Here is a 115,343-nt window from a genome sequence, read left to right on the forward strand (position 1 = left end):
CTTTTAGTTTTTTTATGTTTTCCATCAATTCCGTAGATGCGAAGACAGATCTGGGAAATGAAAAATCACCATTTGAAAATGTTTTTAAAATTAGTAAAGACAATAATTCAGGGACAATAAGCGCTGAATCTATAAATGGGTTTTTTAATAAATATCCTAAATTGAAGAAATATCAAAAAGACGTTGAAGATCTCTATAAAAAAAGAGAATACAAGATGATCTGGCATGATGATAAAAGCGTGAGCGAATTTGGAGCTTTATTGTATAATAAAGTAAAACTTTTAAGCGAACAAGGCGTAAAAGCGACCATGCCGTATATGCCATTAATCGACGACATTTTTAATGAAAATGTTACCGAAGATCTTTCGCCTGCAGATACTGATTTGATGCTGTCAAATATGTATGTTTTTTATGCCAGCAATGTTTATTCTGGAGTTGATCCTCAAACTTTAAAAAAAATAGGATGGTATCTGCCTGCAAAAACTATTTCGTACAATAGGATTTTAGATTCTTTAATGGGAGATCCTGATCGATTAAATAAAGATGAAAATCTTTTGTTTGGTCAGTATTATAAACTTCAAAGCGTTTTGAAAAAATATCGAAACATTGAAAAAAATAATCTTTGGAAAAAAATAGATATTGATGCAGCGACTTACAAAGATCTAAAGCCTTTTGACAGCGGTACAGTTGTTAAACAAATAAGAGAACGTTTGTTTGTTGTTGGTGATTTAGCACGAGATTCAAAAAGTGGTTTGTATGATGAAGAAATGATGGCGGGCGTTTTAAAATATAAAAAGAGATACGGTTTAAAATTGAATTACGCTTTTACAAAAGATCATATCGATCAATTGAATGAGCCAATTGCTAATAGAATCAGAACGATTATGTTAAACATGGAAAGATGCAGATGGATTCCGACTGATTTATCAAAAGCAAGTGAATATGTAATGGTTAATATTCCGTCGTTTAGATTGATTTATGTGAAAAACGGAAAATATGATTTAGTTTCAGATGTTTTTGTTGGTACGCGAATGACCGAAACGGTAATTTTTAGCGGTAATATTGATAGAATCGTGTTTAGTCCCTATTGGTATGTGCCGGCCAGCATTATAAAAAATGAGCTGAAATTAAAAATGGCCGAAGATAAAAACTATCTCGCTGATCATAACATGGAATGGAATGGCGGTAATGTAAGACAAAAACCAGGACCTAAAAATTCGTTGGGATTGGTTAAGTTCATGTTTCCAAATCCAAATGATATTTACCTGCATGATACTCCTGCAAAAAGCTTGTTTGAATTTGAAAAACGTATTTTCAGCCACGGATGTATTAATGTAAAAGAAGCCAAAGAACTTGCTTTACATATGTTAAAAGATGATCCTGACTGGCCTGTTGATAAAATCAATAATGCAATGAGCGGTGAAAAAGAAACGCCTTGTATGCTGAAAAAGAAAATTCCAATTTACATAGGTTATTTTACCGCATGGGTTGCAGATGATGGTGAAATTGGTTTTTATCCAGATGTGTATGACAGAGATAAGAGTTTGGATAAATTATTATACTCTAACGATGCCGTTTTACAGTAAAAAAATGTATTCCCAAATACTATAAAAAAAACACCCTTCAGATATAAATCTGAAGGGTGTTTTTTTATAAATGGTCTACAAGATTATTCGTATTTTAAATATTTCAAAATATCTATTTTCGTCACTTGATAGGCTTTTGCCAAAACAATTGTTAATGTCAGCGTAAGCAATGCAACAAGTGCAATACTAAACGGAATTGGAGAGACATTGATCCTAAAAGCAAAATTTTCAAGCCATTTTTGCAATAAAAGATAAGCTGGAACAATTCCAATTACAAATCCCATTAAACAATAAATAAAATATTGTTTTGAAAGCTCTTTCAATAAAACATCAGTTTCTGCTCCAAGCGTTTTTCTAATTGCAATTTCTTTTAATCTTCTTTCCATTGAAAACGATGCCAAAGCAAACAATCCGAAGATGGCAATTATAATTACAACAAGATTTAGAATAAAAAATAAATCTTTTTGTTTTACTTGTTCTTCATAAGTTTTAGCAAATCCTTTGTTTACAAATACATAATCAAATGGATAGTCAGGATTTATATTTGCTTCCCAATAGGTTTTTAATTTATCTAATGTTTCACTTAAATTATTTGGAGAAACTTTTACATAGACATGTTGAAAGTTATTCCATTTTAAAGTTTTTGTGTTTATAAAAATCATTGGAGGCACTTTATTTTGTAATCCTGTAATATGAAAATCTTTTACAACACCAACGATCTTAAACTTTAGATTTCCTTTTCCATTCGACCAGCCCGAAGTGATTATAGTATTTACAGGATTCTTAAGTCCTAAGTTTTTTACCAAGGTTTCATTAACAAGCCAGTTGTCGATCGTGTCTGAAGCAAATTTTTGAGATAAATTTCGCCCTTGAACAATTTTAATCTTCATCATTTCTAAAAAGCCAAAATCCATTTCAACATTTCGAGGCTGTACAAAAATGCCGTTGTGAGTAAAACCAGAACTTGAATTAGTGCTGTTTCCAAAAGTACCTGCAAAAGTAGAAACTTCTTGAACTCCTGATATTTTTAGTATCTCTTGCTTTGTAGTTTCATATTTCTGCCCTTTTGTTTCATAATTTTGATAATTAAAAGGAATTTGAATTACTTGATCGCCTTTAAAACCAAGGTCTTTATTCATCATAAAATCAACTTGAGAATTTACAATTAAAGCACCAATAATAAAAAACGTTGCAATACCAAACTGAAAAATAAGCATCGAATTTCGAATCCAGATTCCATTTTTACTTCTTGAAAAATTACCTTTCAGCACTTTTAAAGTTTCAAAATTTGCGATGTAAACAGCAGGAAAAATACCAGCAAGAATGAGTACTAATCCAAAAATAAAAAGAAGCTGCAAGTAAAATTCACCGCCATTCATAGTCAAATTTTTTCTTAAAAAAGAGTTGTAATACGGAAGAGAAAGTTCAACAATTGCCAAAGCAAATAAAATTGAAAGTGTTACAATTATTGCTGTTTCAAAAATAAATTGTGCAATAATCTGTTTTTTTGATGCTCCCACAATTTTGCGAACACCAACTTCTTTAGCGCGTTTTATGGCAGAAGCAGTTGCTAGATTTATATAATTTACCAATGATAAAACCAAAATTAAAATTGATAAACCAGCCATGATATAAATAAGCTGTAAGTTTCCTTTTCCTTCAGGAGAAGTAGGTGCCGATGCTTTTGTACCATGTAAGCGCAAAGTTTTCAGCTGATCAAGAAAATTCGTTATCTCGCCATTTTCTTTAATAAATTGCTCAGGAGTTTGACCGACTTTTTTTGCCTCTTTTAAAATTACGTTTTCATAATTTATATTACGCATTTTCTTTAAAATGACATTAATATCAGCGTTCTTTTTGGTCTTAATCATTATACCATAGTTGAAATTTCCCCAGTTGTTAATGTCATAGTCACGAACAATACCACTAAAAACATAGTTAGGTTCAAAAGAAGACGGAGTTATAATGCGATAAACAGATTTTACGATATAAGATTGGTCATAATATGTAATAGGTTTTCCAATTGGATCTTCATCTTTAAAAAGAAGTTTAGCTTGTTGTTCAGAAATTGCGACGCTGTTTTTTTCTTTTAGAATATCTTTTTTAGCACCTTTTACAATTGGAAAAGGGAAAAAATCGAAAAAATTATTATCACTTACCGTTATTTTTTTATCGATTAATTTTTTGTTCTGATATTTTATAACAGCCTCATCATACCAGTCGTTTAAGAAACAAATTTGTTCAATTTCAGGAATTGTTGCCTTACAGGTTTGACCAAAAGGAATTGTACTTGTTCCCCAGATATCATCAGTTGCTCCAATTTTATTTAGAACTTTATATACATTTTCTTTTTCAGGATTCCATTGGTCGTATGCATGCTCATTATTCCAATATAAAATGGCAAAAATTACGCTCGCAATTCCGATGCTCAATCCTAAAACATTTAAAAATGAAAACAGTTTGTTTTGTTTTAAATGATAAATAAATATTTTAAACCAATTAAAAATCATGGTGTCTACTTTATAGTTATGTTAGTTATTTTTTTGGTAAAAGAAAGAATCAGCCTTTTAAAGAAGGGTGAAAATTTTGCATACAAATCCAACCAGGACTGTGATTGCGGTAATAACAAAGTTTATCATCTTGATTTATTTAGCGTCCATAAAAACATCTACATTTCTCTGATTTAACTTTTCAGAGAATATAACACCATCTTTCATATGAATCGTTCTTTGCGAGAAAGAGGCATCATAATCAGAGTGCGTAACCATCAAAATTGTAGCACCTTTAGCATGCAAATCAGTTAAAAGTTCCATAACCTCATTACCATTTTTACTGTCCAGATTTCCTGTAGGCTCATCGGCCAAAATAATTTTCGGATCGTTAACTAAAGCTCTAGCAACTGCAACCCTTTGCTGTTGTCCTCCAGAAAGCTGCTGCGGAAAATGTTTTAAACGATGTGAGATATTTAGTTTTTCTGCAATTGCTTCAATTTTTTGTTTTCTATCAGCCGCTTTAACATTGTTGTAAAGCAATGGCAGTTCGATATTATCATAAACAGAAAGTTCATCGATTAAGTTGAAGTTTTGAAAAATGAACCCAATATTTTCCTTGCGAACTTGTGCTCTTCCTTTTTCTTTTAAACCAATCATTTCCTGATCTAACAATTTATAACTTCCGCTGTCAGCACTGTCTAGAAGCCCAATAATATTTAACAAAGTCGATTTTCCACAGCCCGAAGGTCCCATAATAGTTAAAAAATCACCTTTTTTAATTTCTAGATTAATACCGCTCAAAGCAGCAGTTTCAACGTCTTCAGTTCTAAATACTTTGGTTAAATTTTGTATTGTTATCATATCTTTTTGGTGTTAAATGTTTTTAAAAATGTTTTTTGATTGATGATTGAAACTTTTATGATTGTAAAATGTGAAATGACAAGATTGGATTTACTTCGGCTGAATCGACAATTCCTCAATATCCTTGTAATCTGTATACGATGAGGTAATCACAGATTCCCCTTCGTTTAGTCCGCTTAAGACTTCATAATAAGAAGGATTTTCTCGGCCTAGTTTTATATTTCTTCTTTCGGCTTTATTTCCTTTTACGACAAAAATCCATTTGCCGGCAGTTTCCTGATTAAAAGCTCCTTTAGGAATTACCATTGTTTTATTTTTTTCAGACAAAATCAGTTTTACACCAAAGCTTAAACCATCTTGTAAAGCAATGTTTTCTTTAGATATAAAAGCCAATTCAGCACTAAAATGTCCGCTTTTTACTTCTGGAATTACTTTAGTTACCAGAACTTCAAGAGTTTTTCCTTTAAATTCAACCTGACCTTTTAAACCTTCTCTAATTTTTTCAAGATAAAATTCATCAATTTCAGCAGTCAGTTTATACCCTTTTTTCGAGTCAATTTTTCCAATGCTTGCTCCAGCCTGAAATGTTTTTCCTAAAACAGGCTCAAACGAAGTCAATCGACCAGTCTCTGGAGCTGTAATCAAGAAATTCTTTTTGTTGTTTCTTAAAATATCCAAGCTTTTTTCCATCGTTTGAATCGAACGGTTAATTTGAGAAATCTGCAATTGATTAGATTGCTTTTCTTTTTGAATACTCTGCTGAATTGTTTTTTTTCTTTCCTGCTGAAAACGTAAACTTTCTTTAAAACTATTCCAGTCATTCTTAGAAATTACATCCTTTTCAAACAACTTAGAATTCATGTCGTACAATCTTTTTGCATCATTATAATCATGCTCGATCAAGACTAAATCTTTAGTCAAATTCAATTCTTGATTTCTAATGTTTAATTTCCCAGTATTCAAATTATTAATCTGCTCAATAATTGCAGTTTCCTGAGTTAAGTAATTAAGTTCAGTATTTGGGTTGTATAAACGAGCCAGAGATTGCCCTTTTGTAACCATCGCACCATTTTCGACAAAGATCTCTTTTACAGACCCTCCTTCAGTAACATTTACAAGCATTACATTTAAAGGTTCAACCTTTGCTTGAAAAACAACAAAATCCTCAAAAAAAGCTTTTTCAACTTTTTGAATCGAAAGTTCTTCTGCTTTTACGTTTAAACTTCTTTTTGAATTGAAAGAAAAAAAGACAATTGCGCCCAAAGCTAAAAAAACTGCAATTGCTATTGTCAGATGTCTAAATTTTCTATTTTTACGAGGAATTACCGTGTCCATTTTTAAATAATTTACTGATAATCAATAGGTAAATACTGTGCCATAAAATTTATTATTTGTAAAGTATTGATTTTAAAGAAGCTCAAAAAAATCATTCCAAAAGTGAGTGTTCGATAATGAACAGTTGATCGTTCAAAATCGGACAAAAAAATACAGCATGAGAAAAAAGCAAGCCCAAATATTAATTGTTGACGATCAGGAGGAAATTCTTTTTTCGGCCAAAATGATTCTGAAAAAACATTTTGAAACGATTTTTACAACAAATAGTCCAAAGAAAATTTTTTCGATTTTAAACGAAAATGAAGTTAATGTTGTTTTACTCGACATGAATTATAGAATTGGTTTTGAAGATGGCCGTGAAGGAATTCATTGGCTGAAAGAAATCAAAACATTTTCGCCGCATACCGTTGTAATTTTAATGACTGCTTTCGGAAAAATTGATACGGCAGTTGAAGGAATTAAAATTGGGGCTTTTGATTATGTTTTAAAACCCTGGCATAACGAAAAACTGCTGGAGACTATTGATAAAGCTGTTTCGGAAAGCAGAAAAAACAGTAAAAAGCCAATTGTAGAAAAAACGGAAAAACAATATTTTATTGGCACTTCTCAAAAAATAAAACAAGCCTATTCTATTGCCGAAAAAGTTGCCAGAACAGATGTAAATGTCTTGATTTTGGGCGAAAACGGAACGGGAAAATATGTTTTTGCCGAGTATATTCATCAAAATTCAGAACGTAAAAAAGAAGCCTTTGTTCATGTTGATTTAGGTTCTTTGAGTGATAATTTATTCGAAAGCGAACTTTTTGGATACGCAAAAGGCGCTTTTACAGATGCGAAAACGGATACTGCCGGTAGATTTGAAATGGCACAAAACGGTACTATTTTTTTAGATGAAATAGGAAATATTCCGCTTCATCTGCAATCAAAGCTATTACATGTACTTCAGACAAAAACCGTTACTAGGTTAGGCGAAAGTAAAGCAAGACCTTTAAATGTTAGGATTATTTCGGCTACCAACAATGATATAAAAGCCGAAGTAAAAAATAAAACGTTTAGAGAAGATTTACTGTATCGTATTAATACTATGGAAATTATTCTGCCGTCTCTTCGTGAACGTAAAGAAGATATTGTTCCGATGGCGCATTTTGTTCTAGAACAGATTGCGGCAAAATACAATCAAGAAAACTGGCATTTTGACGAAAATACAGCTGCATATTTAGAAAAATATCCTTGGAAAGGAAATGTTCGTGAAATGGAAAATAAAATTGAACGCGCTTTAATTTTAGCCGATAACAATACCATTTCAGTACATGATCTTGATATTTTAGATTTTGAAGAAATTCAAGAAAATGATGAAAACCAGTTATCGGAAATGGAGAAAACGGCTATCGAAAAAACGCTTTTTAAACATCACGGAAATATCAGTAAAACAGCTGAAGAACTTGGATTGTCAAGAGCGGCATTGTATAGAAGAATTGAGAAATATGATTTAAAGAATTGAGAGTAAAGAGTGAAGAATTTTATGGCTGAATCTGTTTGAAATTTAAGGTACAGCCAAAATTATTTTATTTGATAACTATCTGGAGCGGCTCAAAAAAAAAAATTAAATGAAAAACTGGAAATTTTATAATGCTTTTTTTACACGAGTTTTGTTTGTGATGATTCTCTTTTTCTTTTGTTTTTTTCTTATCTATAAAATGTTTTATTTCAATGCGATTTTAGTTGGTTCTTTTGCTTTGATAATGCTGGTTGAATTGTATTTTTATGTAAAAAATAAATTGCAGTTTTATGACAGAACACTGCTGTCGATTTTGCAGGATGATTTTTCTACAAACTTTCCTGAAGAGAATAAAAAAGACAATTTTAAAAGTTTGTATGCTTTGTATGAAGCTCTAAAATTAAGGCATCAAGAGCAAACTTCAAAAGAACTTATTTATCAGTCCTTATTAAACAACATTGATACTGCGGCTGTAATTCTCGAAAAAGAAGATGAGGATTGGAAGATTTTTTTAATGAATGACTGTTTTTCTCGTTTGTTTAAAGTTCCAAAAGTCAGTCATTGGAAATATCTTAAAAATTATTTGTCATCGCTTTGTTACGAAATTGAGAAAACGGAATTCAGTGAATTAAAATCGGCAATTTCAATTAAAATTGAAGATCAGGATTTGCAGACTTTTATATTGCAGACTTCAAGAACTCAAACGTATAAAAAAGAATATTTTATCATTTTATTAGATAGTATTCAGCGTGTTATCGAGAAAAAGGAAAAAGAAGCGTGGATTAATTTAATGAAAATTATTTCGCACGAATTAATGAATTCTTTAACGCCGATTCGTGCACTTTCGCAAAATTTACTTCAAATTGTAGATCAAGAAAAACTAGAGGAAGATGATTTTGAAGATATAAAAAGCAGTATTTCGACCATTATAAACAGAAGTGATCACTTGCAGGATTTTGTCGAAAGTTACCGTAAACTTGCCATGCTGCCAACTCCAGTGAAAGAAATGACACAGATTAATGCTCTTTTTGAGGATTGTCTCAGGGTAATGAATCCTATTTTAAAAAGCGAAAATATCGAACTGGTAAATGAAACTCATAGTTCTCGTTCTATTTTGATTGATAAAAATCAGATGGAACAGGTAATTATAAATTTGATAACCAATAGTATTTATGCTTTGAAAGAAGAAAGTGAAAAGCAGTTGTTTTTGTCTAGTTATACAGAAAACAATCGCTTTTTTATTGTGATTTCGGATAACGGAAAAGGAATTGATCCAGAAATTCAAGATAAAATATTTCTTCCTTTTTTCACTACCAGAAAAGATGGCGCAGGAATTGGACTAACTCTTTCAAAAAATATCATTGAAGCTCACGGAGGTTATTTAAGCTACCAGACTGACGAGGATAAAACAAGTTTTGTGATTTGTTTGATTTGAGAAGAATGAACCATATAAGTGATATAAGTTCATTTATAAAGTATGTGATTTCCTGTCGTTAACCAACTTTGGCAAAGCTTATCATATAGTATTGAGCCCAGTTTAAATAAACTTACATCACTTATATGGTGGAAATTTCAGGAGTCCAAAAATGTTTTTCGAAATCTACAATTTGATTGTTCACTACTGTTATCCCTTCGTTTTCTAAAAGTTGCTGCATTAAATTTGTTCCGTCAAAATGATGTTTTCCTGTCAAAAGTCCTTTTTGATTAACGACTCTGTGCGCAGGAACATCATCCATATTATGGCAGGCGTTCATTGCCCAGCCAACCATTCGCGCGGAGCGAGCGGTTCCTAAAGCTTTTGCAATTGCACCATATGAAGTTACTTTTCCAAACGGAATTTGCCTGGCGATTACATAAACTCTTTCGAAAAAATTTTCCTCAGCCATAAATTAAGTTTTTTTGCCACTGATTAAAAGGATTAAATAGATTTATCTGTCTGATTTGTAAAATCTGCGAGAAAAATATTTAACCACAAAGTAAAAAAATCATTTTAATCTGTGGCTGTAAAATTATCCGAAATAATAGTTCAAAATATTAAAAAGTGTTGCAATGGCAACTAAACCTGTAATGCTTCCAATAATCGTGTTCATGTTTCGCATTAAGTAATCTGTTTTCTTTTCAATTCTTTCAAAGAAAGCGATGTAGCTGTACAAAACAGCAAATGAACCTAAAACAGAACCTAAAACAAAAGTAAAAATGGTATTGTTTTCGAACGCAAAAAGATGATAAGAAGCGAGCGTTACACTCACTAAAACATAATAAGGAATAGGGAAGAAGTTTAAACCAGAAAGAAGCATTCCGAGAAAGAAACGGCTTTTTTTACTGCTTTTTTTAATCTTCGATTTCTTTTTACCTTGAGGTTCTTTGGCAATAAATAGAAAATAAATCGTTAAGATTGAAAAAATAACAAAACCAACTTCACGCAGTAAGGTTACAACATCTGGGCGATTATCTATAACTCGGGCAAATAAAACAGCAACGTAAACCTGAAAAAAAATAACTAAAACAGCACCAATTACAAACCATAAGGCGTTCTTTTTTCCCTCTTTCAAGTTTATTTTAGCTGCCGTCATATTGATTAAACCCGGCGGAATAATCCCAATTGCAGCGGCAATAAAACCTGAAAGTAATGGAGTGAATAATGCCATTCAGTTGTTTTAGTAGGTTAAAAAAAGAGGTTTTAAAATTAAATTAGTCTTTAATTTTGAAACGAATATACGTAATTGCCTTGTTAATTTCTAAATATTGTTTTTCATAAAAAGTCTGAAAAGCAGTAACTTCTTCAGGACTTCCCTCATTTTTGTACACATTATGATTTGCATACAAAACTTCGTGTCCTTCACCATGAAGTAATCCAAGTGTATAACCGTGCATAAATTCGCTGTCGGTTTTAAGATTCACGACACCGTCTTTTTTAAGGATTTTTTTGTAAAGTTTCAAGAACTCAGAATTCGTCATTCTGTGTTTTGTTCTTTTATATTTGATTTGCGGATCTGGAAAAGTAATCCAGATTTCATCAACTTCGTTTTCTGCAAAAATATGATTGATTAATTCGATTTGAGTTCGAATAAATGCCACATTATGAAGACCGGTTTCAACAGCAGTTTTTGCACCACGCCAGAAACGAGCACCTTTAATGTCGATACCAATAAAATTTTTGTTAGGATATTTTTCAGCTAATCCAACAGAGTATTCACCTTTCCCGCATCCCAATTCTAAAACTAAAGGATTGTCATTTTTAAAGAAATCAGAATTCCATTTTCCTCTTAAAGGCATTAGGTTGCCTACAACTTCTTCTCTAGTTGGTTGAAAAACGTTTTGAAATGTTTCGTTTTCTCTGAATCTTTTTAGTTTATTTTTACTTCCCACTTTACAAAAATTTTCCGCAAAATTAAGGAATATAAACGAATGGACGAGATGTAATTATGGTTTAAATTTTTTTAGCCGCAGATTTCACAGATTTTCTGGATTTCTTTTTTTTTAATCTGTGAGAATCTGTGAAATCTGTGGCACACATTTTACCCGTAATGAGGTTCTGTAATTGAATGTGCTTTTGGATCAAGTGATTCGTCGTGTTGTGATAAATCCAATCCCATATGTTCTGATTCCTCAGAAACTCTTAACGGAATAATGAAATTTGTTACTTTAAACAAGAAATAAGCTCCGAAGAAAGTAAATATAGAAACCAAAACAAGCGCCATCATGTGGTGTGCAAATACATTCCAACCTCCGTGCAGCAAGCTTGCATCTTTACCGTGAGCAAAAATGGCAGTTAAAATCATTCCCATAATTCCGCCAACACCATGACAGGCGAAAACGTCAAGTGTATCATCAAATTTTTTCGAAAAACGACAGTTTACAGCTGAGTTTGAAACTAAAGCGGTTACAAAACCAAAAAACATACTTTCAGGAACCGATACAAATCCTGCAGCAGGCGTTATGGCAACAAGACCTACAACTGCGCCAATACAGGCTCCAAGTGCCGAAACTTTTCTTCCGTTCATTCGGTCAAAGAAAATCCAAGTTAACATCGCTGCGGCAGATGAAGTTGTTGTAGTTGCAAAAGCCATAGCAGCAGTTCCGTTTGCAGCAAGTGCAGAACCAGCGTTGAAACCAAACCATCCAAACCATAACATTCCAGTTCCTAGTAATACAAACGGAATATTAGTTGGTATATGCTGACTGTTTTTTCTTTTTCCTAAAACAATAACACCAGCAAGTGCAGCAAAACCTGAACTCATATGAACGACAGTTCCTCCAGCAAAATCTTTTACGCCAAAATAACTTCCTAAAATACCTGTTGGATACCAAACAGAGTGGCATAAAGGCGCGTAAATGAAAATAGTAAATAAGCTGATGAAAAGTAAATACGAGATAAAACGAACACGTTCTGCAAATGAACCAGTAATAATAGCTGGAGCAATAATGGCAAATTTCATTTGAAACAAGGCAAAAAGCATAAACGGAATTGTATTGGCTAATTGTTTATGAGGCAAAACGCCCACATAATCCATAAAAGCAAATGTTGTTGGATTACCAAAGAAACTGTAAAAATGATCTCCGGAACTAAAACCAACAGGATCTCCAAAAGCTAAACTAAAAGCCACAACAACCCATAAAAGTGTTACAACTCCTAAGCAGATAAAACTTTGAAGCATGGTCGAAATGACATTTTTCTTGCCTACCATTCCGCCATAAAAAAAAGATAATCCCGGTGTCATGATTAAAACCAAACAGCAAGAGGTCAGCATCCAGGCAACATCTGCAGGTACAATATGTTCTGTCGTGCCAAATTCAGATAAAACATAACTGTTTTCAGTAACAGTTGGCCAAAATGCACCTGTAATGCAAATAATACTTATAATAATAAAGGAAATGATCCAGCGTTTCTCTATTTTCATTTTTCAAATACTTTATTGAACCCTATTTTTTTTGGGGTCAAAGTTAAAAAAAAATAAATATTTAGATTTTGAGGGCTGTTAAAATAGTGGTTGTGTTTTAATTTTAGTTGATTTTGTAAAATTTAAGTTCTTTTTTTAAGACTACTTTATTTTGATGATCTAAATTATGCTCTAAATTGTCAATTGTATTATAATTAATTTGATTTATGAAGCCGTAAAGCGCTATAAAAGTTATGTTTATAAGAATAAAGTCGAAAAATGTTTATTTTTTTTGAAGCTTTGCAATCAAAGCATCTTCAATTGGCGCTTTTATTTTAATTACAGCATTAACTTCATCGTTTGGAATTGTCATTGACAAAACATAATGTTGAATTTTCCATTCTTTTCCCACTTTAACCAAAACACCAGAACCTCGGCAGATTTTCATTTGTGTGTTCAGCAATTCGTCAAACCAAGCTGTTTTTCCTGTTTTGTCAAAAAAGATATGGCGTTCTAAAGCTGTAAAATTCCAAGTCTTTCCTTTGTCAAAAAAGGGTTTTGCCCAAACTTTAAAATCTTTTTTAGTCCAGTTTTCAGTCGCATCAGTTCCAATAAAAATAGCATCGTCTGCCATTAAGTTAAAATAAGCGTCAAATTTTACATCGCCGGCAGCTTTGTGCCAAGCATCTATTGTTTGATTGATTTTATCTTTGTCTGAGGTTTGAGCATTTGCAAAAGCAGTAACAAATAAAAGTAATAAGAGTGTTTTTTTCATGTGAGATACTATTTTAGTTTAAAGGTATTAATTTTTTAAACTATAAATAAGCAATATGAAAAACTTTGAGCTTTTACGAGATTAATCTATTAAGAAGCCTAAAGTAAACTCAAAATTATCTTAGATTCCTTTAAGGTTTAGTTTTAAAAAAACGAGTATATTTGAGTGCTTTAAACACGTTAGATATGAATCCGAAAATCTTTATAAGTTCATTTGTTATTACTTCTTTACTTCTGGTTTCTTGTAAAAAAGAATTAGAACCTCAGGAGAGCACACCAACTTCTGAATTAGTAAAATTAGGTTTGGCAAAAGACACCGCAAAAACGAAGTCAGTGGTAGAACAGCAGCAACAGCAAATGCAAGCTGCAAACCCAAATACAGTTTTGAGTGAGACAAAGGGATTAAATCCTGCTCATGGAAAGCCAGGACATCGTTGTGATATTGCTGTTGGAGCTCCCCTAAATTCTGCTCCTGCACAACAGGCTCAAACAACGCAGACAGCTCAAACGGTACAAGTAAATCCGAATCAAAAAAAAGTAGTAACAACCACAGTTGCTGCGCCTGCAAAAGTAGCCAAAGGGATGAATCCGCCACACGGACAACCTGGACATAGATGCGACATTGCAGTTGGAGCACCTTTAAATTCGCCAGTTGCAAAAACTACTACTGCTGCGGCTTCAACTCCGCAAAGCGGAACAGCGACACAAAATTTTACGGTAACGCCGCCGCCGGCTGCAAATCCAGTTCCAGCTTTGTTAAGTACAGAAACTACTCAAAAGGTAGCCGAAGGAATGAATCCGGCGCACGGACAACCAGGACATCGCTGTGATATTGCAGTGGGAGCACCTTTACCAAAATCATAAAAAAAGCGGAATACAATTGTATTCCGCTTTTTGTTTTAAATCATATGATGTTATTCAATTTCAAAAATCGCCTGAATTTCTACAGCCGAATTTATAGGAAGTGAAACTGCGCCAATTGTAGCTCTGGCATGTTTTCCTTTTTCTCCAAAAACCAAAGCGGTTAAATTTGAAGCCGAATTCATAATTCCAGCGTGTTGCGTATATTCAGGAGTAGTATTAAAAAATCCTGTTAACTGCACACATTGTTTTACTTTGTTTAAATCGCCTCCGCAAGCTTCTTTTAAAACCGCAATTACATTCAGCATTGTTTGATATGTTGCTTCTTTTGCTTGCTCATCTGTAACACCTGCGCCAACTTTACCGGGATTTAAAATTTTTCCCTCTTTTAAGGCAACTTGATTTATGTATACTTTATGATTCGAAATCGTGTACGGAACATAATTCCCAACTGGTTTAGGAGCTTCAGGAAGCACAATATTGTTGTCTTTTAATGTTTTGTTGATATCAGTTTTAGTTTCTGCAGAAGTTGTTTTTACAGTTTTGATATTTTCTGTGTTTTTCAATCCAGATGCTGCTCTTGCTAAAGCTTTTCCTTGTTCTTTAGCTAAATTTAATTCGCTTGAAGAAGGTCGTGTTCCAGTTGATCCTGTTAATGCAGTGGCTCCAAATGGCGTATTTCCTTGTGGTACAGATTTGTCTAAACCAGCTGTTCCCATAATTCCAGTAGGAACAATTAACATTCCGTGAGAAGCAAGAATATTCCAGAAAGATAAAATTGCAGCTTCTTTTCCTGCACCAGATCCTGCAGACATAAATACTGTTGCGGGTTTACCTTCTAAAGCTCTTGAAGTCCAAAGCGGAATACTTTGGCTGAAAAAGTAATTCATATCGGCACTGATATTAGCAAAATGAACAGGACTTCCAAATGCGATTCCATCATAATTAACCAATTCGTCAATAACGGCAACTGGCAGTTTTTCTACATCAGAATTTAGTTTTTCTTTTGTATTTATTGAGGGAACTCTTTTTATAATTGCTTTTGTATTTGGATATTCCTGAATTCCTTCGGCAATCGCTTTAGCCATTTTATATGTACCTCCGTTTTGAGAATAAATTAAAACTAGAATATTTGTTTCCGGTGTTTTTACTTGTGCACTAGCACCAAAGCCTATAAAAACTGCGATTAATAATGCGAGTAATTGCTTTTTCATGAATGTGTTTTTAATAATTATGGTATAAAATCCCAACTATATACTTGTTTTCAAGTTTTATTTTTGGGACTGCAAATTTACTTCTTACATTATCGAAAAACGTTATTATTATCTTAATTGTCTTATCAAATGGTACTAATCCTAAGTCCCAGAGGGACGAAATAGTTATAGAAAATAAAAGGACGCCAAAAAAAGAACCCCAGCGGGGTGATATATTGAGTATTGTCAGTAAAAATAATATGTCGCTCCGCTGGAGCTGGATTTTTATAACGGATATTAAATTAGCTATAAATATATTGCTCCTCTGGAGCTTTAAATTTAGCAGTTGATTTTATTGATTTCTTTTATTCTGATAGCTTTTGAGATTGGTAGAGGAAATAATCATTTCAAATGCATTCTTTTGCATGCTGTGTGTTTAAGTGCTTCAATTCAAAAAAATAGCTGATAATTTTCTAACTTCGGGAAAACAAATTTTCTATTTTATGAAAAAAGCAATTGTATATGGCGCGAGCGGACTAGTTGGATCGTACATTCTAGAAAACTTATTGAATGATGATGCTTATGAACAAGTTGTAATTGTTGTTCGAAAAGATTTAAATATACAGCATCCAAAATTAAAAACGCTGATAGGTGATTTTCATTCATTAGCCAATGTAGTGCAAGGCATTGAAATAGATGAAGTTTTTATTTCGCTTGGCACAACGCAAAAGAAAACACCAGATAAAAAAGTGTATTATCAAATAGATCATGATTATCCAGTTTTAGCCGCAAAACTTGCTAAAGAAAACGGAGCAAAATCAGTCTTCTTGGTTTCTGCAATTGGCGCAAATGTAAATTCATCTGTTTTTTATGTGAAGACAAAAGGCGAGGCAGAGCAAGATATTATTAATTTAAATTTTGAGCATACTTATATTTTTCGTCCTTCGATGATTTTAGGAGATCGAAAAGAAAACCGACCACTGGAAAAAGTCTTTAAAGTGGTTTTTAAAGTCATCAATCCGTTATTTGTTGGAAAACTAAGCGCTTATAAAGGAATTGAAGCCAGAGATATTGCAAAAGCAATGGTTAAAAGTGCTGCGAAATTTAGCGAACCAGTTAAGATATTGCATTGGAAAGAAATGAATGCTTTATTGTAGCGTATTGATGCAATTTGTGTAACACATAAAAACATAGTTTTTGTAGTCAAAACGTGATATTTCACTTATTTAAACACAAAAAGCTATGCGAAAGAAACATGTTTCTTTTTGTCTCCTTTTCGAGTCATAAAATCTATGTTTCTATGTGTTTAATGTTTTTATTTTACGCAACAGGTTTACGATAAAAAAAAATGGCATTATCTTGATTTGAGATAATGCCATTTTTGTATGTGATGTTTATATTAATGTGCCTTCAATTTTTCGAAAGTAGTAGTCAATGATTTCTTTGCTTTAGTTAAAGCGCCGCTAAAAGCTTTTTCGAGTGTATCGGCATGTTCTGTTACGGTAATAGGCTGTAATTTTACAGGACGAACTTCGATTACACATTTTTTATCGTTTACACTAAATTTTTCTCCATTTTCATCTCCAAAATGTACTTCAATGCGGGTTATTTTTTCCTCAAAACGAGCTAAACCTTTTTCTAATTCTTCAGAAAAATAAGCTGCTAATCTTTCATGTCCTTCGATGTTCTTGTCGGTATTGATTTGAATTTTCATATCGGTTTATATTTAATGATTGTTTCTCAAAGCTATCTTTTTTAACGCAAAAAGCCAAAGAGATTAATAAAAAATTATGAAAAAAATATACGATTTATCGTCTTGTTTGTCATTCCGATCCCGAGGCTTCGGGAGAAGAATCTTCACAAGTAACTCCACAACAGTAAACAAGTTAAAATGTAAGAAAATCACATAATCTGCTCAGGTTTTTTAATATATTTACAGTCCTAAACATCGAGAATATGAACACAACAAAACTTTTTGCCCGTATGGCACGCTGGCGGTATTGGAAACAACCACAACGCGTTCTCGAAGGCGTAGGACAGCTAACCCATACGGGTTTTATATTTCCTAAATTTCGAGATTATGAGTACAAACACGCTTTCAAAAGAAACCGAATTGCGGTTAGCCTATTTTTTCAACCAAACAGTTGATCCTAAAAGTCTGGCAAAAGCAATCCGACAAATCAATTATTTAATTGCTTTAAGCATAATTCGCGATTGCGAGACATTCGAAACCGAGAAAATAAACCTCGAAAAAGGTTATTATTGGCTCAATGAATTAGCCGAGATTTTAAATCCTTATTTTGACGTTGAGAATTAAGAAAATGAAAAAGCCACTGATGAAGTGGCTTTTTTTGTGTTTTTAATTGCTTAATTTTCGGGATAATTGAGATTAAAATAGTTCTCAAAAGCTTTGCAAAGTAATTCTTTATCTACTTCCAATAATTCATTTCGAACATTCCAATCTTTAATGTATTCTTCATCTGTTTCAGAAATTTCCTCGCCATCAAGTTTTCGAGTTAAAATATCACTTAATAATACACTATTGCATTGATGATAGCCTGGATAGTATTTATAAATAAAGGCCCAATAGTCAAATTTATCATCATTTGCATTTTCATCTTTGTGATCTTTTTCTTCAAATTCTTTGATTACCTCGAATTCTAGCCAACCCATTGCTTCTCCAATTCCTTGATAAAAAGCATTTCTTTCCGCTCGAGTTTCAAAAGTATATTTCTTTAGATTAATTGTTTTTTCATAATCAGTTAAGGCTTCCTTATTGTTGTATTTTTTTACCTGATCTTTTCCGAAAATTATTTCCGCTGAATATTTCATTTCTTAAAAATGTTATGATAATGATAATCTAAGAATTCTTTAGAAGGAAGAAATCTATTGGGTAAATTTATAGGTTTATTCTCGTATTTTAAAAAGAAATCTTCTATGGCGTTTTCTTTTCTATATTCATCTAAAAAAGGAGATGTTTTTATTTTATATTCATCAGTAATAGTTATATATCCTTTATCAAAAGCCTTGTCGTGGATTGAGTTTATGCAGATTCCATTATGAGGATTTAATCTAATTTTATCATCCTTTGACCAAGGAACTATATGGCTGGCAACAAGAAAATCTGGGATTGAAAGCCCAGTAATACAGCATTCTGAATTATATGAAGAAAGAATTGTTGAACGGAAGAAACTCTGATTTATCCTTGTTTTGATGACTGATTCACGTTCTTTACCTAAAGGTAAATTGTTGATATCTATATTAGATGTCTTTTCAATTGGTTCATTTGCAAAATGAGAAATTATTAGTTCGCTATCATATCCAAGATTTTCCCAGTTATTATTATATTCGTCCCATACAATTTTATCAAGTTTGGTGGTGTTTCCTAATCCAACGATTCCTCTTTTTTTTAACTCTAAATCAAAACTTCCAAAATTTCCAATTTTCATCTTTACCGAATTAGCACTTCTTCTAATTATTCTTGAAATTCTAATAACATCTGGGTGATTGGAACTAACCTTATTAAAAGGAATTTTACAATATAGATTTAGTACCACAATTGTTTGTTCTTTTGTCCAATTTTCTGTTGCCATAATAGTTTATTAGAAATTTATATAAATAATAATTAATTAATATGATTTATTGGGTTAATAAAAAAACAAAATCAATTTTTATTTAAATGAAGGAGTTTCTACATTGTAAAGTTATCGTCATCTGTTGGAATTGGCTCTCCTTTCATAAACAATTCAAAAGAGCCAGTAGGAGCGAAGTCAATGTTAATTACATTATAATCATTTTTATTTCGCCACAAACGAACAGAATCTGTTCCTTTCTTTTGAAGCCATTCACGGGTAACAGGTTCTCTTTCTTTGAGTCCTAAAACATCTACAAGTAACCATTGACCTAAAGCAGATTGTCCAAATCTTTTTCCGTTTTCATCTTTTAAAGTATTGCTTCCAGATTGTAAGCCTTTCATGTTGTCTTGTGTAACCAAAGCAGGAATTATTTTTCCATTAGGAAGTTTTAATGAAAAACGTACTTCAGGTTTTTCATCTGAAGGGCCTTTATAGTCTTCTTTAATTCTTTCAAATTCAAATATGTTGGATGTGAAAAAATCAGGATGCTTTCTGTGAAATTCTCTTGGAATAGGAACGTAAATTTCATTTAAAGGTCTTGGAATATTACTACCTCTATTTTTAGATGCGGCATTCCATGCATTTAATCCTGATTTTTCTTCTACTTCTTTAGATTGATAAGAATATAATGGCAAGTAAACTTCAATAATATCGGGTTCTGCAACTTTTGTCGTTTCAATAAGATTGAAGTATGCTTGTAGTAAGAATGAAAATGGATCTTCAATTATTTTTACATCAAATTTATTGAGTATTAAGGTGTTGTATTTGTCGGAGTCAAATTTTTGCCATATTTGAGAATCGGCAAATGTATATCTATAATCTTTATTTCCATCAGACCAAGATAGAGCGGATGGTGTTGCGCTAAAGTTTGTAAGTTTTGCTACATCAATTAATGGGTACGCACATTCATTTATAGTAAAAATGCCTTTGTCACGAGTTATATAGTGATAAATATTTTTGTCTTCTGATAATCCTAATCGCTCATAATCACTTTTCATTCTTTGATTTTTGATCTCAGAAATTTTATAAGCTAATGAGTGTAAATCATCACGATAGAAATTTATATCATTTTGATAGCGTTTAAGTTGCATGACTTTTTGAAAAGAAGGTTTACTTCCCATCCAAGTTTTAAGGCCAATTCCGATTCGGTTATCACCAAATACAGAAAGTACATCATGCGGAGTGTTTCCAATATCTACATTTTGACTATCGAAAATTTTTGTAAAAACAGTTTCCTGAAATTTAGAGTCAAGATATGGTATTAAATCTCCTTGTTTTTGACGGAATAAATTAGATAACGCTCCATAAACTTGTAAAAACTTTATATATTCATCTCTTTGCTCAATGGAAAATTGCTCCCAAACACTCATGGTAGTAAGACATTTAAAATTTCTTGACTTATTCGTTCAATCAAAGGTGTTGTTACCGAATTTCCTGCTTGCATGTATAATTTACTGTTAGCAATATTTGGTAAGATATATTTGTCCATAGGGTATCCTTGAAAAGCAAAACATTCTTTTGGAGTTAGTTTTCGAATACCATAATCATCTAGAATTAATGGTACGTTATGACCTCCAGTACCCATATTTGCCGTTAGAGTTGGACAGACTTGGTTTTTGTTTTCTCTCACATATACTCGTCTCCATTGGTAAATTGTATCTTTTGAAGTTATTGTTTTCTCTAGTTCAGGATAATATTGGTGGTCTTTTTTATAATATAAATTATCTGCTTGCTTTCCCTTTTCTAAAATATCATGAATGGTTTTAGTTAGAGGAATTGATTCAGGAAATTTAAAATCGCCATGATTAGGTACTTCTCGTTTATCAAATGCTACAATAAAAATTCTCTCTCTGTTTTGAGGAACATTTGCATGTGTTGAAGAATTCAGCACTTTAGTATAAGCTTTATAACCCAGTTTTTCTTCTAATATTTCTAATATTACTTTAAAAGTATTTCCTTTATCATGAGAAACTAAATTTTTTACATTTTCAAGAAAAACAACTTTAGGTCTTTTAGTTTCAATAATTTTTTCTAAATCAAAAAACAGAGTGCCCCTTGTATCTTGAAATCCTTTTCTATTCCCGGCAATTGAAAAAGCCTGGCATGGAAATCCCGCACATAATACTTCAAAATCATCTGGGATATAATTTTTAGTGCTTTTTTTCGTGATATCTCCAAATGGAATTTCTCCAAAATTGGTTTTATATGTTTTTTGCGAGTCTACATTCCATTCACTTGTATAGATACATTTTCCGCCAATATTTTGCAATGCAATTCTAAATCCACCAATTCCTGCAAAGAGATCGATGAATTTGAAAGTATAGTTTTTGGGAGTTGGAAAAGGTACATCTTCAACTTCAAACAATAATTGTTGTAATGCAGAATCAGAAAGAATATTTAATTTTTCTTCTTCATTTTTGTATTCGACAATTTGTTTTAAATATTCTGTGGCCTCTTCTTCAAAATGATCTTTAACGCCATTATGATAGTTATGAAGATAATGTGTTACTACAGCTTTTCTATTATCATCTTCTTCTACAAAACGAGTTTTAAAATTTTTACCATCAAATTCATCTATATTGATCTTTTCTACTCCCATCATTTTGCGCTTAAATTAATGGTGCAATTTAGAAATAATAATCCAAAAATTAGGAATTATATTTTTGCGGAGATAACTTCTTTTTGGTTTGTAAATTTGGTTTTAATTAGAGTCACTTATCCTTCTTCCCCCACTTAATCTTCATTTTTCCATTATCATCAAGAGCTATTAAATGCAGGACAATTCCGCGTTCGCGTACAGCATCGCGCTCGGCTTTGCTGGCGAGTTTGGCGTCATTTTTAGAGTTTCTAAGCGGAATTGTTAAGGCGAGATTGGTTCCTCGGCCAAAAGAGTAAATTCCGTCAACATCAATGTTTAGTACACTGGAACTTATTGTTAAATTGTTTACGTCTACTTGTTCGCCGCGCATGTTAAGATGACCGGACAAATCGCTGAAAGTGATATTCTCGACATCACGAAAAGGAAAAGCAAACTTGCCAATTTTTACAATTGGCTGAAAATTTACTAAAGCGCCTTGATTAACATTAAAATCGAGTTTGCCGTGTATCGAATTGGTGATTAATTCTCCGTGACTATTAATAAAACCATTTACATTAGCAGTGCTTGTAAGGCGTCCTTTAATGTTGTTTGGACTGAAAGATTTGATTCCGAAATTGTTAAACGATTTTAGAAAACTTGCAATGTCAACTCGGTTAACCTGTGCGTTTGAGCTAAAAGCATAGTTGTTTCCGCTGGGTTTAACTTCGCTGTTAAAAGTTATACTGCCGCCAGAAGTTTGCAGCGAGCCATTTTTTATAAGCAGTCTAGAATCGATCATTTGTATGCGTGCCGTTGTATTTGTGGCGGTTAGTTTATTGTAATTTATTTTGTCCGCTTTAATATCAATAACAACCGCACATTTTTCGATCACTGTTCGTAATTGGTTTGAGATTGTTGGTTTTTTATTTTTAGCCACAGTTTTACTTTTTTGAGAAGCTGCTAAAACACCCAAAAATTGTTTCAAATCGAGATTTGGAAAGTAAATATTCCAATTTACAACCATTTTTTCGGGAGCGTTATAGTATAGATTCAGGAAATTGTCAATTTTACCATCGATAATAATAGTGTTTTTGTTGTGTTTGTAAGTGATTTTTTTAATGAGCAAAGCCTGTTCGGTAAAGTCAAGCTGGACGTTTACTTTTTCGGCATGAACTTTTTTCGGAATAAAATCAAACGAAGTATTTTCAACATTTACACTGCCAATAAATTTAGGTTTGTTGATGTATAAATCGACAATGTCAAACTGAAAGTCCAGATTAGCCTTTGCGTGACCTTCTGTAAAATTGATCCATTTATCATTACTTATTTCGTTCAGTTTTTCTACATCAAAATCAGAATTTACAGTTCCAGTTGCAATTGGTTTTTCAAGATTATTGATGGATAACTGCGGAATTGAAAGCGGAATATTTTGATATTCTCCAGAAAATCGAGTTAAAATAACTGCTGAGTTTGGATCATTAAAACCTTCTTTAGGTTTGAAATTATTGGTAAAAATTCCTTTAAAATTACATTTCTTAATTTGTCCGTCAGGAATCGTAAGCTCATTGTTTTTGCACATTGCCTGCACCACTATTTTGGGATCATCATGAACATTTAAATCTCCTTTTAGATCACAGTTTACAGCAATTGGCTCTTTTAGATCAAACCGATTAAGCTTAGAACTAATATTTGCCGATAATAAATTCGACGCATTACTCCATAAAATATGAGTGTCTATGTTTATTCCATAAAGCGAATTGGTTTTCCCGATATTAAAATACGCCACAATATCAAATGAATCTGTGCCTATTTTTAGACCTTTGGTTGCAATATCAATTTTTTGTTTTTTTACAGAATACGATACATTCAAAGTTCCTTTTAATTCCTTTTGTTTAGCAAAACTTCCGTGAACAGTATTAAAAGCAAGACTGTTTATTTGAGTGTCTAGAAATAAATCAGTATTCCAATCGTCTCCATCGTAATTTACTTTAGAGTTTAAATTGTGAACATCAAAATCAAATAATTTATTTCCCAGTTGGTTATTTATAGTAACCCGAACATTGTTGAGGTCGATTTGATCAATTGTAGTTTCTGTTTCTGATTTCTTTTGCGGATCTTTTTTCTTTTTTGGTTTAAAAATGTCTGAATTTGTATATCCGTCTTTAGTTTTATAAATATAAATATTAGCGTCGTTAATAAGGATTTTATGAATATTAAGTTCATTATGCAATAAACTCCAAATATTGAGTCGGGCTTCAATTTCTTTGGCTTTTAATAAAGTATGATGATGTGTATTCCATTTTTTGTCTTTGAGTTCAACATCATTTAAAGCTAAAGTGAAATTAGGAAAACCAGTTAAAAACTTATAATGAAAGTCGCCAATATGAAATTCTCCATTTATATTTTCGTTGATTTTGGCGTTTACTTTGGCAATAATTTCGGTTTTGTTTCTGTTGAAATAGATCGATAATCCTCCACAGGCAATTAAAAGTAATGCGATAAGTCCCAAAATAAAAAAACCAAAACGTTTAGCATATTTTTTAAAACCAACCGACTGAAAAAAGTTTTTTATTTGTTGTAAAGGTTCTCTCATCTGGATAAAATTTTCTGGATCATTAAAGATAAGCTAAAAAAGAATGTTATTCTTAAAAAGATTACAGGAAGCTCATTATAAGTTTAAACTTATAAAATATAGGATTAATTGCGCGTATAATTAAAGACAATACATTTATAATGAAAACTAATTTACGAATGATGTTTCATTTGTTTTAAATTTTTAAATTTGTACTCTAGTTTGAAACATAACAATTCAGACGATAATTTTAAAAGATAAGAAATTATGGCATTAGCAATAACAGATGCTACTTTTGATGAAGTAGTTTTAAAATCAGATAAACCAGTAATGGTAGATTTTTGGGCAGCATGGTGTGGTCCTTGTAGAATGGTTGGTCCAATCATTGACCAATTAAGCGATGAGTACGCAGGAAAAGTAGTTGTTGGTAAAGTAGATGTAGATGCAAACCAAGAATTCGCTGCAAAATATGGTGTGCGTAACATACCAACCGTTTTGGTATTTCATAACGGTGAAGTAGTAGGGAAACAAGTAGGAGTAGCTCCAAAACAAACCTACGCAGATAGTTTAGACGCTTTGTTGTAATCGTAAGATTATGATTTATATAAAGAAGGTTTGGCGAAAGTCAAACCTTTTTTATTTGAGTTTTCTTGCCGCGAATTTCACAAATTTTCACAAATTAAAATTTTTACTTGAGTTTTCACTGCTCCAGATAACTATCGGGAGGGGCAAACTTTTTAAATTAATTCGCAGGAATTAGTGGAATTCGTGGTAAACATTTTTTATTTTTAACGAATCTTATATTCTTTTAAAAATGAAAAATCTATACACCTTCCTTTGCTTTTTTATGTTGATTCCGAGTTGTTTTTCTCAGTCAAAAGAAAAAGAAAGTATAATTCTAGAAAGTGGTGTTTCAGAGCAATTGGCGCAATTTCGTAAAAAACAAATTTCAGGTGTTCAATATAATTTGTCTTTCGAGATTCCAAATCAGAAAGAAGAGAATATAAATGCTCACTTGCTCGTAAATTTGAACTTAACGGATTTAAGTCAGCCCTTACTTTTAGATTTTAAAGAAAAAACGTTGAACATAAAATCAGTTGCCGTAAACGGAAAAAGCATGGCAATTGTTCACGAAAAAGGACATATTGTAATTTCTCCGTTAGCTTTGATTTCAGGAAAAAACACAATCTTAATTTCTTTTATTGCAGGTAATTTATCGTTGAATAGAAACGATGATTTTTTATACACTTTATTGGTTCCAGATCGTGCAAGTACGTTGTTTCCGTGTTTTGATCAGCCAGATATAAAAGCGACTTATAAACTGAGTCTTACGGTGCCAAAAGATTGGTCAGTTTTGGCTGGAGCCGATGTAAAAGAGAAATTAGAAAAAGGCAATTTTACTTTGTACACTTTTGGAGAATCAGATAAAATGAGTACTTATTTGTTCTCTTTTGTTGCCGGAAAATTCAAAAGTACCACGCAAAAACCAGGTTTAGAAATGACAATGCTGTATCGTGAAAACAGTCAGGAAAAATTTCGCGTAAGCGCCGATACTATTTTCAACTTGCATCAGCAATCTTTAAACTTTTTAGAAAAATATACCAATTATAAATTCCCGTTTCAAAAGTTAGACTTCGCTTCAATTCCCGTTTTTCAGTATGGCGGAATGGAACATGTTGGCGCAATTCAATATCGAGAATCAACTTTGTTTCTTGATAACAGCGCAACCGACAGCGAGAAATTAAACCGTGCGAAACTCATCGCGCATGAAACCTCGCATATGTGGTTTGGCGATTTGGTAACCATGAAATGGTTTGACGACGTTTGGATGAAAGAGGTTTTTGCCAACTTTATGGCAGACAAAATTATGAACCCGATTTTTCCAAAAGTCAATCATAATTTACAGTTTTTCACCGCTCATTATGCAAGCGCTTACGCGGAAGATCGATCTTTAGGAACACATCCAATAAAACAGCATTTGGCAAATTTAAAAAATGCGGGTTCGCTTTATGGAGCTATTATTTATAATAAAGCACCAATTATGATGCGCCAGTTAGAAGCTTCGATGGGAAAAGAAGCTTTTCAGAAAGGAATCGAAAAATACATTCAAAAATACGCTAATGACAATGCCGATTGGAATAATCTAGTAGAAATTCTAGATGCCGAAACGCCGCTTGATATGAAAAAATGGAGCGAGATTTGGGTAAACAAATCTGGAAGAGCAATTTTTACAGATAAAATCGAATACGATTCTAAAAACCGAATCAAAAAATTTGAAATTACTCAGAAAGCAGAAGATAAATCAGATAATATCTGGTCTCAGATTTTTCAGATTGGTTTAGTTTACAAGGATAATGTAAAGGTTTTAACGGCAAATATTAAAGAGGGAAATCTAGTTTTAAAAGAAGCTGTCGGACTTGAAAAACCACTTTCTGTTGTTTACAATTATAATGGTTTTGGATACGGTGTTTTTCCGCTTGACGGGAATAATTTAAAGTATATCGCAACATTGAAAGATGAGGTTGCAAGAGCTTCAAGTTACAGTAATCTTTATGAAAATACATTGATTGGAAATGTTTCGTCAGACAAAGCTTATGAATGCTTCTTAAAAGGAATTCAAACAGAAGAAAATGAATTGGTTTTGAGAATTGCTTCGAATAATTTGAATACTATTTATTGGAGATTTTTTACCGAAAAACAACAAAATAAAGTTCAGAAACAGCTTGAAGATATTTTGAATGAACGTTTGCAAGCGAATTTATCGGCGAATATTAAAAAGACTTTATTTGGATTGTTTAGTTCGATTGCCTATTCAGATTCGGCAAAAGCCAAATTATATCAGATTTGGAATAAGGAAATTGTAATTCCCGGTTTAAAATTGAATGAAGATGATTTTACCAATATGGCGATGAACTTGGCGATTTTCAAACATGAAAAAGCCGATGAAATTCTGGAAAAAACAAGAACTACAATTACAAATCCTGATAAACAAAAGCGTTTTGTGTTTCTGCTTCCGTCATTATCAAAAGACGAATTGGTTCGAAATGCTTTTATGGAATCTTTAAAAGACGATTCAAACCGCGAAAAAGAATCTTGGGTTTCGGTTGGTTTAGCGAATATTCATCATCCGCTTCGTCAGGAAAGTGCGCAAAAATATATTAGATTTTCATTAGATTTAGTCGATGAAATTCAGCGTACAGGAGATATTTTCTTCCCGAAAGACTGGCTTGATAATACAGTTGGAAAATATTCGTCGAAATTTGCTTTTGATGAAGTACAGCGATTCTTAAAAGAAAACCCTAATTTTAGTCCGATCTTGAAGCGCAAATTATTTATGTCGACAGATTTGCTTTATAAAGCACAAAATATTAAAAAAGAAACCGAATGAAAATCGAATCGGAAATAGAGAAAGTCTCCAGTTTTCAGCATCTCGAAATGTTGGCGAATCAAGTTGTAGAAGGCTTTATATCTGGAATGCACAAGAGTCCGTTTCATGGATTTTCGGCTGAATTTGCTGAACATAAAGTTTATAATGCAGGCGAAAGCACCAAACATATCGATTGGAAACTATTTGCCAAAACGGATCGTTTGTACACAAAACGTTTTGAGGAAGAAACCAATTTACGCTGTCATCTTATCGTAGATAATTCGTCGTCGATGCATTATCCTGAATTAAAATCGAATCAGCCTTTCTATGAAAAGAAGATTGGTTTTGCGGTTTTGGCTTCGGCGGTTTTAATGAATATTTTAAAGAAACAGCGTGATGCCGTTGGTTTAAGTGTTTTCTCGGATAAATATGAATATTATGCTCCAGAAAAAGGAAGCGATCGCCATCATAGAATGCTGTTGAATAAACTGGAAGAATTATTGGTGCAGCCAAAAGTCAAAAAAACGACCGATACTATTACATATCTGCATCAGATTGCAGAGAAAATGCATCGTCGTTCGATGATTATTTTGTTTACGGATATGTTTCAGACCGAAGATGATGAAAAGCTTTTTAACGCTTTACAGCATTTAAAACACAATAAACACAAAGTAGTTTTGTTTCATGTAGTTGATAATGAAACCGAATTGAAATTTGATTTTGACAACGCGCCAAGAAAGTTTATTGACTTAGAATCAGGAGAAGAAGTTTCGATTTTTGCGGATAACGTTAAAATTGAATATGAAAAAAGGGTAGAAGCCTATTTTAAAAACTTGGCTTTAACCTGCGCGAAGAACCAAATTAAGTACGTTCCAGTGAATGTTGGTGATAATTTTGAAAAAATATTGACAACATATTTGGTTGAAAAACAAAACTTTGGATAAATATTTGAAAATTTATTTCATTTTTTTTACAAAAACACTTGCAGAAATGAAATTCTGTACTATCTTTGCAACCGCAATAACGCAGAGGTTTGGTAGTTCAGTTGGTTAGAATACATGCCTGTCACGCATGGGGTCGCGGGTTCGAGTCCCGTCCAGACCGCAATATTGGGAAAAGCCTTTCTTAACGGAAAGGCTTTTTTGCCCAAATACGGTATCTAAGATTAGTTGTGTTGTTTTGCTGCGACTTTGTAACTCGCAGCTGGTTTAGTAGTTAGACCAATGAAAAGCTTTCCACTTTTGTGGATGGCTTTTTTGATTTAAGACACTTTTGGTTTTTTGTTTTTGAATGCAATCCGGATAGCTATCGGGAGCTAAGATTTACATAAAGTCCGCAAAGATATTTTTTAAGAATGTAAAGTTCGCAAAGTTTTCAATTGAGAAAACTTTGCGAATTTTTTGTTTAATTCTAATTTTAAAGTAACAGTTTGTCATTCTGAGGAACGAAGAATCTCCGCAAGTAACTCTACAAAGATTTTTCCTTAATTATATTAAAATGCAGCTCGTAGTTTCAACCATGGGCTATGTTTGATTGCGAAATGAATTTCTAGACAAAGTTTTAGGGGGCAAAGTTCGCAAGGCTTACAATTGATTAAAGGTTTGCCAATTTTACGGTTATTTATAAGGGCTATAAGAATTTTTTCCTCGATAGCTATCGGGGTTTCGGTAAAAAAAGAAAGAAAGTTCTTCTTTTTTGATTTAGTTGCCGAATTTTAAAATATTGGATTTTAAGTAATTAAAAATTTCTTTTTTTTTATTCGTAAAAAAGCTTGCAAAATCAAAGATCTGTTGTATTTTTGCACTCGCAATAACGCAGGGTTTGGTAGTTCAGTTGGTTAGAATACATGCCTGTCACGCATGGGGTCGCGGGTTCGAGTCCCGTCCAGACCGCCTAAGTTGTTAAAAGCCTTTCTTAACGGAAAGGCTTTTTTGTTTTTAGGTTTAACCGCAAAGAGCGCTAAGATTTACGCAAAGTTCGCAAAGGTTTAATTTGGCTTTGCGAACTTTGCGTTTTTACCTTGCGCTCTTTGCGGTTAAATTTCTTTCTTATCTTTATAATAAGAAATCGCATTAATGGAACATTCCGGTCAGAAATTAGATAAATATTACATCAAGAAAGTAGATGCCGATAAAAAAAGTATTTACTGCCACCACGATTTGATGGGTGAATTGTTCGTGCCTCCGCATAGACACAACAAAGCACAACTGCTTTATGCCGAAGGCGATGTTGTTTTTGTAACAACCGAAACTAAAACTTATTTTTTGCCGGCAAGACATTTTATCTGGATTCCGAGTGGAGTGGAGCATAGTATCGAACCAAAATCAGAGAGTGTTACGATGCGAAATTTGTATTTTCCAGTCGAAAAAGACGAAGATGACTTTTATAAGATTGAAGGGATTTATCCTGTCAATAATTTACTATTGCAAATGATGCTTTTTACGAATCGGTGGAATGGCGATCTTAAAAAAGGAACTCCGAATTTTGCCATTGCCAAAGCAATAAAAGCGATTCTGCCTCAAATTTGCACTAACAATTTACCTTTAGAATTACCACAACCAAAAGACAAGCGACTAAGTAAAATTTTACGTTACATCGAAAACAATCTCGGAGAAACGATTTTATTTGCTGATGTTGCTCATGAATTTGGTTACAGCGAACGCTCTTTGTATCGCTTGTTTCAAAAAGATCTCAATATGTCTTTTATTCAATATTATACCATTCGAAGAATTTTAAAAGCAATCGAACTTTTATTAGAAAGAAAACTTTCGGTAAAAGAGGTAGCCCAAGAAGTTGGTTATAATAGTGTTCCGACTTTCAGTAATACATTCTTCAAGATTTTAGGACAAAGACCTTCCGATTACTTAAGCGGAGAAGATATCTTGTTTGGTAAATAAGTTTTGTTTCACGCTCCCGATAGCTATAGAGATAGACAGATTTTAGCAGATAATTTTAACACATAGAAACATAGATTTTTGTTGCGTTGAAAGGCGTTTCACTTAGCATGAATGCACATAGAGCTATGTGTGAATGATGTATCATTTATTTTAATCTTTATAGAGTTCGTTAATGCCTATGTTTTTATGTGTTTAAATAACTATTTCGATTAAAAAAGTAAAATCTGTATTTATCTGCGTGATACATCACAAATTGAACTTGTTTTGTAATAAATTGTTTTACAGTGATTTAATATAACGTTTTCGGAAAATACGATTTTAACATTTGTCCGAAATGAATATGTTATTGACTTTTTAGAATTATCAGTCAACGGAAAAATGAAGGAACTTTGCAGCATAAATTATTTAAATATTCATGTTCCTTAAAACAACAAATTCTACAGACGATTGTTTTTCCAGAATCCTGCTGTTATTCTTAATTGTATTAGCATTCAATGGCTTACAAGCGCAGGAAGTTCATTCGGTTTCATTAAAAGAAGCTTTGAAACTGGCTAAAGAAAACAACAAAAAAATCCTTAGATCTCAATTGGAGGTCACGCTCTCGGAGCAAAACATTAAAGAAAGAAAAGAACTTCGACTGCCCGATGTGCAGCTAAACGGTATGTATTCGAGAATTACGAATATTACCGAATTTAAAGGAAGCGGATTCTTAAATGGCAAAGAAGTAACAAAGGCAATTCCTGAAATTTATGAGGTCAATTCGACTTTTAAAATGCCAATTTATGCGGGGAATAAAATTAATAATGCCATTAAAATTGCCAATCAGGAAAATGAAATTGCCAAAATAAAAACAGAAAAGACCGAGAATGATGTCGAGCTTGAAGTGGTGGCAAATTATCTGGCGATTTATAAAATGATGGAACTTCAGAAAATTTTTGAAGAAAACATCAAAGAAGAAAAAAGCCGATTGAAAGAAGTACAGTCACTTCAAAAGCACGGAGCGGTTACAAAAAACGAAGTTATTAGAGCCGAATTACAGCTTTCGGATCGTGAACTGAATGCGCTTACAAATTCCAAAAACATAAAAATTGCGCTTCACGATCTGAAAACTTTAATTCAGATTCCAGAAAACGAGGAAATAGCAATCGATACAACATCAAATCTGGATGAAATGAACGGTTTGGATCCGTATGATTATTATATGACTAAAGCGTTACAAAACGAAGAAATGCGTATTGCAAGTCAGGAATTAAGCATCAGCAAAACCGAACTGAAACTGGTTAAGGGAAATTATCTGCCAAGTGTTCACTTTTTTGGGAACTATGGTTTTTATTATCCGAACTACAAGTTTTTTCCGCCAAATCCATATTTATACACTTTAGGTCAGGTCGGAATTGAAGCGACTTTTGATATTTCGTCTTTGTATAAAAATAAAACGAAAATGGAACAGGCGAATACCAAAATCAGATGGCAGGAAATGCAGTCGGAAATTGTAAAAGAAGAAATTCAGGACAAGCTGTATAAAGAACATACACAATATCAAGAAATCCTTGAAAAGTTTGTGGTGGTCGATAAAGCTTTGGATTTAGCCAATGAAAATTACCGAATTGTAAAGGTGAAATACTTAAACCAATTGGTTTTAATTACCGAAATGGTTGATGCTGATAATGCTTTGCTTCAGGCGAAATACAATAAAATTTCTACTCATTTGGATGCGGTTTTAAAACATTACGAGCTGCTTCATACGGCGGGGATTATGCCACAGAGTTAAGAGTTTTTAGACTTGATAGAAGAAAGAAGCAAGAGAATAAAGTAAAGAATATAGATTTTAAGTTCCGAAAGAACGGTTCATATTGTAGCGCCGTCCCGAGGCTTCGGGATCAATCCGGGGAGAATTAGAGAAAATAGACAAGAAAAGATATAGAGTTTATGGTTAAGATAAAAAATGAAACTAGAAGAAACAGAACGTTTCATATATTAATAACAATTATTGCGTGCACGCTTGTGGTGAGCGGAGTTATTTTAGGAATTTGGTTTTATGTGTTCAATAGAAACCACGAAGAAACGAATGATGCTCAGGTTGAGCAATATGTTACGCCAATTATGTCGAGAATTACGGGTTACGTGCAGGAAGTTCGTTTTAACGAAAATCAGTTTGTGCATAAAGGTGATACTTTGGTTGTGATTGACAATCGTGAATATAAATCGAAATTGAATGTGGCTCTTGCCGATGTTCAAAACGCACAGCAAAACAGCGTTGTAGCGCAAAAAAATGCGGTTACCACAGCAAGTGCAACGGCTATTAACGAATCGCAGTTAGAAGGTGCAAAGTCGAATCTTTGGAAAACAAAACTGGAATACGAAAGATATAAAGCTTTGGTGAAAGACGAAGCGGCAACTTCTCAACAATTAGAAAAAGTAAAGGCAGATTACGAGTCGGCGCAAGCACATTTTCAGGAAATGAAAAATAGAATTCACTCAGCGACTTTAAGTACAACGGTTGCTGAAGCGAATGTTCCAACAACGCAAACCAATATCGCATCGAAACAAGCAACTGCGGATAATGCTGCATTGTTTCTTTCGTACACAATAATAACTGCGCCTTACGACGGCTGGGTTGGAAAAAGAACTCTACAACCAGGGCAATTGGTAAAAGAAGGACAATCTTTGCTTTCGATTGTAAGTAAAGAAAAATGGATTACAGCCAATTTTAAAGAAACTCAATTGCAATATTTAACCGTTGGGCAGGATGTTGAAATTAAAGCTGATGCTGTGAGCGGAACAACTTTTACAGGAACAATTGCTTCTTTATCGCCTGCGAGCGGTGCCAGATTTTCGCTGCTTCCTCCAGACAATGCAACTGGAAATTTCGTAAAAATCGAGCAAAGAATCCCAGTTAGAATCCAGTTGAAAAACAGCGATAAACAAGCTGATTTTTTAAGAGCGGGAATGAATATCACTGTGATTGCAGCACATTAAAATGGAAGATAAAAGTATTTTTAAATCCTGGGTTCCAAAATGGGCAATCATTATTATTTTGTTTGTCTGCCTTTTGCATTCCATGATTTTATTGGGAGTTTATACTTCAAACGTAACCTACGCGGCAAGTTTTCTAGATATTGAGCCCGAAGATTTGCAGTTTGCAATGTGTGTTACGTACGGAACTTTACTCGCAACGATTTTGATAGAAAGCAGGTTTTCGAGTTTTTTTCCTGCAAAAAATTACCTGATGGCCGTTTATTCCTTAATTGGAATTACGATTGTTTCATCAGCATATATTACCAATTTTTATCTTTTTTTAATGCTCAGAATTGCCGAAGGAATCTTAATGGCACTTCCAGTAATTACAATCAGACAATTATTGATAGAGCAATTTAATTCTAAAAACGCCATTATAATTGGTTTCTCCTTTTATTACGGTTCGTTGTTATTGTCAACGCCTTTTATAATGAATATTGCGGTTTGGTTTCTGGATCATTACGATTGGAAATATATGTTGTACGTTTCTGGTGGATTGCAGGTTTTGAATGTCTTTTTAATCTTGGTTACTTTTCGTGGGCACCGAATCACAAAGAAAATTCCGTTGTATCAAATCGACTGGATGAGTTATTTTTTGGTTTTAACTGCCATTCTTTGCGGTGCTTACTTTTTTGTTTATGCCGAGAAAAAATATTGGTTTGATTCTTCTCAAATGGTTCTAACGTTAATGATTGCTTTAATTTCGGGTGGTTTATTCATCTTTAAAGAGCTTTTGGTAAAAAGACCCACTTTTGATTTTGAAGTTTTTAAATACGCCAATCTGCGAATAGGATTTTTATTGTTTTTCCTTTTCTATATCAGCAGAGCAACGCTGAGTCTTTGTCACTCGGCGATGTTTTCAATCTGGAATTGGGATCCGTCTCGTGTTGCGGGCGTGCAATACATTAACGGACTAGGAAATGTGATTGGACTTATTTTAGCTGCATTTTTCCTGATGAAATCCGTTTCGACCAAAATCATTTTTATGATTGGTTTTTCGTTAATTGCGGTGTTTCATTTTTGGTTTACGTTTCTTTTTGTACCCGATGTAGCTTTGTCAGATATAATTATTCCGTATGTGTTACAAGGAATTGGAGTTGGATTTTTATTTGTTCCTTTAATCTTGTTTACGACATCTTCGGTTCCTGCAAAAATGGCGGTTTCTTCTGGAATTGTAGGTGTTTCTGGTCGTTTTTGGGGAAGTACAATTGGTTTTTGTGTGATGCAGAACGCGGTTGTATTTTTAAACAAAAAACACTTTTTAAAACTAAGTCAGTTTGTAACTGGCGAAAATCCCGAGGCGCAGCAAACAATTGCTTCAACAGCACAGAGTTTTATGGCAAAAGGATATTCGGCAGATAATGCAAATACTTTAGCCTTGAAAAAAGTCTTCGGAACAGTTGCTAAACAAGCCACTTTATTGGCAGATATGGAGATTTATACCATTGTAGGTTATGGTTTGGTGGTTTTGATTATTCTGATAGCGTGTAATCAACATTTGAGGCAAACGATGACTTTGGTTAAAAGTAAAATTTGGATAGGATAGTTTTGTTTCAGGTTTAAAGTTTCAAGTTCAAAGTTTTTGCGCATTTTATGTCATCCTGAGGAACGAAGGATCACACGCGAAATTCCGCAAACCGAATCGCCAATCTTTGTCGGGTTTAATCTCGCAAAGTCGCAAAGTTTTTTATTTTTTAAAGCCACAGATTAATAAGATTTAAAGGATTTTTTTTCACGCAGATTTGACAGATTACGCGGATTATTTTTTTCTTATTTTCAAAATTTAATCTGCTCGATCTGCCAAATCTGCGAGAGTAAAAAAACTTTGGGCCTCTGCGATTTCGCGAGATTCAAAAAAAACCTTAGCGAATCTCTGTGGAAAATCTCCGCGCAACTCTGCGGAAATAATTATCTTGCAACCGTTAAAAAAACAAAAAAATAAAATGAAACAGCAATGTGTAATTTTTGATATGGATGGCGTGATTTCGCACACGAATCCGTATCATGTGAAGGCTTTTGAGGCGTTTTTCGATAAGTATAATGTTCCTTATACCAATGAAGAATTTGAAGAACATATGTATGGAAAACACAATAGTTATATCATGTCGCATTTTTTCAAGCGCCCAATTTCGGGAGAAGAATTGATAAAACTTGAAGACGAAAAAGAAGGAATGTTTCGTGAAATTTATAAAGACAAAGTCGATACGATTCCGCATTATTTGGATTTTTTAAGCCAATTAAAAGCTCGTGGATTTAAAACAGCCGTTGCAACATCGGCGCCGCGTGCGAATCTGGATTTGATTGCAAACGCTTTGAAAATTTCAGACAAAATGGATTCGATGATGTCGAGCGAAGATGTTACACATCATAAACCAAATCCCGAAGTATATTTAGAATCAGCAAAACGTGTTGGAGTTTCTCCATCTGATTGTGTGGTTTTCGAAGATTCTTTTTCGGGTATTACAGCAGGACTAAATGCAGGAATGAAAGTAGTTGGCGTTTTGAGTACGCATACAAAAGAACAACTTCCGCCATGTAGTTTTTATATTAATGATTATAGCGAGATTAATGTCGATAAGGTTTTAGAATTATTAAACAGCTAAAATTTTTAAACCATATAAGTAATATAAGTTCATTTTAATAGAAGAGACCTTTGTCAAAGTTTTAAACTTTGATAAAGGTTTTTTAGTATTGTAGCCACAAAGTTTTGTCATTTCGATTCCGAAGCCTCGGGATCGAAATGACAAGCTAGACCTAAAAATAAATATAAGCGATATGAATTGCCTTCAGTTTTTAGCTGGAGTTTTTTTTATGTTTGAAAGGGAGAGGCTTTAGCTGAAAAAAACTTTATAGAATAAACATAGCAATTGTCATTGCAATAAACAGATAAAGAAAAACCGATGCGCTTAATAAAAACCATAAGGATTTTGGAACAAATTTTAATCTTAAATCTTTAATAATTATAATGGAATTGACAAAAGAAAAAACTACAAGAAGTAGATTTAAAAATAAGATAAAAGTAGCGCCGTAAGCATATATCAAAGTGCCTCTAAAATTCTCCAGATAATGTTTCGTCGTACAGCTAAGAATGAATAGAATAGGAATTGTAATAGCAAATTTCTGTATTAGATTTAGATCTTTGAACTTTGTCAATATGGATTTTGATAAAATCATTTCAAAGGAAAATCAAACAATTCTTTAAGATCAATATCTAGAGCATTTGCGATTCGTATAAGGGTTCTTATACCTGTATTTATTTCAGCTCTTTCAATTCTGCCAATCTGATTTTTTGGAATATCACAATCATCAGCTAAAGCTTGCTGCGATAAACCTTTCTTTTCACGAAGTTGCCTAATGTGAATGCCAAGATTTGTAATAAAAGTTTCTTCTGAAATATCCATATTTCAAAAGTCATAACAATTATTTTTTAGTAAGACACAAATTTGTATCCAAAATTATTATATTTGATGAAAATATAAGATAATGATTACAGAAAGCCTTTCAAAAGAAATTGAAACCAGATTAAAAGATTTTTTTATTGATATTATCGATCCAAAAGATATGGCAAAATCAATACGACAAGTAAATTATGCACTTTCGTTATGTTCCATGCGAGGATGCGAAACCTTAGAATCTGAGCTGTCTAATATCGATGATAATTTTTATTGGTTAAATAGATTGGCGGAAATTTTAGATCCTTATTTGGATGTAGAGTAAACAAATGATTTAAAACAGAAAGTGATCACAAAGTTTTGTCATTTCGATCCTGAGGCTTCGGGAGAGAAATGACAAAACTATATGGACTTTTGGATTATTTATAAGTTCAAAATCATTTCTCTGCGGCAATAACAAGTGCGTTTCCATCGATGATTACATTTCCGTCAGGGAATTTCTCATTTATTAATGTAAAAACTTCTTGTTTTATTTTTTCTCTCATTTCATCATCGGCATTGCTAAGCGCGGCGACAAAAGGCGCGGCAATTTCGGTAAGCATATTCCAATAAACATCTGCAGTGCCGCAAACTAATTTGCCAGTCAGTTCTTTTTCGGAAGTATTTTTAAATCCAGCTTGTTTAAAAATATCGGTCATTAAACCGCTTTTCGAACAGCGAAACATTCCCGGAGCTTCAGGTGGCGGCGGAGTGAGCAGCATATTTCTGTTAATCGTTCCGCCAATTGTTGTTACCCAAAAATTTTTCTCAGGTCCGCTCCAGACTGCAATCGCGATTCTTCCTCCAGGTTTTAAAACCCGAAACATTTCTTTTGCTGCCAAAAGCATATCGGGAAAAAACATAAAACCCATTCGGCAGCTTATCGCGTCGAAGGTATTGTCGTAAAAAGGAAGTTCGCTTACATCGCAAGCTTTAAATTCGACATTTGTAATTCCTTTTTTAAAAGCATTTTCGCGGGCAATGGTGAGCATATCATCAGCGAGATCGGTAATAATGACTTTTCCGTCAGAAAGCATTGCGGCAATACTCAAACCCGGTTCGCCGGTTCCAGCCGCGACATCTAAAATTACGTCTGATCCTTTTGGGTTTATCGAACGTATAATTTCATCGGCAAAAGGCCTCATAAAATCCAGAATTTCATAATCCCATTTTTTCCAGCCTGGAGAAAATTTGTTCCAAGATGCTTTTTGTTGTTCCCGTATTTCTTGAAGTTGTGGTTCCATTTTGTTTGTTTTTAGGTTGTTGAAAAATGAATTTTATAACCGAAACAAAATTTGGGGAATTTGTTTTGCAATAGGCAAAGAGAAGATTTTTTGGTAGATTTTTTCGATTGGCAAAGATACGGAAGAAATGTTTTTGTTGGATTTGATTTGGTGTTAATTTATTGGTTGTTAGTGTTTTGTGTTTATTTTATTACCGCAATCTTGTCATCAACGGATTAAAATCCGTTTCTACAAAATGAATCATTCCTTCGGAATTTTATGCAGCGTTCCATAGGAACAAATTATATTGTAGGGATGGATTTTAATCCATCTTTGCGGTTAGAATGGTCAATTTTGTCATTTCGACGTAATGAGAAATCGCACTAGAAGTTCCGTAAAGAAAATCGCCAATCTTTGTAGATATACGATTGTGATTTCTCTCCCGAAGCCTCGGGATCGAAATGACAAACTATGTGGTTACTTTGTCTTCAACGGATTAAAATCCGTTTCTACAAAATGAATCATTCCTTCGGAATTTTATGCATCGTTCCATAGGAACAGATTGTATTGTAGGGATGGATTTTAATCCATCTTTGCGGTTAGAATGGTCAATTTTGTGATTTCGATCCCGAGGTTTCGGGAGAGAAATCTTCGCAAGTAACTCCGCAACGAAAATCTAATCTTTGTCGAGCTTCTTGTTGAGATTTGCTTCGCCAGTTCGCGATCGCGCGAGCCTCGTTCGTCGAGATGACAAAAGTAATCAAACACAGCCAATGGTTTCAACCATTGAGACGCATTCATTATTGATAATCTATATCTCCCGCTTTTGAAACCTCGGACTATGTTTAAAATTAAAGAGGAATAATGTAAAAACGAAAAGCCAAAAAAAAAGCTTCTGAAAATTTTCAGAAGCTTTTTTAGTGCGGATAATAGGACTCGAACCTACACGCCAAAGTATTCTATTTGACATTTTTAAGCACCTCCCAAAAACACTACAAAACTAATTAAAAATCTCAACAAATTCAATACTTAACAACATTTTTGCTATTAGAATAGTAATAGAATGAAATAGATTAAAATGTAATGCGATAGTATAAATGTTTGGCAAATGTTTGGCAACTTTTGGAAACGTCTTACAAATTAAATATCTTTGAATTGTTCAAACGTTCAAATACAAAAAAATGGCATCAATTAAATTTCGTTTGCGAAGTAAAGCGAACAAAAACGTATCTATAAAAGTTTATACTTCGCTTGGACGTGGTAATTTTATAGAAGTTAGTACAGGGTTTACAATAAACCCAAAAGACTGGAACACGCCCGACAAAGACAATCCAAAAAAAGGCGACGACTTTCCGAAACAAAACACACCCGAAAACAAAGTAATTTTCAACAACCTCAAAAAATTGGAATCATTCCTTTTTGAGAGTGTTAATACTGCAATGGGTGAAAGTGTCGTAATTGATACTTTTTGGCTCGAGGCAAAAATTAACGAATGTTTCCAACGCGTAGTAAAAAGTAATTCGGGTTTATTGGTTAATCATATTCAATACATAATCGATAACGCTAACACTCGCAAAGTAAAAACAAACGGCGGTTTTAAAATGGGATTAAGTAAAAGCACCATTAAAAACTATACTCTTTTTAAAAACATAATTTTAGAATACCAAAAGCAGACTAAAAAACAAATTCAATTTGTTGAGGTTACAAAACCGTATGTAGACAAGTTTACAAACTGGCTTATTAATACCAAAAATTATTCTACTAATTATGCGGGGAAACAATTAGAGATTTTAAAAACAGTTTGCATCGATGCAGAAAAACACGAAATTCCCGTTACACCCTATTCAAAAACAATTCAACATTTTAGAGAAAGCGAAAGTGACCGTTACATACAAACATTATCGTTTGACGAACTGGAGCAAATTAAAAGCGTGGATTTGTCCGATGCGAAACAACTCAAAGAATTTAAAGCACAAAACCCCGAATTAACAAAAGGAATTTCAATTACACCCGAGGCACTAAACAACGCCCGCAATTGGATTTTAATCGGTTGTGAAATTGGACAGCGTGGAGGCGATTTATTGAAAATCACAAACGAAAATATTAGATATAAAGGCACAACTATTTATATTGATATAATCCAACAGAAAACAAATAAAAATGTGACAATCGGGATAATTGCGCCCCACGTTATCGACATAATCGAAAACCATTTGCCAAAAGAAGTGCCACACCAAAAACTAAACGATTATGTAAAAGTCGTTTGTAAATTGGCGGGGATTAATGAGGTTGTAAAAGGTTCAAAACTAAATACAGAAAGTAACCGCAAAGAGTTGGGAATGTACCCAAAGCACGAATTAATTACTACACATTGTTTTAGACGTTCGTTTGCATCAAACTATTATAAAAAGATACCCACCGCCGTATTAATTGGAATAACTGGACACTCTAAAGAATCTTTGTTCCTCACATACATAAACCAACGAGAGGACAAAGACAGTAACGCCGATTTATTTATGAAGTTTTACAGCAACCTGCAAAAAGACAAAACACCCGAAATGAAAGTTATACTTAATACAGGAACGAAATAATTATGCGTAATTATCTATTTGAAATTAATACCCAAAACGCTTGTACACTTGCAGAAAAGTACAATCTTTCTGAATATGACCGTGATTATATCCGTCAAAATTTTTGGCCAATAATTAAAGTTAATAATTATGATACAAAAGCCATAAAAGAAAAATTAAGCACTCTTAAAAATGAATTTATTAAAGATAATACAATCTTTGATTTGGAAATTTTTAATCGAGAAAATATGGATTTATTGGTTTATGAACTAAACCAATATATTGATGTTTTGAAACGTGGAAAAGTTGAAATATGGGAAGAATATGGCGATGATTTTTTCTATATCTTTAAAATGGAATCAGATATAAAAGAGAATACACTTTTTATTTCAGATAAAAATATTACACAAGTTGAAATATATTTTAAAAATATTTTGGGTATAATCACAAATCACAATGAGTCTGAATCTCTACAAAAAAATGATAGCAAAATAACGGATATTCAATATAAAAGTTATGTAAAATCTATAAAAGATTGTATTCTTAATAAAAATAAAAATAGTATTGAGAGTTTTAAGTTTGAAGAAATCGATCCGTTAAAATATTTGTCAAAAGACAAACAGCTAAAAAAATTGAACGAGTTAATTAATAAATTCTACGAATTATTAAATGTAGGCTATCCGTTTGTCGCTTATAATTTTGTAAATAATGTATTTGATGAAGAAAATTTCTTTTCTAATATACCTCTATCTATAATGACAAATAAGGAAGTTTTAAATATTGATGAAATTGAATTTAATGAGGAAATAAAGGGGTTTATAAATGATTATGCACGTGCTAAATTTTTAGAACTTCTACTTAGTGAACGCGAATTAGTCTTAAATCCAGTAAACGACCCTATAAATTTTACTAATGAACACCTTGCAGAATTAGAAAAAATAAAGACAATAAAAAAAAGCAAAAAACTGAATTTTGATATTACTGACGAAGTTGATGATTTTGAAGTTTTCAGTAAAAACTTTGAAACTGAAATTGCAACATTATTTAATCAAAATATTTCCAAAAACGAAAAGTTAAATATTTATTACAAAGATTATTTTCCAAAATATCTATCAAGAGTTAATAACATCGTTTCGCAAATTGAAGAAATGGAAAATGATTTTAAAATTAATTTTCCTGAATTAGAAACAGATTTAAAAAGTCTAAATGCAATTAATTCAAAATTTAAAAAAAGCATATTAAATGATTTGGAAACCGCTTTAAATAAAATACTGAAAATTGACTATGAAAGGTTATTGTTTGAGTATTTAAACATTACAAATAAGTTAGAAACGGATTTAAAACTTGAAGGAAAAGAAATAAGTGCATTTTGTAAAATATTCTATAATAGAATGCTTCACATTAAATCAAACCCCAAGCCTCGCGAAATGGTAAGTGAAATACAGGAAAGAAAAAATATTCAACAGTTACCACAATTAAAAGATGTTTTCTTTGTGCACTATCAATGTGATGATTTTGAAATTGGAACTAAAATAACAAGTTTAAGTATTTATGCAGATGATAAAACAATAGAGTTTTTCAAAGATACCGAAGAGGAAAATATCGAAAAATACTGCACCAAAGTTTTTGAGTTATGCAATAGAGGTTTAGTTCCTATACATTGGGGACAAAACAAAACCTATTTTGGAATTGAACATATTAAAAGCCGATACAATGAACTAACAGGGAAAACAATTGCATTAGAATACACTAATAGCATTAATCTTGGAAAATGGTTAATCAATACTTACGGCGAAAGATATATTTCACACCCTCGTTTAGATAATTTAGCGAACCTTAACAACTTTAACGGGGTTACTAATAAAGAAAGTAGAATATTTCACACCAATAGACTTTTTTTACTCACAAAGATTTACTTCAATGCTTTAAATGGAACACTAAAAACAGAAGCAGAACCATTTGATTTTTCCGATACCTCAACAGTTGGAAAGAATATAATAATTATCAAAGAAAAAAACAGCGAAATGTTTTCAAATAATGGTTTTGAACTGTTTGAATATATCCTAAACGAAAATGTTAAACCAAAAGAAACAAAAGGGCGTAAATCCGATTTGATTTATTACTATTGGGAAATGTACAACAGTACCCCTCAATACATACACCAAAGACCCGCACCCTTTTTTAAATGGTTTGATAAAGAATACAACGAAACAACAGGACAATTAAAAACTTATGACAACGTAAAAACACCCCAAAGAATAAAGGATTATTCAACAGCTTTAGAGTGGTTTAAATCAAAAAACAAATAGTGTACCGTTAATGTACCGCAAAAAGTACAATCTCGTATTTAACGCAGTACTACTGTATTAGTCCCTTTGTCATAACAAATTAATTATTTAGTTATGGCACAAATTCAATTCGTGGCAACTTCGCCACAAGATTTAAAAAACGAAATTACAGCTGATGTAAAAGTAATTTTAGACGACTTTCTGAAAAATTTCAAACCAGTACAACCCGCCGAATATTTAACCCGTCAACAAGTGGCGAAAATGTTCGGCGTGGATTTGAGCACGGTGCATAATTGGTCGAAGTCGGGAAAACTCAAACCGCTAGGGATTGGTTCAAGAGTTTATTTTTTAAGAACAGACATAGAGGCTTGTTTAATCCCATTAAATCAATAAAGCGATGGAAAGTAATAATACTAACCACCGCCCCGATAATGTTATTAAAAGACAAAACAAATATACATTATCAACTACACAATTAAAAACCATATTTGAGTATTTACAAAAGCACACCGCCACCGCTTCAATGACAGCCGAAGCGACTGGAATACCTCAAAAATCAATTTGCCGTTATAAAAGGGATTTAGAGAAACGTGGTTTATTGTGTGAAGTACGAAAAGGATTTTGTGAACTTACAAAATTTAGAGCGTGGTATCTAACCACAAACCACGATTTGTTTCCGAAGTCTAACCAATTAGAATTGTTTTAGATTATGGAGGATAAAAACAAAATCGACGTAATGAACGACTGGAAAGCAGAATTTACTAAGAGAATCCAAGCCGAAAGTAAAAGCCGTAAAGAAACATTCACTTTTTATGATGCGTGCAAAAAAGTAAATTATCACACCGAACGGGACAAAGTATTTTTGTCGGTTGTTACATTTTTAAATAGTGAACCGCTACAAAATAACGATTATGTAAAATTTGTTTCTTGCTATATTACAACAGGACGCAAACTCAATGCGAAATATTTTAGAAACAACCTCGAAAAGCTAAATCAATATTATAAAAAAGTTGACGAGGCAAAAGCAAAAGGCGAAACATTCAACCCGTTTAGTGTAAAAGCATACAAACGATATGTTTTGTTTATGGTTTTGAAGTTTAGCGGGGAATACACAAGTGATTTAGACCAGTCGTTTGGAGTGCAAAACATCGAAAATAGGGAGTACAACCCCTTAACAAATATACCGTCCGTATTGCGTGGGGAATTGCCTTTTGCAGTAAAAGAGTACGACATAAAAAGAGCGTTTCCGACTTTTATTGATATTGAATTAAACACAAGCCACCGAGCGACTATTTATGATGTCCTTAACAAAAAAACTTTTGCTTATTTGCTTAATTCCAATGCTACAAACAAAAGCGCAGACCGAACCAAAATTTTAAATGAATTGTCAAAGGTTTACGGCAATGATGCGGACAAAGTTTGTACACTCGAAAGGTTCAGTACAAAAGGAGGCTCATTTTTAGACTTTTCTAAATACGAAAAGGAATATATCGAAAGATTTGTAGCCGAAAATAATTTAGTTCATTATGTGCGACTACACGACGGTGTTTTTATTTTGGCTGAAAGCGAATGTAAAAACACAAAGTTTGAAAAAGTTGAATTTTCGATTAAGGAATGTATAAAGCCAGCTATTGAAAATAAAATAGTCAACTTTTACACAATAGACCAAAGTAACAAAGTTTATACTTCGCCTACTATGTACGCCGAGTTTTTTATTCAAGAAAAGTTTTTAAGAATTTCGACACCAGACGACAAAATATTTTTATTGAGAGATACTAATAACGTGGTCGATTTTTTTAATCATAACACCGATATAGTCGCCTTTTTAAAAGAGAATATTATAGAGTTTGGCAATTCATTTGATGCAGTCGCGGACACCATAGCACGGGAAAATTTTAGTGTAGTTAAACAAGGGTTTTTATTAATTCCCTCGATTGAATTAAACTACTATTCAGATACAAAAAATACTTTCGGACTACCTTTTAAAAATGGTTTCTATTATTTCGATATGAATGGCGACGGGCAAATAAAATCTAAAGATTATACCGATGTAAAGGGATTTTTTGCACCGCACGAAATTCAAAGCCGAGAGTTTAAATATACCGATGAGGTCGGAATGTTTGAGCAGTTTTTAATTAGGGTATCATTAGGGTTAAAAGAACCAGAAACACAAGAAAACGAAATCACTATCGAGAGTTTTAAGACTATGTTTGGTTATTTATGTCACAATTATAAAGATGCAACAAAAAACCCGTGTATTGTACTTACTGATATGGACGCGGACGACGAAACCCGAAACGGACGACGAGGGAAAACATTAATATCTAAAGCCGTTCAAGAAGTACAGGAATCAATTATTAAGGGAGGCAAAGAATTTGACAGCGGTTATACTCACGTATTCGCAGACCTAGAAAAAAAGCACAATGTTTATATCATTGACGACGTACCCGCGGGTTTTAAGTATGATGATTTGTACACTAATATTTTGGGCGACATATCTTGTCAAAGAAAAGGATCGAAAGCCGAAGCAATAAAATTTATAGATGCGCCAAAGTTTGCGATTACTTCAAATTGGGTAGTTCCGTATGATGAGAAAAACGCTTCGACAAATGGGCGGTTTATTGAATACAAGTTCACGAACTACTATACAACAAGCCACACACCAAAAGACGAATTTAATTGCGTTTTTTTTCAAGACTGGAACGCAGACGAATGGAATCGTTTTTACTCTTTTGTATTCCGATGTGTTAAACTGTTTCTACAAAAAGGAATCATAAAAACCGAATATAATAAGACAGTCGACAATTATAAGGCGTATTTCAGTAATGATGCTATACATAATGAATTTCATAACTGTATATCAGTTCTAATGAGTGGAAATACACCTTTTGAGTTTACAGTATCTGACTTTTTAAGAGTGTACAACGATAAGGAAAACCCTTTGCGATTTGAAAAAATGTTTACCACCAAAAACACAAAAAAATTAATAGATGCGTGGGTAGGTAAATTTAATACCGAAAACAAAGACTTTTATTTTCAGTACACAAATAGAAGAAAATGGATTAAAATACAGAATTAACACAGTTAACACAGTTAACACAGATGTAACACACATAAAAACACACTTGTAACCCTTGAAAACACTGCAATAACACACTTAACACACTTTAAACTAAAGTACGTGTGTGAATAAAAAAATGAGTATTAAAATAGGGTTCATTTTCTTGTATAGTATCACTTACTTTTTATCTGTGTTATCTGTGTTTGTATTGAAAATCAATTAGTTGTCTGTGTTTCAATCTGTGTGGTATCTGTGTTCTAACACACATAAAACTAATAAAATGAAAAAAAGAAGTAAAAGCCTAAAGGGTAAGTATAAGAAAAACGGGAATAGAGTAAGAAATCAACAAATTACAACAAATCAATTTATAAAGAGCATAATACATTTCGAAACGCTTAAAAGAGAGAAAGAGTATTTTACTTTGATACTTCTTTTTTTTCCAATTGTAGCAATATGAGTTTTATCTAAAGTAGTATCAATCAAAGTTGAAAAAAATAAACGTTCCCTAATAATTTAGGTCATAAATCAAATCAAAATGAGTATAGAGAGTTGTAAAACAGTAAGCTTAACCAAACTAAAAGAGTGGGGTTATTTGGATAATGGCATAAAATCGGGCGTTATCACTTGGAGTATTTCGGGCGAAATTACTTCGAGAATTAGTATAAAATCAAATATTAGTCAATACAGAAAGTTTATAACACTTGACTATACACAAGATGGGGAAAGTATAAACTATAATGTACACCTTGTTTCTGTTCCCTCGAATTTAGGTAAAGGAGAGGTTTTATATTTTGTTTGTCCGAATACAGGAAAGCATTGCAGAAAATTGTTTCATTGTTCAAAATACTTTTTGCACCGAGAAGCTTTTAGTTTTCTATATTACGAAAAGCAAATTGAATCTAAAAAGACACGCGAACTACATTCGATTTTTGATAAGGCTTTTTTAAAAGATGAGGTTTATGAGGAGCAATATAAAAAGCATTTCAAAACTCACTACAACGGAAAGCCTACAAAACGGTATCAAAAACTAATGAATAAAATAAACCTTGCCGATAAATTTCCAGCCGATACAATGCAAAGATTATTAATGACGTAAAATATTTATATTACGGAAAACCATAATTAAACTGAATTTTTAAAGACTACATTTGAACCTTATTAATTTAATTTACTAAATATGAAAAAAATATTACTATGTGTTTTCTTAATATGTAATTCATTTGTGTTTGCTCAAAGCAAAAAAGAAATGTTAGCGGAAATGGATGGAAAATACAATGTTGATGACAATAATAATGTTACCATAACAAAGATTATTGAAATTGATGGTTTAAAAAAAGAAGAAATTTATCCGAGAGTCTTAGCGTATTTTACTTATAATTATGGAAATGGCGAATCTGTAATTCAAGTTCAAGAAAAAGAAAACGGCTTAATTATAGGTAAAGGAATTTATGATAATGTACATATTGGGTATAGTCTTGTTACAACAGAAATAGATTTATGGCACGTCATTAGAGTTGATATTAAAGATAATAAAGTAAGAGTTTTTATTACTTTGACAGAATATAAAACAAAAACGATGGGGGGAAATACTCCTCCGTCATACGGTACATTAAAAGTTTCTGATAGTTACCCCATAAACCCAAAAGGTTGGCAAAGCACAATTTATACAAAAGCACTTTACAAAGGCACAAAAATGGCTTATAAATCTATAGAGTCAATTGAAAAATCTATAAAAGAAGGAAATACAAATTCAGCTGAGAATACTGGGTGGTAGGTATTTAATTGAATACAAGCGACTACATAAGTTTGCACTTTTTTTTAAAATTAACCGTTCAAAGATGAGCGGTTTTTTATTTGCTACTTTAACATTTATTAAACTATATTTTTAAGAAATGAAAAACATTTTACTAATATTTATATTATTGAATTCGATGATATTGATAGGGCAAAAAAATAATTTCTATGGCGAATCAGGAAAACAGTATTATAAACTGAAAGTGGATAAAGCTACATACGATTTATTAAAAGTACAAGATGATACTATCTTTTTTAAAGTTGGAATTCAAGGTAATAGCAGTTACAGTAATGGAATTATGACAATTAAAAATTTGTATTATCCAGTTAAAGATGAACTTTGGTTTCAAAACGATTATCAAAAACAAGATAATCTTAATTATAATTTGAACAAAATGATTGGTTTAGACATACAATCTTCTATTAAAATCAATAAATTAAATATTATAACCAAACCTTTTATTGGTCATTCAAAAGTTGAAATGAAAAAAATATTTTGGGAAGATGAAGTAATTAGAGAAGCGAGTAATTTTATTTGGTTTAAAAGTGGTATTGTTTTTTACTTTGATAGCGATGGGGGATTTACTAATGCTGATTATAATAAAACATAAGCAATCAAATTACTATAAAAAGTAAAACAATACGCGCGCATAATGGTAGGATTTTTTACGGACGTTGTGCATAAAGGGAAAAAAAAAATTCAGCATAAAAAAAACACAATTATGGTAAACCTCATTTGAACGGAATTATAATGCATTAGATTTGAGTCTTAATTAAATATATTAAAAAATGAAAAAGATATTATTAATATTTATGCTATTAACTTCTATTATTGCAATAGGACAAGGTAATACCATAGACAAACCACCAAAAAAAACCTGGAAAATTTTAATTAAGAATTCTAATAGTAAAGAAGATAATTATAAATTGATAGCGCAAACATTAATAGATAATGATTTTTCAATTGAAAAAAAAGATGTTGAGTATTTTACTTTAGAAACAACTCCAAAGACTACGGATGGAAATAAGAGTTCTTATTATTTAAAGTTTGTTGCAAAAGATAATTTAATAGTTTTAACAGGAATGGGAAAATCTCTTATTACCATGAGAGTTGGTGGTGTTAATATTGATAGCGAATATTCTAAAATTAGAAATGTAGGAATGAGCGGTTCAATAGCTAAAGACGAATTTAATTCTATGCTGAATTTTGCGAAATTATTTATAGATTCCGAGTTTGAATTTATAGCAGAATAAAAATTAAAACATAGTAAAGGCGAACCATAACGGAGCGCCTTTTTTCTTTCTAATGGTTCAATCCTTACCGTAACCTTACCGTTATAAGTATCATTAATAATTTTTAAATGATTTGAATAATCAAACTTTTTTTCAAAATATTTCCCTATCTCATCGCGTGTGTATGTGTATGGATTAAATAAAAAATCAAAACAATACGCGCACGCGCGAGGCGAAAAATAAAGGCATAAAAAAAACGGCAGTGTTCAAGCTACCGTTTTACGTTGTTCAAACGTTGCTTTATAATTGGCATCGTAAAGCATTACAAATGTATATTTTTTTTAACTGTTTTCTAAAATGTTTGGCAATGGTTTGGCAAGTCTTGAAAATAAAAAATGCAACTATCTAAGAGTAAGATAATTGCATTCGTAAAGTGCGGATAATAGGACTCGAACCTACACGCCTTGCGGCACCAGATCCTAAGTCTGGCATGTCTACCAATTTCACCATATCCGCGTAATTGTGGGTGCAAAGATAAGCATACTTTCGAATATTCAAAGAAAAATTTCAAAAAAATTATTAATTCTCTTTTTTGTACTTTTGGATTTCTATAAAAATAATTTAAATGGAAAATATTAAGTCCTACGTTCAACAACATAAAGATCGGTTTATCAATGAATTGATCGAATTATTAAAGATTCCGTCGGTTAGTGCCGACACCGCATACTCACAAGATGTTATTGACACAGCAGAGGCTGTAAAAGAAAGTTTATCAAAAGCAGGCTGCGATTTTGTCGAAACTTGCGACACTCCAGGTTACCCAATTATCTACGGAGAGAAAATTATAGATCCAAATCTTCCAACGGTTTTAGTTTACGGACACTATGATGTTCAGCCGCCAGATCCATTAGAATTATGGACTTCGCCACCTTTTGAACCCGTTATTAAAACTACAGAGATTCATCCAGAAGGCGCAATCTTCGCGCGTGGAGCATGTGATGACAAAGGTCAGATGTACATGCACGTAAAAGCGCTTGAATTAATGGTGCAAAGCAATACGTTGCCTTGTAACGTAAAATTCATGATCGAAGGTGAAGAAGAAGTTGGTTCGGCAAGTTTGGCTTGGTTCGTAGAACGTAATCAGGAAAAATTGAAAAACGACGTTATCTTAATTTCTGATACTGGAATGATTTCAAACCAACAGCCATCGATTACAACTGGTTTAAGAGGTTTGAGTTATGTTGAGGTTGAAGTTACAGGTCCAAACCGCGATTTACATTCAGGTTTATACGGTGGAGCGGTAGCAAACCCAATTAATGTTTTGGCAAAAATGATCGCTTCGCTTCATGACGAAGACAATCATATTACGATTCCAGGTTTCTATGATAAAGTTCAGGAATTATCTGCAGAAGAAAGAGCTGAAATGGCAAAAGCACCTTTTAGTTTAGAAAAATATAAAAAAGCGTTAGACTTAAATGATGTTTACGGCGAAAAAGGATATGTAACAAATGAGCGCAACTCAATTCGTCCAACATTAGATGTAAACGGAATTTGGGGCGGTTATACTGGCGAAGGTGCAAAAACGGTTATTGCGAGTAAAGCTTTTGCTAAAATCTCAATGCGTTTGGTTCCAAATCAGGATTGGGAAGAGATTACAGAATTGTTCACGAAACATTTCACTAATATTGCTCCAGCTGGAGTTACGGTAAAAGTGTCGCCGCATCACGGTGGTCAAGGTTATGTAACGCCAATTGACAGCATTGGATATCAAGCTGCAAATAAAGCATATACTGAAACGTTTGGAGTTCCTGCAATTCCAGTTCGCTCTGGAGGAAGTATTCCAATTGTGGCTTTGTTTGAAAAAGAACTAAAAAGCAAAACTATTTTAATGGGATTTGGTTTGGATTCTGATGCAATTCACTCGCCAAACGAACATTTTGGAATCTTTAATTACTTGAAAGGAATTGAGACTATTCCGTTGTTTTACAAGTATTTTGTAGAATTAAGTAAATAAGAGTTTTACCGCGAAGGTGTTGAAACACGAAGTTTAATATCATAAATATAGAATCCGTTCAGAAATGAGCGGATTTTTTTTTGAAAAGTTCAAAGGTTTTTTCAATTGCCTCCAGCTTTAGCTGGGGGTTTTAAAAGAGATTGACATTGGCTTTAGCCGAATTATTATTGATTTTGTTTTAATTGTATAAAATGCAGTTTGGCTAAAGCCATTTCTTGTCTTTATTATAAACCTTCAGCTAAAGCTGAAGGCAATTTATTTAGGAGTATTCTCTGTTTCTTGCAATTTTATTTTCAGAATTTTTGTCAAAGTTTTAAGCTTTGGCAAAGAAGGAAAAGACCTTTGTTCCTTTGAATCTCTGCCTCTTTGAACCTAAAGCCTTAGTCCCTTAGTAACTTAGAATCTCAGAACCTTTAAAAAAAAACTTGCATATTTAAAATTTAATTCTACATTTGTAGAGCAATGTCTATAAGTGTAGAATTTAAATAATATGAAAAACCTATTTTTAGTATTCTTTTGCGGACTGATTCTTTTGGGTTGCAAACCCAAAGCAATTAATCAGAGGATTGATAAGAAAAGAGAAGGCGTTTGGATAGACGATTATAAACAGGATAATGTTAGATACAAATCCTATGAATATTATAAACATGATGTTCCTGTAAAAAAGTGGAGAATGTATATTGACGGGAAAATCTACAAAACAGAGAAGCATAAAAAAGGAATAAGTATCGTAAAAAGTTATTACGAAAACGGAAAGCTAGAATCGGAAGGAAAAACGAAACTTGAATTTAATGGAGGTTTGGCACATTGGTTTTATTTTGGAGAATGGAAATTCTATTCGGATAAAGGGAAATTAAAAGAAATAAGAAACTATAATAACGGCAAATTAATATCGGAACAAAAAATAAAACGTTAATTTTAAAATCTATGAAAAAAATAATTTCTTTCTTTTTTATTACGTTGAATATCGGTTTGATGCAATCTCAAACCTACAAGGATTTTGTTGCAAAAGGAGATTCTTATTATCAGGTAAAAGATTTTAAAAATTCTGTTGCTTATTATGAAAAGGCATTCGAAATTGAACACAAATCATCTTCAGATTTGTACAATGCTGCTTGTTCGGCGGCTTTGAACAATGATGATAAAAAAGCTTTTAAGTGGTTGGATTTGGCAATTGATAATGGATATGAAAATATTGCACATATAAAAATAGATAATGATCTGAAAACGCTGCATGATAAAAAAGAATGGGAGAAAACAATTGATAAGCTTCAGAAAAAAGTAGATAATCTTAGTGTAAATTTTGATAAACCGCTGCAAAAGGAGCTTTTAGATATTTATGCAGATGATCAGGGTATTCGAGGAGAATTTATGAAAGTTTATAAAGATCCTGCATCTGATAAAAGAAAAATTGACAGCATTGGTAAAATAATGAATAAAAAAGACAGTATTAATCTTGTAAAGGTTATGAAAATACTGGATGAAAAAGGCTGGGTTGGAAAAGATAAAATAGGAGCACAGGCAAATCAAACCTTGTTTCTGGTTATTCAGCATTCTGATTTAAAATATCAGCAAAAGTATTTACCAATGATGAGAGAAGCAGTAAAAAAAGGGAACGCAAGCCGGGCGAACTTAGCATATTTGGAAGATAGAGTGGCTTTACGAGAAGGTAAACATCAAATTTATGGAAGTCAGTCAGCAAAAAATAAAAAGACAAATCAATGGTATATTTCGCCTTTGATAGATCCTGATAATGTAGATAAAAGACGTGCCGAAGTTGGACTTGGCACTATAGCAGAATATGCTGCAAAAATGAATATCGATTGGAATCTCGAGGCTTATAAGAAGGAATTACCTGAATTAGAAAAACTTGAAAATATTAAAAAATGACACAATTATCAAACTCAGAAGAACAATTAATGGAGCATCTTTGGAAGCTTGAAAAGGCTTTTATGAAAGATTTGTTAGAAGCGTATCCAGAACCAAAACCTGCAACGACAACTGTTGCAACGCTTTTGAAACGAATGATTGATAAGAAATTTGTTGCCTACAATGAATTTGGGAATTCTAGAGAATATTATCCGCTGGTAAAAAAAACAGATTATTTCTCTAAACATGTGAAAGGGTTGATTAATAATTTCTTTAATAATTCGGCCTCGCAATTTGCTTCGTTTTTTACAACCGAAACGAATTTATCAACTTCAGAATTAGAAGATCTAAGAAAAATAATTGATTCAGAAATTCAAAGAAAGAAAAAATGATAGCCTTTTTTGTAAAATCGACAGTAGCGTTGTGTGTGCTTCTTGGAGCTTACCATTTGCTTTTAGAAAAAGAAAAATTTCATAAGTTTAATAGGTTTTTCTTAATTTTTAGTATTCTGGTTTCCTTTGTATTGCCTTTTATTACAATTGAAATTATACAAGAAGTTGCAAGTACGACAAATAATAGTGTAGTTGTTCCGGAGCAGATTACCTCAAGTATTGTAAAAGAGGAAACTCCTTTTTACTTGATTCTCGGTTGGGTTTTATATGGGATAGTGACTGCTGCTTTATTTTTCAGATTTACAGTGAACTTGTATAAATTGATAAAAAAATCAAAAGCGGGTGTAAAAATAAAACATCAAAAAGCAACATTGGTTTTGTTGCAAGAACAGACGCTGCCGTATACTTTTTTGAATACCATTTTTATAAATGAAGTAGAGTATCAAAACAATAAAATAGAAACGGAATTATTTACGCACGAATTAATTCATGTAAATCAGAAACATTCGCTGGATATTTTACTGATTGAAATAATTAAAAATATTTTTTGGTTCAATCCAATTTTTATCTTCTATAAAAAAGCAATACAACTAAATCATGAATTTCTTGCTGATGAAAAAGTTGTAAAATCACATAACAATGTTTCGTATTACCAGAACTTATTACTGTCTAAGGCGAATCAAAATCCGGTATATTACTTGGCCAGTAATTTGAACTATTCTGTAACTAAAAAAAGATTAATTATGATGACAACCACGACATCTCCTTCAAGGGGATTTTTTAAAAAGACAATTATTTTACCATTATTTACTGGGCTTGTGTATTTTTTGTGTACTAAGACCGTAGCGCAAGAAGTAAAAGGGAATAATGAAACCGCGCCAAAAAAAGGTTTCTATTCGGCTTATTACGATAAGACAACTTTTAAAATAAAAAATGATAAAGGAGTTGTGGTGACGGAGAAAAAATACAAAGAGCTTACTCCGGCAGAAAAGAAAGCAGTGCCGAATTTATTAGGTGGATTAAGCACTTTTCCAAGTAAAGATGAGATCGATGCGAAAATCGAAAAAGGTGGTCCGGATACAATAGAAATTGATTTATATGATCCAAAAAATCAAAAAGTTAAAAAAGCGGAAGGTACTATTTATAAAACAACTGATTTAAGTGAGGATCCAATTTATCCTGGAGGAATTGAGGCGTTTTATAAGTTTGTTGGACAGAATTATAAAACACCTGTGACTCCTGTAGATGTGAAATTAAAGGGGAAGGTCTTTATTACTTTTATAGTAGGAAAGGATGGGGCTTTAACGGATTTTAAATTATTAAGAGATATTGGATACGGAACAGGTGATGAAGCAATTAGAGTGCTTAAGCTTTCTCAGAACTGGGTACCGGGTAAAGTTAATGGTGAGCCGGTTGCTGCGATGTACAGTTTGCCAATTACGATTCAATCTGATAAATAGTTTTTTTTGAGGTTCAAAGGTTCAAATGTGCTGAAGACTTAACAAAACCTTTGTCATTATGTGCCTCCGAACCTTTGGTACTTTAAAAAGAAAAAAAAATCCGCTTTCAGAAATATCTGGAAGCGGATAAAATAAACTAAAAAAAAAATTCTAAAAAATTCTAAAAAAAAACAATTCGTATCGGATTTAAAATAAATCCGGATTATATCCAAAATAAGGCATAGTTTGTTCATTAAAAATAACTCCATGCTCTTCTAATTCATTTAAAATAGGCGAATAAACTTCTTTTTTTATAGGAAGTTGTACTCCCGGAGTTGTGATTTTTCCGTTTAAAATCAGCAAAGTTGCCATAGCAACAGGAAGACCAACTGTTTTTGCCATTGCGGTATAAGTTTGATCGTCGCCAATACAAACCATTTTCGAATCGATTTGTTTCTTTTCGCCGTTTAGCTCGTATCCAAATTTATGATACATTACAATCATATCTTTATCTTCTGGTTTCAAAGCCCAGCTGTCAGTCAATATTTTTTCTAAAATTTGAGCAGGAGTGGCATTTGGCAGGTTTACTTTTTTGTCTGGATTAAATAAATCCAATTCTAAAAGTTTATCCCACATGATATCATCTTGATCAATCTTTAAAATTAATCGCGTTTTAATTTCTACAGAATCCGTTGGGTGATATGGAAGAAAAGAGTTCACAAATTGTCGGTAACTCATATTTTCAGAATCTTCCATGATGTAACTGTCGTCAGTCATGCCAAGCTGCACAAACATATTCCATGCTTTAGAAAAACCTACTCTTCTAATTGTCCCTCTATACAAGGTTAAAATATCGTCTAAACCATATATGGATCTATATTTAAGAGAATCACGATTAGAATAAGCTTCAAATTTTCCGTAATCTTCTACTTCTAGAAACTCAGTTCTGCGAAATAAAGCGCTGTATGGAATATATTTATAAGTTCCTTCTTGAATAAATTTTGCTGCACCGCCTTGGCCGGCCAAAACTACATTTCGAGGCGCCCAGGTAAATTTGTAATTCCATAAATTATTATCGCATTCAGGAGCAACCAAGCCTCCGCAGAACGATTCAAAAAGAAGCATATTACCTCCTTTTGATCTAATTTCGTCAATAACTTTCATGGCACTCATGTGATCAATTCCGGGATCAAGACCAATTTCGTTCATGAAAATTAAATTGTTCTTCTTTACCTCTTCATCAAGAGCCTGCATAGCATCGCTTATGTAAGAGGCGGTAACTAAATGTTTTTTAAATTGAAGACAGTCTTTTGCAATTTCAATGTGTAAATGTGCCGGAAGCATTGAAATCACAATTGAAGCTTTTTCAATTGCAGCTTGTCTTTCGTTTGTATTAAAAATATTTAAAGCAATTGGAGTTGCATTAGGATGTTTTTGTGTTTTCTTTTCGGCTAAAGCCAAAGATAAATCGGCCACAACAAGATGCAGGTTTTCGCTTTCAGATTTTGAAAGTAAATAGCGTATTAAAGAAGATGCTGATCTGCCTGCTCCAATTATTAAAATGCTTCTCATAACTTAATTATTTAACACAAACATATTAAAATGTTATAAATATAACAAATATAATTTTAAAAATGATATTTTTTTTATTCGCAATGAAACTTATAAATGCAATTATTAAATGAAATATCTTTAAAAGTAAAATGAAAATTGGATAGGAAGAGGTATTTTTGTGTAAATATTAAAAGTTTATAAAAATGAAAAGAAAAATAGTTTTAACAGGCGCTTTTATTGGAATGATAGCAATTATTTTTGGAGCTTTTGGAGCACATTTATTAAAGAAATATTTGTCGATAGAAGAACTAAATACTTTTGAAGTTGGTGTTCGTTACCAGATGTATCATGCGCTTTTTTTACTTTTTCTTTCAACAAGAAAAGAAATTGCCGAAAAAACTGTTAAAACAATCTATAATCTTGTAGTTGCAGGAGTAATTCTATTTAGCGGATCTATTTATTTATTGGCTACAAAAAGCTTGACAGTTTTTGACTTTAAAATTATCGTATTCGCAACACCTTTGGGAGGTTTCTTATTAATTCTTGGTTGGTTGGTGTTATTTCTTGCTATTTTGAGGAAAAAATCATAAAATCTCGAATAAAAAATCCTATCTAAAATTAAATCTTTAATTTTGTCTCATAAATAACATATAATGTTACTTATGTGAATTTTTATTGTTTTTTGTCAGCATCGATAAAAAATATAACAATTTGCAAAACTTGAGAGTAATGTCTTAAGTATCAGGTATAATTATATTTGTGCACCAAAAAAATAACACACACAACATTAAATTTATGGACAATAACACACTTTTTGCGCAATCGATTTCGTTAAAAGAATTGGGGATAGAAAATGCAACGGTTCGGTACCAGTTAAGTGCAGATGAACTGCATGCTATAACTGTGCAGTCAGGACAAGGTGTTGAAGCCTCTACAGGTGCTTTGGCAATCAACACAGGTGAGTTTACAGGACGTTCTCCACAAGATCGTTTTATTGTAAAAGACAGTATAACTGAAGATAAAGTTTGGTGGGGAAATGTAAATATCCCTTTTTCGCCAGAAGCTTTTGATAAGTTATATAATAAGGTAACAAAGTTTTTATCAAACAAAGAAGTATTCGTTCGCGATTCTTACGTTTGTTCTGATAAAAATTACAGACTAAATGTTAGAGTCGTTACAGAAACTGCTTGGTCGAACTTGTTTTGCTATAACATGTTTTTAAGACTTGAAGAGTCTGAATTAGCGAACTTTACTCCAGAATGGACTGTAGTTTGTGCACCAAGTTTTATGGCAGATCCTGCTGTAGACGGAACACGTCAGTCTAATTTTGCTATTTTAGATTTTACTAAAAAAGTAGCACTTATTGGAGGAACAGGTTATACAGGAGAAATGAAAAAAGGAATTTTTTCGGCCTTAAATTTCATTCTTCCAGTTTTCAAAAATACACTTCCAATGCATTGCAGCGCCAATGTTGGTAAAGATGGCGATACAGCAATTTTCTTTGGTTTATCAGGAACAGGAAAAACAACTTTATCTGCAGATCCAGAACGTAAGTTAATTGGAGATGATGAACACGGATGGACTGCTGAAAATACGGTTTTCAATTTTGAAGGCGGTTGTTATGCTAAAGTAATTAACTTATCTGAAGAAAATGAACCAGACATTTTTAGAGCAATCAAAAAAGGAGCGCTTTTAGAAAATGTGGTTTTCAAAGCGGGAACAAACGAGGTAGATTTTGACGATGTTTCAATTACTCAAAATACTCGTGTAAGTTACCCAATAACACATATTGATAATATTCAGCCGGGATCTATTGGACATAATCCTAAAAATATATTTTTCCTTACAGCAGATTCTTTTGGAATTTTGCCTCCAATTTCTAGATTAACTCCAGGACAGGCGGCTTACCATTTTATCTCTGGATATACTGCAAAAGTAGCAGGAACTGAAGCTGGAGTTACAGAACCACAGCCTAATTTCTCTGCTTGTTTTGGAGCACCTTTCATGCCTTTACATCCAACAAAATACGCTGAGATGTTAAGCAAAAAAATGAAAGATGCTGATGTAAAAGTTTGGTTAATAAACACTGGTTGGACTGGTGGACCTTACGGAACAGGAAGCCGTATGAAACTTAAGTACACTCGTGCTATGATTACAGCTGCATTAAACGGAGAATTGGATAATGTAGAATACAAAAATCACGCAGTTTTTGGAATTGCAAAACCACAATCTTGCCCGAATGTTCCAGTAGAAATTTTAAATCCTAGAAATACTTGGGAAGACAAAGATTTATACGATAAAAAAGCGTTAGAATTAGCTCAAAAATTTAAAGCTAATTTCGCGAAATTTGAAGAATTTGCCAATGCTGAAATCTTAGCAGGCGCACCGATTATAGAATAAGAATAAGGGGGATTTTTTTAATTCAAAACAAAAAAGCTGTTCATTACGAACAGCTTTTTTTTGTTTCAAGTTTCAAGTTTCAAGTTTTGGGTTGAACATGGAACCTGAAACTTGAAACAAAAAACTATTTCTTCCCTTCGTCAATACGTTTTTGGATTAAATCCCAAGTGTAGTAATGAAAAGTCATTCCGTTGCTCATCGCTACGAAAAGTCCGTTTTTGTATTTTGGACCTAAGTTTACACTTGTAACATCAGCTCCATCACATTCAATTGTTGAAGTTGGAACTTCGGCCAATAAAGGATGATTGTTTGGATTTCCGTTTGCACCTTCTCTCGGATAAACCATAAAAGAATTTGCTTGTTGATTGGATACTAGAATATAACCTGTAGAATCTGTTTTTTTGTAAATTGCTATTCCTTCATGATCAGCTTTGAAATCTTTTTGACCAAAAAAAGCTAATTCTTTATTGTCATTTAAAGCAGGATCAGCTTTGTATTTTCTAATTCCAACTTGTTCGTCGCAATAGTAAACAAAGCCTAACTCGTTATCAACTGCAATAGCTTCAATTTCTTTTTTTCCACTGTAAGTTCCAAATTTGCGAACCACTTTTGCCACAGCAAATTTTCCGTTTCCAGAAAGTTCATATTGCCATAAATAACTTCCAGAAGGTCCTGTTTTTCTTCCTACAATAGCAAAAATCTTTTGATCGCTTGGTCGTGTATATAAAGAAATTCCCATTGGATCACGCAAAGATTCACCTTCAAAAACTTCGATTCCGCCATTATCAATAGGTTCTAAATCCGGCAAACTGAAGATTCTAATTTTGTTGCTTTCACGTTCTGTTGTAACCGCAATATCTACTTTTTTCCCGTCAATGATTAATCCGTAAGCGATATCAACATTATTTGGACGTTTTAGAGGAATTGATTTTTTAAGGATTTTTCCATTCAAATCAAAAGCATATAAAGCTCCGTCAGAATCTTTATCTGTTCCCACAATAATACTTTTTGAAGCATCAGTTGGGTGAATCCATATCGAAGGATCATCAGTATCATGTGGCAAAGCTTCGGTAACAGTTGTTGGTTTTACTGCATTTGGCTGAATTGAGGCTAATTTATCGTCTTTACAAGCAGTAAAGGCAAGGCTTATAAGTAAGAAAGCAAGTATCGATTTATTTTTCATTTTTGGTATTTTATTTTAAATGAATTAGACAGAACCGCTGAGTTCTGTCTAATTTAATATTTTTTATAATTGATTTTACAAGTCTAGTTTCAATCCAAAATTGTAACGAGCTTGGTAATATTCAGCTTGTTTGGTGTGAGTAGAAACTCCTTGATAATAACGCAAAGGCTGATTTGTTAAATTGTTTGCTTCAGCAAAAACACGAAGCTGTTTTGTAATTTTGAAAGAAGCATTAGCATCTAAGAAAAACTGTTTGTCATAGTAACTGTCTTTGTAAGATTCTGAACCTAATTCATCTAAATAATCAGAAGTAAAGTTGGTTGAAATTCTAGCAGAAAAACGTTTGTTTTCCCAAGACAAAGATCCGTTAAACATATGAGGAGTTGTTCCCGGAAGACTGATGTTGTTTCTTTCGTTTCCATCTTCATCAGAAATTCCTTTTGCTTTAGATTTAGTGTATGTATAGTTTAAATAGATACCAAAACCTTTTAAGAATTTACCAGGAAGGAAATCTAACTGACGTTGAAAAGCAACTTCAAATCCGTAAACATCAACTTTATCACCATTTCTAGATTGTAAAAATGACCAGTTTTCGCCAGCAGGAATTGGGTTTATCTGATTTGGAAAATCAGCAGCAAATTTTGCTCTGTCGTATTGATTGTCGCTGTAGTTGTAGATAAAATCGTTTAATCTTTTGTAGAAAACACCTCCAGAAATCAAACCAACTGATTTGAAATAATTCTCAGCCATGAAATCGTAATTGTATGAGTAAGTAGCGTCAAGATCAGGATTTCCTGCAGTGATCTCTTTATCAGCAGCAATATTGTTTACATAAGGAGCTAATGCATAATAGTTTGGTCTTGCCAGCGCGGTTGTTGCAGCGGCTCTCAAAACTAAATCTTTAGTAGCATTATATTGAAATGAAATACTTGGCAATAAATTAGTGTAAGAGTTTGTAGTGTTGATTTGGCTTTCTAATTCCTCTTCATCTAAAACTCTGTTTCCTGTATAATCAATGTGAGTATTTTCAACACGGAAACCTAAAACCATCGAAAGTTTATCATTAAAATCTTGATCCCATCTTACATAAGCCGCATAGATACTTTCTTTAGCATTATAGTTAACAGCCAAATATTCAGCAGGATCAGTTTCTTTATCAAATAATGATGCATTGTTTAAGTCTAAACTTCCTAAGAAATCTTTAGAAGCAAAAGTTCCTGGTACATATTTACTTCCTGGATTAAAGTTTTTTCCATCAAAATAACTAGTTGGAACTTCAGATAATAATTCCATTCCGTCATTGATTGGTTCATAAGAATAGAAATTATTGTTTCTTTCTTTTTCTTTCAAACGAAGTCTAAGACCAGTTCTAAGTCTTCCTTTTTCAGAAGGAATGATTGTAAAAGGGAAACGGATATTAATTTTTGCTCCAAATTCACTTTCGCTTGTTTCATCTGTGTTTTCTGTAACAGAATCAAATTTGAATTTATCTGTAGATTCTCCAACAGTTGTCAATAAAGGAAATCTTGGATCAGATAAATCTTCCATCATTTCTAAACCTTTTTGACGGTATTCGATATAACGTTCTTCCGGACGATATTCTCTCGCTTTTGCATAGTTTGCTGACCAATCTAAATCTAATTTTGAGTTAATCAAATGTTCTCCTCGAATAGAATAGTTTTGTACACGCTGATCTTCTAATCTTCTGTTTTTATTTCGGTTATTGTCAGCACCTCCTTTTGTTTGACGTTTTACACGACCTTCAAAACCAGTAATTTTTTCACCATTGTAAATAGGTTCAATATCATCATAAGTAGTTCTGAAACGATTTTCTCTATCGTCTCTCCAGTTGTAAATAGCATTCGCAAAAATGGTATTATTTTCGTTAAATTTATAATCTAAAGCAACAGATCCGCTGCGACGAATACGCTGTACATCATATTTTCTAATTTCAGAAGCTTGAAGATATTCATTTCCGAAATCGTCCTTTACCCATTCGTTTTCGATATTGTCAGAACCATAATCAACATTGTTGTACGATCCGCTGAAAACAGCACCAAGTTTGTTATCCAAAAAACGATTTCCATAAACTAAACCTGCTGTATAAGAAGCGTGTTCACGAATTGGCAAATAACCTCCAGCCAAAGTTGCCGAAATTCTTTCTCCGTTTGGAGTTGCTCTTGTAATCAAGTTTACAGAACCTCCAATTGCATCAGCATCCATATCTGAAGTCAAAGTCTTGTTAACCTCAATAGTCGAAATCATATCAGAAGGAATCAAATCCATTTGTACATTTCTATTGTCTCCTTCTGCAGACGGAATTCGGTCACCATTTAAAGTAACTGAGTTTAAAGATGGGGCAAGTCCTCTAATGATAATATTACGAGCTTCACCTTGATCATTTTGCATTGTAATACCTGGAACACGTTTCAAAGCGTCACCAACATTGGCGTCAGGAAAACGTCCCACTTGGTCAGATGAAATTACGTTTCCGATGTTTTTATTGTTTTTTTGTTGATTCAAAGCTTTAGCCTGACCTTTTAAAATGTCGCCGACTACAACTTCATTAAGTTCTGTTCCTGAAGTTTTAAGAGCAAAATCAAGTACATTGTTTTTGCCTTGTTCAACAGTAATTTCTTTAGTTATTGCCGTGTAACCAATATATTTTACTTCAACTTTATAAGTACCGGCGTTAATGTTTAATAATTCAAAACGTCCGTTGTAATCTGAAACAGTGTATTTGTTTTCACCTGTTATTTGAATCATTGCTCCCGGAAGCGGAAGTTTGTCGTCTATATCCAATACTTTTCCTGATATTATTGCTTTTTGAGCAAACCCAGAAAAGGCCAAAAATAAAAACGTTAGTAATAAGTAGAATTTTTTCATTGTTTTTTAGTTTGATTTTGGTTGCGAAACTAGAACCTAAGTATTACTAAAACCCTTTAAAAAAATTAACAAAACGTTATAATTAGTCTGATGAAGTTAAAATTTATTAATGTAAAAATAACATTTATTGTAGTTGATATTTGTTCCAAGTAAAAAGAAATCAAGTATTTATGTCAGATTTGAATTTTTGGCGCTAAATTTGCCTTATCAATCACAATCAAAAATCATCAATCATGTTAAAACAATTTTTCATCTTATGTTCTGGAGCCGACAGAGATTTACTCGAAGGCTGCTCTGAAGGCGAACAAACCAAATATGTTGGTATTGGCGCTACTGTTTTCTTTACCGCAGTTATGGCTTTTCTTGCCAGTGCTTACGCGCTTTTTACTGTTTTTGACTCTATTTATCCTGCTATAATTTTTGGATTTGTATGGAGTTTGTTAATCTTCAATTTAGATCGTTTTATTGTCTCTACGATCAAGAAGAGAGACCGTTTTTTTGACGAATTTCTACAGGCAACACCTAGAATTATGCTGGCAATTATTATTGCGATCGTAATTTCAAAACCATTAGAAATTAAAATTTTCGAAAAAGAAATCAATACTGTTTTGTTGAAGGAAAAAAACGAAATGGAATTGGCCAATAAAAAACAAATTGGAACCTATTTTAAATCGGATTTAGACAAAAACAAAGGAGAGATCGCTGCTCTAAAAGCTGATATTGTAAAAAAGGAGAAAGAAGTTAATGCTTTATATTCAACTTATATTACAGAAGCGGAAGGAACTGCCGGAACTAAAAAACTAGGAAAAGGACCAGTTTATAAAGAAAAACGCGAAAAACACGATGCAGCTTTAAAGGAATATGAAACTCTAAAAGCAGCAAACGAAGCAAAAATTGCAGACAAAGAAAAATCTGGTAAACAATTGCAAGCCGATTTAGATAAAAAAGTTTCGCAGACTCAGCCCATTATAGAAGGTTTTGACGGATTAATGGCGCGCATAAATGCATTGAATAAATTACCTTGGTTACCTTCGTTTTTTATAATGCTGTTGTTTTTGGCAATTGAAACGTCTCCAATTATAGCCAAATTATTGGCACCAAAAGGCGAGTTTGATTTTAAACAGGAAGAAGCTGAAACGGCTATGAAAGCAACTTTGGCTCAGAATAAATACCAACGTGATTTATTAGTTAAAACCAGTGCCGAAATGCATGATAAAGTATATGCAGATATTGCCGAAGATAAAGGACTGTTCGATTTACAGCGAAAAAATGCAAAAGAGTTATTGGAATTACAATCGAATAGTTTTGTAGAAAAACAAAAAGCTACACTTTAGTCTGAAAGTCAAAAGTGTGAAAGTCGCAGTAGAGACTTAAAAAAATGAAAGCCAGAAATAGAATCTATTTCTGGCTTTTTTATTTGAGACAAAGTCAAAAGACTTTAAGACTTACATATAACTCAATATTTCTTTTTTAAAAGTGTCGTATTCGCCTTGCATGATTAAACCATTATCAAGAAGTTTTTTGTAATTCTGTAATTTGTCAAAAAGTTCTTCTTTAGATAAATCAGCTAATTTGCGCTCGCCGGCAGGCTGGCTTGGTTGAGTTGGAAGTGGTTCGAACGTTTCAGTATAAATTGGTGCCGCTGGTAAAATTTCGGCAAAACTTGTTACTTCTTCAGTTTCAATTTCTTCTACTTCTTCAATTTCTTCTTCGTATTCTGGCTCAACAATTTCTTCAATTGGTGTTGCCGTTACAACTGGATTTTTTAAAATATCTAATTGCTCTTTAGCGTAAGTGTAAATTTTTCTAGCCTGAATTTTCGGAATATAATCTATAGAAATAGCTAGATCTGTCTTGGTGTTAAATGAAAATTCAGAACCTAAAATGTTTTCTTTTACAAAAGCACTATCAATATCATCCCAGGTATAATCTATAAAATCCATAGAAAGACCTAAGTTTTTAGGTTGACAGATGATAATACGTTTGTTTGTTAATACAATGCTGTCAGGAAAAACAGTAATTGCAGGTTTTTTTTGCACTGCAATATATCCAACTTCTTCGCCTTTCATCAATAAATCTGTAAGTTTTGAAGTGATTTTTTCAATCGCTTTCGGATCTTGTTCTTCGTTAAGAAATTTTTTAAATTGTTCTTTCATATTTTTATAAGTTGCTAAGTTACACAGTAACCAAGTTGCTAAGTTTTTTTCTTACCGTGCAAATGTAATGCCTAATTTTCTAATTGCTCCGCCAGTTCGGTAAAAAAATTTACCTCGGGTCGATAATTTCATTCTGAATTTTCTTTGTCAAACTTTTGAAAACCAATTCGTAAGAATGGTCAATTAGTTCTTTTACAAATTTAATGGGTAAATTTCCATTTAAAGCAACCGTATTCCAGTGCACTTTACTCATATGGAATCCGGGTTGTATTTCATCATATTCGGCTCTGAGTTCCTGTGCACGTTCGGGATCACATTTTAAATTCACCGATTGTTCGTTTTTTTCCCATTGTGATAGAGAAGATAAAGCAAACATTTTTCCGCCCACTTTAAAAACCAAAGTATCTTCATCAAAAGGAAAATGTTCGCTCACACCCTTTTTTGAAAGACAATATTCATAAAACGTTTCTAAATTCATAATTTCTTATTTACCAATTTCACCTAAATGCGTGTATTTAAAACCTTTTTCATATTTCAATCCGTAACCAAATATTCGATCCATTGCCGAATGTGAAAATAAAATAATTCCAGCTAATTGAATACTTTCAATGTTTAAATAACACCCTAAAGCATAAACTAAAAGCGCAATTCCTTTATGATGAAATATGTTATAAAATAATGCGCCGGTTTTATTTCCAAAAAGATACCCAAGCATGGATAAATCTGGAGCTAAAATTAATGCTAAAAACCACCACCATTCATAACTTAAAAGGTTAAAAAGAAAAATTCCGAAAATAAATAAAGCTGCTTCTTCGAGTTTTAAGACTGTTTTCATTTGATTATTTTTTCCATCATTTTTTCAGGATGATTCAGTTTTGTAAAACCAAATTTCTCATATAAAAAATGAGCATCCGTTGTTGCTAATCTCCAAAGTTTGACATTTTGAAGCTGTTGTTCGTTTATCATCGTTTCGATTAAAATCGAAGAATATCCTTTTCCGCGGTGTTCTTCCGTAATAAAAACATCCATTACATAAGCAAAAACAATATAATCAGTAATCACGCGCGCAAAACCAATTTGCTCGTTATTTAAATAGATTCCAAAACAAAATGAAGCATCAATTGCAATCTGTACTTCTTCAATCGTTCTTGGAGCAGTCCAATAGATATCTTTCAAAAAGTTTTGAATAAACGGAATGTTAAGTTTGGTTTTATCTGTTGAAACAGTAATCATAGTTTATTGTTTTTTTGCCACAAATTGCACAAATTTTCACGAATTAATTTTTTGCCACAGATTAAATCTGTGTAAATCTTTTTTAATCTGTGGCAAAATAAAAAAAGAAATTAGTGCAAATTCTTGTAATTAGTGGCAACCTCATTAAATCTTATATAAAATTGGTTTTGATGGACTTGCATCATTTTCAAACGAAGCGATTTGAAGATTTAGTATATAATTTCCATCTTCAATTTCATCTGGAACATAAATCATTTCCGTGATTGTGGCATTTAATCTTGCATCAGAATTAAGATTATGCGTGTCTTTTACATTCCAAAATGCTTTGTGGGCTAACAATTTTCCTTCGTCATGTTCCTTGTCAACACTTGGTAAATCGATCAATAAATGCTGAATTTCGCTTTCGCGGATAAAAATTGCGGCTTCCTCAGATAAATAAGGCGGATTTGTATTGGAGTATTTTCTTGATTTTTTATCCTTTTGATTTGGAAGCGTTCGAATTACTAATGCTTCGTTTGTCAAGCTGATCGGTCCTGAGGCTTCGGGAGAAGCGCTCCCCGATAATGTCACATTGAGCGAAGTCGAAATGTGTTCTTTAGTAATTACATAATCATCTCCAATTTTATCAGGTTCAATCGTAATCAATTTAGCAAAAAAGAAAAACTGTTTTAAAGATTGATTGATACTGTAAAAATCATTCGTAATATGTCCCAGACATTCCGTATGAGTTCCATGCCCATGCGGATTGAAGAATACATTATTAAAATTCGTAGATGATTTTCCTTCAGAAACTTTTCCAATCCAGTCCCCAAAAACAACAGGTTCAATAACTGGTTTTTCGATATACCAAGCAATCGGATTTTCCTCTGTATTGGTCAATGGAATCGATATATCAATAGGTTTTGATAAGTCGATCTGATATTTATTGTCAATAATTGCTAGCATAATGGAACACGGATTTTACGGATATTCTAACGCAGATTTTACGGATTTATCAGCGTTGCTTGCATCCGTTTTATCAGCGTTCAATTCTTACTCGCTCAAATTTAAATAAAATAAATCTGAAGCAATTCCATCCGTTAAGAATTTTCCTCTTGGAGTTGGTTTTAGAATGTTGTTTTCAATAGAAAGTAAATCGTCATCTAAAAATTTCTGAGATTGTTTTTTGAGATAATTTAAATATTCCAAACCAAATTCATTTTCAATTCTTTCTAAAGAAACGCCCCAAATCGTTCGCAATCCCGTCATTATATATTCGTTATAACGATCAGAAATAGTCAAAATTTCCGTTTCTATAGGAAGTTCATTGTTTTGAATTGCTTTTAAATACAATGAATTATTGGCAATATTCCAGCCTCTTTTTTCGCCGTCATAACTGTGAGCTGAAGGTCCGATTCCGATATATTTTTTACCAAGCCAGTAAGCCGAATTGTTTTTGGAGAAGTAATTCTCTTTTCCAAAATTGGATAATTCGTAATGAATAAAACCATTTTTCTGGAGCGTATCCACCAAAATCATAAAATGATTCGAAGCCGCTTCGTCTTGCGGTTCAGCAATTTTACCAGTTTGAATTAACTTGCTTAAAGCTGTTTTCGGTTCAACCGTCAATGCATAACTCGAAATATGCGGAACACCAAAACTTAAAGCTGTTTCAATATTTTGTTTCCACATTTCGTCACTCATTCCCGGAATGCCATAAATTAAATCAAGTGAAATATTATCAAAATACTTCGTAGCTTCTTCTAAACATTTTTTGGCTTCTGCCGAATTATGAGCGCGATTCATCATCTTCAAATCTTCTTCATAAAAAGACTGAATTCCGATGCTTAATCTATTTATAGGACTTTTAGATAATTCTAGAATTCGTTCAGCAGATAAATCATCCGGATTTGCTTCTAATGTGATTTCAGGGTTTTCTGAAACGGTATAATTTTTATAAACTTCAGAAATTAAAAAATTTATTTCTTCATTTGACAATACAGAAGGAGTTCCGCCGCCAAAATATATAGTTTCTACAATCTCATTGTCACTTCGAGCGGAGTCGAGAAGCTCATTTTTGCGCATGGCAATTTCTTTGGCTAAAGCCAAAACCATTTCATCTTTCTTTTTCATCGAAGTCGAAAAATGAAAGTCGCAATAATGGCAAGCCTGTTTGCAGAATGGTATGTGAATATAAATTCCGGACATTTTTAATTAGATAATTAGATAATTAGGTAATTAGTCAATTAGATAATACATTTCGTTGTCTATAAATTATTTAATTATCTCATTGAATTGTTTTAATTTGGGAACACTGGCATTAGAAAAATAGATAATTTATTTACGGTTTACAAAATTATCTAATTATCAAATTGACACATTCTCTCATTTTCTAATTGGCACATTGACTCATTTCCTCACTTTGTCCTCGTTTTGTTTCACAAAAGCATCCCAACCTGAATAACTTTTTCCCGCGACGATTTTTCCTGAATTGAAGAAGTGACAAACTGCAGCCGCCAAACCATCCGTTGAATCTAGATTTTTAGGTAATTCTTTTAAACCTAAAAGCTGTTGCAGCATTTTGGCAACCTGTTCTTTACTGGCATTTCCGTTTCCGGTAATCGCCATTTTTATCTTTTTTGGTTCGTATTCTGTAATCGGAATATCTCTCGAAAGTCCTGCGGCCATTGCAACACCTTGTGCGCGACCCAATTTCAGCATCGATTGTACGTTTTTTCCAAAGAAAGGTGCTTCAATTGCGATTTCGTCCGGATGATGCGTTTCGATTAATTCTATGGTACGTTCAAAAATGATTTTTAATTTTTGGTAATGATTGTCGTATTTGGACAATTGCAATTCGTTTAATTGCAAAAACTCCATTTTTTTATTGATAACTTTTATCAATCCAAAACCCATAATTGTGGTTCCAGGGTCAATACCTAATATGATGCGTTCTTTTGTCAATTGTTTTTTGTGTCAAGTTTCAAGTTTCAAGTTTTTTGAAAATCAAAACGATTCATTTTCTCATTTTCAAATTGCCACATTTCCAAATTGATTACTTTTGCGGCATGATTTCAATTCCTCACAAAGCTAAGCAATTCCTTGTTCTTCTAGTCAAACTTTTGATTGTAGGCGGTGCATTTTATTTTATCTACAATCAGCTGGCAAACAATGACAAATTAGACTGGAATAAGTTTATTGTTTTGTTCCGAAAAAATCAGTCGGTTTTAGGGATTTCATTTATTTTACTTTTGAGCGTTTTGAATCGCTATTTTGAAATTTTAAAATGGCAGAATCTTGCCAAAGTAATTCATGAAATCTCTGTTTACGAATCTACAAAACAAGTTTTGGCGGCTTTAACCGCAGGAATTTTTACACCAAATGGAGTAGGAGAGTACGCAGGGAAAGCATTGTATTATCCAAAATCTGATGCAAAAAAAGTAGTTTTCTTGAACTTAATCTGCAACGGAATCCAAATGATTTTAACGATCATTTTTGGGATTTTCGGATTGCTGTATTTCAATGCACAGTTTAATGTGATAACGACAAAAACAGTTTTAATTTTGTTTGGAGGATTTTTACTTATTTTGATCGTTTTATTTTCTATAAAAAAAATAAAAGTAAAAGGATATTCGATTGAAAAACTGATTCATAAAATCAATGAAATTCCGAAGTCAATTCATCAAAAAAACATCTTTTTAGGAATTTGCCGCTATTTGGTTTTTTCACATCAATACTACTTTTTGTTTTTAGGTTTTGATGTCGATTTGCCTTATTTAACTTTGATGGCAGCTATTACGTCTGTTTATTTTCTGGCTTCTTCATTGCCAACATTTCAATTTTTAGATTTTGCTGTAAAAGGAAGTGTTGCTATTTATTTCTTCGGAATTCTGGGTGTAAACGAGTGGATTGTAATTTTCATCAGTACTTTAATGTGGTTTCTAAACGTTGTTTTACCAGTAGTTTTGGGAAGCTACTTTGTATTGAATTTTAAAACCAAAACAGCAGAATGATTTTTGTTTTTTTTGGCATATTAACCATTTACGTGATTAGTATTAGCATACTTGTTTATGGTTTTTTCAAAGTAAAGCAATATCAAAAAACAGATTTAAACCCAAAAACAACCTTTACGATTATAGTTCCGTTTCGAAATGAAGCTGAGAATTTACCCAATTTGTTAAACAGCTTTTCGAAATTAAATTATCCAACAGATTTGTTTGAAGTGATTTTAGTTGATGATTCTTCGATTGAAAAGTTTGAAGTCTCACATTTCACATTTCACATTTCACAAATTGACAATATTCGGGTTTCAAATTCTCCCAAAAAGGATGCAATTACAACCGCAATGCGGCATGTAAAAACGGATTGGGTTATTACAACAGATGCAGATTGTATTGTACCTCAAAACTGGCTTTTAACTTTTGATAATTATATTCAGGAAAATAAAGTTTCAATGCTTGCAGGAGCGGTTACGTATGAATGTGAGAATTCATTTTTACATGATTTTCAGCAATTAGATTTAACCAGTTTACAAGGTGCAACTATTGGAAGTTTTGGTTTAAATAGAGGTTTTATGTGTAACGGAGCCAATTTTGCCTACACAAAATCAATATTTGAAAAGCTGAATGGCTTTGAAGGAAATGATAAAATTGCGAGCGGAGATGATGTTTTTTTGCTTCAAAAATCGATTGAAAAATTCCCAAATGAGGTTCGCTATTTAAAAGCTGAAGAAGCGATTGTAATTACAAAACCAACAGAAAACTGGAAAACACTATTTTATCAAAGAGTACGCTGGGCTGCCAAAACAAGTTCTTATAAAAGTAGTTTTGGAAAGCTTTTAGGTTTAATTGTTTTCTTTGGAAATTTGAGTTTTGTAATTGGTTTTTTCTGTTTCCTATTAGGATTTTGGTCTTATTCCGTATTTGTTTTAGGTGCTTTTTTAAAGTTTCTAATAGATTTCGTACTGCTTTATGCAACCAATAAATTTTTATCAAAAAATAGAATAAAAAGTCTTTTGCTTAGTAGTTTGTTTTATCCCTTTTTTAGTTCAACAGTAGCTTTGTACAGCTTATTTGGATCTTATGAATGGAAAGATCGACGATTTAGAAGCTAAACTTATTTAGAGAAAACTATTTCTCGTCTTTTGCTTTAAGAATAACGGGTAAAATAAATTGCGTTTTTACTGGAATACCGCGTTTTATCGCTGGATTTATTTTTGGGAAATTAACCAAACGTGCGTGAAGAATACTGTCAATTTTTATAGTATCATAAGCAACAGAATCTTTAGGAAACTGAGGTTCAAATTTCATAACAGCATTTGGAAAAATGGTTACTTTTACCTCGATAGTGTCGAGTTCAGGATACATTATCGATAAACTGTCAACATTTAGTTTTTCTTGAATCAGGGTTGACATAACATCAAAAAAACACTTTTGGCGTTGTTTTTTATCGCTGATTTTTTCACAGTCTGCTACGGTTGGATATTCGTCAACTTCTTTCCAGTTTATAGATTTTAATTCTTTTTGAAGCAATTCTTTTTCAGACGGAACCTGCTTCTCAAAATATTGACAAGAATTAAAAAAAAGAATAACTATAAGAAGGAAAAAATGTTTCAAGATTATGACGTTGTATTGAACAATGAAAATTATGGTATAAAAATACGATTATTTTTTTTGAGAAGCTTTGTATTGAAGATAATCTTCATAGCGTTCTGAAAGCCATTGTTCTTTGTTTTGTTCTGCAATTTGCTTCTGATCAGGATATAAGTGAGCAAGGCGATCAGAAAAAGCGGCAATTCGAACGGTGTAATTATAAAACTCTGTTTTACTTAGAACAATATTAGGATCGTTTTTTCGATTAAAAAATTCAAAGAAAAGCGTATCAAATTCTTTCATAGAGAAATTTTGAACTTTTTTCTTATTACTTTTATAAATGCTGTCCTGAAGAAATTGATCTTCAGGTGAAAGTTTTTTCGTTTGTGCGCATAAACTCATGCTGCTCGAAAAAAACAGAACTAAAAAAACAATAAATTGTGAGAGACGATTCATTTACTAATTTCGCTGCAAGTTTGTAAGCACAAAATTACAAAAAAAATATATGGATTTATTATTGTTGGCACTTGGTTTTATATGCATAATCATTGGCATTTTTGGGAGTTTTTTACCTGTTTTGCCTGGTTTGTCAAGTTGTTGGGTAGGTTTGCTTTTATTGTATTTGACAAAAGCTGTTGCGAACAATTATTGGGTATTGGGAATTACATTGCTGCTGACGATAATTATCACAGTTTTAGATTATATAATTCCAGCCAAAGGAACTAAGAAATTTGGAGGCAGTTCTTACGGCGTTTGGGGAACTAATATTGGCTTGGTAGTTGGGATTCTTGCACCTATTCCGTTTGGTGTAATTATTGGTCCTTTTGTTGGTGCTTTAGTAGGAGAGATGCTTTATGATTCTAAAAACCATCAACGTGCTTTTAAAGCAGCGACGGGTTCACTTCTTGGGTTTTTAGCCTCTAGTTTTATAAATTTTATGTTTTGTATGATTTATCTAGGTATTTTCATAACTGTAGTTTGGCAGAATCGCTCCCTATTGTTTTAAATGTTAAAATTTATTTAAGCTTTTTCTTATTTTTTAATTTTTCTCGATTATTTTCTTAAAATTTTATTTTTTTAGTGTGCTTCTCAAGGCTTTATGTTTATTGAGACCCGCGTTCTTTTTTGTAAATACGTATAAATGTCATCGGTAAAATTTTAACTAATTTTTTGGATATGTTAGAATATTTTATATTTTTATCACGATAAACGATAAAAAGCCTCACTTTGTCGATTATTTTGAATGACTTTAAATAATTATTTTTAATAAGTTAATAGTATGACCCCAAACCTACAAATTGAACTTAGACGTTTTATTTCTTCTAATGTTGTTTCAAAGCTTAACAAATTTTATTTTGAAAATGATGCGCTTTTAATAAAAGGAATCGATGTTTCAATAGGTACAGTTTTAATGGGGCTGTACAATAAAGCGGAGGAATCTGGTTTTTATAAAGATATTGTATCACTTGTTGAAGATAGTTCGACTTTTTATCAGGAAGTCGATTTCAATTCAGGACGAATATTATCAGTAGATGACTGCTACCGTATAGAAGGAAATGTTTTGCTGAAAGAAATTTTCACCAATAAAAAAGGGCGGATTTCTGAAATGATTTCGAATGAAGTTGGTATTAAAAGCGAAACAGCCCGAGAAATTCTTAATTTTTCTGCTCTTTTAGTTATCTCTTATCTTAAAAATAATCTGCAATTACTAGATAGTTTAAAATTACTATTAGAAGAGCAAAAAAGGGATATCTTAAATAGTATTCAACCAGGAATCAAGATAATTTTAGGATTTTCATGTTATGAAAACGTTGAAGATAAAAACCAAAACATAGGAAGATCTATTTTTACACTTTTCGGACATAACTTTTTTACATTCTAAAAAAAAATCCCGTCTTACAAAGTAAAACAGGATTTAATATTTTTAAACAATTTTGAAAATGTATTAAGCATTTTTCAAATTGATAACTTCTTGTTCAGTTAAGAAACGCCAGTTACCTCTTGGCAAATTCTTTTTAGTTAAACCTGCAAAAGATACACGGTCAATACGAAGCACATCATAATCAAAATGTTCAAAAATGGCACGAACCACTTTTACATTTGATGAGCGTAGTTTAAGACCCACTTCACTTTTTGCTTCTTTTTCGATGTAGCTTATTTCTTCAACAAAAACGCGGTGTCCGTCAAGAACTAAGCCTTTACTGATTTTTTCTAAATCTTCAAATTTTAGATTTTTATCTAAAGAAACTTGATAAATTTTTGATGATTTCTGACTTGGTAAAGTAAATTTACGAATCATATCAGTATCGTTTGTAAACAACAACAATCCTGTTGTGTTTTTGTCCATTCTTCCTACAGGTGCAATTTTTGCAGTTGTAGAACCACGAACAAGCTCTAGAACGTTACGATATTCCTGTCCTTCATCAAGTGCAGTTGTAAAGTTTTTAGGTTTATTCAATAAAATGTATTCCTTCTTTTCAGGAGTCAAAGTAACACCGTCAAAGTTTACAACATCATTTAATTTTACTAAATAACCCATTTCTGTAACTGGAACGCCGTTTACTTTAACGTTTCCAGATTGAATATATATATCAGCATCACGACGAGAGCAAACCCCTGAGTTTGAGATATATTTATTCAAACGAATCTCATCAGAAGCTTTCTGTCTTTTTGGTGCCTGATTTTGTTTCTTAATTTTTTGCTCCGCAGCTTCTTGTGCCGCTTTAACTTCAGGCTTCACTTTTTTCGGCCCTTGAGCACGTTTCGCCATAGGAGGTTTTGGCTTGCTAGAGTTTGATCTTGAACTGTTTGGTCTAGATCCGCCTCTTTTATTATTGCCTTCCTTATTGTTCATAAATTCTGTAATTTGTGCAAAGATAGTTTTTTCTGCCCAATTAATCTTAAGTTCTATGTTCTTAGATTAATAGCAATAAAATTTTAGTTGATTTAAAACGTCACAACAAGCTTTTTTTAAACATCACAATCGTTTTCTTTTTCTAATTTTTTCTTTTTTGAGTGCAAAATGTAAAAGGATTTTTACTTTATACTTGTTTAAAATAACTTTTAGTAATTGGAGATCAATTCACGTCCGTGCCATAAAACACTTGGATTGATCAAGACAATGCAAAAAACTCCAGATACGATCAAGAATTTTAATACATTATGCAGCAGTAAAAATTGTTCCTTAGAATTTGACTTCCATAGATAAAGCAGAAAAAATAATAAAACGATAAAACAGATGTAAAAGTAAATATCCATATAGCCAACATCATAAATATTGACTAGAATATAAACTGGAATTACCGTTAAAAATGTCAAAATCGTAATGATTTGTTTAGAGACTCTTTCGTTGTAAATAATTGGAATTGTATGGTAATTATTAGCTAAATCTCCTTTTAGATTTTCTAAATCTTTTATCATTTCCCTAATCAAAAGCAATAAAAACAAGAACATTGCGTGTGCCGAAATTACTGCAAAATGACTTCTGTGATTCTCAATTTCTTCAAATGAAATTGAATTGTAGAAATACAATAAAATGGCGAAGAAAGGAATTACAGCCATAAATGCCGCAGTTAAATTGCCTATAATTGGGTATTTTTTTATTTTATGAGAATAAAACCAGATTATAAAAATATAAGCTGAAAAGAATAAAAAAGCGCGCCAAGAAACTATAAAAGCCATCAGAGCAGCTAAAAAATTTAAACTGAAATAGACCGATAATTTGGTTTTTTGACTGACCAATCGATCCAGCATTGATTTGTTGGGTCTGTTTATCAGGTCTTTTTGACTGTCGTAAAAGTTATTAATAATATAACCAGAAGCAATTGTTACGGCAGATGCAAAGACTATTAGGAATAACTTGAAATCAAGCAGAATGTCGAGTGCTCTTTTTTCTGGTGCTAAAATAAAAATTGCTGATAAATACTGCGCCAGAATAATAATTGGAATGTTATAACCGCGAACGACAGAAAACAAACTTACAATTTTCATTAATAAAAGTTTGTGTTGTCTGCTTAACATGAGTTATAAGGGAATTGATTAGATTTAGGGGAAGTTAAAAGTTATTTTTTGATTCTGAAATTTACAGTTTGTTTTTTAACAATTCTTTAGAGCCATACCCTAATTTTCGAATGCAGGCTAAGGCTTGTTTTTGTGTAATTTGGATGTCTGTAATGTCTTTTTTTTCAACAAAAACTACTGATCCGCTCCACGGATTTGGTGCGTCTGGAATAAAGACTGTAAATTGATTTTCATTTACCTGCTCTATTAAAAAAGCAAATTGCAAACCTGCATCTGTAGGAACTAAAATTACTTTTAAGTCTTCATTAGATTCAAATCCTAAAATATTTTCATTCATGCTTTTCATAAATGAATAACCTGGAACGAAGCTTAAAATTCCATCTTCTAATTTCTGAACCAGTTTTTTAGCATTTGCTGTTTTTGCAAGTATTCCGGCAATAAAACAAATAAGAATTATAATTAGTATTCCAATAAGCTCTTGAATGGCAACTCCTAAAATATTTACTCTTGGCAAGTTGTTTACAAGTGGGAGTGTTGTTTTTTGAACGATGCCATATCCTTTTTCTAAAACAATCAGCAGTACTACTAAAGGCACTAGAAATAGAATTCCTCCTAAAAAAGTTGCTTTGATAATTTTTAAAATACTTTTCATATTCAGTAACTTTTTTAGGATTAAATATTAGGAAAGTGTATTCAAATAATTATGTCTTTTTAAGAAAATTAAACTTAAAATTGGTAAACTACTTCTAGTTTATAATCTTTTAAAGATGCTTTTGCACGTTCTAGATCTTCAGTAAAACCAAGAATATAGCCTCCGCCGCCAGAACCACAAAGTTTTAAATAGTAATCGTTTGTGTCAATTCCGTTTTGCCAAATTCCGTGAAATTGCTCAGGAATCATTGGTTTAAAGTTGTTTAAAACAACTTTAGAAAGCTTTTTAGTATTCGTAAACAATGATTTCATGTCTCCATGTAAAAAGTTTTCTACGCAAGCATCTGTGTATTTTACGAATTGGTTTTTAAGCATAGTACGGAAACCTTTGTCTTTTAAGTTTTCCATGAAAATGTTAACCATTGGTGCAGTTTCGCCAACAATTCCAGAATCTAATAAAAACACTGCGCCTTTTCCGTCAAAACTTTGAGTTGGAATTCCGGTTGCTTCAATATTATCTTTCGAATTAATTAAAATTGGAATGCTCAAATAACTGTTTAATGGATCTAAACCAGAACTTTTTCCGTGGAAAAAACTCTCCATTTGAGAAAATATGTTTTTTAACTGCAATAGTTTTTCGCGAGTTAAATTCTCTAAAACTGTGATTTTGTTTGTAGCATATTTATCATAAATCGCTGCTACAAGTGCTCCGCTGCTTCCAACACCGTAACCTTGCGGAATACTAGAATCAAAGTACATTCCGGTTTCGACATCATTTTTTAAAGTGTCTAAATCAAAAGTAACCAATTCAGGCTGCTGTACATGCAAAACTTCAAGGTAAGAGGCAAAGCTTTTTAAACTTCTGTTTGATGCAATAGCTTCAGCCGAAGGTTCTTCGGACTTTTTTAATGCACCGTTGTAAAAATTATAGGGAATAGAAAGTCCTTTAGAGTCGCGGATAATTCCGTATTCTCCAAAGAGTAATATTTTTGAGTAAAATAAGGGTCCTTTCATGATTTATTTTATGTCTTTCTTTATTTTATTTGGGTTTTGTCTGGTGTCGAAAATGTTGTGAATCCTTATTTCATTAGCACTAAAACTATATAATATACTTGATTGTTTTGTTACAACGCATTTTCGGTATTTCTTGCTTATGGATGATTTTGGAAAAATCTCTGGATTCATCATCATTATTGAAATTGCTTTTTCAAATTTGATGATAAATATCTTTTTTGATTTTTCTGACCATCTTGCTTCAATGAACTTTAAAACTGAATCTAAATTTTTCTCTGCTGTTTTTGAAAAATTTACTTTAAGATCCACTATCTGTACTTTTTCATAACATCCTCATAGCTTGTAAATTCTCCTCTTTCAAATTCTAATTCACTTTGAGCTATGTCTTCTTTTTGTTGATCTGTCAAATCATCCCACCAATCTTTTTTGTTTTTTCTAAGCAATTTTGCAACTGCCTTAATGATTGAAGGATCATCTGTTTCTTTCAACATCTCCATCGCTTCGCGTTTTTCTAATTGAATGTCCATAACTAAAAATTTAAATTAAAGATACGGAAAATTATAATGCAATAGCGCCCTCTCCAATTTTGTCGCAAATGTACTGACGATTCTGACAAAATACAACTAATTCGTCCTGAATAAATTGTAATACTTTTTCGGTAACGTTTTCGGGATAAAGCACATGCACATTTGCGCCGGCATCAAGTGTAAAACAAACTGGAATCTGAGTTTCATTTCTGAATTTCCAAATTGCATTTATGATTTGCAGTGTATTTGGTTTCATTAAGATAAAATACGGCATCGATGTCATCATCATGGCATGTAAAGTCAAAGCTTCACTTTCTACAACTTTTATGAATTCGTCTAAATTCCCGCTTTCAAAAATCGAAATTAAGTGATCTAAGTTTTCATGAGCTTGAGCAAAACGTCTTTCAGCGTATGGATGATTGTGCATTAAATCATGACCCACTGTACTTGAGACTTGTTTTTCGCCTTTATCAACTAACAAAATAGTATCCTGATAATTCTTGAAATTGTCATGAATCGAGTATGGAAATTCAACTCCAAATAAATCAGAGCTGCCTTCAATATTGGCTTGGTTTCCCCAAACAACTACTTTTCCTTTTACACTTCGGCAGGCACTTCCAGAACCTAAACGAGCCAAAAATGAAGCTTTTTGATAAAAATAATCATCTGTCATTTCAGGGGTTAGTAATTTTTCCAAACTCATAAAATTCATTGCCAGTGCCGCCATTCCTGATGCCGAAGAAGCAATTCCAGAACTGTGCGGAAATGTATTTTGTGTATCAATCGTAAAATGATAATCTTTCAAAAATGGCAGGTAAACTTCAACTCTTTCCAAAAATTTCTGAATTTTTGGTTTGAAATCTTCCTTTGGTTTTCCTTCAAAAAGTAAATCAAAAGAAAAAGTATTTTGGTTTTCTCTTTTTTCAAAACCCAATTTCGTAATTGTTTTACAATTATTCAAAGTAAAACTTACGGATGGATTTGCCGGAATTTGATTGTCTTTTTTTCCCCAATATTTTACTAATGCAATATTGCTGGGAGCGCTCCACTCAAAGTTTCCGTTTTCGATTGTTGAAGTATATGGATTTGGAATAAAATCAGCTGCTGTAAACATGAATTATAAAATTTTGGCAAAGATAGTTTTTAAATTTTTTCGCCATATAAGTAATAGGAGAAAATATAAATGGGCTTTACTAAAATGAACTTATAGTACTTCTATGGTTTAAACTTTTCTTTTGACTATTTTTGAATACAAAATTTAATGAAATGAATAAAATAGTTAAGATTATATTAGCCTTAATCGTTTGTTTGGCAGTGGGATATTCAGCAAGTACAGTAACAAGACCAAGTGTCGAAAGTTGGTATCCAACGATTGTAAAACCAGTTTTTAATCCGCCAAATTGGATTTTTATGCCTGTTTGGACTTTGCTTTATATTTTTATGGCAATTGCAGCGGGATTAGTTTGGGATAAAATAAAGGAACAAACGGAAAAGGTAAAAACGGCACTTCTTTTCTTTTTGATTCAATTAACGCTCAATGCGATTTGGTCGTATTTATTCTTCGGATTAAAAAATCCGCTTTTGGCTTTAATCGAGATTGTTCTTTTATGGCTGATGATCTACGAAACGTATTTAAAATTCTCCAAAATCAATAAAATTTCGGGTTATTTATTAATTCCGTATCTAGCTTGGGTTGGGTTTGCAACAGTTTTAAATGCTAGTATCTGGTGGCTGAATAAGTAAATTTTTTGTTTCAAGTTTCAGGTTTTTCTTTGTTTCAGGTTTAATAAAATAGATTTTACTTTATGAATAAATTTCAAGTTTTTGTTCTGTTGATTTTAATTTCATTTAAAAGTTTTGCTTGTTTAAATGGTGAAACAAAAATTCTTAAGAGCGGAGCTTATGTTTATATTGATTATAAAGGACTTGTTCCTCGTGGTCATCGTTTTTTTAGTGGTGATTTTCCTAGAATAATAAAAGAGCTGGATAGTTTATATAAAAAGACAAACAATATTGATTATTTGTCTGATAAAGGATATGTTTTAATTGTTCAAGAGAAATATGCAGAAGCAGAAAATTTATACTTAAGTATTGAAAAAATAAAACCAAATCGTTATTCTACAGCATCAAATCTTGGAACTTTATATGAGTTAATTGGGGAGAATCAAAAAGCTTATGATTGGATTAAAAAATCAATCGAAATAAATCCAGAATCGCATAATGGTTCTGAATGGCTGCATTTGAAAATATTAGAAGCTAAAATTAAGAATTTGTCTGATGTTTCAGGACAGTTTTTAATTGGGACTAATTTTGGAATGAAAGGAATTCCTCAATCTAAATTATCTAAACAAGAGATTGAAAACTTAGCAAAATCTGTTTATTATCAAGTAAATGAGCGTATGTCATTTATTAAACCAAAAGATAAAGTTATTTCAATTTTACTTTTTGAATTAGGAAATCTTGTCGAATTGAAAGGAGAACATGAAAATGCACTTCAAATATATAGAACAGCAAAAGAATATGGTTTTGATGGAGACTTAATTGTTGCACGAATGATTAATACAACAGAAAGTAAAACTAATTATTTTGAACGCAAGACTTGGGAATTAACGGAAAAAATCAATGCTCTAAGAAAAAGTAAAGATGGAGTAGATTTAGATTATGTAAATCAAATAGAAACGGGTTTGATAATTTTATCAATAGTTTCAGCTATTTTGCTAATCGCTTTGATTGTTCTATATATTAAATGGAAGAATTTAAAAGATTTTGTTCTTTTAAACGATTCTAAAACTCATAATTAATTTTTTGATGTTGGCTATAGTTTCTTAAACTCTTCATTTTTAGCATTCAAAAATTCTATAGTTGATAAGATATTTGGATTTTCTGAAATCACTTTAGATTTTGGATCGGCGTTGCAGAAATCAATGAATAAGTCTTTCTCTTCTGGTTTTATTTGTAAAGTTTTAGTAAAAAAATCTGTAGAGCATGTTGCTTTTATGAGCTTTTTGAAAGTAGTTTCTGAGTCCTCTTTTTTTGGCTTTTTTTTGCCTCCAGGCGTAAATGAAACTTGGGCTCCATTTGTAATTGAACCATCTTTATAGCCTGTAATAAATCGTGTTAAATTCTTGCTTCTTTTATCTATATCTATAGCAGCAATGGCTTCTGGATCTATTGGTATCGGATCAAATTTGATCGATGTAATGGTGACTTCCTCAAGTTCTTCGGGCTTAATGACCATTTTAACTATAAGATTATTGGTTTGGATGTCTTTGGATGTAAGCTTCAATCTCGTAAAGAGATAATCTTTAGAGAAGAATAGTAAGCTGTCTTTTGCTTTTACTAGAATCGAGAATTCTCCACGTTCATTAGTTCTTGTACTTGTTTGAGCTGTTTTATTTATCACTTCAACTTTATTGAGAGGAGAATTATTAGAAATAACTTTTCCATGAAGTAGTTTTTCGGTTTGGGAAATACTAAGCTGATATGTGAAAAAAGAAATTGTGGTAAGTAATTTTAGTTTCATGCAGCGCTTTTAGTTTTTAATTACGGAATTTAATTTTCTAAATTCTTCATTTTTAGTATATAAAAAATCTGTTATAGAAAGGATATTAGGATTTTCTGGAATTATTTTAGATTTTGGATCGGCATCGCAAAACTGTAGAAACAATTCTTTTTCTTCTGGCTTTAGTTTTAAATCTTTGTCAAAAAAATCGGGATTTATAGTGTTTCTAATTAGTTGAACAAATTCTATTTTTTTGATTTTTGGTTTAGGTTTTTCATCTTCTTTTTTTAGCAGGTAGTAAATTTGCTTGCCGAGATAGACGAAATCGGGAGCATAGGGGTTGGGCCCAAAATCGTGATAACCTTCTATCTTTAATCCTGGCTTCGGTTTGTGGGAATTTAGTTTAATTTGCAATATTTCTTCCTTACTCAGTTTAATTGAGGTAGTTTTTTTGTCTAAAATCACCACTTCGTTCAATTCTTCCGCTTTCGGAATCATATTTATGATAAGATTATTGGTTTCGATTTCCTTTGCGGTAATTTTCAACCGTGCGAATAGATAATCTTTAGAGAAGAATAGTAAGCTGTCTTTTGCTTTTACTATAATCGAAAATTCTCCACGTTCATTTGTTCTTGTACTAGTTTTAGCTGTTTTATTTATTACTTCAACTTTATTGAGAGGAGAATTATTAGAAATAACTTTCCCATGAAGTAGTTTCTCTGTTTGAGCAATAGAAATCTGGTAAGTGAAAAAAGAAATTGTGGTAAGTAATTTTACTTTCATCAAATTTTAGTTTTTAATTTCGGTTTTCAGCTTTTTAAATTCTTCATTTTTAGTATATAAAAAATCCATCGTATTCAAAATATTTGGATTTTCTAAGAGTCTTTTAGAGTTTGGATCGGCATCGCAGAATTGAAGAAAAAGTTCCTTTTCTTCAGAATTTAATTTTAAATCTTTGAAAAAGAAATCTTCAGTACATGTGGTTATAATTAAATTTCTAAAATTAATTTCTGAAGTTCCTTTTTTGGGTTCTTTTTTCTCTCTTTTGAATAAGTTGTAAACTTCCTTGCCCATACGAATGAAATCCATATCAAGCGGACCTCCTTTTACCTCATGAAAGCCTTGAATTTTTAATCCCTCTTTTGATTTATGCGAATTTAATTTGATTTCTTTTATATCTTCTTTACTGAGAAAAACTGGTTTTATTGCTTGAGCGACAATTACCTCATTTAATTCTTCTGGTTTCGGAATCATATCTATGATAAGATTATTGGTTTCGATTTCCTTTGCGGTAATTTTTAATCTTGTAAATAGATAATCTTTTGCAAAAAAAATAAGACTATCCTGTGCTTTTACTATAATCGAAAATTCTCCACGTTCATTTGTTCTTGTACTAGTTTTAGCAGTTTTGTTTATTACTTCAACTTTATTGAGAGGAGAATTATTAGAAACAACTTTTCCACGAAGTAGTTTTTCTGTTTGAGCAATAGAAATCTGGTAAGTGAAAAAAGAAATTGTGGTAAGTAATTTTACTTTCATCTAGTGGTATTTAGTTGAAAGTAAAATTATTAGAATACTCTTAATGAAAACTTACGAAACATGTAAATTCTTGTTAATAATACGATTTGAATTTTCGCGCAAATCTTTCTAACTCGCCATTATTTTTTAAAATAGGGCCGTGTCCAAAACAAAGTATTTTAGGTTTTAAATCGGCTAATTTTAAAACGGATTTTCTATTTGTTTCTTTATCGGAGGTAAATAACTGAGGCGGTTCGTGTAAGCCGACTTTTGTTGTCAAAAGATTCATATTTGTCATCACATCACCAACAATTAAAACGCCATCACTTTCTCTAAAAAAGGACAAATGTCCGCTGGAATGTCCTGGCGTTTCAATAACTGTGAATCCGCCAATTTTATCGCCTTCTTTTAATATTTCAGAAACTTGATGTCCTTTTCCTGCCCAGAATTGTTTTTGAAATTTAGAAATAAAATGATTCGGATTTGGGTATTCGAAAATAACATTTCCATTTTCTGCAGCTATCTTTTCAGGTTCACTGCATAAAAGAGGAATACTCAGCGTTTCGCAGATTACTTTACTGCTTCCCTGATGATCTGCATGTGCGTGAGTCAAGGCGTGTTTGGTGATCGGTTTATCTTTTAAAGCTTTTAGAATTATGTTTGCAGAACTTCGAATTCCTGCATCAATTAAGACATCTTCAATTATATAACAATTGATAGCGTTTCGTGGAAACAAAGGGATTTGGTAAATGTCTTTGGCAATAGTTTTCATTTTCTTGAATTTTATATTGACAAAGATTTGAATTCGATTTCTTAATCTACTTGATAAATGTTAAGAAATACTTTGGCGAATTCTACTCAAAGATTCTGGCGTTATTCCGAGAAAGGAAGCGATATAAATCAATGGAGTGCGCTGAATTATTTTGGCTGGAGCCGATGCTAAAAAAGTCTGGTATTTTTCTTTGGCAGGAATCATCTGCAGTTTTAAAACACGATCTGCCATGCAAAGATAATTTTGTTCGGCAAGGATTCTTCCAACACGTTCCCAATTCGGAATTTCCGAATATAGATATTGCATCCTTTCAAAAGTGATAGAAAGAACATCGCAATCTTCTAGACACTGAATATTTTCAAAAGAAGCAGATTGATTTATAAAACTGGAATAGGAAGCGATAAAACCTTCATCACAACTTAAATAGGTTGTAATTTCTTTTCCGTCTTTTAAGTAATAAACACGAGCCAAACCTTCAACAATAAAGAAAATCTTATTGCTGATTTTTCCCATTGAAGAAAGAAAATTTTTAGCATTGAACTTTTCATATTCAAAACAAGAATCGATCTTTTCGATTTCATTTTCAGAAAACGAAGCGATCGATAGTATTTGTTTTTGTAGTGAAGAGTTCATGATTTATAATATCTCGATTAGTTCCGAAGCATTGTTGATAACCAATTTTGCACCGCTGCTTTTCAATTCTTCTTCGGTTCTGTAACCCCAAGAAACGCCAACAGGAAACATATTAGCATTTACTGCCGTTTTCATGTCAATATCAGAATCACCTACAAAAAGGATTTCTTCAGGTTTTAAATTCCATTTTTTACTGATCTCAATCGCCTCAAACGGATTTGGTTTTTTAAGTTCTTCTGTACTCAAACCAACCGCAGTATCAAAATGATTTGGAAATATTTCGGATGCTATTTTCTTAGTCAGCTCATCTGCTTTGTTGGAGAAAACAGCAAGCTTGATATTTTGTGAAGTCAGATTATCTAATAATTCTAGAATCCCTTCGTAGGGTTTTGTTTTTGATGTACAGATTTTTCGATATTCCTGAATCATCATTTCAAAACAAATTTCTATTTGCTCTTCCTTATTATTAGATGAAGGCAAAGCTTTACTAACAAGATTTCGTAAACCGCTTCCAATAAAATATTGATAGGTATCGTAAGTGTGCGTTGGGTAATTTAGATTTTCAAGGACTGTATTCATTGCATCTGAAATATCGTGCAAAGAGTCTACTAAAGTTCCGTCTAAATCAAAAATAATTCCTTTAAATTTCATTTTGTATCAAATATTATTGGCCAAAATAAACCCGCTTGTCCAGGCATTTTGAAAATTAAAACCTCCTGTAATAGCGTCAATATTTACAATTTCGCCAGCAAAATAAAGGTTTTCTTGAATTTTGCTTTCCATTGTTTTAAAGTTGATTTCTTTTAAATCGATTCCGCCTGCAGTTACAAACTCTTCTTTAAAAGTGCTTTTTCCGTTTACTTTAAATTCGGCTTTAGTCAACTGTGAAACTAAATTCTGCAATTGAATTTTAGATAAATCTGCCCATTTGGTTTCAGCTTCAATTCCCGAAGCTAGAACTAAACTTTCCCATAAACGATTCGGAAAGTCAAAAGGAGATTTTTTAGAAACGGCTTTTTTAGCGTGTTCCTGTTTTAATTCTTTCAATATTTTTTCGGCATCTTCTGTATCAACATCATTTAGCCAATTGACAAAAATGGTAAACTGATAATTTTTATCATGTAAAATGCGTGCGCCCCAAGCCGAAAGTTTTAGAATCGCGGGACCGCTCATTCCCCAATGTGTGATTAACAAAGGTCCTGTTGATTCCAGTTTGGTATCTTTTACGTTTACGGTAACTTGTGCGGCAACGCCTGGTAATTCTTTAATTCTAGAATCTTTTATGTTGAAAGTAAATAGGGAAGGCACTGGGCTTACAACAGCATGTCCGTGTTGCTGCAGCATTTCCCATATTTTTGGATTACTTCCTGTTGCCATGACTAATTTTTCGGCAGCGAAATTGTCGCTTTGTGTATCAATTTTCCAGTGATTTTCTTTCTTGAAGATCGACTGAACGCTTTGACCTGTTAATACTTTTATACCTAATTTTTCAGTTGCTTTTAGGAAACAGTCAATTATGGTTTGAGATGAATTAGAAACGGGAAACATTCTGCCGTCTTCTTCAATTTTTAATTCTACACCATGTTTTTCGAACCATTCGATTGTATCTCCAGAACAAAATTGATGAAATGGTCCTCGAAGTTCTTTTTCGCCTCTTGGATAAAATTTAACCAATTCGTTGGGCTCAAAACAAGCGTGCGTAACGTTGCATCGTCCACCACCAGAAACGCGAACTTTAGAAAGGACTTCCTTTCCTCTTTCTAAAATGGCAATTTTGAGTTTTGGATTTTTCTCTGCAATATTAATTGCGGTGAAAAAACCTGCGGCACCTCCGCCAACGATGATTATGTCGAAATTTTTGATCATATTTTTTTTGGTTGCCACGAATTTTTTGAATTGGCTCTAATTTTTTTCTGCCACAGATTAAAATGATTTACACAAATTAAAGTATGAATAAATTAATTCGTGGAAATTCGTGGCGAAAGAAAAAAACCTTTTAATCTGTGCAATCTGTGGCTATACTTATATTTTGTCTGGATTATCAGAGATAATTCCATTTACTTTATAACTTTTTACTTTTTGAATGTCTTCTTCATGATTTACTGTCCATGGTAAAACCAGAAATCCTTTTTCCTGAATTTCGCTAACATTTTCGATATTCAATAAATTAAAATCAGGATGAATGGCTTTTGCTTTTATTTTTTCGGCGAAAGCCAAAGCGGTATCAAGGTTTTCTTCTGTTAAAACACCAATTGGGATTTTTGGATTTAGGTTTGATGTTTCTTCCAACATATTCCAATCGAAACTTGAAATTATAAAATGATTGTAATTCCAGTTTTTATCTGAAATATATTCTTCAATTAACTGGACAACTTTAATTGGAGTTCCTAAACCTTTTAATTCGATATTGATGAAACATTTTTTGTCAACCAAGTCAAAAACCTCTTTTAAAGTTGGGATTTGATACTTTCCATCTATCAAAAACGATTTTAGTTCAGAAAGAGAAAAAGTATTTACTAAACCTTTTCCGTTTGTTGTTCTGTCTATAGTTTCGTCATGAATTAAAATAATTTGTTCATCAGAAGATAAATGAACATCTAACTCAATTCCGTCTGAATTTAGGTCTAATGCTTTTTGGAAAGCTTGAAGTGTATTTTCAGGTTCGTAGGCTTTGGCGCCTCGATGTGCAATTTTTAGCATTTTGCAGTTTTTTTCTAACCGCAAAGGTCGCAAAGTTTTACGCAATCCCGATAGCTATCGGGAGCAAATATTATAAAAAAGTAAGCCACAGATTAAATAGATTAACACAGATTTTAAAAAATCCTTTTAATCCTAATAATCTGAGGCTAAAAACTTTGTTAATCTTTATAAAGAATTAAAGATCATGTCTCCCGCAGATTTGCAGATTCGGCAGATTACTTTTTTAATTATTTGCTTAATCTGCAAATCTGCGAGAGAAAAAATATTTTTAAATCTCTTCTAATAAAACGATATCAAAATCATTGTCGATAATGACTTTTCCGTCAATTACTTCGACTTCTTGATTCGAGTAAGTATCTCTTAATTTTGTTCCGTTTGGGAAGATGTCGCCAACAGGAAGTTCTTTTCGGCCTTTTGGTAAATCTACTCCCATAACCACTTTATCTGTAAAAGTGCCTTTTGTAAACGTTCTTGAGAAAGTATATGGCCACGGATTAATTAGTTTGTGAACGCCTGCACCAACGGCAGGATGATTTTTTCTAAACTGACCTAATTTCTGCCAATGTAAAAGTGTTTTTTGTGTTTCGGGATTGTTCTGAATATCATCCCAATTCATGTTGGATCGTAAAGTTGCATCGCCTTGAGTTCCTTCAATAACTAAAGATCTTGCTGATTCATCTCCATAATATACTTGTGACATTCCTGGTGAAAGCAGTAGTTTTGTTCCCGTTTCGATACTTTTTGTTCTGTTGGCATCAAAAGGCTGTCCGTCGTCATGAGAAGACATATAATTTAAAACAGAATATCCTTTTAAGTCATTGTTCAAAGCATTTGAATATTTCGAAAATAAACCTTCGTAATCATTTTGAGCAGCGTTCCATTTAAATTCAAAATTGATCATACTATTGAAACCATTCTGGAAATAATTTACTTTTCGATCTCCAAAATCATAATCCTGCCCGCCGCTTATTCCATAACCATAAACTTCAGCAATTGTGTAAAACGGATTTTGATCTAAAACTTCTTTTGGATGGTTTTTCTTCCATGTTTCGAATGCATAATCACATTCTTTTTTAAAATCGGCCCAAACGTTTTCATCTGTATGTTTTACGGTATCTCCACGATAACCATCAACTCCAAATTCAAGAATATAATCTGTAAGCCATTTTATAATGTAGTATTTTGGTGTTTTTGGATAACCTGTTCTTTTAAAGAATTCATTTAATGATGTAATTTCTTTTTCATAACGGCCTTCTTTTTTCCATTTTTCGATTAAGAAAGGAGGCAGTTCAACTTCCTGTACACTTTCAGTTCTTATATCTGGAAGATTGTCTACCAAAGTACACATTGTTGTGTTTTCGAATGATTTGTAATCGCAGACAACGCCTGTTCTAACCCAGTCTGAAGGCCAAACGGGATCTTCTGGAGTTACTGGTCCGGTGTGATTTATTACGCCGTCTAGAATTATTCGGATACCTTTTTCGTGTGCTTTTTTGACTAGTTTTGCCAAGTCTTCTTTGGTTCCAAAGTTTGGATCGAGAGCCGTCCAGTCTTTTGCCCAATAGCCATGATAACCGTAACTAAGACCAGTTCCTTCATCAACACCATCATGAATTTGCTCGACAATCGGCGTAAGCCAAATGGCATTTATTCCTAGTTTTTCAAAATATCCTGATTCGATTTTTTTGGTGATTCCGATGATGTCACCGCCTTCAAATCCGCGGAGTTTTCCAGGAGTTTTGGTTCGGTTGAAATTGACATCATTTGAAGTATCTCCGTTATAAAAACGATCTGTAAGTAAAAAATAAATATTTGCTCCTTCCCAAACGAAAGGTGTTTTCGAAGTATTATTCATTGTAACTGATTTTGAGCCAGAACAACTCATTGTTAAGTATACTAAAGATAAAAAAAGGAAAGTGTATTTTTTCATTTATTTCAAATTTAACGAAGATTTATAATAAAGTTTTGCCACAGATTACAAGATTAAAATGATTTTTTTAAATCTGTGATAATCTTTTAATCTGTGGCAATAAAATTTTAAACACATAGAAACATAGTTTTTCTTTGTCTTAAAAAGATTTAAATAAATGTTTGGTCATTCACACATAGCTATGTGTATTAATGCAAGTGAAACGCCTTTTATTTAGTTGCAAAAAACTATGTTTCTATGTGTTTAAATAAAATATTTATTCCAATTCTAAAACCAAAGCTGATTTTGGTTCTAAAGTAATTTCAGAAGCTAAATCAAATGTTTTTCCTGTAATAACATCTTTTCCTGATTTAAAGTTTTTGATGTTTTCTTTGAAACGGTTTGTTTTTACAACCTGTTGTTTTGCATTGTTATTGAAAACCACCATCACAGTTTTTGCATTAGTGTATCTGAAATATACATATGTGTTATTTTCTGGAATATAATGCGTCATTTTTCCGAAATGAACTGCTTCATTCGATTTTCTCCAGTTGAATAATTTTGAAGTGAAATCGAAGTATTTTGCTTGCTCAGCTGTTCTTCCTGCTGCAGTTAAAGCGTTATTTTTATCGCCAGCCCATCCGCCTGGAAAATCCTGACGAATATCTGCATCGCCTTTACTTTTGTCTCCGCCCATTCCAATTTCTGAACCGTAATATACTTGCGGAATTCCGCGAACGGTTGCCATTAAAGTCATGACTAATTTGTATTTGGCAAAATCATGTTTGTAAACATCGTTGATTCTGTTTGTGTCGTGATTTTCGGCAAAAACCAAAAGATTATTGGTGTTTGGATATAAGAAATCCATAGCAAAATTGTTGTAAAATTTAATCAATCCGCTGTCCCAGTTTGGTTCGTCTTCATTAAAAACAGAACCAATATGATCTTGTAAAGTAAAATCCATTACACTTGGCAGGTTCGAATTGTAGTTTTCGATTGCACCAATTTTGCTGTCTTTTTGCCAATACGCTAAGCTTGCTTGGTTGTGCATCCAGATTTCTCCAACGATATTAAAGTTTGGATATTCGTTTGTAATTGATTTTGCCCAATTTGCCATTGCAGCAGGGTCAGAATAATTATAAGTATCGACTCTAAATCCATCAAGATTAGCAAACTCGATCCACCAGATTGCATTTTGAGTTAAGTATTTTGCAACAAGAGGATTTCTTAAGTTCAAATCCGGCATTGAAGGAACAAACCAACCGTCAATACAAACTTCTTGATCTAATTTTGAAGCGTGAATGTCTGTAATTACTTCGCGGCGATGGTGCGTTTGTGTGAAAGTTTCGAATTGATTGAACCAAGTTTTAGTTGGAATATCTTTCATCATCCAGTGTGTAATTCCCCAGTGATTGGTTACATAATCCATAACTAGTTTCATGTTCTTTTTGTGCATTTCTGCCGAAAGACGTGCGTAATCGTCGTTTGTTCCGTAACGCGGGTCTATTTTATAAACGTCTGATTGTCCGTACGTATGATACGAATGCTGTTTGTCGTTGTCTTCGCATAAAGGCGTGCTCCAAATTGTAGTTGCACCAAGAGACGAAATATAATCTAAGTTTTTGATGATTCCTTCGATATCACCGCCGTGACGTCCGCTTGGATCTTGACGATTCCCTTTTTCAGTTAGTGAAGCGTTGCTGTCGTTTTTAGGATTTCCGTTAGCAAAACGATCCGGCATAATTAAGTAAATCATATCCGATGCATCGTAACTTTTTCTGTCTGCCGAATTTGCTCTTCTTTCTTTAAGGGAATATTTTTGAGTAAAAGCTACTTTGTTATTGTTTTTAAAAGAGAAAATTAATTCAGAAGCTTTTAGGTTTTGCGTATCAATTGTTACAAAAAGGTAATTTGGATTTTCTGTTTTTTCTAAATTTTTAATCGCTACATTATTGGAAACTGAAGCTTCATATTGCGAAATATTTTTTCCGTAGAACATAATCTGCAATTCCGGATTTTTCATTCCTGCATACCAGAAAGGCGGTTCTACTTTTTGGATTTGCGCTTTCGCGGAAGCGGAAAACAACAAAACCATTAGGATTAATTTATATATGAGTGATGTTTTTTGGTTTTTCATAGTCATAATAATTATTCTAATTGTCAGTTCGAGCGTCCCGAAGCTTCGAGAGAGAACCTATGCGGCATCTCGACTTCGCTCGATGTAACAAAAAGTTGTTGATTAAAAAAAAAGACAAGTAATCTTGGGGGAGAGTTACTTGCCTTTTAAAGAATTATTTGGTTTCTATAATGCTTATTGCATAACCTCCGCCTGGAGCAGAAAGCTGCGATAATTTTGATTTGCTTGTTACAGCAATTTTCTTGATTGTATAAGCTTGCGGATTTGTTTTATAATGCGCATCTTTTGCATCAGCATAAATTGTAGCTGTGTATTTTTTCCCTTTTTCAAGGAAACTGAAATCAATGTTTGATGTACGAGGTGTTTCTCCGTTTACGTTTCCTACGAACCAATTATTTGTTCCTTTTGCTTTACGAGCAACGGTGATAAAATCTCCTGGTTCAGCTTCAATATATTTACTTTCTGACCAATCTAAAGCGACATCTTTAATGAATTGGAATGCATCTGGAAAACGGTTGTAGTTTTCTGGAGTATCTGCAGCCATTTGTAACGGGCTGTACATTGTAACGTACAAAGCCAATTGATTTGCCAATGTACTGTTTACATGTGATTTGTTATCAGGATTCATTTTACTGATATCCATTTCGAAGATTCCAGGTGTATAATCCATTGGGCCACCAATTAAACGTGTAAATGGTAAAACGGTAACGTGATTTGGTTTAGAACCTCCAAAAGCTTGGTATTCTGTTCCTCTTGCTGCTTCGTTTCCAATTAAGTTTGGATATGTTCTCGCAATTCCTGTTGGACGAACTGCTTCGTGAGCGTTTACCATAATTTTATAATCAGCTGCTTTTTCGATCGCATATTGGTAGTGGTTTACAATCCATTGATTGTAGTGGTTTTCACCGCGAGGTAAAATATCACCTACGTAACCGCTTTTTACAGCATCATATCCGTTATCGTTCATGAATTTGTAAGCGGCATCCATGTGGCGCTCGTAGTTACGAACAGATCCTGAAGTTTCGTGGTGCATAATGATTTTCACTCCTTTAGATTTTGCGTAAGCATGAAGACCTTTTACATCAAAATCTGGATAAGGTGTTACGAAATCAAAAACATAATCTTTAGAATGTCCAAACCAGTCTTCCCAGCCTTCGTTCCAACCTTCGACTAAAACGGCGTCGAAACCATTTGCAGCGGCAAAATCAATGTATTTTTTTACGTTAGCATTGTTTGCTCCATGAGTTCCGTTTGGTTTTGCTTTCGAGAAATCAGAAACACCCAATTGAACTGTTGGAAAATCATTTGTATATGACCAAGAGCTTTTTCCTGTAATCATTTCCCACCAAACACCAATATATTTTACTGGTTTAATCCAAGAAGTATTTTCAATTTTTGATGGATCGTTTAGGTTATAAGTCATTTTTGAAGCTAAGATTTCTCTAGCATCATCGCTCACCATAATTGTTCTCCAAGGCGAGTGGCTTGGGGCTTGCATATAACCTTTGTCGCCTTTTGCGTCTGGTGTTAACCAAGAGTTGAAAACCATGTTTTTATCATCTAAATTCAAGTGCATACAAGAATAGTTGATTAAAGCCGCTTCGTGTAAGTTGATGTAGATTCCGTCGGCCGTTTTTAACATCAAAGAAGTCTGAACTCCTGTTGGAGAAAAGTTCTTTTGCGAAACATTTGCTGTATATGCTTTTTCAGATAAGCCTCTAATTTCAGATAATTTCGATTTTGTATAATCGTATTCCTGAGTATCATAATCTCCTGGAATCCAGAAAGCAGTATGATCTCCTGTCATTGCAAATTGAGATCTTTCTTCTTTAATTACAAAATAAGTAAGATTTTTTTGTGCTGGGAATTCATATCTAAATCCTAAACCGTCTTCGAATAAACGGAAACGAATTACGATTTGTCTGTCTGTTCCTTTTTGATTTAAAGTTACAGCCAATTCATTATAATGATTTCTGATATTGTCTACTTCTCCCCAAACTGGTTTCCAAGTTTCATCAAAAGTGGAAGTTTTGGTATCAACTACAGTAAAGTCATTCAATAAAGATTTTTTGTCATCTTTAAGTTCAAGACCTAATTTACTGGTTTTTACAACTTCTTTGTTTTTGTATTTTAAATTGTACGTTGGAGTTCCGTCGTTTTGAAGAGAAAATTCCATTACGAACTTGCCTTCGGGTGATTTTAATTGTTGTGCTTCTGCAATTGAGCTAAAAGCAAACAAGATTAAACTTGCGAAAAATAAGTTTTTCATGTTTTTTAGATTTTAGAGTATTGTAATTTAATTAATTTGTACAAATTTACTTGCAGTTATGGGATTTCCGTTAACTACAATTGTTAAATCTTGATCGCCATCTACAGTAAAAGAGGTTTTATCATGATTTACAGATACTTTTAGAATTTGATTTCTAAAGTTAATTTTAAAAGAGTAGCCTTTCCATTCTTTTGGAATTTTTGGAGAAAAATGCAATTGGTTATTTTTAACTCTCATTCCGCCAAAACCTTCCACAATACTCATCCAAGTTCCTGCCATTGATGTAATGTGACAACCTTCCTCAACTTCTTTGTTGTAATCATCAAGATCTAAACGAGATGTTCTTAAATAAAATGTATATGCCATATCCATTTTGTCTAAAACTGCGGCTTGAATCGAGTGAACGCAAGGCGAAAGAGAACTTTCGTGAACGGTAAATGATTCATAGAAATCAAAGTTTCTTTCTAATTCTTCTCGTGAAAAATGATCTTCGAAGAAATAGAAACATTGTAAAACATCGGCTTGTTTAATGTATGGCGAACGTAAAACGCGATCCCAAGACCATTTTTGATTAATTGGACGCTGTGATTTATCTAAATCTTTTACAGGAACTAAATCTTTGTCTAAGAAACCGTCTTGCTGTAAATAAACTCCAAGTTCTTCAGAAATTGGAAAATACATATCATCGGCAACTTTTTTCCATTGTTGAATTTCATTTGCAGAAAGATTTACTTTTTCTAAAATACGTTTGTGATCTGAAGGATATTCTGATTCAACTTTAGTAATTTGTTCTGCAGCAAAATCGATACACCATTTTGCAATATAATTGGTGTAGAAATTATTGTTGATGTTGTTTTCGTATTCGTTTGGACCTGTAACTCCCAATATTACATATTGATTTTTATCTTTTGAGAAAGAAGCTCTTTGGTGCCAAAAACGTGCAATTCCGATTAAAACTTCTAATCCTTTTTCTGGAATATAAGAGTAATCGCCGGTGTAGCGGTAATAGTTGTAAATCGCAAAAGCAATCGCTCCATTTCGGTGGATTTCCTCGTGTGTGATTTCCCATTCGTTGTGACATTCTTCACCATTCATGGTCACCATTGGATATAATGCAGCACCGTCTTTGAAGCCTAAATTTTCTTTAGCATTTTCAATGGCTTTATCTAATTGATTGAAACGGTAAGTCAATAAGTTTCTCGCAACTTGCTGATCTTTTGTTGCCATGTAAAACGGAATACAATATGCTTCAGTATCCCAATAAGTCGATCCGCCGTATTTTTCTCCGGTGAAACCTTTTGGTCCGATGTTTAATCGGCTGTCTTTTCCTGAATAGGTTTGATTTAATTGGAAGATATTGAAACGAATTCCTTGTTGCGCTTTTACATCACCTTCTATTGTAATATCTGACATTTCCCAGATTTTTGCCCAAGCTTCAATTTGATTTTGAAACAAAGCATCATATCCTGAATTTATAGCTGATTTTATTACTTTTTCGGCTGCAGCCAAAGTATTTTCATGGTTTAGAGAAACTGTATATCCACCAATTTTTTGGATTGATGAGGTTTGTCCTTTTGCGATAATAGTTCCATAAGTATATTGAACTTTATCTGCCGTTGAATCGATTGTCGATGGCGAAACATTGATATTTTCTCCGTTTGCCAAAATCGTATTGTGCATGAAAGTTGTAACCTTAAAATGCGTTTTGAACGTTTGTGCGGTTACAAAAGCTTCGTTTGTACCTTTTTTAACTTCAAGCGGTTCCCAGAATTTTTCTTCCCAGTTCGCATCTTCATTGGTTACACCAGCATCAACGTAAGGTTTGTATACGATTTTTGCATCTTTGTTTAAAGGTGTAATATCGTATTTGATAACTCCTGCTTCGTCTAAATCTAAGGAAAGAAAACGACGAACGTTTACTGCGATTTCGGTTCCGTTTTTTAGAACTGCTTCAAAAGAACGATTGTACCAACCTTCTTTCATATTCAATTCTCTGCGGAAGTTTCTAACTTCTGTACACGTATTTAAATCAAGATTTTCTTCGTTGATTTCAATGTCAATTCCTATCCAGTTTGGAGCGTTAAGTACTTTGGCAAAATATTTTGGATAACCGTTTTTCCACCAGCCCACTTTTGTTTTGTCTGGATAATAAATTCCAGCGATATAACTTCCTTGAAAAGTTTCGCCTGAGTATGTTTCTTCAAAATTGGCGCGTTGTCCCATAGCACCATTTCCGATACTAAAGAGACTTTCGGACGATTTTACTCTCTCGGCATCAAATCCTTCTTCTATAATTGACCAATTATCTGGTTTTATATAATCTTGGTTCATCTTTTTTTAATTTGATAATTCAGTTAATTAGAAAATTAGATAATTACGCGATTTCGGAAATTATCTAATTGACACATTTTCTAATTGATTAATTTTTCTATAAAGCTTGTTTCGATTTGGGGAAAATCTTTAAAAATATAGTCCGCTTCATGCAAAATTGTTTCCTCACCAATTCCCACGCTTACCATTTCGCCTATGTTTGCTGCCTGAATTCCTGCAACAGAATCTTCAAATACGATTGAGTTTTTTGGATCAATGTTTAATAATTGAGCCGCTTTTAAGAATACTTCAGGATCTGGTTTTGCATTGGTAACGTCATTTCCGTCAACAATAACATCGAAGTAAGACAGGATTCCTGTTTTTTCTAAAATTGGTCTTGCATTTTTACTGGCAGAGCCCAATGCAATTCCTTGGTTTTTATCTTTTAATAGTTTTAGAATTTTTAAAACTCCTGGAAGAATCTCGCTTTCATCCATGTCTACTAAATAAGATAGATAATCTTCGTTTTTTTGAATTAACCATTTGTCTTTGTCTTCTTGCGAAGCCTGAACATTTCCTAATTCAAGTATAATGTCTAAGGAACGAACTCGGCTTACGCCTTTTAAAAGTTCGTTGTCTTCATGTGTAAAATTTATGTTTAATGCTTTGGCAATTTTCTGCCATGCCAAAAAGTGGTATTTAGCGGTATCAACGATTACTCCGTCAAGATCGAATATGAATGCTTTTTTGTTCATTTTAAAGGAAATTCTTCTTTATGATTTTAAATAGTGTCGTCTACATCTTTTACTTTGTAGACTAAAAGAGCGGCAATTAAAAAGCTTACTCCGCTTGTAATTAAGGCATAAATTGCATCGCCATTGTAAAGGTATTTTACAATTGGACCTCCAATTAATGCGTTTACGATTTGTGGGATAACAACAAAGAAGTTGAAGATTCCCATGTAAACTCCCATCTTTTTTGGAGCAATAGATCCGGCAAGAATTGCATAAGGCATTGCTAGAATACTCGCCCAGGCAACTCCAATTAAAATCATTGGCAATACAACCCAATCTTCATTTGGCATAAAATAAATAGAGATTAAACCTATTCCTCCAATGACTAATGAAACGGCGTGAGTTGATTTTCGTCCGATTTTTTTAGCGATATACGGTAAGCAAAACAAAGCGACAAGAGCAGAAACTAAGTTGTAAACTCCAAATAGAATTCCGACCCAGTCGCCGGCATCTTGATATTGCTGGCTTGAAGTGTCACTTAATGGTAATCCGTAAATGTGATGGGCGATTGCCGGAGTTGTAAAAACCCACATTCCGAATAATCCAAACCATGAGAAAAACTGCACCCAGCTGAGCTGACGCATTGTGGTTGGCATCTTTGCGAAGTCAGTAAAAATATCTGTAAGCTTTGATTTTTCTTCAGAATCAGAAATCACATCATTTTGGGGATCTTCAAATTTGGCTAACTCTTCAGGTGAATATTCTTTTGTTGTGAATAAGGTTACTAAGATCGAACCGATTAAGACTGCAGCACCAATAATAAATGATAAAGTAAGGTTTAATGGAACGCTTCCTGGAACTGTACTGTTTGGTATGTGAAACCATTTTGTTAAAACATAAGGAAGTGCGGAACCAATTACGGCTCCAAAACCAATTAGAGAGGTTTGGATACTAAATCCTGCTGTACGCTGGTCTGTTCTTAAGTTATCGCCAACAAGTGCGCGAAACGGCTCCATGGCAATGTTAAAAGAAGCGTCCATGATCATCAGCATTCCGGCTCCAACCCATAAAGCAGGTAAAACGGAAATGAAAATATTAGCCTGCGGCATTAAAATTAATCCTACCGAAGCTAAAATTGCACCTACTAAAAAGAAAGGTTTTCGTCTGCCGAATTTTCCCCAAGTTTTGTCACTGTAGTGACCAATAACAGGCTGTACTATTAATCCCATAAGGGGAGCAATAATCCAGAACCACGAAAGTTCATGTACATCGGCACCAAAAATTTGAAGAATTCTGCTGGCATTTGCATTTTGAAGTGCAAATCCCATTTGTATTCCTAAGAAACCGAAACTCATGTTCCAAATTTCCCAGAAACTTAATTTACGCTTTTCCATTATCGTAATTAAAGAATTAATTAGACGATAAGCGCTTTGCTTATCAAAACTTACTATTTTTTTCGAAGTAAAAGTAAAAGCTTTGAGCAGGCGTAAAAGTATTAATTATTTTTTTAAATATGCTAACAAAAAAGCCATAAATATTTTTTATGGCTTTAGAAAAGGTTGATTTTAAGAATTTTAGTCAGTAGATTCTCGTTCTATTAAATGTGTTTCTATCACTTCTGTAGTGTAATTTTCGTTTTCTTCTTCGTCATCATCATGTTCGGCTTCGAGTCTTTCGATCAACATTTTAGCAGCTTTGTTTCCCATTTTTTCGCCGCTTTGACTTACTGTTGTAATACTTGGAGTAGAGTATTTCGAAATAATTCCGTCAGTAAAAGCAATTACCGCTAAATCTTCAGGGACTTTTAATCCCATTTTCGAAGCGGTTTTAATTATTGTTACAGCAAAAAGCTCGTTTACCGCAAAAACAGCATCAAAAGCTCTATCATTTAAAAGTTGTCCAATAGTGATTTCGCAGGTGTCAACGTCTTCAATTTTAATAATTAAATCTTCATTGAATGGTATTCCGTTATCTAGAAGTGCTTTTTCGTAACCGTCAGTTCTCAATTTCCCAACACTTACATAATCAACGGTGGTTACGAGAGCAATCTTTTTTCGACCATTATCGATTAAGCTTTGTACAGCTTCGTAGGCAGCGGCTTTGTCGTCAATAATAACCTTATCGCATAAAATATCGTTGGTAACGCGGTCAAACATTACTACCGGCATTCCTTGATTTATAACTTCGGTAATATGATGAAAATCGCCTTTGAACTGTGTTTCTTTTGAAAGTGACATGATAAAACCATCAATACTTCCGTTGGCTAACATTTCCATATTCAGTACCTCTTTATCGAAAGAATCATCAGATAAACAGATCACAACACTGTAACCATGTTCGTTGGCTACTTGTTCGATTCCATTAATTACAGTAGAGAAAAAATAATGTACAATTTCCGGAATGATAATACCAATACTTTTGGTTTTCCGATTTTTTAAACTAAGGGCAATATTGTTGGGCTTATAGTTGTAAAACTTTGCAAATGCCTGCACTTTTAAGCGTGTTTCTTCTCCTATTTCAAGACTGTTTCTTAGTGATTTCGAGACAGTTGAAATAGATACATCGAGTTCCTTTGCAATTTGTTTTAGTGTTATTTTACGTTTCATAGTAGTTATTTGAAAAAAATCTAATTGACAATAAAGGTGAATAATATTTTTGGGATTGACAATTTTTGACTTAAAAGATTACAAAAAATAGAAAGTTTTCAACACTACCACGTTTTCGTAAACCAATTAAAAATGCCTCTTGTTGAGCGTGTTAATTAATTCATAATTTTGAAATTCGAAGTAAAATTAAAAACTTAACTAACAATCAAAAACTCAAACTAATTTAAACAAAAAGTATGAAAACAATTTACAAAAAGTTGTTATTTTTATTCCTATTGTTGCCATTTACGGTGCTAGCTCAAAGCACTTTAAGTGGGACTGTTGTCGATAAAGCAACAGGTCAGCCAATACCAGGAGTAAACGTAAATGTACAAGGTGCTCCAACTGGTGCATCGACAGGATTTGATGGTAATTACCAATTACCTAATGTTAAAAGCGGAAGCAAAATTTCTGTTTCTTTCATTGGATACAAAACTCAAATTCTTGATTATAATGGACAAAAAACATTAAATGTTTCTTTAGAAGAAGATACTAATCAGCTTAAAGAAGTTGTGGTGCAAGTAGGTTACGGTACTGTTAAGAAAAAAGACGCAACTGGATCTGTTTCTCAAATTTCGGCTAAAGAATTCAATAAAGGAATTAACGTTACTCCAGAGAGTTTGATCAGTGGTCGTATTGCTGGTGTAAATGTTATTACAGGAGGTGCTCCGGGGGCTAAAGCGGATATTAGAATTCGTGGAGGATCTTCATTAAGTGCATCAAATGAGCCATTAATTGTAGTTGATGGACTTCCTATGAGTAATGCGGTTCCTAGTGGATCAACTAGTATTTTGTCTACAATTGATCCAAATGACATCGAATCTTTTACAATATTGAAAGATGCTTCTGCAGCTGCAATCTATGGTTCTAGAGCTGCAAATGGTGTAATTGTAATTACTACTAAAAAAGGGACAAAAGGCGGTGTAAAAGTTAACTTTAATTCTCAAGTAGGTATTAATACTGTTGCTAATACAGTAGATGTTTTAAGCGGAGATCAATATCGTGCTTTAGTAAATGAAAAAGGGACTGCTGCTCAAAAAGCTTTATTGGGAACAGCAAATACTGATTGGCAAGATGAAATTTTCCGTACTGCTTTAACAACAAACAACAATATATCTGTAAGTGGTTCATTGTTTAATAAATTGCCAGTACGTTTATCTGTTGGAAATGTAGATACTCCTGGAATCTTAAGAAACACTTCTTTTGAAAGAACAACGACATCGTTATCGTTAAATCCAGTTTTATTTGATAATCATTTAAAAATTGACATTACTGGAAATTTAGCTTTTGGAAAAAATCAATTTCAAGATGAAGGACCAGTAATTAGCAGCGCTATTATATTTGATCCAACGCAGTCAGTTTACCAAGCAGGTTCTCGTTACGGAGGTTATTTTGAATGGTTAGAAGCAAATGGTAATGTACCATTGTTACCAGCAAGAAACCCTGTTGCAAGATTAAATCAAGATGAGCGTAGAGCAACTTCTACTAGAAAATGGGGTAATATTAGATTAGATTATAAATTTCATTTCTTCGAAGATTTAAGAATTGTTGCTGAAGCAGGTATCGATAAATTTGATAGTAATGGTTATACAAGAGTAAGTACTGAAAGTATTACAGGATATCAGCCTACTACATTTGATAAAGGAAACTGGACTAATTTAGGAGGATATACGGGTTATACAGACAGCCGTCAAAATAAAAACTTAAATACTTATTTTAACTATACTAAAGATTTAGGTAAATTTAAAATTGATGCTACAGCGGGGTATAACTACCAATTGTTTCAACGTGAGGGGTATAACTCTGGTGATGTCATGAGACCAAACCCACCGTCGGATGTTACTACAGATCCAGATGTTAATTTACAATCGTATTTCGGACGTTTGAATTTAGGATACGACAGCAGATACTTGTTGACAGTAAATTATAGAAGAGATGGAACTTCACGTTTCTCTAAAGAAAATAGATGGGGTAATTTTGCCGGAGGTGCTTTTGCATGGAATGTAGCTGAAGAAGATTTCTTAAAGGACAACGGGACTTTGTCAAGTTTAAAATTAAGAGTTGGATACGGAACTACAGGACAGCAAGATATTCCGCCTGCATACGATTATTTACGTCGTGTAACTTTAGGAACACTTAATACTCAGTATGTTTTTAATGGTGTTATTTCTAAAGCGGCAAGACCAGAAGGATATAATGAAGATATTAAATGGGAAGATTTAGCTGAGATGAACCTTGGAGTAGATTTTGGATTTCTTAATGAAAGAATCACAGGGTCAGTTAATTATTTTGATAAAAAATCGAGTGATTTATTAGCAAATATTCCAGTTCCAGATGGAGCAAATATTAGAAATCAAGGTTACAGCAATATTGGTAGTGTAAGAACAAAAGGGGTAGAGTTCAGCCTTCAGTCTGACATTATTAAAAATGACAAACTAACTTGGAATGTTGCTGTTAATGCTACTTATATTGATCAAAAAATCTCTGATTTAGGAACTACAGTTCCAGGATTTCAAGGATACTTAACAGGAGATAATATTGCAGGAGGAACAGGAAACCAAGTGTTGATACATTCTGAAGGGTTTGCTCCAAATTCATTCTTTGTATTTGAACAATTGTACGATGCAAACAAACGACCAATTCAAGGTGCTTATGCAGACAGAAATGGTGACGGCGCTATTACAGATGCGGATCGTTATATCTACCATAAGCCAACAGCAGACTATACTTTTGGATTGTTTTCTACTTTGAATTACAAAAATTTCGATTTCACAATGAACTGGAGAGCTAGTTTAGGAAATTACATTTTTGATAACGTAAGTTCTGATAAAGGATATTTACAAGCAGGTTTAAGAAGAGACTCTGATTTGTCTAACATTACTACAGATTATTTTAATACTGGATTTACTACTGAAAGTAACTCTAATGGAACGCAGCGTAACTATTCAAATTACTTTGTAAAAGATGCTTCTTTCATTAAGTTGGATAACATCGTATTTGGGTACACTATTAATAAGAAGGTACTAAAAGCGGCAACGTTGAGATTTACTGCTGGAGTTCAAAATGTTTTTGTTCTTACGAAATACAATGGTTTAGATCCAGAGAAATTCAACGGAATTGACAATAACGTTTATCCAAGAGCTAGAACATTCTTGTTTGGAGTAAATGCGAATTTCTAATAGTACATTGAAAATTAAAATTTAAAAAATAAATAAAATGAAAATATCATTTAAATATATATCTTATTTTCTCCTATTCATTTTAGGATTAAATATGACACTTACTTCGTGTACGAGCGATTTAGATGTGAAGCCGACAGATGATGATGAGTTTCTTTCTGATGACTTTTTCAAAGATCCGGCATCTTACAAACAAGTATTGGCAAAACTATATGCTGGTTTGTATGTAGGAGGGAATGATGGTGATACTGATCCTAACAGCCCATCTGGTGATATTGCAGGTATTGGTGGTGACTTTAGCAGTTACTTGCGATTGTTATTTGTTACACAGGAGTTTCCAACAGATGAAGCTATTATAGCTTGGTCAGATGATGGTTTGCCTGCGATAAATGGACAAAAATGGAGTCCGAGTAACCAGTTTTTATACGGAGTTTTCTCAAGAGCATTTTATGAAATTAGTGTTGCTAATGAGTTTTTGAGACAAACAACAGATGAAAAATTAACGGAGCGTGGTATTGATACTGCTACAAAAGCCGAAATTGTGAAATTTAGAGCAGAAGTTCGTTTCTTAAGAGCATTTTCATACGTTAATTTAATGGATTTGTTTGGGAATGTGCCAATTACTACAGAAAAAGATCCAGTTGGTTTCTTTTATCCAGAACAAAAAACTAGAGCAGAAGTTTTTGCTTTTGTAGAGTCAGAATTAAAAGATATCGACAATACTTTAGCGCCTTCTAAAGCTAATGAATATGGAAGGGTTGATAAAACAGCGGCTAAATTTTTATTAGCGCAGATTTATTTAAATTCTAAAGTTTACACAGGAACTGAGAGATATAATGATGCTGCTACTGTTTGTAATGATATTATAACAGGTTCTGCATATACTTTTGCAGACGTGCCTTATCGTTATTTATTCTCTGCTGATAATAATAGAAACGGAGCGCAAAGTGAATTTATTTTCCCAATTGTTGGAGATGGTAATGCCATTAGAGCAATAGGTGGAGGTATGAGTTTTATTATTCATGCGTCTATTGGAGGAAGCATGGTAGGAGCTAATCAAGGTATGGATGGAGGCTGGTCAGGAACAAGAGCAAGACCAGAATTTGTTAAATTGTTTCCTGATGCAACAGCAACTGCTGATCAAAGAGGTACTTTTTATACTAACGGGCAAACTCTAGATATCGCTGATTATGGAGTATTTACTAATGGATATGCGGTGACAAAATTTATCAACGTTAATTCTGATGGTACTGCTGCGCAAAGAAATGATATGCCAGATACAGATTTTCCAATGTATAGATTGTCAGATGTTTATTTGATGTATGCTGAGGCAACACTTAGAGGAGCATCATCAGGTGATATTACAAAAGCTTTAGGGTATGTAAATAAAATTAGACTTAGAGCTAAAGCGGGTGTTATTACAGCTTCTGACTTAACTCTGGACTTTCTTCTAGATGAAAGAGGAAGAGAATTGTTTTGGGAATGTCACAGAAGAACAGATTTAATTCGTTTTGGAAAATTTACAGGAGGAGCTAAAATCTGGCAATGGAAAGGCGGCGTTAAAAACGGAAGCGGAACGGAAGAGTTCAGAAATTTAATGCCTATTCCTTCAAAAACTATTCAGGCGAACCCAACTTTAAAACAAAATCCAGGATACTAACTAACCATATAAAAAAATAATAAAATGAAAAACATATATAAAATTTTAATCGCATTCATTGGTGTTTTAGCAGTGTCATGTAATGCTGATGATGTAGAAGAGAGACCAGTAATTGAGCCAGTTACAGCTCCAGTTTTACTTAATCCTCAAAATGATTTTAACATCGTTTTGACTAAAGACAATGAAAAAAATGTTGCAACAACTGTAATCTGGAACGATGCTAAGTACGATGGTACAGCAACAGTGGTAAACTATACTATTGAAATCGCAAAAGCAGGAACTAAATTTGCTGCTCCTATATCAGTAACTACAACTACAGCTCGTTACAAAGCTTTAACAGTAGCCGAATTGAACTCAGCTTTAGTAAACGGAGGTTTTGTTGAGAAACAAGAAAACAGTGTTGATATTCGTATTAAATCTACAGTTGGTACAGGTGCAGAAGCGCAATACTCTAATTTTTATACTATTAAAGCTACTCCATACCACGTGCCATTGGCAAGTTCTCATTGGTTAGTTGGAGCAGCTACTCCAGGTGGATGGTCATGGGATGGTGATGCTGAAACAGAATTCCCATTAGTAGTTGGAAAAACAAATGTTTACCAAGTAAAAGTTGTTCTTAAAAGCGGAGAAGCATTTAGAGAGTTTTTATCAAATGACTTTACAAGCGGTGGTAACTGGGGTGCTAGTAACAGCCGTAACTTCCCTTACTATTCTGGATTAGGTTATACTATAGATTCAGAATTAGTAAATGCTGGTGATGGTGATAGTAACTTTAAATACACTGGGCCAACTGGACTAAGAACTTTGACAATTGACAATGGTGCAAAAACTATAACAGTAGATTAGTTCTAGCATGAATAATTAAAGGGCTATCTGTATAAGGTAGCCCTTTTTTAATCTAACTAACCATTAACCACAACTATGAAAAAAACTTTACTATTAATTTTTCTATTGTTATCTGCCGTTATTTTTGCACAGCATCAAACCGTAACTTATTCTATAAATCCGCCGACTTTTGAGGACACGACCTCTATTACAATTACAATAAATGGAAATAGTATAAACGAATCGGCTTGGTCAGTAACAGGAAATGCACTGTATCTTTGGTCATGGTCTTATGATGTAAATGATGCCAATCAACTGGATTCGCCTTCTAATGGATCTTGGACGGCTTCGGCTGAAGCGGGTAAATTTACTTATAATGCAGGAACAGATACTTACACAAAAACATTTACGCCGTCTGCCTATTTTAATAGAAACGGAATCGGAAAATTTGGTTTTCTAGTTAAAGCTAAGGATGGTACGGGGGCTAAACAGTCACAAGATATTTTGGTTGAGGTTGGTTCCTTTCAGGTAACATTGACTTCTCCTGCAGAGAACAACAGTACAATTATTGCAAACGGTGGAAGTTTAAATATTGCCGCAACAAATACAAATGGAACAGCGAGTTATACATTAAAATCAAATGGAGTCGTAATAGACTCTAATTCTAGTACTTCCAGTTATTCGTTTAATCATGTAAACATTACAGGCAATCAAAGTTATGAATTGAGTGTTACTCAGGCATCAACAACGATAGTTAAAAAATTTACTGCGATTGTTGATCCTAATACCGTTTCTGAAGCTATGCCTGCAGGCTTGACAGAAGGAATTAATTACAATGCTGATGTTACAAAAGCAACTTTGGTATTAGATGCTCCTTTGAAAGATTTTGTTTACGTTGCAGGAAGTTTTAATAATTGGCAGCCAACATCGGCGTATGCCATGAAAAAAGATCCTGTTTCAGGTAAATTTTGGTTAGAATTGACAGGATTGGTTTCTGGACAAAATAATACGTATCAATATTGGGTTGTTGATAAAACTCCGTTGGCCAATTCACCTTCAATGGTAAAAACGGCAGATCCTTATTCAACTTTAGTATTGTCGCCGTATGATGATTCTTCAATTCCTGCAGCTTCTTATCCAAATATGCCGGTTTATCCAACAGGACAGAGTTTTGAAGTTACGGTACTTAAAACTGGAAAGACACCATATAATTGGCAGGTTACTAATTTTACAAAACCAGAAAAAGACAAGTTAGTTGTTTATGAAGTATTAGTTCGTGATTTTGATGCCGCTCGCAGCTATCAAAGTTTAATTGATAAGATTGATTATTTTAAAACGCTTAAAATAAATGCAATAGAATTGATGCCGATAATGGAATTTGAAGGCAATGAAAGTTGGGGTTACAATACTTCATTTCATATGGCTTTAGATAAATTCTATGGTACTTCAGATAAATTAAAAGAACTTATAGATTTATGTCATCAAAACGGAATTGCCGTAATTCTAGATGTAGCTTTAAATCATGCCTTTGGACGTAATCCGATGGTGAGAATGTGGATGAATGATCCTGATGGAGATGGTTTTGGTTCGCCTACGACTGAAAATCCTTATTTTAATACTGTTGCAAAACATACTTTTAGTGTAGGAGAAGATTTTAATCATCAATCTGCAAAAACACAATATTATGTAGAGCGTGTCATTAAACAATGGATTGAAGAATATAAAATTGATGGTTTTCGTTGGGATTTAACCAAAGGATTTACTCAAGCCTGTACAGCATCAGACCAAACTTGTACCAATAATTATCAGCAGGATAGAGTTGATATCTTAAAGAAATATGCGGATTATTCGTGGAGTTTAGATCCTACTCACTATACTATTTTTGAACATTTAGGATCTGATACAGAGGAAAAAGAATGGGCAAATTATAGAGTAAATGATCCTGTTAGTAAAGGTGTGATGATGTGGGGAAAAATGACAGATCAGTACAGTCAATTGGCAATGGGATATGCATCAAACAGCAATATTTCAAGAATGACAAGTTCAAGCCGTGGTTTTACAGCAAACAGATTAATGGGATATGCAGAAAGTCATGATGAAGAACGTTTAATGTATAGAAATTTACAATATGGAGCTTCGGGCGGAACTTATGATGTAAAAACGTTAAACACAGCCTTGTCAAGAATGTCAGCAATTGGTGCTGTTTCATTATTGATTCCAGGGCCAAAAATGATTTGGCATTTTGGAGAGTTAGGCTGGGACAGCTCAATTTTTACTTGTAATAATAATACAGTAAATACAGATACAGATGCTGCTTCTGGCGATTGTAAATTAGATACAAAACCACAGCCTCAATGGGCAAATAATTGGTTAGGAAATACCAATCGAAATAAAATTTATTACGACTGGGCAAAAATAATTAATCTTAAAATAACGGAGCCTGTATTTTTAGGAACCGCAACAGTTGCAAGTGCTAATTCACTTTCGGTCAACATAAAAATTACAAACAGCGCTTTGGCGGCTACTCAGTTAAAAGACGTATTGATTTTGGCGAATTTTGATGTGACAGCGCAAAATGTACCAACAGGTTTTCAATATACTGGAACATGGTATAATTTAATGGATAACACTACAATAAATGTTTCTGATGTTTATGCCTTAATAAATATTCCCGCTGGAGAATTTAGAATTTATGGAAACAAAGTTGCGAATTTGGCTATAGCCGATTTCGAAAAAGGAGCAACAGTCAATTTATATCCAAATCCAGTTTCAGATTATTTTACATTAAACATATCGACAGCAAAAGTGCAGGTTTATAATATATCAGGACAATTAGTAAAAAGCTTTAATGCAAATGGAAAAATAGATTTTCAGTTTGAGGTGAGTGATTTAGAAGCAGGACTATACATTGTGAAAGCAATGGATGAAAATAAGAAAACTCAGGTAATGAAATTTATAAAAAAGTAGTGTTTAATTGATCTCTTTTATTGTATTTGAATTCAATTAAAAACAGCGTTAAGTTTTGGTTTGGTTAGTAGTGAAAAGGGCTTTTCTAGCAATAGAAGGCCCTTTTTTTATAGATGATTATTATGCTTTCTTTTTATCGTTGTACTCTCCAATTAAAGCAAAGTAGCCAAATGTGCCAAGACCTAAAACAATTAACGGCGTAAGAATAAAAAGAATAATAATGCCAAAGACCAAATCGTCTTGTTTGTCTGAGAGCAATTTGGGCAAGCCAAATTCAAATACGCAGAAATAGGCGGCAGCAATGGAAAGCACAATCCATAAAACACCTAAAATTTGTTTAATAGCATTCATAATAGTAGTTTATTAAAGGTGGTTAGTTTTGTTTTTGTTGTCAATATAAATCATTCCAATTACAAAGCATATAGAAGCAATGATAATTGGATACCAAAGTCCGTCGAGGTAAAAATCACTTTTTCCGGCCGCTTTTGAATGAGTTACAAAATAAGTTGAAATTGCAGGAAGCAGACCTCCAAAAATTCCGTTTCCTACGTGGTAAGGAAGAGACATCGAAGTGTATCTGATTTTAGTAGGGAACATCTCAACTAAAAAGGCCGCAATCGGACCGTAAACCATAGTGACAAATAAAACCTGAATGAAAACTAGAAAAATCAAAGTCCATTCGTCGCTTGAATTGATATTGATCGAAATACTGCTTTGAGATTCTTTTTTATCAGCAAAATCAGTTTTCTTCTCTACATAAGATGTTCCGTCAGTATATGTTTTAGAGATTGTAGTTATTGTATTGTTGTCGGCTGTTGTTTCAGTGTTTTGTGTTGTCTTTTCTGTGATTTCGGTTTTGTAACTTACATCAGTAGTACTGTACATCATTTTGTAAATTGGTCTATAGAATAAAATAGCCAAAAGCATTCCAGTCATCATAATGTACTTTCTTCCAATTTTGTCGCTCAGCCATCCAAAGACAATAAAAAATGGTGTTCCTATTAATAAAGCAATTCCCAGTAATCCATCAACTTGTGATGAATCTATGTTCATAACAGTTTTCATGAAACTCATAGCATAAAACTGCCCAGTATACCAAACAACACCTTGTCCCATTGTCGCACCGAATAATGCCAGCAAAACAAATTTTAAATTGTATCGATTTCCGAAACTTTCTTTTAGCGGATTTGTACTTGTAGTTCCTTCTTTTTTAGCTTTAGCAAAAACAGGAGATTCGTCCATGTTTTTTCTAATTAAATAAGAGACGCCAACCATTGCAATAGAAACCCAAAAAGGAACACGCCATCCCCATGAATCAAAAGCCTCGCTCGAAAGTACATTTTTAGTGGCTAGAATTACCATTAATGAAATGAACAAACCAACAGTTGCAGTTGTCTGAATCCAAGATGTCCAATATCCTTTTTGACCTGCAGGAGCGTGTTCTGCAACATAAGTAGCTGCGCCGCCGTATTCACCGCCAAGTGCTAATCCTTGCAGTAAACGTAAAATTAAAACTAATAAAGGAGCTAGAAAACCAATTGTTTCGTAACTAGGAATACAGCCTATTAAAAAAGTAGAACCGCCCATTAATAATAAAGTAGCCATGAAAGTGTATTTTCGACCAATAATATCACCAAGTCTGCCAAAAAATAGTGCCCCAAAAGGACGAACAACAAATCCGGCGGCAAAAGTGGCTAAAGTCGATAAAAATGCTGCAGTAGGATTGTCGCTTGGGAAAAATTTAGTTGAAATTACAACGGCTAAACTTCCGAAAATGTAAAAGTCATACCATTCAATCATTGTTCCCATGGAAGAGGCAGAAATTACTTTCCAAATGCCCTTAGTAGAAGTTTTGCTCATAAAACTGCTTTGAAATCTTATTAGTAAATGAAAGATAAAATTATAGTTTTACGAATATAGAAGATATTTTTTTATTCACTTAATACTTTTTTAACAAAAACTAATTATTTATTGACATTTAGTGTTAATGTGATTTCGTTCAGTTTAAAGATAGGGAAATGTATTTATATTTGAAGTGTATTTTTTTGTCATATCTTATTATATGAAGAAGATTTTTGGGTTATTTCTCTGTTTGATTTTTGCGGTTTGCCAAAGTCAGGAAAAAAAAGTTTCTAATGAAAAGAAATGCCAAGCAGTTTTAACGCCTTCGGAAACTCTTCAGTGGGAGTATCTTAATTTTATGAAAGATTCTGTCTTTTATAAAAGTCAATTTGCAAATTTTGCGAGAATAAAAAATGGAGTCTTACTTTATAGATGGCAAGAAGGCAGCGGAAGTAATAATTTTTTCACAGTTGATTTTGATGAAAACTTTAATGCTTCAATAAGAACAAAAGAGTTTGTCAAGAAAGTTGATTTTTCTACAGCGGATAAAAAAAAGATGAAGTTTATTTCAGAAATTTTAGAAAAAGAGAGTTACTATCAGCGATGTCTAAAAGATCATGGTCATAGTACTTTATATATATTGATTGTAAGATGTAATAATGAAGTAAAGGCTCAGTATTATTCTTCAAAGACTAATCTATATGAAATAGAAACGTCAGATACGAACATCAATTTGATTAAGGAAATTTTTAGTATAATGGATCGAAATTATTATAAAAGTATAACGCTAAAAAGACAATGAAAAAATGTAAGGATTCTTAAATCTTAGTTTTTTATACCTGTAGTACTTTTGCTTAAAAAAAAACAGAAAAGTATAGAAAACAAAAAAACCCACTCGGTTGAGTGGGTTTCGTGGTACCTCCAGGGATCGAACCAGGGACACATGGATTTTCAGTCCATTGCTCTACCATCTGAGCTAAGGTACCGTGCTGTGCACATTGCGGGTGCAAAGATAGAATCATTTTTCGTTTATCCAAAACATTTTAAAAAAAAAATCAATTCGTATCTTCGCAGAAACAAAAAGGAAATATGATTTTAACTGTTGATGTTGGAAATACTCGAATTAAAGCAGCTGTTTTTGAGGGAACTGCCGTTTTGGAGAGTTTTGTTTTTGAGAAAAAAGAGCTCGAAAAAAAAATTAAAAAAATTTTAGACAACTATCAAAAATGCTCTGATTTGGTAGTAGCCTCAGTAGGAAATGTAGAAAAACAATCTTTTTTGATTTTTGAAGAGCAGTTAAATGTTCATTTTTTTACTCATGAAGATAAATTTCCTTTTCATAATAAATATGCAACACCAAAAACTTTAGGAATAGATAGAATGATTTTGGCTGCAGGGGCAACTTTGCAGTTTCCCAAACAAAACAGATTAGTGGTTGATGCTGGAACTTGTATAACCTACGATTTCATCGACGAAAATGATAATTATTTGGGAGGAGCGATTTCTCCGGGACTTCGTCTGCGTTACGAATCTTTGCATAATTATACAGCCAGACTGCCTTTGCTGACTTTCGAAGAACCAGATCAATATATAGGAAACACGACAATGCAGGCAATTCATTCAGGAGTTGTAAACGGCTTCGTCTATGAGATTGATGGTTTTATCGATGAATATCGTGGAAACTTTTCAAATTTTATAATAATTTTAACGGGAGGAGATGCAGATTTTTTGGCTAAACGATTAAAAAATACCATATTTGCCAATTCAAATTTCCTTTTGGAGAGTTTGAACCAAACATTTCAATATAAAATCAACAATGATTAAAAAAATTATAATAAGCGCTTGTTTGCTTATATCGTTCGTTTCATTCGCTCAACAAGGTACTGCTTCCCCATATTCTTTTTATGGAATTGGTGATACTAGATTTAAAGGAACTCAGGAATTTAGGTCTATGGCAGGAGTTGCGGTTGAACAGGATAGTATTCATTTGAATATTGAAAACCCTGCGAGTTACGCGAGTTTATTGCAGACAACATTTACAGTTGGGGGGTCGTTTGGAACTTCTACTCTAAAAACAGATACAGAATCGGCAAAAGCACAAAGAGCCACTTTTGATTATTTGGCGATTGGAATTCCAATGGGAAAATTTGGAGCTTCATTTGGTTTAGTTCCATTATCTTCAGTTGGATATAAAATTTTAAATGATAATACAGCAACTCCTGGAGCAACAAGTACACAGCTTAGTGGTAAAGGAGGTATTAATAAAGCTTATGTTGGTTTAGGATATAAAATTAAACCAAACTGGAATATTGGTGCCGATATGCAGTATAATTTTGGAACAATTAAAACAACAAGTATAGAAGCTGTAAGTGGTGTGCAAAACTCGACTACAGAGTTAAATACTTCTGAATTATCTGGTGTGAATTTTAACATTGGTACAATGTATCAAACAAAACTTTATAAAAAAGTTTCATTGTTTACGAGTTTGAATTACACTTTTGCAAGTACATTAAGATCTAATAATACTAGAGAAATTACGGTAAGCGGTGATCCAGATCCTTACGTTTATAATCCAGATGCAGAAGATTTAAAATTACCAAACAAGTTAACGATTGGAGCTGGTATTGGTGAAGCTAGAAAATGGTTAGTAGGAACAACAATGGCTTTTCAAGGAAACGGAGAATTTGCAAATTATTACAACGCAAATCCTAATGTTCGTTACGAAAAATATGCTAAGTACGCTTTAGGAGGATATTTTATTCCAAATTATACTTCATTTACAAGTTACTTGAGCAGAATTACTTACCGTGCCGGATTGAAATATGAAAAATTAGGCTTAATAGTTAATAATGAGTCAATAAACGACATCGGAATGACTTTAGGTGCTGGAATTCCAATTCCTGGATATTTTTCAAATGTAAATATCGGAGTTGAATTTGGTAAAAGAGGGACAATGTCAGCGGGATTGATTCAGGAAAACTATGTTAACTTCAGTGCGAGTTTCTCATTTAATGATAAATGGTTTGTGAAGAGCAAATTTAATTAAGCATAGTCTAATGTTTTTTTAAGCTCATTACAATTTACTACATTTGGCGAATGATTTTACCAAAGAAATATATTGTTCCTGTTGTTGTATTTGCTGTCGTAGCACTTTTTTTTGGCTGTGAAAGCAATTTTAAAGAAGTTCAAAAAATCAACTTCTCTGAGTTTGTTCCAGCAAGTGATGCTGATACGGTAAATATTAAATATACAGACTCAGGACGCATAACAGGAGTTTTGATAAGTTCAAAAATGTTAGATTATTCTAACCTTGACTTCCCGTTTACAGAATTTCCAAAAGGAATTGATGTTACTTTATACGATAAGAAACAAAAGCGTACTTTTATAAAATCAAATTATGCCGTTTCATATAAAAGTACCAGTATAATTGATTTGCAGGGAAAAGTGCGAATAACATCAGAGGAAGGTCAGGTTTTAGAAACCGAGCAGCTGTATTTTGATCAGAAAAACGAATGGTTTTATACCGAAAGAAAATTTAAGCTTACAGATGCTAAAGGAGTTTCTTACGGACAAGGAATCGATTTTAGTAAAGATTTTAAAGTGATTAATTCGCAGCGAATAAGCGGCGAAATTGAATCGAATGAATAAATATAATTATGGGTTATTTAAAATATACACAATACGTTTACATAGTTTTTGCTGTTTTCTTTATTTATGACGGTGTGACAAAATTAAACGAAGGAAACGAAAGTTATCCGATGAGTTTGATTATTGCCGGAATGGCTGTGTTTATGTTTTTCTTTAGAAGAAGATTTGTCAAGAAATTTGACGATCGTAATAAAAAACAATAAAAATGGAAATTAGTATTATAATATTATGTTTAATACTATCAGCCTTTTTCTCAGGAATGGAAATAGCTTTTATTTCCTCAAACAAAATTTATCTTGGAATTGAGAAAAAACAAGATAATTTCTTGTCGCAAATTTTAACTAAACTTACAGAGAATCCATCAAAGTTTATTGCTTCTATGCTTATTGGTAACAATATAGCATTAGTAATTTATGGGTTTTATATGGGGGATTTGATTATTGGCTGTATAGCAAGTTTTGGTTTTCAATTTTCTGCCCTGACAACAGTTTTACTTCAAACTTTAATTTCGACTTTTATAGTTTTAATTACTGCTGAGTTTCTTCCCAAAGTTTTTTTTCAAATTTATGCCAATACACTAATTAAGGTTTTTGCTGTGCCGGCATATCTTTTTTATAGACTGTTTTACTATTTGTCTACCTTTTTTATTTGGATTTCAGACTTTGTTTTAAGAAAGTTTTTTAAAACAGAAGGAGATCAAGTTCAATTGTATTTTAGTAAAGTTGAATTGGGGAATTATATCACAGAACAAATGAGTTCGGTTGAAGATGATGAAGAGGTAGATTCTGAGATTCAGATTTTTCAAAATGCGTTAGAGTTTTCAGGTGTAAAAGCACGTGATATTATGACTCCAAGAACAGAAATAGTCGATATCGATTTGTTTGACAGTATAAAAGATCTTAAAGAGTTATTTATCGAAACAGGATACTCGAAAATTGTCGTAAGTCAAAATTCTCTAGATGATATTGTAGGTTATGTTCATTCATTTGACTTGTTTAAAAAACCAAAAACAATAAAATCAGTTTTGATGACTGTGGAGTATGTTCCAGAAACAATATTGATAAAAGACGCACTGAATATTTTGATAAAAAAGCGAAAAAATGTGGCAGTTGTTCTTGATGAATATGGAGGAACTTCGGGTATAATTACTATTGAAGATATTGTGGAGGAGCTTTTTGGAGAAATAGAAGATGAGCACGACTTAGATGAAGAATTGATTGAGCAGGAATTGGGTGAAGGGAAATATTTGTTTTCTACAAGATTGGATGTTGAGTATTTGAACGAAACCTACAAACTTATGATTCCTGAAGAAGATTCGTACGGAACATTAGGCGGTTTTATTGTAAATCATACAAAAGAAATTCCTCAAAAAGGTGATGAAATTGTAATCGACAAGTATCATTTTGTGATAGAACAAGCATCAAACAAGAAAATCGAGTTGGTCAAAATGACAATAAAAGAGTGATTTTTTTAGTAATTGAAAAAAATTGTGTAAAATAAAACCCTAGTTGTATTGTTATTAACTAGATAATTGTATTTTCGCAAACTGAATATAAAATTAACGATAATTAAAAATGGCAGTTTTAGCAAAAATTAGACAGCGTTCCGCTTTATTGATAGGAGTTATTGCAATTGCATTATTTGCATTTATAATACAAGATCTAATCGGTAAAGGAACATTTAGTCAAAGTTCAAAAGATGTGGGAAGCATCGATGGAAAAGATATTTCATTTGAAGACTTTAGAGTTAAAGTTAGTAATGTTGAAAAAAGTGGTCAAGGAATTACTTCCACTGAAGCTGCAAATAGAGTTTGGGACCAAGAAGTTTCAATCGCATTGTTGTCGACTCAATTTGATAAATTAGGATTGAGAGTTGGTGAAAAACATTTAATTGAAGTTTTGAAAGCAGATCCAAATATTGGTAAAAACCCAATGTTTTTGAATGCAGCAGGAATGTTTGATGTAGTAAAATTTAAAGACTACTTTAAAGCAAATCCTGAAGCGGCTCAATTTATTTCTGAAAAAGAAAAAGACGCCGA

Annotated in this window: 101 protein-coding genes, 4 tRNA genes and 1 pseudogene (1 of these 106 running past the window's edge); 51 read left to right on the top strand and 55 right to left on the bottom strand. The window is 32.8% G+C overall.

Annotated elements, in window-relative coordinates; translation table 11 throughout:
- Positions 1 to 14: 14 nt before the first annotated feature.
- On the top strand, positions 15 to 1,586 hold the full coding sequence (locus tag B0A81_RS06660) for a L,D-transpeptidase family protein (protein WP_089057594.1): 1,572 nt from the start codon (positions 15 to 17) through the stop codon (positions 1,584 to 1,586).
- An 83-nt stretch (positions 1,587 to 1,669) separates the two neighbouring features.
- Here B0A81_RS06660 and B0A81_RS06665 read toward each other — a convergent pair whose 3' ends face one another.
- The 3 genes from B0A81_RS06665 to B0A81_RS06675 all read right to left on the bottom strand — a co-directional run bounded on the left by B0A81_RS06665 (position 1,670) and on the right by B0A81_RS06675 (position 6,274).
- Positions 1,670 to 4,096 carry an ABC transporter permease gene (locus B0A81_RS06665; protein ID WP_089057298.1) on the bottom strand — a complete coding sequence of 809 codons (2,427 nt, stop codon included), beginning with the start codon at positions 4,094 to 4,096 and terminating at the stop codon, positions 1,670 to 1,672.
- A gap of 135 nt (positions 4,097 to 4,231) precedes the next feature.
- Positions 4,232 to 4,939: an ABC transporter ATP-binding protein gene (locus B0A81_RS06670; protein ID WP_089057299.1), complete on the bottom strand. Its 708-nt coding sequence runs from the start codon at positions 4,937 to 4,939 to the stop codon at positions 4,232 to 4,234.
- Between the two features lie 90 nt (positions 4,940 to 5,029).
- A complete protein-coding gene (locus B0A81_RS06675) occupies positions 5,030 to 6,274 on the bottom strand; it encodes an efflux RND transporter periplasmic adaptor subunit (protein WP_089057300.1) in 1,245 nt (414 codons plus the stop codon).
- Positions 6,275 to 6,431: 157 nt separating this feature from the next.
- On the opposite strand from B0A81_RS06675, the gene B0A81_RS06680 reads away from it, so the two are divergent.
- Entirely contained in the window at positions 6,432 to 7,775 is a 1,344-nt protein-coding gene (locus B0A81_RS06680; RefSeq protein ID WP_089057301.1) for a sigma-54-dependent transcriptional regulator, read from the top strand.
- A gap of 106 nt (positions 7,776 to 7,881) precedes the next feature.
- A complete protein-coding gene (locus B0A81_RS06685) occupies positions 7,882 to 9,207 on the top strand; it encodes a sensor histidine kinase (RefSeq protein ID WP_089057302.1) in 1,326 nt (441 codons plus the stop codon).
- Between the two features lie 121 nt (positions 9,208 to 9,328).
- On the opposite strand, the gene B0A81_RS06690 is transcribed toward B0A81_RS06685, so the two are convergent.
- From B0A81_RS06690 to B0A81_RS06710, 5 genes are all read right to left on the bottom strand, one after another.
- Positions 9,329 to 9,658, bottom strand: coding sequence for an MGMT family protein (locus B0A81_RS06690; RefSeq protein WP_089057303.1), 330 nt, complete (start codon positions 9,656 to 9,658; stop codon positions 9,329 to 9,331).
- 123 nt (positions 9,659 to 9,781) lie between these two features.
- The gene (locus tag B0A81_RS06695) at positions 9,782 to 10,420 is read right to left on the bottom strand and encodes a LysE family transporter (protein ID WP_089057304.1); all 639 of its coding nucleotides are present in this window, start codon (positions 10,418 to 10,420) and stop codon (positions 9,782 to 9,784) included.
- A 43-nt stretch (positions 10,421 to 10,463) separates the two neighbouring features.
- The gene (gene trmB, locus B0A81_RS06700) at positions 10,464 to 11,141 is read right to left on the bottom strand and encodes a tRNA (guanosine(46)-N7)-methyltransferase TrmB (RefSeq protein ID WP_089053773.1); all 678 of its coding nucleotides are present in this window, start codon (positions 11,139 to 11,141) and stop codon (positions 10,464 to 10,466) included.
- 149 nt (positions 11,142 to 11,290) lie between these two features.
- A complete protein-coding gene (locus tag B0A81_RS06705) occupies positions 11,291 to 12,673 on the bottom strand; it encodes an ammonium transporter (protein WP_089057305.1) in 1,383 nt (460 codons plus the stop codon).
- A gap of 262 nt (positions 12,674 to 12,935) precedes the next feature.
- Positions 12,936 to 13,427 carry a nuclear transport factor 2 family protein gene (locus tag B0A81_RS06710; protein ID WP_089057306.1) on the bottom strand — a complete coding sequence of 164 codons (492 nt, stop codon included), beginning with the start codon at positions 13,425 to 13,427 and terminating at the stop codon, positions 12,936 to 12,938.
- A 185-nt stretch (positions 13,428 to 13,612) separates the two neighbouring features.
- On the opposite strand from B0A81_RS06710, the gene B0A81_RS06715 reads away from it, so the two are divergent.
- On the top strand, positions 13,613 to 14,290 hold the full coding sequence (locus B0A81_RS06715) for a hypothetical protein (protein WP_089057307.1): 678 nt from the start codon (positions 13,613 to 13,615) through the stop codon (positions 14,288 to 14,290).
- A gap of 50 nt (positions 14,291 to 14,340) precedes the next feature.
- Here B0A81_RS06715 and wrbA read toward each other — a convergent pair whose 3' ends face one another.
- The gene (gene wrbA / locus B0A81_RS06720) at positions 14,341 to 15,501 is read right to left on the bottom strand and encodes an NAD(P)H:quinone oxidoreductase (RefSeq protein ID WP_089057308.1); all 1,161 of its coding nucleotides are present in this window, start codon (positions 15,499 to 15,501) and stop codon (positions 14,341 to 14,343) included.
- Between the two features lie 482 nt (positions 15,502 to 15,983).
- Between wrbA and B0A81_RS06730 the strand changes: the two genes are divergently transcribed.
- Entirely contained in the window at positions 15,984 to 16,637 is a 654-nt protein-coding gene (locus tag B0A81_RS06730) for an NAD(P)H-binding protein (protein ID WP_089057595.1), read from the top strand.
- 242 nt (positions 16,638 to 16,879) lie between these two features.
- On the opposite strand, the gene B0A81_RS06735 is transcribed toward B0A81_RS06730, so the two are convergent.
- Positions 16,880 to 17,194, bottom strand: a complete 315-nt coding sequence (locus B0A81_RS06735) for an HPF/RaiA family ribosome-associated protein (protein WP_089057310.1) — start codon at positions 17,192 to 17,194, stop codon at positions 16,880 to 16,882.
- Between the two features lie 366 nt (positions 17,195 to 17,560).
- Here B0A81_RS06735 and B0A81_RS06740 point away from each other — a divergent pair, with 366 nt between their 5' ends.
- Positions 17,561 to 17,797 (top strand): hypothetical protein, encoded by a 237-nt coding sequence (locus tag B0A81_RS06740; protein WP_089057311.1) that lies wholly within the window; start codon positions 17,561 to 17,563, stop codon positions 17,795 to 17,797.
- A 50-nt stretch (positions 17,798 to 17,847) separates the two neighbouring features.
- Here the strand turns inward: B0A81_RS06740 and B0A81_RS06745 are convergent, their stop codons facing one another.
- The 5 genes from B0A81_RS06745 to B0A81_RS06765 all read right to left on the bottom strand — a co-directional run bounded on the left by B0A81_RS06745 (position 17,848) and on the right by B0A81_RS06765 (position 24,286).
- On the bottom strand, positions 17,848 to 18,312 hold the full coding sequence (locus tag B0A81_RS06745; protein ID WP_089057312.1) for a hypothetical protein: 465 nt from the start codon (positions 18,310 to 18,312) through the stop codon (positions 17,848 to 17,850).
- Positions 18,309 to 19,073: an HNH endonuclease gene (locus B0A81_RS06750; protein ID WP_089057313.1), complete on the bottom strand. Its 765-nt coding sequence runs from the start codon at positions 19,071 to 19,073 to the stop codon at positions 18,309 to 18,311. The genes B0A81_RS06745 and B0A81_RS06750 overlap by 4 nt, the downstream gene beginning before the upstream one ends.
- Positions 19,074 to 19,171: 98 nt before the next feature.
- A complete protein-coding gene (locus tag B0A81_RS06755) occupies positions 19,172 to 20,485 on the bottom strand; it encodes a phospholipase D-like domain-containing protein (RefSeq protein ID WP_089057314.1) in 1,314 nt (437 codons plus the stop codon).
- Positions 20,482 to 21,717, bottom strand: a complete 1,236-nt coding sequence (dcm, locus tag B0A81_RS06760) for a DNA cytosine methyltransferase (protein ID WP_089057315.1) — start codon at positions 21,715 to 21,717, stop codon at positions 20,482 to 20,484. Before dcm ends, B0A81_RS06755 begins: the two co-directional genes overlap by 4 nt.
- A 109-nt stretch (positions 21,718 to 21,826) precedes the next feature.
- Positions 21,827 to 24,286 carry an AsmA family protein gene (locus B0A81_RS06765; protein ID WP_089057316.1) on the bottom strand — a complete coding sequence of 820 codons (2,460 nt, stop codon included), beginning with the start codon at positions 24,284 to 24,286 and terminating at the stop codon, positions 21,827 to 21,829.
- Between the two features lie 246 nt (positions 24,287 to 24,532).
- On the opposite strand from B0A81_RS06765, the gene trxA reads away from it, so the two are divergent.
- The 10 genes and pseudogenes from trxA to B0A81_RS06815 form a co-directional block, all read left to right on the top strand.
- Positions 24,533 to 24,850 (top strand): thioredoxin, encoded by a 318-nt coding sequence (gene trxA, locus B0A81_RS06770; protein ID WP_012023423.1) that lies wholly within the window; start codon positions 24,533 to 24,535, stop codon positions 24,848 to 24,850.
- Between the two features lie 229 nt (positions 24,851 to 25,079).
- Complete coding sequence (locus tag B0A81_RS06775) at positions 25,080 to 27,653, top strand: M1 family aminopeptidase (RefSeq protein WP_089057317.1); 2,574 nt, start codon at positions 25,080 to 25,082, stop codon at positions 27,651 to 27,653.
- On the top strand, positions 27,650 to 28,576 hold the full coding sequence (locus B0A81_RS06780; RefSeq protein WP_089057318.1) for a DUF58 domain-containing protein: 927 nt from the start codon (positions 27,650 to 27,652) through the stop codon (positions 28,574 to 28,576). The genes B0A81_RS06775 and B0A81_RS06780 overlap by 4 nt, the downstream gene beginning before the upstream one ends.
- Positions 28,577 to 28,662: 86 nt before the next feature.
- A tRNA-Asp gene (locus B0A81_RS06785) sits at positions 28,663 to 28,736 on the top strand.
- Between the two features lie 714 nt (positions 28,737 to 29,450).
- Positions 29,451 to 29,524, top strand: a tRNA-Asp gene (locus B0A81_RS06790).
- Between the two features lie 183 nt (positions 29,525 to 29,707).
- The gene (locus B0A81_RS06795; protein WP_089057319.1) at positions 29,708 to 30,529 is read left to right on the top strand and encodes a helix-turn-helix transcriptional regulator; all 822 of its coding nucleotides are present in this window, start codon (positions 29,708 to 29,710) and stop codon (positions 30,527 to 30,529) included.
- Positions 30,530 to 30,944: 415 nt separating this feature from the next.
- Positions 30,945 to 32,300 (top strand): TolC family protein, encoded by a 1,356-nt coding sequence (locus B0A81_RS06800; RefSeq protein WP_089057320.1) that lies wholly within the window; start codon positions 30,945 to 30,947, stop codon positions 32,298 to 32,300.
- Between the two features lie 158 nt (positions 32,301 to 32,458).
- A complete protein-coding gene (locus B0A81_RS06805) occupies positions 32,459 to 33,508 on the top strand; it encodes an HlyD family secretion protein (protein WP_089057321.1) in 1,050 nt (349 codons plus the stop codon).
- A 1-nt stretch (position 33,509) separates the two neighbouring features.
- Positions 33,510 to 35,093 carry an MFS transporter gene (locus tag B0A81_RS06810; protein ID WP_089057322.1) on the top strand — a complete coding sequence of 528 codons (1,584 nt, stop codon included), beginning with the start codon at positions 33,510 to 33,512 and terminating at the stop codon, positions 35,091 to 35,093.
- Positions 35,094 to 35,490: 397 nt separating this feature from the next.
- Positions 35,491 to 36,018: pseudogene (locus tag B0A81_RS06815) on the top strand (HAD family hydrolase); the annotation flags it as partial.
- A gap of 699 nt (positions 36,019 to 36,717) precedes the next feature.
- Here B0A81_RS06815 and B0A81_RS06825 read toward each other — a convergent pair.
- Positions 36,718 to 36,948, bottom strand: coding sequence for a helix-turn-helix domain-containing protein (locus B0A81_RS06825; protein WP_089057325.1), 231 nt, complete (start codon positions 36,946 to 36,948; stop codon positions 36,718 to 36,720).
- An 82-nt stretch (positions 36,949 to 37,030) separates the two neighbouring features.
- On the opposite strand from B0A81_RS06825, the gene B0A81_RS06830 reads away from it, so the two are divergent.
- Entirely contained in the window at positions 37,031 to 37,264 is a 234-nt protein-coding gene (locus tag B0A81_RS06830) for a hypothetical protein (RefSeq protein ID WP_089057326.1), read from the top strand.
- A 112-nt stretch (positions 37,265 to 37,376) separates the two neighbouring features.
- On the opposite strand, the gene B0A81_RS06835 is transcribed toward B0A81_RS06830, so the two are convergent.
- The gene (locus B0A81_RS06835; protein WP_089057327.1) at positions 37,377 to 38,222 is read right to left on the bottom strand and encodes a class I SAM-dependent methyltransferase; all 846 of its coding nucleotides are present in this window, start codon (positions 38,220 to 38,222) and stop codon (positions 37,377 to 37,379) included.
- Positions 38,223 to 39,382: 1,160 nt separating this feature from the next.
- Here B0A81_RS06835 and B0A81_RS06840 point away from each other — a divergent pair.
- The 9 genes from B0A81_RS06840 (at position 39,383) to B0A81_RS06885 (ending at position 49,168) form a co-directional block, all read left to right on the top strand.
- A complete protein-coding gene (locus tag B0A81_RS06840) occupies positions 39,383 to 40,792 on the top strand; it encodes a phage integrase SAM-like domain-containing protein (RefSeq protein ID WP_089057328.1) in 1,410 nt (469 codons plus the stop codon).
- Positions 40,793 to 40,794: 2 nt separating this feature from the next.
- On the top strand, positions 40,795 to 43,080 hold the full coding sequence (locus B0A81_RS06845; RefSeq protein ID WP_089057329.1) for a hypothetical protein: 2,286 nt from the start codon (positions 40,795 to 40,797) through the stop codon (positions 43,078 to 43,080).
- Between the two features lie 93 nt (positions 43,081 to 43,173).
- The gene (locus B0A81_RS06850) at positions 43,174 to 43,452 is read left to right on the top strand and encodes a helix-turn-helix domain-containing protein (RefSeq protein ID WP_089057330.1); all 279 of its coding nucleotides are present in this window, start codon (positions 43,174 to 43,176) and stop codon (positions 43,450 to 43,452) included.
- 4 nt (positions 43,453 to 43,456) lie between these two features.
- A complete protein-coding gene (locus tag B0A81_RS06855) occupies positions 43,457 to 43,765 on the top strand; it encodes a hypothetical protein (protein WP_208861308.1) in 309 nt (102 codons plus the stop codon).
- Positions 43,766 to 43,768: 3 nt separating this feature from the next.
- A complete protein-coding gene (locus B0A81_RS06860) occupies positions 43,769 to 46,138 on the top strand; it encodes a hypothetical protein (protein WP_089057331.1) in 2,370 nt (789 codons plus the stop codon).
- Positions 46,139 to 46,655: 517 nt separating this feature from the next.
- Entirely contained in the window at positions 46,656 to 47,216 is a 561-nt protein-coding gene (locus tag B0A81_RS06870) for a hypothetical protein (RefSeq protein WP_089057333.1), read from the top strand.
- An 81-nt stretch (positions 47,217 to 47,297) separates the two neighbouring features.
- Positions 47,298 to 47,894 carry a DUF4468 domain-containing protein gene (locus tag B0A81_RS06875; RefSeq protein ID WP_089057334.1) on the top strand — a complete coding sequence of 199 codons (597 nt, stop codon included), beginning with the start codon at positions 47,298 to 47,300 and terminating at the stop codon, positions 47,892 to 47,894.
- A 118-nt stretch (positions 47,895 to 48,012) separates the two neighbouring features.
- Positions 48,013 to 48,525: a hypothetical protein gene (locus tag B0A81_RS06880; protein WP_123922165.1), complete on the top strand. Its 513-nt coding sequence runs from the start codon at positions 48,013 to 48,015 to the stop codon at positions 48,523 to 48,525.
- 178 nt (positions 48,526 to 48,703) lie between these two features.
- Complete coding sequence (locus B0A81_RS06885; protein WP_089057336.1) at positions 48,704 to 49,168, top strand: hypothetical protein; 465 nt, start codon at positions 48,704 to 48,706, stop codon at positions 49,166 to 49,168.
- A gap of 413 nt (positions 49,169 to 49,581) precedes the next feature.
- On the opposite strand, the gene B0A81_RS06890 is transcribed toward B0A81_RS06885, so the two are convergent.
- Positions 49,582 to 49,663 (bottom strand) — tRNA-Leu (locus B0A81_RS06890).
- A gap of 109 nt (positions 49,664 to 49,772) precedes the next feature.
- On the opposite strand from B0A81_RS06890, the gene B0A81_RS06895 reads away from it, so the two are divergent.
- The 5 genes from B0A81_RS06895 (at position 49,773) to B0A81_RS06915 (ending at position 54,882) form a co-directional block, all read left to right on the top strand.
- Complete coding sequence (locus B0A81_RS06895) at positions 49,773 to 51,161, top strand: dipeptidase (RefSeq protein WP_089057337.1); 1,389 nt, start codon at positions 49,773 to 49,775, stop codon at positions 51,159 to 51,161.
- A 490-nt stretch (positions 51,162 to 51,651) separates the two neighbouring features.
- Entirely contained in the window at positions 51,652 to 52,077 is a 426-nt protein-coding gene (locus B0A81_RS06900) for a toxin-antitoxin system YwqK family antitoxin (RefSeq protein ID WP_089057338.1), read from the top strand.
- Between the two features lie 11 nt (positions 52,078 to 52,088).
- The gene (locus tag B0A81_RS06905; protein ID WP_089057339.1) at positions 52,089 to 53,051 is read left to right on the top strand and encodes a DUF6624 domain-containing protein; all 963 of its coding nucleotides are present in this window, start codon (positions 52,089 to 52,091) and stop codon (positions 53,049 to 53,051) included.
- Positions 53,048 to 53,422 (top strand): BlaI/MecI/CopY family transcriptional regulator, encoded by a 375-nt coding sequence (locus B0A81_RS06910; protein ID WP_089057340.1) that lies wholly within the window; start codon positions 53,048 to 53,050, stop codon positions 53,420 to 53,422. The genes B0A81_RS06905 and B0A81_RS06910 overlap by 4 nt, the downstream gene beginning before the upstream one ends.
- Positions 53,419 to 54,882, top strand: coding sequence for a M56 family metallopeptidase (locus tag B0A81_RS06915; protein WP_089057341.1), 1,464 nt, complete (start codon positions 53,419 to 53,421; stop codon positions 54,880 to 54,882). The genes B0A81_RS06910 and B0A81_RS06915 overlap by 4 nt, the downstream gene beginning before the upstream one ends.
- A gap of 186 nt (positions 54,883 to 55,068) precedes the next feature.
- On the opposite strand, the gene B0A81_RS06920 is transcribed toward B0A81_RS06915, so the two are convergent.
- A complete protein-coding gene (locus B0A81_RS06920) occupies positions 55,069 to 56,433 on the bottom strand; it encodes a saccharopine dehydrogenase family protein (protein ID WP_089057342.1) in 1,365 nt (454 codons plus the stop codon).
- Positions 56,434 to 56,618: 185 nt separating this feature from the next.
- On the opposite strand from B0A81_RS06920, the gene B0A81_RS06925 reads away from it, so the two are divergent.
- Complete coding sequence (locus B0A81_RS06925) at positions 56,619 to 57,005, top strand: DUF423 domain-containing protein (RefSeq protein ID WP_089052459.1); 387 nt, start codon at positions 56,619 to 56,621, stop codon at positions 57,003 to 57,005.
- Positions 57,006 to 57,210: 205 nt separating this feature from the next.
- Positions 57,211 to 58,815: a phosphoenolpyruvate carboxykinase (ATP) gene (gene pckA / locus B0A81_RS06930; RefSeq protein ID WP_089057343.1), complete on the top strand. Its 1,605-nt coding sequence runs from the start codon at positions 57,211 to 57,213 to the stop codon at positions 58,813 to 58,815.
- Positions 58,816 to 58,939: 124 nt separating this feature from the next.
- Here pckA and B0A81_RS06935 read toward each other — a convergent pair whose 3' ends face one another.
- Both B0A81_RS06935 and B0A81_RS06940 read right to left on the bottom strand, forming a co-directional pair.
- A complete protein-coding gene (locus B0A81_RS06935) occupies positions 58,940 to 59,998 on the bottom strand; it encodes a phytase (protein WP_089057344.1) in 1,059 nt (352 codons plus the stop codon).
- A gap of 75 nt (positions 59,999 to 60,073) precedes the next feature.
- Positions 60,074 to 62,884 carry a TonB-dependent receptor gene (locus B0A81_RS06940; RefSeq protein WP_089057345.1) on the bottom strand — a complete coding sequence of 937 codons (2,811 nt, stop codon included), beginning with the start codon at positions 62,882 to 62,884 and terminating at the stop codon, positions 60,074 to 60,076.
- 233 nt (positions 62,885 to 63,117) lie between these two features.
- Here B0A81_RS06940 and B0A81_RS06945 point away from each other — a divergent pair, with 233 nt between their 5' ends.
- Positions 63,118 to 64,218 carry a DUF4407 domain-containing protein gene (locus tag B0A81_RS06945; protein WP_089057346.1) on the top strand — a complete coding sequence of 367 codons (1,101 nt, stop codon included), beginning with the start codon at positions 63,118 to 63,120 and terminating at the stop codon, positions 64,216 to 64,218.
- Positions 64,219 to 64,329: 111 nt separating this feature from the next.
- On the opposite strand, the gene B0A81_RS06950 is transcribed toward B0A81_RS06945, so the two are convergent.
- From B0A81_RS06950 to ruvC, 7 genes are all read right to left on the bottom strand, one after another.
- Positions 64,330 to 65,040 carry a PH domain-containing protein gene (locus B0A81_RS06950; RefSeq protein WP_089057347.1) on the bottom strand — a complete coding sequence of 237 codons (711 nt, stop codon included), beginning with the start codon at positions 65,038 to 65,040 and terminating at the stop codon, positions 64,330 to 64,332.
- Between the two features lie 109 nt (positions 65,041 to 65,149).
- Positions 65,150 to 65,518, bottom strand: a complete 369-nt coding sequence (locus B0A81_RS06955) for an MmcQ/YjbR family DNA-binding protein (RefSeq protein WP_089057348.1) — start codon at positions 65,516 to 65,518, stop codon at positions 65,150 to 65,152.
- A gap of 6 nt (positions 65,519 to 65,524) precedes the next feature.
- Complete coding sequence (locus tag B0A81_RS06960) at positions 65,525 to 65,875, bottom strand: DUF4260 domain-containing protein (protein ID WP_089057349.1); 351 nt, start codon at positions 65,873 to 65,875, stop codon at positions 65,525 to 65,527.
- On the bottom strand, positions 65,872 to 66,273 hold the full coding sequence (locus tag B0A81_RS06965) for a GNAT family N-acetyltransferase (protein WP_089057350.1): 402 nt from the start codon (positions 66,271 to 66,273) through the stop codon (positions 65,872 to 65,874). The genes B0A81_RS06960 and B0A81_RS06965 overlap by 4 nt, the downstream gene beginning before the upstream one ends.
- A 144-nt stretch (positions 66,274 to 66,417) precedes the next feature.
- Positions 66,418 to 67,218: a cyclase family protein gene (locus B0A81_RS06970; protein ID WP_089057351.1), complete on the bottom strand. Its 801-nt coding sequence runs from the start codon at positions 67,216 to 67,218 to the stop codon at positions 66,418 to 66,420.
- A gap of 87 nt (positions 67,219 to 67,305) precedes the next feature.
- A complete protein-coding gene (gene hemW / locus B0A81_RS06975) occupies positions 67,306 to 68,460 on the bottom strand; it encodes a radical SAM family heme chaperone HemW (protein WP_089057352.1) in 1,155 nt (384 codons plus the stop codon).
- 201 nt (positions 68,461 to 68,661) lie between these two features.
- Entirely contained in the window at positions 68,662 to 69,216 is a 555-nt protein-coding gene (ruvC, locus tag B0A81_RS06980; RefSeq protein WP_026982724.1) for a crossover junction endodeoxyribonuclease RuvC, read from the bottom strand.
- 104 nt (positions 69,217 to 69,320) lie between these two features.
- Between ruvC and B0A81_RS06985 the strand changes: the two genes are divergently transcribed.
- Entirely contained in the window at positions 69,321 to 70,265 is a 945-nt protein-coding gene (locus tag B0A81_RS06985) for a lysylphosphatidylglycerol synthase transmembrane domain-containing protein (protein WP_089057353.1), read from the top strand.
- Positions 70,262 to 71,365 carry a glycosyltransferase family 2 protein gene (locus tag B0A81_RS06990; RefSeq protein WP_089057354.1) on the top strand — a complete coding sequence of 368 codons (1,104 nt, stop codon included), beginning with the start codon at positions 70,262 to 70,264 and terminating at the stop codon, positions 71,363 to 71,365. Before B0A81_RS06985 ends, B0A81_RS06990 begins: the two co-directional genes overlap by 4 nt.
- Before the next feature lie 16 nt (positions 71,366 to 71,381).
- Here the strand turns inward: B0A81_RS06990 and B0A81_RS06995 are convergent, their stop codons facing one another.
- Positions 71,382 to 71,867, bottom strand: coding sequence for a hypothetical protein (locus B0A81_RS06995; RefSeq protein ID WP_089057355.1), 486 nt, complete (start codon positions 71,865 to 71,867; stop codon positions 71,382 to 71,384).
- A 48-nt stretch (positions 71,868 to 71,915) separates the two neighbouring features.
- The gene (locus B0A81_RS21540) at positions 71,916 to 72,146 is read right to left on the bottom strand and encodes a hypothetical protein (RefSeq protein ID WP_123922166.1); all 231 of its coding nucleotides are present in this window, start codon (positions 72,144 to 72,146) and stop codon (positions 71,916 to 71,918) included.
- 202 nt (positions 72,147 to 72,348) lie between these two features.
- Between B0A81_RS21540 and B0A81_RS07005 the strand changes: the two genes are divergently transcribed.
- On the top strand, positions 72,349 to 72,849 hold the full coding sequence (locus B0A81_RS07005) for a DUF456 domain-containing protein (protein WP_089057357.1): 501 nt from the start codon (positions 72,349 to 72,351) through the stop codon (positions 72,847 to 72,849).
- A 273-nt stretch (positions 72,850 to 73,122) separates the two neighbouring features.
- Positions 73,123 to 73,725 (top strand): DUF937 domain-containing protein, encoded by a 603-nt coding sequence (locus B0A81_RS07010; protein WP_089057358.1) that lies wholly within the window; start codon positions 73,123 to 73,125, stop codon positions 73,723 to 73,725.
- Between the two features lie 63 nt (positions 73,726 to 73,788).
- Here B0A81_RS07010 and B0A81_RS07015 read toward each other — a convergent pair whose 3' ends face one another.
- From B0A81_RS07015 to B0A81_RS07045, 7 genes are all read right to left on the bottom strand, one after another.
- Entirely contained in the window at positions 73,789 to 74,697 is a 909-nt protein-coding gene (locus B0A81_RS07015) for a pseudouridine synthase (protein ID WP_089057359.1), read from the bottom strand.
- Positions 74,698 to 74,906: 209 nt separating this feature from the next.
- Positions 74,907 to 75,863, bottom strand: a complete 957-nt coding sequence (locus tag B0A81_RS07020; RefSeq protein ID WP_089057360.1) for a geranylgeranylglycerol-phosphate geranylgeranyltransferase — start codon at positions 75,861 to 75,863, stop codon at positions 74,907 to 74,909.
- 61 nt (positions 75,864 to 75,924) lie between these two features.
- Positions 75,925 to 76,515 (bottom strand): DUF502 domain-containing protein, encoded by a 591-nt coding sequence (locus B0A81_RS07025; RefSeq protein ID WP_089057361.1) that lies wholly within the window; start codon positions 76,513 to 76,515, stop codon positions 75,925 to 75,927.
- A 74-nt stretch (positions 76,516 to 76,589) separates the two neighbouring features.
- Positions 76,590 to 77,528: a mevalonate kinase family protein gene (locus tag B0A81_RS07030; RefSeq protein WP_089052480.1), complete on the bottom strand. Its 939-nt coding sequence runs from the start codon at positions 77,526 to 77,528 to the stop codon at positions 76,590 to 76,592.
- Between the two features lie 3 nt (positions 77,529 to 77,531).
- Positions 77,532 to 77,837: a type II toxin-antitoxin system RelE/ParE family toxin gene (locus B0A81_RS07035; protein ID WP_089057362.1), complete on the bottom strand. Its 306-nt coding sequence runs from the start codon at positions 77,835 to 77,837 to the stop codon at positions 77,532 to 77,534.
- The gene (locus B0A81_RS07040; protein ID WP_089057363.1) at positions 77,837 to 78,055 is read right to left on the bottom strand and encodes a hypothetical protein; all 219 of its coding nucleotides are present in this window, start codon (positions 78,053 to 78,055) and stop codon (positions 77,837 to 77,839) included. The genes B0A81_RS07035 and B0A81_RS07040 overlap by 1 nt, the downstream gene beginning before the upstream one ends.
- A gap of 31 nt (positions 78,056 to 78,086) precedes the next feature.
- Positions 78,087 to 79,169: a diphosphomevalonate/mevalonate 3,5-bisphosphate decarboxylase family protein gene (locus tag B0A81_RS07045; RefSeq protein ID WP_089057364.1), complete on the bottom strand. Its 1,083-nt coding sequence runs from the start codon at positions 79,167 to 79,169 to the stop codon at positions 78,087 to 78,089.
- A gap of 152 nt (positions 79,170 to 79,321) precedes the next feature.
- Between B0A81_RS07045 and B0A81_RS07050 the strand changes: the two genes are divergently transcribed.
- Positions 79,322 to 79,798: a TspO/MBR family protein gene (locus tag B0A81_RS07050; protein WP_089057365.1), complete on the top strand. Its 477-nt coding sequence runs from the start codon at positions 79,322 to 79,324 to the stop codon at positions 79,796 to 79,798.
- A gap of 62 nt (positions 79,799 to 79,860) precedes the next feature.
- The gene (locus tag B0A81_RS07055) at positions 79,861 to 80,856 is read left to right on the top strand and encodes a tetratricopeptide repeat protein (RefSeq protein WP_089057366.1); all 996 of its coding nucleotides are present in this window, start codon (positions 79,861 to 79,863) and stop codon (positions 80,854 to 80,856) included.
- A gap of 14 nt (positions 80,857 to 80,870) precedes the next feature.
- Here B0A81_RS07055 and B0A81_RS07060 read toward each other — a convergent pair whose 3' ends face one another.
- The 15 genes from B0A81_RS07060 to B0A81_RS07130 all read right to left on the bottom strand — a co-directional run bounded on the left by B0A81_RS07060 (position 80,871) and on the right by B0A81_RS07130 (position 99,145).
- A complete protein-coding gene (locus B0A81_RS07060) occupies positions 80,871 to 81,578 on the bottom strand; it encodes a hypothetical protein (RefSeq protein ID WP_089057367.1) in 708 nt (235 codons plus the stop codon).
- Positions 81,579 to 81,587: 9 nt separating this feature from the next.
- Complete coding sequence (locus tag B0A81_RS07065; protein WP_089057368.1) at positions 81,588 to 82,340, bottom strand: carboxypeptidase-like regulatory domain-containing protein; 753 nt, start codon at positions 82,338 to 82,340, stop codon at positions 81,588 to 81,590.
- A gap of 6 nt (positions 82,341 to 82,346) precedes the next feature.
- Positions 82,347 to 83,096, bottom strand: a complete 750-nt coding sequence (locus tag B0A81_RS07070; RefSeq protein ID WP_089057369.1) for a carboxypeptidase-like regulatory domain-containing protein — start codon at positions 83,094 to 83,096, stop codon at positions 82,347 to 82,349.
- 73 nt (positions 83,097 to 83,169) lie between these two features.
- Positions 83,170 to 83,847: an MBL fold metallo-hydrolase gene (locus tag B0A81_RS07075; RefSeq protein WP_089057370.1), complete on the bottom strand. Its 678-nt coding sequence runs from the start codon at positions 83,845 to 83,847 to the stop codon at positions 83,170 to 83,172.
- Between the two features lie 60 nt (positions 83,848 to 83,907).
- Positions 83,908 to 84,480 carry a Crp/Fnr family transcriptional regulator gene (locus B0A81_RS07080; protein ID WP_089057371.1) on the bottom strand — a complete coding sequence of 191 codons (573 nt, stop codon included), beginning with the start codon at positions 84,478 to 84,480 and terminating at the stop codon, positions 83,908 to 83,910.
- A 3-nt stretch (positions 84,481 to 84,483) separates the two neighbouring features.
- Positions 84,484 to 85,131, bottom strand: a complete 648-nt coding sequence (locus B0A81_RS07085) for an HAD family hydrolase (RefSeq protein WP_089057372.1) — start codon at positions 85,129 to 85,131, stop codon at positions 84,484 to 84,486.
- A gap of 6 nt (positions 85,132 to 85,137) precedes the next feature.
- Positions 85,138 to 86,346 carry a BaiN/RdsA family NAD(P)/FAD-dependent oxidoreductase gene (locus B0A81_RS07090; RefSeq protein ID WP_089057373.1) on the bottom strand — a complete coding sequence of 403 codons (1,209 nt, stop codon included), beginning with the start codon at positions 86,344 to 86,346 and terminating at the stop codon, positions 85,138 to 85,140.
- A 156-nt stretch (positions 86,347 to 86,502) separates the two neighbouring features.
- Positions 86,503 to 87,180, bottom strand: a complete 678-nt coding sequence (locus B0A81_RS07095; RefSeq protein WP_089057374.1) for a glycerophosphodiester phosphodiesterase — start codon at positions 87,178 to 87,180, stop codon at positions 86,503 to 86,505.
- 268 nt (positions 87,181 to 87,448) lie between these two features.
- Complete coding sequence (locus tag B0A81_RS07100) at positions 87,449 to 89,110, bottom strand: alpha-amylase family glycosyl hydrolase (RefSeq protein ID WP_089057375.1); 1,662 nt, start codon at positions 89,108 to 89,110, stop codon at positions 87,449 to 87,451.
- 256 nt (positions 89,111 to 89,366) lie between these two features.
- A complete protein-coding gene (locus B0A81_RS07105; RefSeq protein ID WP_089057376.1) occupies positions 89,367 to 91,226 on the bottom strand; it encodes a glycoside hydrolase family 13 protein in 1,860 nt (619 codons plus the stop codon).
- A 154-nt stretch (positions 91,227 to 91,380) separates the two neighbouring features.
- A complete protein-coding gene (locus B0A81_RS07110; RefSeq protein ID WP_089057377.1) occupies positions 91,381 to 93,495 on the bottom strand; it encodes a glycoside hydrolase family 97 protein in 2,115 nt (704 codons plus the stop codon).
- A gap of 27 nt (positions 93,496 to 93,522) precedes the next feature.
- Complete coding sequence (locus B0A81_RS07115; protein WP_089057378.1) at positions 93,523 to 95,826, bottom strand: glycoside hydrolase family 65 protein; 2,304 nt, start codon at positions 95,824 to 95,826, stop codon at positions 93,523 to 93,525.
- 80 nt (positions 95,827 to 95,906) lie between these two features.
- A complete protein-coding gene (pgmB, locus tag B0A81_RS07120) occupies positions 95,907 to 96,560 on the bottom strand; it encodes a beta-phosphoglucomutase (RefSeq protein WP_089057379.1) in 654 nt (217 codons plus the stop codon).
- A 26-nt stretch (positions 96,561 to 96,586) separates the two neighbouring features.
- Complete coding sequence (locus B0A81_RS07125) at positions 96,587 to 97,933, bottom strand: MFS transporter (RefSeq protein ID WP_089057380.1); 1,347 nt, start codon at positions 97,931 to 97,933, stop codon at positions 96,587 to 96,589.
- Between the two features lie 180 nt (positions 97,934 to 98,113).
- Positions 98,114 to 99,145: a LacI family DNA-binding transcriptional regulator gene (locus B0A81_RS07130; protein WP_089057381.1), complete on the bottom strand. Its 1,032-nt coding sequence runs from the start codon at positions 99,143 to 99,145 to the stop codon at positions 98,114 to 98,116.
- Positions 99,146 to 99,381: 236 nt separating this feature from the next.
- On the opposite strand from B0A81_RS07130, the gene B0A81_RS07135 reads away from it, so the two are divergent.
- From B0A81_RS07135 to B0A81_RS07150, 4 genes are all read left to right on the top strand, one after another.
- A complete protein-coding gene (locus B0A81_RS07135; protein WP_089057382.1) occupies positions 99,382 to 102,363 on the top strand; it encodes a SusC/RagA family TonB-linked outer membrane protein in 2,982 nt (993 codons plus the stop codon).
- A gap of 37 nt (positions 102,364 to 102,400) precedes the next feature.
- Positions 102,401 to 104,023: a RagB/SusD family nutrient uptake outer membrane protein gene (locus tag B0A81_RS07140; RefSeq protein WP_089057383.1), complete on the top strand. Its 1,623-nt coding sequence runs from the start codon at positions 102,401 to 102,403 to the stop codon at positions 104,021 to 104,023.
- Between the two features lie 24 nt (positions 104,024 to 104,047).
- Entirely contained in the window at positions 104,048 to 104,869 is an 822-nt protein-coding gene (locus B0A81_RS07145) for a SusE domain-containing protein (RefSeq protein WP_089057384.1), read from the top strand.
- A gap of 75 nt (positions 104,870 to 104,944) precedes the next feature.
- Positions 104,945 to 107,815 (top strand): alpha-amylase family glycosyl hydrolase, encoded by a 2,871-nt coding sequence (locus tag B0A81_RS07150; protein WP_089057385.1) that lies wholly within the window; start codon positions 104,945 to 104,947, stop codon positions 107,813 to 107,815.
- Positions 107,816 to 107,935: 120 nt separating this feature from the next.
- Here the strand turns inward: B0A81_RS07150 and B0A81_RS07155 are convergent, their stop codons facing one another.
- Both B0A81_RS07155 and B0A81_RS07160 read right to left on the bottom strand, forming a co-directional pair.
- Positions 107,936 to 108,166 carry a DUF6814 family protein gene (locus tag B0A81_RS07155; protein WP_089057386.1) on the bottom strand — a complete coding sequence of 77 codons (231 nt, stop codon included), beginning with the start codon at positions 108,164 to 108,166 and terminating at the stop codon, positions 107,936 to 107,938.
- A gap of 12 nt (positions 108,167 to 108,178) precedes the next feature.
- Positions 108,179 to 109,675, bottom strand: coding sequence for an MFS transporter (locus B0A81_RS07160; protein ID WP_089057387.1), 1,497 nt, complete (start codon positions 109,673 to 109,675; stop codon positions 108,179 to 108,181).
- A gap of 202 nt (positions 109,676 to 109,877) precedes the next feature.
- On the opposite strand from B0A81_RS07160, the gene B0A81_RS07165 reads away from it, so the two are divergent.
- Positions 109,878 to 110,459: a hypothetical protein gene (locus B0A81_RS07165; RefSeq protein ID WP_089057388.1), complete on the top strand. Its 582-nt coding sequence runs from the start codon at positions 109,878 to 109,880 to the stop codon at positions 110,457 to 110,459.
- A 111-nt stretch (positions 110,460 to 110,570) separates the two neighbouring features.
- Here the strand turns inward: B0A81_RS07165 and B0A81_RS07170 are convergent.
- Positions 110,571 to 110,643, bottom strand: a tRNA-Phe gene (locus B0A81_RS07170).
- 103 nt (positions 110,644 to 110,746) lie between these two features.
- On the opposite strand from B0A81_RS07170, the gene B0A81_RS07175 reads away from it, so the two are divergent.
- The 6 genes from B0A81_RS07175 to B0A81_RS07200 form a co-directional block, all read left to right on the top strand.
- Positions 110,747 to 111,481: a type III pantothenate kinase gene (locus tag B0A81_RS07175; RefSeq protein WP_089057389.1), complete on the top strand. Its 735-nt coding sequence runs from the start codon at positions 110,747 to 110,749 to the stop codon at positions 111,479 to 111,481.
- A complete protein-coding gene (locus B0A81_RS07180) occupies positions 111,474 to 112,703 on the top strand; it encodes a hypothetical protein (protein WP_089057390.1) in 1,230 nt (409 codons plus the stop codon). Before B0A81_RS07175 ends, B0A81_RS07180 begins: the two co-directional genes overlap by 8 nt.
- Before the next feature lie 50 nt (positions 112,704 to 112,753).
- Entirely contained in the window at positions 112,754 to 113,305 is a 552-nt protein-coding gene (lptC, locus tag B0A81_RS07185; RefSeq protein ID WP_089057391.1) for an LPS export ABC transporter periplasmic protein LptC, read from the top strand.
- An 8-nt stretch (positions 113,306 to 113,313) separates the two neighbouring features.
- Entirely contained in the window at positions 113,314 to 113,508 is a 195-nt protein-coding gene (locus B0A81_RS07190) for a hypothetical protein (RefSeq protein ID WP_089057392.1), read from the top strand.
- Between the two features lie 2 nt (positions 113,509 to 113,510).
- A complete protein-coding gene (locus B0A81_RS07195; RefSeq protein ID WP_089057393.1) occupies positions 113,511 to 114,770 on the top strand; it encodes a hemolysin family protein in 1,260 nt (419 codons plus the stop codon).
- A 109-nt stretch (positions 114,771 to 114,879) separates the two neighbouring features.
- Positions 114,880 to 115,343: the 5' portion of a peptidylprolyl isomerase gene (locus B0A81_RS07200; protein ID WP_089057394.1), read on the top strand. Its footprint extends 1,636 nt past the window's final position; only the first 464 of its 2,100 coding nucleotides appear in the window; its start codon is at positions 114,880 to 114,882; its stop codon lies off the right edge, out of view.

The organism is Flavobacterium plurextorum (assembly GCF_002217395.1).
GTDB lineage: Bacteria > Bacteroidota > Bacteroidia > Flavobacteriales > Flavobacteriaceae > Flavobacterium > Flavobacterium plurextorum.

Coding starts and splice junctions, on each gene's coding strand:
- B0A81_RS06740 (WP_089057311.1), top strand. CDS start 17,561: ATGAGTACAAACACGCTTTCAAAAGAAACCGAATTGCGGTTAGCCTAT.
- B0A81_RS07150 (WP_089057385.1), top strand. CDS start 104,945: ATGAAAAAAACTTTACTATTAATTTTTCTATTGTTATCTGCCGTTATT.
- B0A81_RS06900 (WP_089057338.1), top strand. CDS start 51,652: ATGAAAAACCTATTTTTAGTATTCTTTTGCGGACTGATTCTTTTGGGT.
- B0A81_RS06895 (WP_089057337.1), top strand. CDS start 49,773: ATGGAAAATATTAAGTCCTACGTTCAACAACATAAAGATCGGTTTATC.
- B0A81_RS07065 (WP_089057368.1), bottom strand. CDS start 82,340: ATGAAAGTAAAATTACTTACCACAATTTCTTTTTTCACTTACCAGATT.
- B0A81_RS06755 (WP_089057314.1), bottom strand. CDS start 20,485: ATGAGTGTTTGGGAGCAATTTTCCATTGAGCAAAGAGATGAATATATA.
- B0A81_RS06855 (WP_208861308.1), top strand. CDS start 43,457: ATGGAAAGTAATAATACTAACCACCGCCCCGATAATGTTATTAAAAGA.
- B0A81_RS06765 (WP_089057316.1), bottom strand. CDS start 24,286: ATGAGAGAACCTTTACAACAAATAAAAAACTTTTTTCAGTCGGTTGGT.
- B0A81_RS06665 (WP_089057298.1), bottom strand. CDS start 4,096: ATGATTTTTAATTGGTTTAAAATATTTATTTATCATTTAAAACAAAAC.
- B0A81_RS06690 (WP_089057303.1), bottom strand. CDS start 9,658: ATGGCTGAGGAAAATTTTTTCGAAAGAGTTTATGTAATCGCCAGGCAA.
- B0A81_RS06810 (WP_089057322.1), top strand. CDS start 33,510: ATGGAAGATAAAAGTATTTTTAAATCCTGGGTTCCAAAATGGGCAATC.
- B0A81_RS06685 (WP_089057302.1), top strand. CDS start 7,882: ATGAAAAACTGGAAATTTTATAATGCTTTTTTTACACGAGTTTTGTTT.
- B0A81_RS06845 (WP_089057329.1), top strand. CDS start 40,795: ATGCGTAATTATCTATTTGAAATTAATACCCAAAACGCTTGTACACTT.
- B0A81_RS06925 (WP_089052459.1), top strand. CDS start 56,619: ATGAAAAGAAAAATAGTTTTAACAGGCGCTTTTATTGGAATGATAGCA.
- pgmB (WP_089057379.1), bottom strand. CDS start 96,560: ATGAACAAAAAAGCATTCATATTCGATCTTGACGGAGTAATCGTTGAT.
- B0A81_RS06970 (WP_089057351.1), bottom strand. CDS start 67,218: ATGCTAGCAATTATTGACAATAAATATCAGATCGACTTATCAAAACCT.
- B0A81_RS06885 (WP_089057336.1), top strand. CDS start 48,704: ATGAAAAAGATATTATTAATATTTATGCTATTAACTTCTATTATTGCA.
- B0A81_RS07095 (WP_089057374.1), bottom strand. CDS start 87,180: ATGCTAAAAATTGCACATCGAGGCGCCAAAGCCTACGAACCTGAAAAT.
- B0A81_RS07130 (WP_089057381.1), bottom strand. CDS start 99,145: ATGAAACGTAAAATAACACTAAAACAAATTGCAAAGGAACTCGATGTA.
- B0A81_RS06710 (WP_089057306.1), bottom strand. CDS start 13,427: ATGAAAAAAACACTCTTATTACTTTTATTTGTTACTGCTTTTGCAAAT.
- pckA (WP_089057343.1), top strand. CDS start 57,211: ATGGACAATAACACACTTTTTGCGCAATCGATTTCGTTAAAAGAATTG.
- B0A81_RS07140 (WP_089057383.1), top strand. CDS start 102,401: ATGAAAATATCATTTAAATATATATCTTATTTTCTCCTATTCATTTTA.
- B0A81_RS06670 (WP_089057299.1), bottom strand. CDS start 4,939: ATGATAACAATACAAAATTTAACCAAAGTATTTAGAACTGAAGACGTT.
- B0A81_RS06875 (WP_089057334.1), top strand. CDS start 47,298: ATGAAAAAAATATTACTATGTGTTTTCTTAATATGTAATTCATTTGTG.
- B0A81_RS07100 (WP_089057375.1), bottom strand. CDS start 89,110: ATGAAAAAATACACTTTCCTTTTTTTATCTTTAGTATACTTAACAATG.
- B0A81_RS07115 (WP_089057378.1), bottom strand. CDS start 95,826: ATGAACCAAGATTATATAAAACCAGATAATTGGTCAATTATAGAAGAA.
- hemW (WP_089057352.1), bottom strand. CDS start 68,460: ATGTCCGGAATTTATATTCACATACCATTCTGCAAACAGGCTTGCCAT.
- B0A81_RS06780 (WP_089057318.1), top strand. CDS start 27,650: ATGAAAATCGAATCGGAAATAGAGAAAGTCTCCAGTTTTCAGCATCTC.
- B0A81_RS06880 (WP_123922165.1), top strand. CDS start 48,013: ATGAAAAACATTTTACTAATATTTATATTATTGAATTCGATGATATTG.
- B0A81_RS07175 (WP_089057389.1), top strand. CDS start 110,747: ATGATTTTAACTGTTGATGTTGGAAATACTCGAATTAAAGCAGCTGTT.
- B0A81_RS06990 (WP_089057354.1), top strand. CDS start 70,262: ATGATTTTTGTTTTTTTTGGCATATTAACCATTTACGTGATTAGTATT.
- B0A81_RS06905 (WP_089057339.1), top strand. CDS start 52,089: ATGAAAAAAATAATTTCTTTCTTTTTTATTACGTTGAATATCGGTTTG.
- wrbA (WP_089057308.1), bottom strand. CDS start 15,501: ATGAAAAAGCAATTACTCGCATTATTAATCGCAGTTTTTATAGGCTTT.
- B0A81_RS06715 (WP_089057307.1), top strand. CDS start 13,613: ATGAATCCGAAAATCTTTATAAGTTCATTTGTTATTACTTCTTTACTT.
- B0A81_RS06775 (WP_089057317.1), top strand. CDS start 25,080: ATGAAAAATCTATACACCTTCCTTTGCTTTTTTATGTTGATTCCGAGT.
- B0A81_RS06945 (WP_089057346.1), top strand. CDS start 63,118: ATGTTAAAACAATTTTTCATCTTATGTTCTGGAGCCGACAGAGATTTA.
- B0A81_RS07135 (WP_089057382.1), top strand. CDS start 99,382: ATGAAAACAATTTACAAAAAGTTGTTATTTTTATTCCTATTGTTGCCA.
- B0A81_RS07060 (WP_089057367.1), bottom strand. CDS start 81,578: ATGAAACTAAAATTACTTACCACAATTTCTTTTTTCACATATCAGCTT.
- B0A81_RS07160 (WP_089057387.1), bottom strand. CDS start 109,675: ATGAGCAAAACTTCTACTAAGGGCATTTGGAAAGTAATTTCTGCCTCT.
- B0A81_RS06730 (WP_089057595.1), top strand. CDS start 15,984: ATGAAAAAAGCAATTGTATATGGCGCGAGCGGACTAGTTGGATCGTAC.
- B0A81_RS07155 (WP_089057386.1), bottom strand. CDS start 108,166: ATGAATGCTATTAAACAAATTTTAGGTGTTTTATGGATTGTGCTTTCC.
- B0A81_RS07165 (WP_089057388.1), top strand. CDS start 109,878: ATGAAGAAGATTTTTGGGTTATTTCTCTGTTTGATTTTTGCGGTTTGC.
- B0A81_RS07085 (WP_089057372.1), bottom strand. CDS start 85,131: ATGAAATTTAAAGGAATTATTTTTGATTTAGACGGAACTTTAGTAGAC.
- B0A81_RS07180 (WP_089057390.1), top strand. CDS start 111,474: ATGATTAAAAAAATTATAATAAGCGCTTGTTTGCTTATATCGTTCGTT.
- B0A81_RS07125 (WP_089057380.1), bottom strand. CDS start 97,933: ATGGAAAAGCGTAAATTAAGTTTCTGGGAAATTTGGAACATGAGTTTC.
- B0A81_RS06745 (WP_089057312.1), bottom strand. CDS start 18,312: ATGAAATATTCAGCGGAAATAATTTTCGGAAAAGATCAGGTAAAAAAA.
- B0A81_RS07020 (WP_089057360.1), bottom strand. CDS start 75,863: ATGTTAAGCAGACAACACAAACTTTTATTAATGAAAATTGTAAGTTTG.
- B0A81_RS06920 (WP_089057342.1), bottom strand. CDS start 56,433: ATGAGAAGCATTTTAATAATTGGAGCAGGCAGATCAGCATCTTCTTTA.
- B0A81_RS07050 (WP_089057365.1), top strand. CDS start 79,322: ATGAATAAAATAGTTAAGATTATATTAGCCTTAATCGTTTGTTTGGCA.
- B0A81_RS06940 (WP_089057345.1), bottom strand. CDS start 62,884: ATGAAAAAATTCTACTTATTACTAACGTTTTTATTTTTGGCCTTTTCT.
- B0A81_RS06830 (WP_089057326.1), top strand. CDS start 37,031: ATGATTACAGAAAGCCTTTCAAAAGAAATTGAAACCAGATTAAAAGAT.
- B0A81_RS06750 (WP_089057313.1), bottom strand. CDS start 19,073: ATGGCAACAGAAAATTGGACAAAAGAACAAACAATTGTGGTACTAAAT.
- B0A81_RS06910 (WP_089057340.1), top strand. CDS start 53,048: ATGACACAATTATCAAACTCAGAAGAACAATTAATGGAGCATCTTTGG.
- B0A81_RS06915 (WP_089057341.1), top strand. CDS start 53,419: ATGATAGCCTTTTTTGTAAAATCGACAGTAGCGTTGTGTGTGCTTCTT.
- B0A81_RS06955 (WP_089057348.1), bottom strand. CDS start 65,518: ATGAATTTAGAAACGTTTTATGAATATTGTCTTTCAAAAAAGGGTGTG.
- B0A81_RS07025 (WP_089057361.1), bottom strand. CDS start 76,515: ATGAAAAGTATTTTAAAAATTATCAAAGCAACTTTTTTAGGAGGAATT.
- B0A81_RS06965 (WP_089057350.1), bottom strand. CDS start 66,273: ATGATTACTGTTTCAACAGATAAAACCAAACTTAACATTCCGTTTATT.
- B0A81_RS06870 (WP_089057333.1), top strand. CDS start 46,656: ATGAGTATAGAGAGTTGTAAAACAGTAAGCTTAACCAAACTAAAAGAG.
- B0A81_RS07090 (WP_089057373.1), bottom strand. CDS start 86,346: ATGATCAAAAATTTCGACATAATCATCGTTGGCGGAGGTGCCGCAGGT.
- B0A81_RS07075 (WP_089057370.1), bottom strand. CDS start 83,847: ATGAAAACTATTGCCAAAGACATTTACCAAATCCCTTTGTTTCCACGA.
- B0A81_RS07110 (WP_089057377.1), bottom strand. CDS start 93,495: ATGAAAAACTTATTTTTCGCAAGTTTAATCTTGTTTGCTTTTAGCTCA.
- B0A81_RS06735 (WP_089057310.1), bottom strand. CDS start 17,194: ATGAAAATTCAAATCAATACCGACAAGAACATCGAAGGACATGAAAGA.
- B0A81_RS06960 (WP_089057349.1), bottom strand. CDS start 65,875: ATGAAAACAGTCTTAAAACTCGAAGAAGCAGCTTTATTTATTTTCGGA.
- B0A81_RS06680 (WP_089057301.1), top strand. CDS start 6,432: ATGAGAAAAAAGCAAGCCCAAATATTAATTGTTGACGATCAGGAGGAA.
- B0A81_RS06850 (WP_089057330.1), top strand. CDS start 43,174: ATGGCACAAATTCAATTCGTGGCAACTTCGCCACAAGATTTAAAAAAC.
- B0A81_RS21540 (WP_123922166.1), bottom strand. CDS start 72,146: ATGAAAGAATTTGATACGCTTTTCTTTGAATTTTTTAATCGAAAAAAC.
- B0A81_RS06805 (WP_089057321.1), top strand. CDS start 32,459: ATGGTTAAGATAAAAAATGAAACTAGAAGAAACAGAACGTTTCATATA.
- B0A81_RS07195 (WP_089057393.1), top strand. CDS start 113,511: ATGGAAATTAGTATTATAATATTATGTTTAATACTATCAGCCTTTTTC.
- B0A81_RS06800 (WP_089057320.1), top strand. CDS start 30,945: ATGTTCCTTAAAACAACAAATTCTACAGACGATTGTTTTTCCAGAATC.
- B0A81_RS06985 (WP_089057353.1), top strand. CDS start 69,321: ATGATTTCAATTCCTCACAAAGCTAAGCAATTCCTTGTTCTTCTAGTC.
- B0A81_RS07015 (WP_089057359.1), bottom strand. CDS start 74,697: ATGAACAATAAGGAAGGCAATAATAAAAGAGGCGGATCTAGACCAAAC.
- B0A81_RS07045 (WP_089057364.1), bottom strand. CDS start 79,169: ATGTTTACAGCAGCTGATTTTATTCCAAATCCATATACTTCAACAATC.
- B0A81_RS07070 (WP_089057369.1), bottom strand. CDS start 83,096: ATGAAAGTAAAATTACTTACCACAATTTCTTTTTTCACTTACCAGATT.
- B0A81_RS06835 (WP_089057327.1), bottom strand. CDS start 38,222: ATGGAACCACAACTTCAAGAAATACGGGAACAACAAAAAGCATCTTGG.
- B0A81_RS06695 (WP_089057304.1), bottom strand. CDS start 10,420: ATGGCATTATTCACTCCATTACTTTCAGGTTTTATTGCCGCTGCAATT.
- lptC (WP_089057391.1), top strand. CDS start 112,754: ATGATTTTACCAAAGAAATATATTGTTCCTGTTGTTGTATTTGCTGTC.
- B0A81_RS06860 (WP_089057331.1), top strand. CDS start 43,769: ATGGAGGATAAAAACAAAATCGACGTAATGAACGACTGGAAAGCAGAA.
- B0A81_RS07005 (WP_089057357.1), top strand. CDS start 72,349: ATGGATTTATTATTGTTGGCACTTGGTTTTATATGCATAATCATTGGC.
- B0A81_RS07105 (WP_089057376.1), bottom strand. CDS start 91,226: ATGAAAAACCAAAAAACATCACTCATATATAAATTAATCCTAATGGTT.
- B0A81_RS07055 (WP_089057366.1), top strand. CDS start 79,861: ATGAATAAATTTCAAGTTTTTGTTCTGTTGATTTTAATTTCATTTAAA.
- B0A81_RS07080 (WP_089057371.1), bottom strand. CDS start 84,480: ATGAACTCTTCACTACAAAAACAAATACTATCGATCGCTTCGTTTTCT.
- B0A81_RS07040 (WP_089057363.1), bottom strand. CDS start 78,055: ATGGACATTCAATTAGAAAAACGCGAAGCGATGGAGATGTTGAAAGAA.
- B0A81_RS07145 (WP_089057384.1), top strand. CDS start 104,048: ATGAAAAACATATATAAAATTTTAATCGCATTCATTGGTGTTTTAGCA.
- B0A81_RS06705 (WP_089057305.1), bottom strand. CDS start 12,673: ATGAAAATAGAGAAACGCTGGATCATTTCCTTTATTATTATAAGTATT.
- B0A81_RS06950 (WP_089057347.1), bottom strand. CDS start 65,040: ATGAAAGAACAATTTAAAAAATTTCTTAACGAAGAACAAGATCCGAAA.
- B0A81_RS06795 (WP_089057319.1), top strand. CDS start 29,708: ATGGAACATTCCGGTCAGAAATTAGATAAATATTACATCAAGAAAGTA.
- B0A81_RS06675 (WP_089057300.1), bottom strand. CDS start 6,274: ATGGACACGGTAATTCCTCGTAAAAATAGAAAATTTAGACATCTGACA.
- trxA (WP_012023423.1), top strand. CDS start 24,533: ATGGCATTAGCAATAACAGATGCTACTTTTGATGAAGTAGTTTTAAAA.
- B0A81_RS06825 (WP_089057325.1), bottom strand. CDS start 36,948: ATGGATATTTCAGAAGAAACTTTTATTACAAATCTTGGCATTCACATT.
- B0A81_RS06935 (WP_089057344.1), bottom strand. CDS start 59,998: ATGAAAAATAAATCGATACTTGCTTTCTTACTTATAAGCCTTGCCTTT.
- B0A81_RS06660 (WP_089057594.1), top strand. CDS start 15: ATGTTTTCCATCAATTCCGTAGATGCGAAGACAGATCTGGGAAATGAA.
- B0A81_RS07010 (WP_089057358.1), top strand. CDS start 73,123: ATGACCCCAAACCTACAAATTGAACTTAGACGTTTTATTTCTTCTAAT.
- dcm (WP_089057315.1), bottom strand. CDS start 21,717: ATGATGGGAGTAGAAAAGATCAATATAGATGAATTTGATGGTAAAAAT.
- B0A81_RS07190 (WP_089057392.1), top strand. CDS start 113,314: ATGGGTTATTTAAAATATACACAATACGTTTACATAGTTTTTGCTGTT.
- B0A81_RS06840 (WP_089057328.1), top strand. CDS start 39,383: ATGGCATCAATTAAATTTCGTTTGCGAAGTAAAGCGAACAAAAACGTA.
- B0A81_RS07030 (WP_089052480.1), bottom strand. CDS start 77,528: ATGAAAGGACCCTTATTTTACTCAAAAATATTACTCTTTGGAGAATAC.